The 110,120-nt window shown below is 69.2% G+C and carries 110 protein-coding genes and 4 tRNA genes (2 of these 114 running past the window's edge); 52 read left to right on the top strand and 62 right to left on the bottom strand.

Features of this window, described 5'->3' with window-relative positions; genetic code table 11:
• A protein-coding gene (locus LR948_RS04775) for a response regulator transcription factor (RefSeq protein WP_232752832.1) crosses the window boundary here: on the top strand, positions 1-177 show its 3' portion. 468 nt of this gene lie to the left of the window's left edge; only the last 177 of its 645 coding nucleotides appear in the window; the start codon falls outside the window, past its left edge; the stop codon is at positions 175-177.
• A 17-nt stretch (positions 178-194) separates the two neighbouring features.
• On the opposite strand, the gene LR948_RS04770 is transcribed toward LR948_RS04775, so the two are convergent.
• Positions 195-398, bottom strand: a complete 204-nt coding sequence (locus tag LR948_RS04770; protein WP_232752831.1) for a hypothetical protein — start codon at positions 396-398, stop codon at positions 195-197.
• A gap of 172 nt (positions 399-570) precedes the next feature.
• Between LR948_RS04770 and LR948_RS04765 the strand changes: the two genes are divergently transcribed.
• Positions 571-644, top strand: a tRNA-Gly gene (locus tag LR948_RS04765).
• A gap of 470 nt (positions 645-1,114) precedes the next feature.
• On the opposite strand, the gene LR948_RS04760 is transcribed toward LR948_RS04765, so the two are convergent.
• Complete coding sequence (locus LR948_RS04760; RefSeq protein WP_232752830.1) at positions 1,115-2,215, bottom strand: acetoin utilization protein AcuC; 1,101 nt, start codon at positions 2,213-2,215, stop codon at positions 1,115-1,117.
• Between the two features lie 88 nt (positions 2,216-2,303).
• Between LR948_RS04760 and LR948_RS04755 the strand changes: the two genes are divergently transcribed.
• On the top strand, positions 2,304-3,377 hold the full coding sequence (locus tag LR948_RS04755; protein WP_232752829.1) for an AbrB family transcriptional regulator: 1,074 nt from the start codon (positions 2,304-2,306) through the stop codon (positions 3,375-3,377).
• A gap of 17 nt (positions 3,378-3,394) precedes the next feature.
• Here the strand turns inward: LR948_RS04755 and LR948_RS04750 are convergent, their stop codons facing one another.
• From LR948_RS04750 to LR948_RS04740, 3 genes are all read right to left on the bottom strand, one after another.
• The gene (locus LR948_RS04750) at positions 3,395-5,215 is read right to left on the bottom strand and encodes an ABC-F family ATP-binding cassette domain-containing protein (protein ID WP_232752828.1); all 1,821 of its coding nucleotides are present in this window, start codon (positions 5,213-5,215) and stop codon (positions 3,395-3,397) included.
• Positions 5,216-6,154: 939 nt separating this feature from the next.
• A complete protein-coding gene (locus LR948_RS04745; RefSeq protein WP_232752827.1) occupies positions 6,155-6,907 on the bottom strand; it encodes a GNAT family N-acetyltransferase in 753 nt (250 codons plus the stop codon).
• A gap of 57 nt (positions 6,908-6,964) precedes the next feature.
• Positions 6,965-7,432, bottom strand: a complete 468-nt coding sequence (locus tag LR948_RS04740; protein WP_232752825.1) for an outer membrane protein assembly factor BamE — start codon at positions 7,430-7,432, stop codon at positions 6,965-6,967.
• Positions 7,433-7,622: 190 nt separating this feature from the next.
• Here LR948_RS04740 and LR948_RS04735 point away from each other — a divergent pair, with 190 nt between their 5' ends.
• From LR948_RS04735 to LR948_RS04695, 9 genes are all read left to right on the top strand, one after another.
• Positions 7,623-8,186 (top strand): DUF177 domain-containing protein, encoded by a 564-nt coding sequence (locus LR948_RS04735; RefSeq protein WP_232752824.1) that lies wholly within the window; start codon positions 7,623-7,625, stop codon positions 8,184-8,186.
• A gap of 156 nt (positions 8,187-8,342) precedes the next feature.
• Positions 8,343-8,549 carry a 50S ribosomal protein L32 gene (rpmF, locus tag LR948_RS04730; RefSeq protein WP_232752822.1) on the top strand — a complete coding sequence of 69 codons (207 nt, stop codon included), beginning with the start codon at positions 8,343-8,345 and terminating at the stop codon, positions 8,547-8,549.
• Between the two features lie 26 nt (positions 8,550-8,575).
• Positions 8,576-9,682, top strand: a complete 1,107-nt coding sequence (gene plsX, locus LR948_RS04725; RefSeq protein WP_232752821.1) for a phosphate acyltransferase PlsX — start codon at positions 8,576-8,578, stop codon at positions 9,680-9,682.
• Positions 9,679-10,650, top strand: coding sequence for a beta-ketoacyl-ACP synthase III (locus LR948_RS04720; RefSeq protein WP_232752819.1), 972 nt, complete (start codon positions 9,679-9,681; stop codon positions 10,648-10,650). Before plsX ends, LR948_RS04720 begins: the two co-directional genes overlap by 4 nt.
• Positions 10,651-10,748: 98 nt before the next feature.
• The gene (gene ihfA / locus LR948_RS04715) at positions 10,749-11,051 is read left to right on the top strand and encodes an integration host factor subunit alpha (RefSeq protein WP_232752818.1); all 303 of its coding nucleotides are present in this window, start codon (positions 10,749-10,751) and stop codon (positions 11,049-11,051) included.
• A gap of 8 nt (positions 11,052-11,059) precedes the next feature.
• Entirely contained in the window at positions 11,060-12,205 is a 1,146-nt protein-coding gene (locus LR948_RS04710) for a MerR family transcriptional regulator (protein ID WP_232752817.1), read from the top strand.
• Between the two features lie 61 nt (positions 12,206-12,266).
• Positions 12,267-12,343, top strand: a tRNA-Pro gene (locus LR948_RS04705).
• A 94-nt stretch (positions 12,344-12,437) separates the two neighbouring features.
• Positions 12,438-13,517 carry a 2'-deoxycytidine 5'-triphosphate deaminase gene (locus tag LR948_RS04700; RefSeq protein WP_232752816.1) on the top strand — a complete coding sequence of 360 codons (1,080 nt, stop codon included), beginning with the start codon at positions 12,438-12,440 and terminating at the stop codon, positions 13,515-13,517.
• Between the two features lie 298 nt (positions 13,518-13,815).
• Positions 13,816-14,382, top strand: a complete 567-nt coding sequence (locus LR948_RS04695; RefSeq protein WP_232752814.1) for a DUF1236 domain-containing protein — start codon at positions 13,816-13,818, stop codon at positions 14,380-14,382.
• Positions 14,383-14,610: 228 nt separating this feature from the next.
• Here LR948_RS04695 and LR948_RS04690 read toward each other — a convergent pair whose 3' ends face one another.
• From LR948_RS04690 to LR948_RS04615, 16 genes are all read right to left on the bottom strand, one after another.
• Entirely contained in the window at positions 14,611-14,826 is a 216-nt protein-coding gene (locus LR948_RS04690; protein ID WP_232752813.1) for a hypothetical protein, read from the bottom strand.
• Positions 14,827-15,151: 325 nt separating this feature from the next.
• Positions 15,152-15,228: transfer RNA gene (locus LR948_RS04685), tRNA-Arg, on the bottom strand.
• Between the two features lie 80 nt (positions 15,229-15,308).
• Positions 15,309-16,331 carry an acetylserotonin O-methyltransferase gene (locus LR948_RS04680; protein ID WP_232752812.1) on the bottom strand — a complete coding sequence of 341 codons (1,023 nt, stop codon included), beginning with the start codon at positions 16,329-16,331 and terminating at the stop codon, positions 15,309-15,311.
• 66 nt (positions 16,332-16,397) lie between these two features.
• The gene (locus tag LR948_RS04675; RefSeq protein ID WP_232752809.1) at positions 16,398-17,618 is read right to left on the bottom strand and encodes a cysteine desulfurase; all 1,221 of its coding nucleotides are present in this window, start codon (positions 17,616-17,618) and stop codon (positions 16,398-16,400) included.
• The gene (locus tag LR948_RS04670) at positions 17,611-18,201 is read right to left on the bottom strand and encodes a Yip1 family protein (protein WP_232752807.1); all 591 of its coding nucleotides are present in this window, start codon (positions 18,199-18,201) and stop codon (positions 17,611-17,613) included. Before LR948_RS04670 ends, LR948_RS04675 begins: the two co-directional genes overlap by 8 nt.
• Complete coding sequence (locus LR948_RS04665) at positions 18,198-18,689, bottom strand: YIP1 family protein (protein ID WP_232752806.1); 492 nt, start codon at positions 18,687-18,689, stop codon at positions 18,198-18,200. Before LR948_RS04665 ends, LR948_RS04670 begins: the two co-directional genes overlap by 4 nt.
• A gap of 4 nt (positions 18,690-18,693) precedes the next feature.
• The gene (gene sufD, locus LR948_RS04660) at positions 18,694-19,977 is read right to left on the bottom strand and encodes a Fe-S cluster assembly protein SufD (protein WP_232752804.1); all 1,284 of its coding nucleotides are present in this window, start codon (positions 19,975-19,977) and stop codon (positions 18,694-18,696) included.
• Complete coding sequence (gene sufC / locus LR948_RS04655) at positions 19,977-20,732, bottom strand: Fe-S cluster assembly ATPase SufC (protein WP_232752802.1); 756 nt, start codon at positions 20,730-20,732, stop codon at positions 19,977-19,979. The genes sufD and sufC overlap by 1 nt, the downstream gene beginning before the upstream one ends.
• A gap of 37 nt (positions 20,733-20,769) precedes the next feature.
• Positions 20,770-21,372: a hypothetical protein gene (locus tag LR948_RS04650; RefSeq protein WP_232752800.1), complete on the bottom strand. Its 603-nt coding sequence runs from the start codon at positions 21,370-21,372 to the stop codon at positions 20,770-20,772.
• Entirely contained in the window at positions 21,369-22,265 is an 897-nt protein-coding gene (locus tag LR948_RS04645; protein WP_232752799.1) for an FkbM family methyltransferase, read from the bottom strand. Before LR948_RS04645 ends, LR948_RS04650 begins: the two co-directional genes overlap by 4 nt.
• A gap of 3 nt (positions 22,266-22,268) precedes the next feature.
• Entirely contained in the window at positions 22,269-22,589 is a 321-nt protein-coding gene (locus tag LR948_RS04640) for a heavy metal-binding domain-containing protein (protein WP_232752797.1), read from the bottom strand.
• Positions 22,586-22,798, bottom strand: a complete 213-nt coding sequence (locus LR948_RS04635) for a hypothetical protein (protein ID WP_232752796.1) — start codon at positions 22,796-22,798, stop codon at positions 22,586-22,588. The genes LR948_RS04640 and LR948_RS04635 overlap by 4 nt, the downstream gene beginning before the upstream one ends.
• Entirely contained in the window at positions 22,795-22,974 is a 180-nt protein-coding gene (locus LR948_RS04630) for a hypothetical protein (RefSeq protein WP_232752795.1), read from the bottom strand. Before LR948_RS04630 ends, LR948_RS04635 begins: the two co-directional genes overlap by 4 nt.
• 117 nt (positions 22,975-23,091) lie before the next feature.
• Positions 23,092-24,630, bottom strand: a complete 1,539-nt coding sequence (gene sufB / locus LR948_RS04625; RefSeq protein WP_232752794.1) for a Fe-S cluster assembly protein SufB — start codon at positions 24,628-24,630, stop codon at positions 23,092-23,094.
• Positions 24,631-24,676: 46 nt separating this feature from the next.
• Positions 24,677-25,723 (bottom strand): aminotransferase class V-fold PLP-dependent enzyme, encoded by a 1,047-nt coding sequence (locus LR948_RS04620; RefSeq protein WP_232752793.1) that lies wholly within the window; start codon positions 25,721-25,723, stop codon positions 24,677-24,679.
• An 85-nt stretch (positions 25,724-25,808) separates the two neighbouring features.
• Entirely contained in the window at positions 25,809-26,270 is a 462-nt protein-coding gene (locus LR948_RS04615; RefSeq protein ID WP_232752792.1) for an Rrf2 family transcriptional regulator, read from the bottom strand.
• Positions 26,271-26,443: 173 nt separating this feature from the next.
• Between LR948_RS04615 and LR948_RS04610 the strand changes: the two genes are divergently transcribed.
• Positions 26,444-27,097, top strand: a complete 654-nt coding sequence (locus LR948_RS04610; protein WP_232752791.1) for an alpha/beta hydrolase — start codon at positions 26,444-26,446, stop codon at positions 27,095-27,097.
• A gap of 10 nt (positions 27,098-27,107) precedes the next feature.
• Entirely contained in the window at positions 27,108-27,344 is a 237-nt protein-coding gene (locus LR948_RS04605) for a hypothetical protein (RefSeq protein WP_232752790.1), read from the top strand.
• A 704-nt stretch (positions 27,345-28,048) separates the two neighbouring features.
• On the opposite strand, the gene LR948_RS04600 is transcribed toward LR948_RS04605, so the two are convergent.
• The 4 genes from LR948_RS04600 to LR948_RS04585 all read right to left on the bottom strand — a co-directional run bounded on the left by LR948_RS04600 (position 28,049) and on the right by LR948_RS04585 (position 34,460).
• Complete coding sequence (locus tag LR948_RS04600; RefSeq protein WP_232752789.1) at positions 28,049-28,633, bottom strand: DUF924 family protein; 585 nt, start codon at positions 28,631-28,633, stop codon at positions 28,049-28,051.
• A gap of 105 nt (positions 28,634-28,738) precedes the next feature.
• Complete coding sequence (locus LR948_RS04595) at positions 28,739-30,037, bottom strand: MFS transporter (protein ID WP_232752788.1); 1,299 nt, start codon at positions 30,035-30,037, stop codon at positions 28,739-28,741.
• 99 nt (positions 30,038-30,136) lie between these two features.
• Positions 30,137-31,186 carry a tRNA preQ1(34) S-adenosylmethionine ribosyltransferase-isomerase QueA gene (queA, locus tag LR948_RS04590; RefSeq protein WP_232752787.1) on the bottom strand — a complete coding sequence of 350 codons (1,050 nt, stop codon included), beginning with the start codon at positions 31,184-31,186 and terminating at the stop codon, positions 30,137-30,139.
• A gap of 40 nt (positions 31,187-31,226) precedes the next feature.
• Positions 31,227-34,460, bottom strand: a complete 3,234-nt coding sequence (locus LR948_RS04585; RefSeq protein WP_232752786.1) for an AsmA-like C-terminal region-containing protein — start codon at positions 34,458-34,460, stop codon at positions 31,227-31,229.
• Between the two features lie 151 nt (positions 34,461-34,611).
• On the opposite strand from LR948_RS04585, the gene LR948_RS04580 reads away from it, so the two are divergent.
• The 5 genes from LR948_RS04580 (at position 34,612) to LR948_RS04560 (ending at position 39,505) form a co-directional block, all read left to right on the top strand.
• Positions 34,612-35,073, top strand: a complete 462-nt coding sequence (locus LR948_RS04580) for a peroxiredoxin (RefSeq protein WP_232752785.1) — start codon at positions 34,612-34,614, stop codon at positions 35,071-35,073.
• 42 nt (positions 35,074-35,115) lie between these two features.
• Positions 35,116-35,922: a ferritin-like domain-containing protein gene (locus tag LR948_RS04575; protein WP_232752784.1), complete on the top strand. Its 807-nt coding sequence runs from the start codon at positions 35,116-35,118 to the stop codon at positions 35,920-35,922.
• Positions 35,923-36,125: 203 nt separating this feature from the next.
• Entirely contained in the window at positions 36,126-37,436 is a 1,311-nt protein-coding gene (locus tag LR948_RS04570; RefSeq protein WP_232752783.1) for a M23 family metallopeptidase, read from the top strand.
• Positions 37,426-37,977, top strand: a complete 552-nt coding sequence (locus tag LR948_RS04565) for a polymer-forming cytoskeletal protein (protein ID WP_232752781.1) — start codon at positions 37,426-37,428, stop codon at positions 37,975-37,977. The genes LR948_RS04570 and LR948_RS04565 overlap by 11 nt, the downstream gene beginning before the upstream one ends.
• A 22-nt stretch (positions 37,978-37,999) precedes the next feature.
• Positions 38,000-39,505, top strand: a complete 1,506-nt coding sequence (locus LR948_RS04560; protein WP_232752780.1) for an MFS transporter — start codon at positions 38,000-38,002, stop codon at positions 39,503-39,505.
• Here the strand turns inward: LR948_RS04560 and LR948_RS04555 are convergent.
• The 4 genes from LR948_RS04555 to LR948_RS04540 all read right to left on the bottom strand — a co-directional run bounded on the left by LR948_RS04555 (position 39,478) and on the right by LR948_RS04540 (position 42,170).
• Entirely contained in the window at positions 39,478-40,062 is a 585-nt protein-coding gene (locus LR948_RS04555; RefSeq protein ID WP_232752779.1) for an HNH endonuclease, read from the bottom strand. The genes LR948_RS04560 and LR948_RS04555 overlap by 28 nt on opposite strands.
• A 184-nt stretch (positions 40,063-40,246) precedes the next feature.
• Positions 40,247-40,912, bottom strand: a complete 666-nt coding sequence (locus LR948_RS04550; protein ID WP_232752777.1) for an alpha/beta hydrolase — start codon at positions 40,910-40,912, stop codon at positions 40,247-40,249.
• Complete coding sequence (locus LR948_RS04545; protein WP_232752776.1) at positions 40,909-41,544, bottom strand: DNA-3-methyladenine glycosylase; 636 nt, start codon at positions 41,542-41,544, stop codon at positions 40,909-40,911. The genes LR948_RS04550 and LR948_RS04545 overlap by 4 nt, the downstream gene beginning before the upstream one ends.
• Positions 41,517-42,170: a precorrin-6A/cobalt-precorrin-6A reductase gene (locus tag LR948_RS04540; protein ID WP_232752775.1), complete on the bottom strand. Its 654-nt coding sequence runs from the start codon at positions 42,168-42,170 to the stop codon at positions 41,517-41,519. The genes LR948_RS04545 and LR948_RS04540 overlap by 28 nt, the downstream gene beginning before the upstream one ends.
• Before the next feature lie 75 nt (positions 42,171-42,245).
• On the opposite strand from LR948_RS04540, the gene LR948_RS04535 reads away from it, so the two are divergent.
• Positions 42,246-43,451 (top strand): MFS transporter, encoded by a 1,206-nt coding sequence (locus LR948_RS04535; RefSeq protein WP_232752774.1) that lies wholly within the window; start codon positions 42,246-42,248, stop codon positions 43,449-43,451.
• 55 nt (positions 43,452-43,506) lie between these two features.
• Here the strand turns inward: LR948_RS04535 and LR948_RS04530 are convergent, their stop codons facing one another.
• The 3 genes from LR948_RS04530 to cysS all read right to left on the bottom strand — a co-directional run bounded on the left by LR948_RS04530 (position 43,507) and on the right by cysS (position 48,002).
• Entirely contained in the window at positions 43,507-44,277 is a 771-nt protein-coding gene (locus LR948_RS04530) for a squalene/phytoene synthase family protein (RefSeq protein ID WP_232752773.1), read from the bottom strand.
• A gap of 663 nt (positions 44,278-44,940) precedes the next feature.
• Entirely contained in the window at positions 44,941-46,557 is a 1,617-nt protein-coding gene (gene cimA / locus LR948_RS04525; protein WP_232752772.1) for a citramalate synthase, read from the bottom strand.
• Positions 46,554-48,002, bottom strand: coding sequence for a cysteine--tRNA ligase (gene cysS / locus LR948_RS04520; protein WP_232752771.1), 1,449 nt, complete (start codon positions 48,000-48,002; stop codon positions 46,554-46,556). Before cysS ends, cimA begins: the two co-directional genes overlap by 4 nt.
• Before the next feature lie 252 nt (positions 48,003-48,254).
• On the opposite strand from cysS, the gene LR948_RS04515 reads away from it, so the two are divergent.
• The 4 genes from LR948_RS04515 to LR948_RS04500 all read left to right on the top strand — a co-directional run bounded on the left by LR948_RS04515 (position 48,255) and on the right by LR948_RS04500 (position 50,451).
• Positions 48,255-49,445 carry a pyridoxal phosphate-dependent aminotransferase gene (locus tag LR948_RS04515; protein WP_232752770.1) on the top strand — a complete coding sequence of 397 codons (1,191 nt, stop codon included), beginning with the start codon at positions 48,255-48,257 and terminating at the stop codon, positions 49,443-49,445.
• Positions 49,445-49,786, top strand: coding sequence for a TfoX/Sxy family DNA transformation protein (locus tag LR948_RS04510; RefSeq protein ID WP_370634870.1), 342 nt, complete (start codon positions 49,445-49,447; stop codon positions 49,784-49,786). The genes LR948_RS04515 and LR948_RS04510 overlap by 1 nt, the downstream gene beginning before the upstream one ends.
• A gap of 90 nt (positions 49,787-49,876) precedes the next feature.
• Positions 49,877-50,050: a YqaE/Pmp3 family membrane protein gene (locus tag LR948_RS04505; protein WP_232752769.1), complete on the top strand. Its 174-nt coding sequence runs from the start codon at positions 49,877-49,879 to the stop codon at positions 50,048-50,050.
• On the top strand, positions 50,047-50,451 hold the full coding sequence (locus LR948_RS04500) for a DUF4112 domain-containing protein (protein ID WP_232752767.1): 405 nt from the start codon (positions 50,047-50,049) through the stop codon (positions 50,449-50,451). The genes LR948_RS04505 and LR948_RS04500 overlap by 4 nt, the downstream gene beginning before the upstream one ends.
• Before the next feature lie 121 nt (positions 50,452-50,572).
• On the opposite strand, the gene ndk is transcribed toward LR948_RS04500, so the two are convergent.
• Positions 50,573-50,995 carry a nucleoside-diphosphate kinase gene (ndk, locus tag LR948_RS04495; protein WP_232752766.1) on the bottom strand — a complete coding sequence of 141 codons (423 nt, stop codon included), beginning with the start codon at positions 50,993-50,995 and terminating at the stop codon, positions 50,573-50,575.
• A gap of 235 nt (positions 50,996-51,230) precedes the next feature.
• Here ndk and LR948_RS04490 point away from each other — a divergent pair, with 235 nt between their 5' ends.
• From LR948_RS04490 to LR948_RS04480, 3 genes are all read left to right on the top strand, one after another.
• The gene (locus tag LR948_RS04490; protein ID WP_232752765.1) at positions 51,231-53,087 is read left to right on the top strand and encodes an ABC-F family ATP-binding cassette domain-containing protein; all 1,857 of its coding nucleotides are present in this window, start codon (positions 51,231-51,233) and stop codon (positions 53,085-53,087) included.
• Positions 53,088-53,196: 109 nt separating this feature from the next.
• Positions 53,197-53,829, top strand: coding sequence for a MarC family protein (locus LR948_RS04485; protein ID WP_232752763.1), 633 nt, complete (start codon positions 53,197-53,199; stop codon positions 53,827-53,829).
• A 40-nt stretch (positions 53,830-53,869) separates the two neighbouring features.
• Positions 53,870-54,451, top strand: coding sequence for a TIGR02281 family clan AA aspartic protease (locus tag LR948_RS04480; protein ID WP_232752761.1), 582 nt, complete (start codon positions 53,870-53,872; stop codon positions 54,449-54,451).
• A 283-nt stretch (positions 54,452-54,734) separates the two neighbouring features.
• On the opposite strand, the gene LR948_RS04475 is transcribed toward LR948_RS04480, so the two are convergent.
• Positions 54,735-55,193, bottom strand: a complete 459-nt coding sequence (locus LR948_RS04475) for a DNA polymerase III subunit chi (protein ID WP_232752760.1) — start codon at positions 55,191-55,193, stop codon at positions 54,735-54,737.
• Positions 55,194-55,198: 5 nt separating this feature from the next.
• Positions 55,199-56,665: a leucyl aminopeptidase gene (locus LR948_RS04470; RefSeq protein WP_232752758.1), complete on the bottom strand. Its 1,467-nt coding sequence runs from the start codon at positions 56,663-56,665 to the stop codon at positions 55,199-55,201.
• 186 nt (positions 56,666-56,851) lie between these two features.
• Between LR948_RS04470 and LR948_RS04465 the strand changes: the two genes are divergently transcribed.
• From LR948_RS04465 to rsmA, 6 genes are read left to right on the top strand one after another with little or no spacing between them, the layout of a single operon-like run.
• Complete coding sequence (locus LR948_RS04465) at positions 56,852-57,991, top strand: LptF/LptG family permease (protein WP_232752757.1); 1,140 nt, start codon at positions 56,852-56,854, stop codon at positions 57,989-57,991.
• Positions 57,988-59,085: an LPS export ABC transporter permease LptG gene (gene lptG / locus LR948_RS04460; RefSeq protein WP_232752756.1), complete on the top strand. Its 1,098-nt coding sequence runs from the start codon at positions 57,988-57,990 to the stop codon at positions 59,083-59,085. Before LR948_RS04465 ends, lptG begins: the two co-directional genes overlap by 4 nt.
• Positions 59,085-61,241, top strand: a complete 2,157-nt coding sequence (locus LR948_RS04455; protein ID WP_232752755.1) for an LPS-assembly protein LptD — start codon at positions 59,085-59,087, stop codon at positions 61,239-61,241. The genes lptG and LR948_RS04455 overlap by 1 nt, the downstream gene beginning before the upstream one ends.
• On the top strand, positions 61,226-62,458 hold the full coding sequence (locus tag LR948_RS04450; RefSeq protein WP_232752753.1) for a peptidylprolyl isomerase: 1,233 nt from the start codon (positions 61,226-61,228) through the stop codon (positions 62,456-62,458). Before LR948_RS04455 ends, LR948_RS04450 begins: the two co-directional genes overlap by 16 nt.
• Positions 62,455-63,426, top strand: a complete 972-nt coding sequence (pdxA, locus tag LR948_RS04445) for a 4-hydroxythreonine-4-phosphate dehydrogenase PdxA (RefSeq protein ID WP_232752752.1) — start codon at positions 62,455-62,457, stop codon at positions 63,424-63,426. The genes LR948_RS04450 and pdxA overlap by 4 nt, the downstream gene beginning before the upstream one ends.
• Positions 63,423-64,274, top strand: a complete 852-nt coding sequence (gene rsmA, locus LR948_RS04440; RefSeq protein ID WP_232752751.1) for a 16S rRNA (adenine(1518)-N(6)/adenine(1519)-N(6))-dimethyltransferase RsmA — start codon at positions 63,423-63,425, stop codon at positions 64,272-64,274. Before pdxA ends, rsmA begins: the two co-directional genes overlap by 4 nt.
• 295 nt (positions 64,275-64,569) lie before the next feature.
• Here the strand turns inward: rsmA and LR948_RS04435 are convergent, their stop codons facing one another.
• The 3 genes from LR948_RS04435 to prfA all read right to left on the bottom strand — a co-directional run bounded on the left by LR948_RS04435 (position 64,570) and on the right by prfA (position 67,424).
• Positions 64,570-65,289 carry a DUF4167 domain-containing protein gene (locus tag LR948_RS04435; RefSeq protein WP_232752750.1) on the bottom strand — a complete coding sequence of 240 codons (720 nt, stop codon included), beginning with the start codon at positions 65,287-65,289 and terminating at the stop codon, positions 64,570-64,572.
• A 252-nt stretch (positions 65,290-65,541) separates the two neighbouring features.
• A complete protein-coding gene (gene prmC / locus LR948_RS04430; RefSeq protein ID WP_232752749.1) occupies positions 65,542-66,378 on the bottom strand; it encodes a peptide chain release factor N(5)-glutamine methyltransferase in 837 nt (278 codons plus the stop codon).
• Positions 66,375-67,424 (bottom strand): peptide chain release factor 1, encoded by a 1,050-nt coding sequence (gene prfA / locus LR948_RS04425; protein ID WP_232752748.1) that lies wholly within the window; start codon positions 67,422-67,424, stop codon positions 66,375-66,377. The genes prmC and prfA overlap by 4 nt, the downstream gene beginning before the upstream one ends.
• Before the next feature lie 127 nt (positions 67,425-67,551).
• On the opposite strand from prfA, the gene LR948_RS04420 reads away from it, so the two are divergent.
• Positions 67,552-67,845, top strand: a complete 294-nt coding sequence (locus LR948_RS04420) for a hypothetical protein (protein WP_232752747.1) — start codon at positions 67,552-67,554, stop codon at positions 67,843-67,845.
• Here LR948_RS04420 and LR948_RS04415 read toward each other — a convergent pair.
• The 3 genes from LR948_RS04415 to LR948_RS04405 all read right to left on the bottom strand — a co-directional run bounded on the left by LR948_RS04415 (position 67,787) and on the right by LR948_RS04405 (position 70,635).
• A complete protein-coding gene (locus LR948_RS04415; RefSeq protein WP_232753171.1) occupies positions 67,787-68,203 on the bottom strand; it encodes a DUF1499 domain-containing protein in 417 nt (138 codons plus the stop codon). The two genes, LR948_RS04420 and LR948_RS04415, sit on opposite strands and share 59 nt — an antisense overlap.
• 43 nt (positions 68,204-68,246) lie before the next feature.
• Positions 68,247-69,215 (bottom strand): agmatinase, encoded by a 969-nt coding sequence (speB, locus tag LR948_RS04410; RefSeq protein ID WP_232752746.1) that lies wholly within the window; start codon positions 69,213-69,215, stop codon positions 68,247-68,249.
• A 253-nt stretch (positions 69,216-69,468) separates the two neighbouring features.
• Positions 69,469-70,635 carry a M20 aminoacylase family protein gene (locus tag LR948_RS04405; RefSeq protein ID WP_232752744.1) on the bottom strand — a complete coding sequence of 389 codons (1,167 nt, stop codon included), beginning with the start codon at positions 70,633-70,635 and terminating at the stop codon, positions 69,469-69,471.
• Between the two features lie 65 nt (positions 70,636-70,700).
• On the opposite strand from LR948_RS04405, the gene mazG reads away from it, so the two are divergent.
• Positions 70,701-71,510, top strand: a complete 810-nt coding sequence (gene mazG, locus LR948_RS04400) for a nucleoside triphosphate pyrophosphohydrolase (protein WP_232752742.1) — start codon at positions 70,701-70,703, stop codon at positions 71,508-71,510.
• A gap of 422 nt (positions 71,511-71,932) precedes the next feature.
• Positions 71,933-72,889, top strand: a complete 957-nt coding sequence (locus tag LR948_RS04395) for a YihY/virulence factor BrkB family protein (protein ID WP_232752740.1) — start codon at positions 71,933-71,935, stop codon at positions 72,887-72,889.
• A 492-nt stretch (positions 72,890-73,381) separates the two neighbouring features.
• Here the strand turns inward: LR948_RS04395 and LR948_RS04390 are convergent, their stop codons facing one another.
• From LR948_RS04390 to fabD, 3 genes are all read right to left on the bottom strand, one after another.
• Positions 73,382-73,615, bottom strand: a complete 234-nt coding sequence (locus LR948_RS04390) for an acyl carrier protein (RefSeq protein WP_232752737.1) — start codon at positions 73,613-73,615, stop codon at positions 73,382-73,384.
• A gap of 194 nt (positions 73,616-73,809) precedes the next feature.
• Positions 73,810-74,547, bottom strand: coding sequence for a 3-oxoacyl-ACP reductase FabG (gene fabG / locus LR948_RS04385; protein ID WP_232752736.1), 738 nt, complete (start codon positions 74,545-74,547; stop codon positions 73,810-73,812).
• A gap of 44 nt (positions 74,548-74,591) precedes the next feature.
• Positions 74,592-75,524 (bottom strand): ACP S-malonyltransferase, encoded by a 933-nt coding sequence (gene fabD / locus LR948_RS04380; protein WP_232752735.1) that lies wholly within the window; start codon positions 75,522-75,524, stop codon positions 74,592-74,594.
• 189 nt (positions 75,525-75,713) lie between these two features.
• Here fabD and LR948_RS04375 point away from each other — a divergent pair, with 189 nt between their 5' ends.
• Positions 75,714-76,955 carry a cytochrome b/b6 domain-containing protein gene (locus LR948_RS04375; RefSeq protein ID WP_232752734.1) on the top strand — a complete coding sequence of 414 codons (1,242 nt, stop codon included), beginning with the start codon at positions 75,714-75,716 and terminating at the stop codon, positions 76,953-76,955.
• Positions 76,956-77,432: 477 nt separating this feature from the next.
• Here the strand turns inward: LR948_RS04375 and LR948_RS04370 are convergent, their stop codons facing one another.
• Positions 77,433-78,026: a YceI family protein gene (locus tag LR948_RS04370; RefSeq protein ID WP_232752732.1), complete on the bottom strand. Its 594-nt coding sequence runs from the start codon at positions 78,024-78,026 to the stop codon at positions 77,433-77,435.
• Positions 78,027-78,743: 717 nt separating this feature from the next.
• Between LR948_RS04370 and rpsF the strand changes: the two genes are divergently transcribed.
• Genes rpsF through rplI form a run of 3 tightly spaced genes read left to right on the top strand, consistent with a single transcriptional unit; the run spans position 78,744 to position 79,999 of the window.
• A complete protein-coding gene (rpsF, locus tag LR948_RS04365) occupies positions 78,744-79,100 on the top strand; it encodes a 30S ribosomal protein S6 (RefSeq protein WP_232752731.1) in 357 nt (118 codons plus the stop codon).
• A 25-nt stretch (positions 79,101-79,125) separates the two neighbouring features.
• Positions 79,126-79,353: a 30S ribosomal protein S18 gene (gene rpsR / locus LR948_RS04360; RefSeq protein WP_232752730.1), complete on the top strand. Its 228-nt coding sequence runs from the start codon at positions 79,126-79,128 to the stop codon at positions 79,351-79,353.
• Positions 79,354-79,363: 10 nt separating this feature from the next.
• Positions 79,364-79,999 (top strand): 50S ribosomal protein L9, encoded by a 636-nt coding sequence (rplI, locus tag LR948_RS04355; RefSeq protein ID WP_232752729.1) that lies wholly within the window; start codon positions 79,364-79,366, stop codon positions 79,997-79,999.
• 548 nt (positions 80,000-80,547) lie between these two features.
• On the opposite strand, the gene LR948_RS04350 is transcribed toward rplI, so the two are convergent.
• The 3 genes from LR948_RS04350 to LR948_RS04340 all read right to left on the bottom strand — a co-directional run bounded on the left by LR948_RS04350 (position 80,548) and on the right by LR948_RS04340 (position 84,331).
• Positions 80,548-82,521, bottom strand: a complete 1,974-nt coding sequence (locus tag LR948_RS04350) for a bifunctional 2',3'-cyclic-nucleotide 2'-phosphodiesterase/3'-nucleotidase (protein ID WP_232752728.1) — start codon at positions 82,519-82,521, stop codon at positions 80,548-80,550.
• A gap of 369 nt (positions 82,522-82,890) precedes the next feature.
• A complete protein-coding gene (tig, locus tag LR948_RS04345; protein ID WP_232752727.1) occupies positions 82,891-84,222 on the bottom strand; it encodes a trigger factor in 1,332 nt (443 codons plus the stop codon).
• Positions 84,223-84,246: 24 nt separating this feature from the next.
• Positions 84,247-84,331, bottom strand: a tRNA-Leu gene (locus tag LR948_RS04340).
• Between the two features lie 205 nt (positions 84,332-84,536).
• On the opposite strand from LR948_RS04340, the gene LR948_RS04335 reads away from it, so the two are divergent.
• Entirely contained in the window at positions 84,537-85,001 is a 465-nt protein-coding gene (locus LR948_RS04335; RefSeq protein WP_232753170.1) for a Hint domain-containing protein, read from the top strand.
• A gap of 170 nt (positions 85,002-85,171) precedes the next feature.
• Here LR948_RS04335 and LR948_RS04330 read toward each other — a convergent pair whose 3' ends face one another.
• Complete coding sequence (locus LR948_RS04330) at positions 85,172-86,848, bottom strand: NAD(P)H-hydrate dehydratase (RefSeq protein ID WP_232752726.1); 1,677 nt, start codon at positions 86,846-86,848, stop codon at positions 85,172-85,174.
• A gap of 168 nt (positions 86,849-87,016) precedes the next feature.
• On the opposite strand from LR948_RS04330, the gene LR948_RS04325 reads away from it, so the two are divergent.
• The 5 genes from LR948_RS04325 to LR948_RS04305 all read left to right on the top strand — a co-directional run bounded on the left by LR948_RS04325 (position 87,017) and on the right by LR948_RS04305 (position 91,863).
• Entirely contained in the window at positions 87,017-87,355 is a 339-nt protein-coding gene (locus LR948_RS04325; protein ID WP_232752725.1) for a P-II family nitrogen regulator, read from the top strand.
• A gap of 46 nt (positions 87,356-87,401) precedes the next feature.
• Complete coding sequence (gene glnA, locus LR948_RS04320; protein WP_232752723.1) at positions 87,402-88,808, top strand: type I glutamate--ammonia ligase; 1,407 nt, start codon at positions 87,402-87,404, stop codon at positions 88,806-88,808.
• A gap of 361 nt (positions 88,809-89,169) precedes the next feature.
• Complete coding sequence (locus LR948_RS04315) at positions 89,170-89,958, top strand: hypothetical protein (RefSeq protein ID WP_232752722.1); 789 nt, start codon at positions 89,170-89,172, stop codon at positions 89,956-89,958.
• A gap of 115 nt (positions 89,959-90,073) precedes the next feature.
• Positions 90,074-90,889, top strand: a complete 816-nt coding sequence (locus LR948_RS04310; RefSeq protein ID WP_232752721.1) for a lytic transglycosylase domain-containing protein — start codon at positions 90,074-90,076, stop codon at positions 90,887-90,889.
• A gap of 128 nt (positions 90,890-91,017) precedes the next feature.
• Entirely contained in the window at positions 91,018-91,863 is an 846-nt protein-coding gene (locus LR948_RS04305; RefSeq protein WP_232752720.1) for a hypothetical protein, read from the top strand.
• On the opposite strand, the gene LR948_RS04300 is transcribed toward LR948_RS04305, so the two are convergent.
• The 3 genes from LR948_RS04300 to LR948_RS04290 form a co-directional block, all read right to left on the bottom strand.
• Entirely contained in the window at positions 91,828-92,679 is an 852-nt protein-coding gene (locus LR948_RS04300) for a DUF3445 domain-containing protein (RefSeq protein ID WP_232752719.1), read from the bottom strand. The genes LR948_RS04305 and LR948_RS04300 overlap by 36 nt on opposite strands.
• Positions 92,676-93,275, bottom strand: a complete 600-nt coding sequence (locus LR948_RS04295) for a biotin transporter BioY (protein ID WP_232752718.1) — start codon at positions 93,273-93,275, stop codon at positions 92,676-92,678. The genes LR948_RS04300 and LR948_RS04295 overlap by 4 nt, the downstream gene beginning before the upstream one ends.
• 73 nt (positions 93,276-93,348) lie before the next feature.
• Positions 93,349-93,813: a DUF6314 family protein gene (locus LR948_RS04290; RefSeq protein WP_232752717.1), complete on the bottom strand. Its 465-nt coding sequence runs from the start codon at positions 93,811-93,813 to the stop codon at positions 93,349-93,351.
• Positions 93,814-93,899: 86 nt separating this feature from the next.
• Between LR948_RS04290 and purB the strand changes: the two genes are divergently transcribed.
• From purB to LR948_RS04275, 3 genes are all read left to right on the top strand, one after another.
• Positions 93,900-95,207: an adenylosuccinate lyase gene (gene purB / locus LR948_RS04285; RefSeq protein ID WP_232752716.1), complete on the top strand. Its 1,308-nt coding sequence runs from the start codon at positions 93,900-93,902 to the stop codon at positions 95,205-95,207.
• Between the two features lie 870 nt (positions 95,208-96,077).
• Entirely contained in the window at positions 96,078-96,230 is a 153-nt protein-coding gene (locus LR948_RS04280) for an adenylosuccinate lyase (protein ID WP_232752715.1), read from the top strand.
• Positions 96,231-96,383: 153 nt separating this feature from the next.
• Complete coding sequence (locus tag LR948_RS04275) at positions 96,384-97,400, top strand: lysophospholipid acyltransferase family protein (RefSeq protein ID WP_232752714.1); 1,017 nt, start codon at positions 96,384-96,386, stop codon at positions 97,398-97,400.
• A 248-nt stretch (positions 97,401-97,648) separates the two neighbouring features.
• On the opposite strand, the gene LR948_RS04270 is transcribed toward LR948_RS04275, so the two are convergent.
• Complete coding sequence (locus LR948_RS04270) at positions 97,649-98,353, bottom strand: thioredoxin family protein (RefSeq protein WP_232752713.1); 705 nt, start codon at positions 98,351-98,353, stop codon at positions 97,649-97,651.
• A gap of 221 nt (positions 98,354-98,574) precedes the next feature.
• Here LR948_RS04270 and acnA point away from each other — a divergent pair, with 221 nt between their 5' ends.
• From acnA to LR948_RS04255, 3 genes are all read left to right on the top strand, one after another.
• Entirely contained in the window at positions 98,575-101,364 is a 2,790-nt protein-coding gene (acnA, locus tag LR948_RS04265; RefSeq protein WP_232752712.1) for an aconitate hydratase AcnA, read from the top strand.
• Between the two features lie 652 nt (positions 101,365-102,016).
• Positions 102,017-103,324 (top strand): short-chain fatty acid transporter, encoded by a 1,308-nt coding sequence (locus LR948_RS04260; RefSeq protein ID WP_232752711.1) that lies wholly within the window; start codon positions 102,017-102,019, stop codon positions 103,322-103,324.
• A 243-nt stretch (positions 103,325-103,567) separates the two neighbouring features.
• Positions 103,568-103,768, top strand: coding sequence for a hypothetical protein (locus LR948_RS04255; protein ID WP_232752710.1), 201 nt, complete (start codon positions 103,568-103,570; stop codon positions 103,766-103,768).
• A 79-nt stretch (positions 103,769-103,847) separates the two neighbouring features.
• Here the strand turns inward: LR948_RS04255 and LR948_RS04250 are convergent, their stop codons facing one another.
• The 9 genes from LR948_RS04250 to secD form a co-directional block, all read right to left on the bottom strand.
• Positions 103,848-104,405: a DsbE family thiol:disulfide interchange protein gene (locus tag LR948_RS04250; RefSeq protein ID WP_232752708.1), complete on the bottom strand. Its 558-nt coding sequence runs from the start codon at positions 104,403-104,405 to the stop codon at positions 103,848-103,850.
• The gene (gene ccmD / locus LR948_RS04245) at positions 104,398-104,544 is read right to left on the bottom strand and encodes a heme exporter protein CcmD (RefSeq protein WP_370634868.1); all 147 of its coding nucleotides are present in this window, start codon (positions 104,542-104,544) and stop codon (positions 104,398-104,400) included. The genes LR948_RS04250 and ccmD overlap by 8 nt, the downstream gene beginning before the upstream one ends.
• Positions 104,544-105,272, bottom strand: coding sequence for a heme ABC transporter permease (locus LR948_RS04240; RefSeq protein WP_232752707.1), 729 nt, complete (start codon positions 105,270-105,272; stop codon positions 104,544-104,546). The genes ccmD and LR948_RS04240 overlap by 1 nt, the downstream gene beginning before the upstream one ends.
• A 98-nt stretch (positions 105,273-105,370) precedes the next feature.
• Positions 105,371-106,027 carry a heme exporter protein CcmB gene (gene ccmB / locus LR948_RS04235; protein ID WP_232752706.1) on the bottom strand — a complete coding sequence of 219 codons (657 nt, stop codon included), beginning with the start codon at positions 106,025-106,027 and terminating at the stop codon, positions 105,371-105,373.
• Entirely contained in the window at positions 106,024-106,635 is a 612-nt protein-coding gene (gene ccmA / locus LR948_RS04230) for a heme ABC exporter ATP-binding protein CcmA (RefSeq protein ID WP_232752705.1), read from the bottom strand. The genes ccmB and ccmA overlap by 4 nt, the downstream gene beginning before the upstream one ends.
• A gap of 356 nt (positions 106,636-106,991) precedes the next feature.
• Entirely contained in the window at positions 106,992-107,345 is a 354-nt protein-coding gene (locus tag LR948_RS04225) for an Mth938-like domain-containing protein (RefSeq protein WP_232752704.1), read from the bottom strand.
• 17 nt (positions 107,346-107,362) lie between these two features.
• Complete coding sequence (locus LR948_RS04220) at positions 107,363-108,118, bottom strand: sulfite exporter TauE/SafE family protein (RefSeq protein WP_232752703.1); 756 nt, start codon at positions 108,116-108,118, stop codon at positions 107,363-107,365.
• On the bottom strand, positions 108,111-109,082 hold the full coding sequence (gene secF, locus LR948_RS04215; RefSeq protein ID WP_232752701.1) for a protein translocase subunit SecF: 972 nt from the start codon (positions 109,080-109,082) through the stop codon (positions 108,111-108,113). Before secF ends, LR948_RS04220 begins: the two co-directional genes overlap by 8 nt.
• Before the next feature lie 11 nt (positions 109,083-109,093).
• A protein-coding gene (secD, locus tag LR948_RS04210) for a protein translocase subunit SecD (protein WP_232752700.1) crosses the window boundary here: on the bottom strand, positions 109,094-110,120 show its 3' portion. 635 nt of this gene lie beyond the right edge of the window; 1,027 of the gene's 1,662 nt are visible here — the last part of the coding sequence; its start codon lies beyond the right edge, outside the window; it ends in the stop codon at positions 109,094-109,096.

Raw genomic sequence — 110,120 nt, 5'->3', positions numbered from 1 at the left:
CAGCTCGCCCAGGGCAAGTCGAACAAGGAAGTGGCGCTGGCGCTCGACATTTCGGTGCGCACGGTCGAGACCCACCGCAAGAACATCAAGCGCAAGCTGGGGATTTCCTCGACCGCCGGCCTCACGCGCTACGCGCTCGAGCACGGGGTCCTGCAGGGCACCGGGGTGAACGTCTGAGGCTCAGGCCTTGCCGGTCAGGCCTCGCCGATTCCGGCAACATTGTCGCAGAAGGCGGTCTTGAAGGCCTTGAGGCCCTCGCCGGCTTCGGCGGCCTCGAGGTGGCCGGTCATATGCCCGAGCGCGATCAGCGCCACCAGCACCGCCGCCTTGCAGAGGGTGAAATCCCGACGCGAGAGCCTGGGCAGAACGCGGCCCTGGGGCATTGCGATATACGACATGGCAGGCCTCCTTCGCTGCGCAGGTCAGAAACTGAACCGATTGGTTTAGATCATGCCCCGGAGCGGCGTTTCACGCAAGTCACGTCTCTGCGCCTCTTTGCAACATCCGCGCACAAGGGGCGTGCAAAGGCGCTTGAACGTGGTCCGCGGGCGGTGCTAGATGGCTCCGCATGCGGGTGTAGCTCAATGGTAGAGCAGCAGCTTCCCAAGCTGACGACGAGGGTTCGATTCCCTTCACCCGCTCCAAGATTTTCCGACATGGGTGTGATTGGGGCGTATGGGCCTCGGGCGGTGGGGTGGCGCCGAGAGGTTTGGCCTGTCTGACGGGGTGATCTGAGCGGCTGTGGTGCAAGGAAGCTTGGTGCTAAGCCTCACCGCAATAGACATCAGGCCCAAGCACGCAGCTTGCGGGCGTGACGTTTCCCTGCCGCCCCCGTCAGCCCACCGTCGAAGCCCAACAGCGCACCGCCGACACCCGCACCCGCCTCCCTCTCACCCCGCACACCAGAGGGCGCGCACCGGACCGGGGGCCGGCGCTGCCGACCTCTGAGCGAGGCGCTTTTTCCCAAAATGGTCAGGGCTAGCGAAGAACTATGCGCGCCATCCCAAGAAGCGCCGGCCCATCGGGCCGGTCCGGCGCGCGCCCGGCACCTTCGGTGCTTTTCGGGCGCAGGTAGCACGGGCTATGGACGTAGCGCGAGCACACCAAAACCCCCTCAAATCCGCCCCTTCAGCACTGCCACCCGCGCCCGCACGTCGGCGCTCGCGGCGCCGTCCCTGGGCGCGTCGCGCAGGGTGGACAGCAGCGTCTCCCCCGGCCGCCCCCGGCGCGACCAGCGTAAAGCCTCAAGCACGCCCCGGGCGGCGGGCGGCAGCGCCTCGGGGATCTCGCGGCCCGAGAGCGTCGCCCAGATCCCGCTCCAGAGCCGCGCCACGGTCCAGGGGTTGTAGCCGCCCCCGCCCGAGACGATCAGCCGGGGCGAGAGCCCGCGCAGCGCCGCCGCCGCCGCAAAATGCGCGTTGTTCGACAGCCCAAGCCGCGACAGCGGGTCTTCGAGCACCGCATCCGCCCCGCATTGCAGGTAGATCGCGTCGGGCCGGAAGGCTTCGACGCCGGGCAGGACCACCTCCTCGAGGAACAGCCGGAAGTCGCCGTCATGCGCCCCGCGCGGCAAGGGCAGGTTGAAGGCCGCGCCCCCGGCGTCATCCTCGAGCGCGCCGGTGAAGGGCCAGCGACCCTCTTCGTGACAGGAGAACAGCCGCACCGCCTCGGAGCCCGCGAAGGCCGCCTCGACCCCGTCGCCGTGATGGGCGTCGATGTCGACATAGGCCACACGGCTCAGCCCCATGTCGAGCAGCCGCCGGATCGTCAGCACCGGCTCGTTGAGATAGCAGAAGCCCGCCGCGTGATCGGGAAAGCCGTGATGCGTGCCGCCGCCGGGGTTGTGCACCACCCCGCCCCCGGCCACGAGCTCGGCAGCAAGCATGCCGCCGCCCACTGCCGTGGCGGGGCGGCGATACATCTCGGGGAAGACCGGGTTCGAGAGCGTCCCGAGCCCGTGGCGCCGCTGGTCCTCACCGCTGACCGCCTGGGCGGCCTCGGCGCGGGCCAGCGCCGCCACGTAGTCCTCGGTGTGAAAGCCGGTGAGCGCGGCGGGCTTGGCGCGCGGGCTCACGCGATACTCAGCCTCGGGCAGCCAGCCGAGCGCCCGGCAAAGGTCGATCACCGCCGGCACCCGCTCGATCGAGAGCGGGTGCAGCCGCCCGTACCGCGAGCCCCGGTAAATGTTCGACCCGATGAAAAGCGCCCCTGTCATGGGCCGGGAGCTAAGCCGCCCAGGCCCCGCGCCAAGCCCTTGGCGAGGCTCACTTGCGGCTCCCGCGAAACGGGCATAAGCCCGGGGCATGCTCCCCCGTCCCGATGCCCGCACCCTGCGTCTGACCGCGCTTCTGCTCCTGGCGGGCACGCTTGGCGGCGCGCTGGCGGCCTGGGCGCATGTGCCGATGCCCTGGATGATCGGCTCGCTGGCGGCCTCGGCGCTGGCGGTGCTCCTGTTCCAGGACGGGGCGCTGAAATCCTATGTCTTTCCCAACCGGCTGCGGATCACCTTCATCGCGCTGATCGGCGTGATGATCGGCACCCAGGCCGGGCCCGAGCTGCTGCGCGACCTGCGCGCGGTGCCGGTGGCGCTGGTGGCGATCCTGGTCTTCACCGTGGTCGCCCACGCCGGCAACACGCTGATCTTCCGGCGCCTCGGCGGCTACGACCGGGCGACGGCCTTCTTCTCGGGCACGCCCGGGGGGCTACTGGAATCGATCGCGCTTGGCGAGAGCTCGGGCGCGGATGTGCGCATCCTGACGCTGCAGCAGTTCCTGCGGATCATCATGGTGGTGACCCTGGTGCCGGCGGCGATCTCGATCTGGATCGGCGCGCCGGTGGGCAGCGCGGCGGGCGTCTCGATGAACGGCGGCGTGCCGCCGCAGCTCAAGGATTTCGTCCTGATGGGCGCCGCGGCCGCGGCGGGCCTGGCGCTGGCGCGGGTGGTGAAGATCCCCGCGGGCCATATCATCGGCCCGCTCCTGATCACCGCGGTCCTGAGCCTCGCCGGGCTGATCGAGCTGCACCTGCCCTTCTGGCCCATCGCCGTGGCGCAGGTGGTGGTCGGCACGAGCCTCGGCCTGCGGTTTCTCGGCATCACCGCGGCGCATGTGCGCAAGGGGATCGTGCTGTCGATCCTCTCGGTGCTGTTCATGCTGGGGCTCGGCGCGGCGCTGTCGGTCCTGCTGGCGCGGGTGACCGGCATGGAGGTCATGCAGCTGATCCTCAGCTTCGCCCCGGGCGGGGTCACCGAGATGTCGCTGATCGCGCTTTCTCTGGCGGTCAATCCCGCGCTCGTGAGCCTGTTTCACGTGCTCAGGATCCTGATGACCGTGGGCGTCCTGATGGTCGCCGCGCGGCGGCTGGGCTACGCGCGGTAAGCCGCGCGGGCCCGGGATCAGCCGCCGGCCTTCTCTTCCAGGGTCAGCCATTCCTCCTCGACGCCCGAGAGCCGGTCCTGGCGCTCGGCCAGCGCCTCGGTCGCCTTGCGGAACTTCACCGGCTCGCGGGAATAGAGCTCGGGATCGGTCAGAAGCTCGTTGAGCTTGGCGATCTCGGCCTCGAGCCGCTCGATCTCGGCGGGCAGCTCCTCGAGCCGGTGCTTCTCGGAAAAGCTCAGCCCCTTGGGTTTCGCCGACCCCTTGGGCTTGGGCTTGGCCGCGCTGTCCTTCTGGGGCGCGGGCTTCGCGGTCTCGGCGGCACCGCGCGCCTTCGGGCGCTGGCTCTGGTAGTCCGACCAGCCCCCGGCATAAAGCGTCGCCCGGCCGTCGCCCTCCATGGCCACGGTGGTGGTCGCCACGCGGTCGAGGAAGTCGCGGTCGTGGCTGACCAGGAGCACCGTGCCCTGGTAGTCGCCAAGCAGGTCCTGCAAGAGGTCCAGCGTCTCGACGTCGAGATCGTTGGTCGGCTCGTCGAGAACCAGCAGGTTCGATTCCCGCGCCATGATCTTGGCGAGCAGGAGCCGCGCCTTCTCCCCGCCCGAGAGCGAGCGCACCGGCGCGCGCACCCGGCGTTCGTCGAAGAGGAACTCCTTGAGGTAGCCCACCACGTGCTTGGGCTCGCCGCGCACCAGGATCTGGTCGGCCTTGCCCGAGACCCGCATCTCGGGATCGCCGGTCAGGTTCTCCCAGAGGCTCATCTCCGGGGCGAGCCGCGCGCGGCTCTGGTCGAAGACCGCGGGCACCAGGTTGGTGCCGAGCTTGACCGCGCCCGCGTCGGGCTCTTCCTCACCGGTGAGCATGCGAATGAGGGTGGTCTTGCCGACGCCGTTCGGGCCCACGAAGGCCACCCGGTCGCCGCGTTCGATCTTGATCGAGAAGTCCGAGACGATGCGCTTGCCGTCGAAGCCCTTGGTCAGTGCCTCGGCCTCGATCACCTTCTTGCCCGAGGCGGGCCCGGAGGCGAGGTCCATGGCCGCGGTGCCCTGGCGGCGGATCATCGCGGCGCGCTCCTGGCGCAGGTCCTGCAGCGCCCGCACCCGGCCCTGGTTGCGCTTGCGCCGCGCCGAGATGCCCTCGACCGCCCAACGGGCCTCGGCCTTGATCTTGCGATCCATCTTGTGGCGCTGCTGGTCCTCTTCTTCCCAGACCTTGTCGCGCCAGGCCTCGAAGGAGGCGAAGCCCTCTTCCTGGCGGCGCACCGCGCCCCGGTCGATCCAGAGCGTCGCGCGGGTCAGCTCCGACAGGAAGCGGCGGTCGTGGCTGATCAGCACGAAGGCCTTGCGGGTGGACTTCAGCTCGCGTTCGAGCCAGCCGATGGCCTCGATGTCGAGGTGGTTGGTCGGCTCGTCGAGAAGCAGCAGCTCGGGGTCCTCGGCCATGAGCTTGGCCAGCGCCGCGCGGCGCTTCTCGCCGCCCGAGGCGGTGGCCACGGGGCGCGCAGGGTCGAACTTCAGCCCTTCGGCGGCGGCCTCGACGCGGTACATCTCGGCGGGGCCGAGCTCGGAGGCGGCAAACTCGCCCAGGGTCTCGTAGCCCGAGAGGTCGGGCTCCTGCTCCATGTAGCCCACCGAGGTGCCGGGCGGCACGACGCGCAGGCCCTCGTCGGCCTCCACGAGATCGGCCATGACCTTCATCAGGGTGGATTTGCCCGAGCCGTTGCGCCCCACCAGCGCCACCCGGTCGCCGGGCTGCACGACGAGGTTGAGATCGGCGAAGACGGGCTCGCCCCCGTAGGTCAGCGAGATGTCGGAGAGCTGGAGAAGCGGTGCCTGTGCCATGGCCGGGCTATGGCAGTGCAGCGGAGAACCCGCAAGGGGCGGGGTGTGGGGGTGCCGGGGCGCGGAGGGTAAGCGGTGGAGGCGGCGGGGGCGCATGCGGGCGGCTGGGTCAATTTCGACGGTGGGCGCTTGGTGCGGAGATCGGAGTAACTGCCGACAGCACCGGGGGGGGGGGGTGGCACTCCGCCCCGAATACCTGGCGGCCCAAGGCCAAGCCTCCTGCGAGAAGGACAGACGCAGGTCTGTCGCCCCAATGCGCCCGACCCTCCCCCCTGTTCGCCGTCCTCACACCCCGCCTCGGCGCGGGCGACCAGCCCGTGCCGCGCCCGACCCTCCCCCCGGGAGGGCGCTTTGGCGAAGTCCTTCCCAATTCAGCGGTCGTCCGGGGCTTTTGAGATAAAGCGTGCAGCTCGGACGGGGACGCTTGCGCCCACGCAGGGTCGGGCGCGGCACTTTGGTTTTGGGCGGGGCGCGTGGTGAGGGGCTGGTGGAGGAAGCCCACCTGGTTCGGTGAAAGAGGCGCTTGCCTTCACCCGGGACGGAACAGCGGGCACTAACTTCGGAAGGTGCTCTCGCCCTGCCCCAGACCTCGCGAATGCCCCCGACTCGCCGTCCTCACAACCCGCCAAGGCGCGGGCGACCAGCCCGTGCCGCGCCCGACCCTCCCCCCGGGAGGGCGCTTTGGCGATGTCATGCGGAATTCAGCGGTCGTCCGGGGCTTTTGAGATAAAGCGATCAGCTCAGACGGGGACGCCTGCGCCCACCCAGGGTCGGGCGCGGCACTCTTGGTGTGGGTGGGGAGTGTGGTGAGGGGCGGTTGGATGTGCGGTGTGGGTGGTTAGGCGCGCGGTGTGGGCGGAACCAACGTTCGCTCAGAAGGTCAGCCCGTCGCGTGCACGACTGCTCCCGACAGCGCCTCGCCCCGTCAGACCTCCCCCTTCACCCCGCCACCGCCCGCAAGGCGCGCTTGCGCGCGGCGGGGATGCGGCCGATCTCGACGCCGGTGAAGACGTGCAGCGTGTTCATCTCGACGTCCACCACCGCGTGGTCGCTGACCCAGCCGCCCATGGCGAGGTAGCTCTTGAGAAGCGGCGGCATGCCCTTCAGCGCCGCGCGGGGGTCGGGCGCCGCACCCTCCTCGCCTGAAAAACCACCCAAAGACACCACCCGCGCCGCCTTCACCCGGGGCCGCCACACCTCGGGGCCGAGGTGGTGCGCGCCGAGCCGGGCGAAGGCGGCGCGATGGGCCTCGGGGTCGGTGCCCGGAAAGGAGGCGCAGCCGAAGAGCATCTCGACCCCGGCGGCATCGACCAGCGCGGTCAGCGCGCCCCAGGCGAGGCGCGCCACATCCGGGTCCCGCAGGCCGGGCGCGAGGCAGAACCGGCCGATCTCGATGAGCGGCCCGGCGAATCCCGAAAGCCCGGAGAGGTCGTAGAACTGCGCCGCATAAGACCGCGAGACCTCGGCTCCGCCCGAGAGCTGCAACAGCCGGAAACAGGCCAGCGGCGCGCCCCCCTCGCGGGGCTCGACCAGGAGATGCCGGCAGATGTCGTCGAAGGAATCACGATCGCGGCCCGGGCCACCGAAGAAGGCTTGATGACGCAACCGCGCCAGCGCCTCGCGGTCGGAGACCCCCTCGGCCAGCCGCGCCCGGTAGCGCCCACGTTCGAGGGAAAAGCCTGTGCCGCTCATGCCGCCCGGCCCTGACCCGCCCCGCGCCAAGCCTGAACCGGACCGGGGCGCATGGGCTTATTCCCCGACGAGTCCCGCCGGGTTCAGCGAGCCGATATTGCCGAAGAGCTTGCGGATGAAGCTGATGTCGCCGCCCGAGCTGGCGGTGACCCGGCGCGAGATCGGCACCACGCGGCCATCCTCGAGCCCGTAACGCTCGATGTTGGAGACCACGCCTGCCTCGCTGAAGGAGATCGCCACCACCTCGCGCTCCACGACCTCGGGCCGCTGCCAGGCGAAATGGCGCATGGTCGAGCCGACCCAGTAGTAGGCGCTGTCCGACAACACGCCCGAGGCGGTGGGCACGCCCACGGTCTCCTCGACGGTGGCGCGGGTGTCGATGCCGGGCACGATGGCCTGCAGGTCTTCCTCGGGGGGCACATAGCCGTGGTTGCGGAAATCCGCGCTACAGGCGGCAAGCATCAGCATGGCTGCCGAAAGAAGGGCGCTGGCCTTGCCCGTCGCCCGCTTGTGACTGCCGCTCATCGCGTCCCTCTTGCCTTGGGGCCCATCGGCCTTTTATCCCGATTACAGAAGGACGCCCCGGCAATCAAGCCGATGCGGCGACAGGCAGAATCGCGCGGGTGGGGCCCGTGGCGAGGCAGCGGGGCAGCAGCGCCGCCCCGGTACCGCCCGCCCTCGCCCGCGCGCCCCAAGGCAAGGAGCCCGCAAGACCATGGCCGAGACCGACGCCAGCCCCGGACCCTTCCGGGTCGCGAAACTCGACAACAGCGCGCCGACGCCCTTTGCGCTGACCTCCGGCCCCGAGGCCCGCGCCGAGATCGCCCGCGAGCTGGGCTTCGAGGCGATCCGCAAGCTGACCTTCTCGGGCGAGCTGAAGCCGCTCGGCAAACATGGCTGGCGGCTCGAGGGGCTTCTGGGCGCGACCATCGTGCAGACCTGCGTGGTCACGCTGGCCCCGGTGACCACCCGCATCGACCAGAAGGTGAGCCGCACCTATACGCCCGAGCGCCAGCTCGAGACGCCGGAGCCCGGCTCCGAGGTGGAGATGCCCGAGGACGACAGCATCGAGCCCCTGGGCGAGAGCATCGCCCCCGAGGCCGCGATGATCGAGGCGCTGTCGCTGGCCGCCCCCGACTACCCGCGCGCCGAGGATGCCCCGCCGGTCGCCGCCGAGGCCCGCCCCGAGGGCGCCGAGCCGATCCGCGAGGAAGAGACCAAGCCCTTTGCCGGGCTCGAGGCGCTCAAGCAGAAACTGGGCGGAACCGAGGGCGAGTAACCGCAGAAGGGGCTTGCGTTTTCGCGCGCCCTGACTATGTTCGCGCCTTCACATGAATTCAGGGTTGCCAGCGGGACGCGATAGGGACTATCAGCCCGCCAGTTTACCGACACCGACGGGCGGAGCGCCCGCCCCAGATGAGATTGAGGTTGAGACATGGCCGTCCAACAGAACAAGGTTTCGAAATCGCGCCGCAACAACCGCCGGGCCCATGATGCCCTGGTCGCGTCGAACCCGAACGAATGCACCAGCTGCGGCGAGCTGAAGCGCCCGCACCACGTCTGCCCCTCCTGCGGCAACTACGCCGACCGCGAAGTGGTCGCCGTGGCCGATGAGGTCGATCTGGACGAAGACGCCGCCTAAGCATCAGCCGCGCGAGGCCCATCTCCATGACCTCCGAGCAGGATCAGAGGGCGACGGGCGACGCGGGGGTAGTGCTTTCCATCGACGCGATGGGCGGAGATCAGGGGCCGGCGGCGGTTGTCGCCGGCATCGCTTTGTCCGCGCAGAAAAACCCGCGCGTCCGCTTCATCCTGCATGGCGACAAGCCGGTGCTCGAGAAGCTCGTGGCCAAGACCCGCGAGCTCGAGGGCCGCTGCGAGATCCGCCATGCCGAGGATGTCGTCTCCATGGACGACAAGCCCAGCCAGGTCATGCGCCGTGGCAAGGGCACCTCGATGTGGTCGGCGCTGGAATCGGTGCGCGAGGGCGAGGCGACGGTGGCCGTCTCCTGCGGCAATACCGGCGCGCTCATGGCGCTGTCGATGGTGCGGCTGCGCAAGCTGCCGGGCGTGAACCGACCGGCCATCGCGATTCTCTGGCCGTCCCGCAACGCCCAGGGCTTCAACGTGATGCTGGACGTCGGCGCCGACATCCGGGCCGACGCCAAAGACCTTCTGCAATACGCGCTGATGGGCGTCTCCTACGCCCGCAACGGCCTGGCCCTGGCCCGGCCGCGGGTGGGCCTCCTGAACGTCGGCACCGAGGAGCACAAGGGCCGCTCCGAGCTGCATGACGCCCACCGGATGATCGGCCAGACCTGCGACGACGCGGAGTTCGACTTCGTGGGATTCGTCGAGGGCGGCGACATTCCCGGCAACAAGGCCGATGTCATCGTGACCGACGGCTTCACCGGCAATGTCGCGCTGAAGACCGGCGAGGGCACGGCGAGCCTCATCCGCGACCTCCTGCGCGAGGCCTTCGCCTATTCGCCGCTGTCGCGGATCGCCTCGCTCCTGGCCTTCACCTCGCTCAAGCGGCTCTCCAAGCGCACCGATCCGCGCCGGGTCAACGGCGGGGTGTTTCTCGGTCTCAACGGCACTGTGGTAAAATCCCACGGCGCGGCCGACGCCACCGGCGTGTCGGCCGCGGTGAAACTGGCCTTCCGGCTGGCCGAGTCGGGCTTCACCGATCGCCTCAAGGCACGGGTTGCATCCGCCGCGGAGCTTGCCGAGGATGCCGCGACCTCTGCCGGAACAGATGGAACGGATACATGACGACGCGCGCTGTGGTCGCCGGATGCGGCCACTATCTTCCTGAACGGGTGGTGGAGAACGCCGAGTTCGAAAAGACGCTCGATACCTCGGATTCCTGGATTCGCACCCGCTCCGGCATCGAGCGCCGGCATTTCGCCGCCGAGGACGAGACCACCTCGCAGATGGCGGTGAACGCCTCCCGCGCGGCCCTGGCCGACGCCGGGCTGACGGCGCAAGACATCGACGCGGTGATCGTCGCCACCTCGACCGCCGATCTGACCTTCCCCTCCGCCGCGACCATGGTGCAGGCCGGGCTCGGCATGGAGAAGGGCTTTGCCTTCGACGTGCAGGCGGTCTGCGCGGGTTTCATCTACGCGCTGGCCAATGCCAATGCGCTGATCGTCTCGGGCCAGGCCAGCCGGGTGCTGGTCATCGGCTCGGAGACCTTTTCGCGGATTCTCGACTGGAACGACCGCTCGACCTGCGTGCTCTTCGGCGACGGCGCAGGCGCGCTGATCCTCGAGGCGCAGGAGGGTGACGGCACCGTCGAGGACCGCGGGGTACTTTCCACCGATCTCAACTCGGACGGGCGCCACAAGGACATCCTCTATGTCGACGGCGGCGTCTCGACCCGCAACACCGGCCATCTGCGCATGGAGGGCAAGGAGGTCTTCCGCCACGCGGTCGAGAAGCTCGCCCAGACCGCGACCACCGCGCTCGGCAAGCTCGGGCTGACCGGCGCGGATGTCGACTGGGTGGTGCCGCACCAGGCCAATATCCGCATCATCGCGGGCACCGCGAAGAAGCTCGGCCTGCCGATGGAGAACGTCGTGGTGACCGTGCAGGACCACGGCAATACCTCGGCTGCCTCGATCCCGCTGGCGCTCTCGGTCGGCAAGGCCGAGGGCAAGATCAAGACCGGCGATCTGGTCGTCACCGAGGCGATCGGCGGCGGCCTGGCCTGGGGCGCGGTGGTGCTGCGCTGGTAGCCCGCGGCGGCCCCTGTGGCCGCCTCTGCAAGCCCTTGATATTGACTCGGAAAATCCGCCGCGCCTAAACTCGCCGAAATGTCAGCCGGGAGGTGGCTATGGGGGACAATACTCTCACCCGTATGGATCTGAGCGAAGCCGTCTTCCGCGAGGTCGGCCTGTCGCGCAACGAAAGCGCCGATCTGGTGGAGGCGGTGCTGCAGCATATGTCCGACGCGCTGGTCGCGGGCGAACAGGTGAAGATCTCGTCCTTCGGGACCTTTTCCGTGCGCGACAAGGCGGCCCGGGTGGGGCGCAACCCCAAGACCGGCGAAGAGGTGCCGATCCAGCCCCGGCGCGTCCTGACCTTCCGGCCCTCGCACCTGATGAAGGAACGCGTCGCGGTCGGCAACAAGAGCTGAGAGGCCCGATGAGTAAATCCCCCGACGCCTTCCGCACGATCAGCGAGGTGGCGGAGTGGCTCGAGACCCCGGCCCATGTCCTCCGCTTCTGGGAAAGCAAGTTCGCCCAGGTGAAACCCGTCAAGCGCGCGGGCGGGCGGCGCTATTACCGCCCGAACGACATGCTGCTTCTGGGCGGGATCAAGCGGCTCCTGCATGACGACGGGATGACCATCAAGGGCGTGCAGAAGATCCTCTCCGAGAAGGGTCTGCGCGCGGTGGCGAACCTGTCGCAGCCCCTGCCCGGCGAGGAATGGATCGAGGCCGAGCCCGAGGCGGCGGCCGAAGCGCCCGCTCCAGAAGGCGCTGATAGCGCCGGCGAGGAGGCACCCTTCACCGAGGCCGAACCCGCGCAGCCGACCGTGGTGCCCTTTACCGGCAAGACCGCCGAGGCGGCGCGGCCCGAGGCGGGTAAGGCGCAGCAGGCGCCGGACCTCGCGCGCACATCCGAGGCCCAGCACACGTCCGACGCCGCGCATACGGCCGAGGAGCAACACACGCCCGACGCGGCGCGCGCGTCCGAGGGGCAGCACGCGACCGACACGCAACACGCGACCGAGGCCCGGCACACGACCGACGCCCGGCACACGACCGAGGCCGCGCAGCCCGAGCTCCCCGAGACCCAGGAGGTCGCCCCGACCGATGCCCCCGCGCCTCTTGGCGGTGACGCCGCAGAAGGCACAGACAAGACCGCCGCCTCGGCCTCCGCCGAGAGCGCAGCGGATCACCCCGCCGAAGACACCACCGCCAAGCCGCCCGCGCCCGAGCGCAGCGTGCCAAGCGACACGCCCCTGCCCGAGGGCGGGCTCTTCGGCGAGACGCCGGAGTTCCTCGCCAAGCCGCTGACCGAACGCGGCGAGGGCGTGCGCGCGCCCGAGGCCAAGTCCGGCCTGGGCCTCTCCGGGCAGCCCCCCGCGGAGCCCGCGCCCGAGGTGCCCGAGACCTCCGATCTGCCCGACCCAGGCGCCACCGCCACCACCGAGACCCTGCCCGGCACGCCCCCGAAGGGCCCGCTGGCGCATCTCGGCGGGCTCCGCGCCCTGACCCGCGACGAGGCCGCGGCGCTGACCCCGCTGGTCGACCGCCTGCGCGACCTGACCCGGCAGGCTTCGTAAATTTTCCGCTTTGTTGGGGTTGCGACGGCGCGCAAAAAGGGTATGAACCGTCTCCAGAAGTCGGGCTATGGCGCAGCCTGGTAGCGCGTCCGTCTGGGGGACGGAAGGTCGCAGGTTCGAGTCCTGCTAGCCCGACCAATTCACCGATTTCTGCACCAAATGAACGCTTTGGCGTTCCCTGCCCCCTGCCCGCTTGTTAAGGATTGCGAAGCGACAGGAGGGACAGGCCGGTATGACGGGCGTGCTTGCAAGCCAGCAGATCGAGGCATTGATCGACCGGGGCGCCATCACCCCCGGCGCGCCGCTGGTCGAAGGCCAGATCCAGCCCGCGAGCCTGGATTTGCGGCTCGGCCATGAGGCGATCCGCGTCCGGGCCTCTTTCCTGGCCGGCCAGGGCCGCAGCGTCGCCGACCGCATCGCCGAGTTCGAAATGCACCGGGTCGACCTCTCCGGCGGCGCGGTGCTCGAGAAAGGCTGCGTCTACGTCGTGCCGCTGATGGAAAGCCTCGACCTCGAAGACGGCGTCGCCGCCATCGCCAACGCCAAGAGCTCCACCGGGCGGCTCGACCTTCTGACCCGCACGATCACCGACGACGGCACCGAGTTCGACCGAATTCCCCCCGGCTACCGCGGCCCGCTTTATGCCGAGATCTGCCCGCGCTCCTTCTCGGTGCTGGTGCGCCCGGGCATGCGACTGAACCAGATCCGCTTTCGCCGGGGCCGCTCGGTTCTGGACGACGCCGAGCTGACCGCGCTGCACGAGGCCGAGAAACTTGTGAACGGCGGCGAGGCCCTGATCCGCGACGGGCTGGGCTTCTCGGTGGACCTGCAGCCCGAGGGCCAGGACGACCTTGTCGGCTACCGCGCCAAGCCGCACACCGGGGTGATCGACCTCGATCGTCTCGGCCATTACGACCCGGCGGATTACTGGGAAGAGCTGCGCACCCGCGCCGGGCGGATCATCCTCGATCCCGATGCCTTCTACATCCTCGTCAGCCGCGAGGCGGTGCATATCCCGCCCGGCTATGCCGCCGAAATGGCGCCCTATCTCGCCATGGTGGGCGAGTTCCGGGTGCATTACGCGGGTTTCTTCGACCCGGGCTTCGGCCATTCCGCCGCCGGCGGCGCGGGCTCGCGCGGGGTGCTGGAGGTGCGCTGCCACGAGGCGCCCTTCGTGCTGGAGCACGGGCAGATCGTCGGGCGGCTGGTCTACGAGCGCATGGACGCGCCCCCGGCGCAGCTTTACGGCGCGGGGATCGCCTCGAACTACCAGGGCCAGGGGCTGAAGCTCTCCAAGCATTTCCGGGCCTGAGGCGGGGCGGCGCGGCCGGTCTGTGGCGCGCTGATCCTCGGGCGGGCCGGCTGAATTAAGGGTTCGACGGCAGCTCTCTCCCCCCACTCTGCGCTGAACCTTGCTGTCCCCCGCGCCACAGCGCCCGACAAACCGGCAACCCAAGCGGGAACCCGCCCGCGACAATCTCCTCCTATCGGCGACTTTCCGCCCGGCACCACGCCTCCCCCCACCCCCGAGGGAACGCCGCTCATGGCTCGCGGATTGGCACCGCATCCGGCCCGCATCGGGTCGCGACTGTCATCATGGGAGCAGAGAAATGCTGACCAACGCCAAGTTCCTGATCGCCGGCACCGCCCTGTCCGCCGCCATCGCCGCCCCGATCGCGGCCCAGGCGGTGACCACCTCCGAGGATTACGCCCTCGAGATCCAGGTCACGCCCGAAAGCGGCGCCGCCGTGGCCGCGACCATCCCCGCCGAGGCGGAGTTCACCGTCGAGACCTGCCTCGAGGCCGTCGACTGGTGCCGCGTCAGCTACAACGGCGCGCAGGGCTGGGTGCAGAAGGCGACGCTCGACGTCAACTTCGACCGCGTCTCCGTCACCCGCTACGACTGGAGCAACGCCCGGGTCATCGCCGTGATCAAGGCCGACGAGGAGGCCGATGTGGTCGTCGACCCGGCCTATACCCCGGTCCTGGCCTATGCGCGCGCCAACCCGGTAAGCCCGGTCGAGCGCGAACTGGTGATCGAATCGGGCGCGGTGATCCCGCAGGACGTGCTGCTCTACGAGGTGCCCGAGAGCGCCTATCGCTACGTGCCGGTGAACGACCAGCTCGTGGTGGTCGAGCCAGCGACGCGCCAGGTGGTCTACGTCGAGGCCTATTGAGCGGTGGGCTTGGAGCCCCGGGGGCCGGTTCAGGCCCCCGGGCGCCCTGCCCTGACGCTCGCTGGGCTGAAGCTGCACCGGGTCTGACGCTCACAGGGAGTCCGGTCTCGCGCCATCTGGCCTGCTGGCGTCGCGCCGCGCGCGCGGCCCCCTCAGACGCATACAAAGACCCCGGCTGCGCCTCCGCCGCCGGGGTCTCTCCAATCTCTCAGCGCAAATCCGACCCGCTCAGAACCGCCCGATGCGGCGCGCGGCGCGCATGGCCTTGCCGGCCTGCCGGGTCTGGCGCTTGGCGGTCTTGGCACGGCGCCGCTCTTCGGGGGTCATCTCCTCGGGGCTCTTGCCCTTGCCGAAGGCGCGGTCCATCCCGGCGTTCACGCCTCGGCCGATCAGCTTCCGCATGACCATGCGGACGACCATGTTGACGATCTGGTTCGCGTTCATCTCTGCCTCGCAACTCTCCCCGGGAGACCCCGGGATTTGCGGATGTCTTACCGGAAGATTGTGCAAATTTGGAGGCCCGGTGGGGGTCCAGGGCTAATGCGTCGCGGGCGTGAGCTTCGGCGAAGGGCACATTTTGGAGCCTGAAGCTCGGTCCAGAAGGGAGCTAACGCGTCCCTGTCGACGCCCCGCTGTGATGACCGTTCCGAAAAGCGCCAAGCTTCTCGCGATGGGCGACGATCAGTAATCGTTTCCGCACCGAAACCGCACCAAAGCCGCACCGTAAAAAATCACGACCGAAAAATCGCTAAACTTTCAGGGAAGTAAGTGGCGCACCCGCAAGGATTCGAACCTTGGGCCTCTGCCTTCGGAGGGCAGCGCTCTATCCAGCTGAGCTACGGGTGCGTTGCGCGCTAGGTAACGGCTTGGCCGGGCGGACGCAAGGCGGATCACCGGCGCGGGAAAAAATTCCCGCGCCCGCGCGCTCAGCCGGCCTTCCGGGCCAGGGCGAGCATGGTCATCTCGGGGATCATCGGCCCGATCTCGGGCGTCTCGAAGCCCGCCTCGCTGATCAGCGCCGCCAGGCTGTCGGTGTCGTTCGACCGCGCCTCGGGAGTGAAGGCAGTGTGCTGGAGCTGCCAGAGCGCGGCCAGCCGCGGGCCCTCGCGGTTCGCGTTCACGATGAAGTCGTGCACCATGACCAGCCCGCCGGGGTTCAGCGCCGCGCGCGCCTTGTCGAGCAGCCGCGGCTGCGCCTCGCCCGGCACGCCCGAGAAGAGATAGGACATCAGCACGGCGTCGAGCCCCTCGGGCCAGGCCGCCTCGATGGCGTTGCCCTCCACGTAGTCGATCCGGTCCGACAGGCCCGCGTCGGCGATATAGGCACGGCCGAGCTTGGCGACATTGGGGAAATCGAGGATCGTCACGCGCAGCTCGGGATAAGCCTTGCAGAGCCCGATCGCGAAGGCCCCGGTGCCGCCGCCCACGTCGAGCAGGTGCCGCGCCTCGGAAAGGTCGACCTTCTTGGCGAGCTGCCGCGCGGGGCCAGCCGAGCCCGCGTGCTGGCTTTCGGAGTAAAGCCGCGCCTCCTCGGGGTCGCTGAACCAGCTCTCGTAACTGTCGGTGGCGCCCTCGGGCAGCGCGCCGGTCAGCGCCGGGCCAAGCTGGTCGAGCAGGCGATACATCTGCCGGCCCACCTGCAGGCGCAGGTAGTCGCCGAAGTCGTATTTCGCCCCTTTCACGAGGAAAGCATCCGCGGCAGGCGCATTGGCGAAACGCCCGTTCTCGACGGTGACGAGGCCGAGGCCCGCCAGCGCGGTCAGGAGCGTCGCGGCCCGGTCGGGATGGATCCCCGCCGCGCGGCCCGCCCCTTCGGCGTCGAGCGGGCCGTCGGCCAGCGCCGTGAAGAGCCCCAGATCGAGCGCCGTGAACAAGGCCTTGGACCCCATGAAGCCAAAGGCGATGTCGGAGATTTGGTCGGCGTCGGTCAGCGGCGCGGGCGCGGGCATGGGCGGCTCCAAGGTCTGTGGCAATCGCGCGCTACCTTAAGGAGCCCCCCTCAGGATACAACCGGCTCAGCCGAAAAGGTCGTGTGCCAGTTCCAGCGCATCGATCAGCGCGTCGACCTCGGCCTCGGTGTTGTAAAGACCGAAGGACGCCCGGCAAGTGCCTGTCACGCCGAGGAAATCCATGAGTGGTCCGGCGCAGTGATGCCCGGCCCGGACGGCCACGCCCTTCTTGTCGAGAATGGTCGAGATATCATGGGCATGCGCGGCGCCGTTCATGGTAAAGGAGAAGATCGCCGCCTTGTCCTCGGTGGTGCCCTGCACGCTCAGCCAGTTCAGCCCGTCGAGCCTGTCGCGGGCATAGTCGCGCAGCTGCGCCTCGTGCTTGGCGACATTCTGCATGCCGAGATCCATGAGGTATTCGAGCGCCACGCCCAGCCCGATGGTCTGCACGATGCCGGGGGTGCCCGCCTCGAACTTCATCGGCGGCTCGGCATAGGTCACGCTGTCCTTGTGCACCTCGCGGATCATGTCGCCGCCGCCGAGGAAAGGCCGCATCTCGGCCAACCTGTCGCGATGGATGAAGATCGCCCCGGAACCGCTTGGTCCGTATAGCTTATGCCCGGTGATCGCGTAGAAATCCGCGCCCAGCTCGTCGAGGTTCACGGGCATATGCACCGCCGCCTGGCTGCCGTCGACCAGGACCGGCACACCCTTGGCATGGGCGGCCTCGATCACCGTCTTCACGTCGACCACGGTGCCCAGCACGTTTGACAGATGGCTGATCGCCACGAGCTTGGTCCTGGGGGTGATGGCGTCGATCACCGCCTGCGGATCGAGCGCGCCGCGGCTGTCCACATCGACCCATTTCAGCGCCACGCCCTGGCGTTCGCGCAGGAAGTGCCAGGGCACGATGTTGGCGTGGTGTTCCATGACCGACAGGACGATCTCGTCGCCCGCTTCCATGCGCGGCATGGCCCAGCCGTAGGCGACGGTATTGATGCCCTGGGTGGTGCCGGTGTTGAGCAGGATCTGGCTTTCGTCGCTGACCCCGAGGAAGCGCGCGATGATCCCGCGCACACCCTCGTACTTCTCGGTCGCGAGGTTCGAAAGGTAATGCAAGCCCCTGTGGACGTTGGAATATTCCTCGGCATAGCCGCGCGTCACCGCGTCGATCACCACCTGCGGCTTCTGCGCGGAGGCGCCGTTGTCGAGATAGACCAGCGGCTTGCCGTTCACCTGCCGCGACAGGATCGGAAAATCCCGGCGGATCTCGGTCACGTCATACATTCGCGTTCATCCCGGTTGCTGTCGCCCCGAAGAGCGAGAAGAGAAAAGACAGCCCCACGGCCAGCCCGGCCACCGCGATCAGCAGCAGGAAGGCGGCCTTGCCGCGCGAGGCGAAGCCATGGGCCTCGGCAAGGAAGTTGATCAGGAGCCAGATCCCGATGAGCCCGGCCCCAAAGGAGACCAGAAGCGCCAGCGCCGGAAGGATCGGCATCAGCACCAGCATCAGCGCCTGGACCAGCGCCCGAAGCGCCTGCAGCCAGATCAGGAGCAGCGCCACGTCGCGCATCTGCCCTGTGCCGCCGATCGCCCGGCCCGCCCAGGTCAGCGCCAGGGTGCCGAGCGCCAGCATGCCCACGAGCCCGCCGAAAAAGATCAGCGGCTGTTCGACGAACGCCGCGATGGCGGGATCGGGTGCCACCTGCAGCGCCGCGGCGCGCACGAAGAGCGTGTTCAGGACCAGCGCCAGCGCGCCCGAATGGAGCAGCGCCTCGGTCCCGAGCCGGAGCGACAGGAGCCAGCGCGCCACCTCGCGGGGGGTCACGACGCTCTGCCAGGCGAGCTGGAGGAAGCCCGCGACGCTCATGCCACGGCCTCGCCGTATTCGGCGACCTTGAGGCCGGTGATCCAGAACCAGAGGAAGACCCCGATCCAGAGCAGACCGACCAGCGTCAGCGCCGGACCCTCGGCGATGAAGCCCGCGACCAGCCCGTTCAGGAGCACCAGCGGGCTTGCCGCAAGAAGGCTCCAGAACAGCGCCAGCCGCGCGCCATACCAGCTGCCGCGGCCGCCCAGGGCGCGCAGCACGATATGGCTCAGCGCCGCCAGCCCGTAGAAGACCAGGGGCGCGATGAAGATCCAGCCGAAGAGCGCCCCGCCCAGAAGCGGGTTCAGCTCTTCGCCGGCCAGATGCGCCTGGCGGGCCAGCGCCGGCAGCCGCGAGAGGAAGTAGAGCAGGCAGGCCGCCATGAGCAGCGCCAGCGCCCGGTCCTCGCGCGGGCCCGCGGCGAGGCGGCGACGAAACACCGCCCCCGGCCCGCGATAGCTCGCCAGGATATCCGTCGAGACAGCCACGGGATCAGGCGGCCCGGCGTCTCAGGAGCCAGGCCTCGATCCGGCCGTTGATCTCGTCCTGGAGGTCGTGGTCCTCGATCTCGAGCACCGCCTCGGCGAGGAAGGCCAGGGTCAGAAGGTCCTCGGCATGGCCCACCGGCACCCCGCGCGAACGCAGGTAGAACAGCGCCTCCTCGTCGATCGCGCCGGAGGTCGAGCCATGCGAGCAGGCCACGTCGTCAGCGTAGATCTCGAGCTCGGGCTTGGCGTCGAACTCGCTGTCCTCGTCGAGCAGCAGCGACTGGCTGATCTGGTAGCCGTCGGTCTGCTGGGCGCCGGGCTTCACCAGGATCTTGCCCTGGAAGACCCCGCGCGCGCCGTTGCGCAGCACCTTCTTGAAGACCTGCCGGCTTTCGCAGTTCACCGCGTCATGGGTGACGAAGACCGTGTCGTCGTGGTGGAAGTCGCCGTCGCCCATGCAGGCGCCAGCGACATGGGCCACCGCGTCGTCGCCGGTCAGCTCGATCACCACCTCGTTGCGGGTCAGCTTGCCGTTGGCGGTCAGGGTGAAGGACTTGAAGACCGACTCCTGCCCGAGGCGCGCGAAAAGATGCGTCGCGGCGCGGCGCTCGTGGTCGCGGCCCTGGGCGCGGATGTGGTGGAAGGTGGCGTTGTCCGCGACCTCGACCTCCATCGCCTTGTTGAAGCGCGCTGCCGCCGGGCCATTCTCCAGAACGGTCAGCTCCGCGCCCTCTTCGACCTTGATGCAGTGATGCAGGATCGCATCCGAAGTCTCGGATTTATGGCGATAAACCAGGTTCACGGGCTTCGCCGCCTTGCCGGTGGCGCGGATCAGCACGCCGTCGGTCGCGAAAGCGGTGTTGAGCGCCGCCAGCGGCCGGGCGACCGGGTCCTGGCCGGCCAGCTCGAGCCGGCCGTAGAGGTCCTTGGCCCAGTGGATGTCGGCGCCGCTGGTGCCGAGACGCTCGATCTCGATCCCGGCGAGCGAGAGGTCGTCCGAGGCCTCGGCATCGAAGACGCCGTCCACGAAGACCACCTTCAGCCGGTCCACCGCGTCAAAGAGCGGCGCCTCGCCGCTGTCGAAGAGCGCCGCATGGGGCGCCTCGGGGGCGACCAGCGTCGCGGGTTTGGTGTACTTCCAGTATTCGTCGCGGGCATGCGGCAGCCCTATGGCGCGGACCCGCGCCAGGGCGTCCCGGCGGGCCGCCTCGCTCCAGCCGCCCTCGGGCAGCGAGAGCGCCGCGAGCCGTTCCTCGGTCGCGTCGAATTTCACCTGCGGTTGAGCCATTACGCGCCCTCCGTCACGATGTCTGCGTAGCCGTTTTCCTCGACCTCGAGCGCCAGCTCGGGGCCGCCGGTCTTCACGATCCGGCCGTCGGACATGATGTGCACGACGTCGGGTTTGATGTGGTTCAGAAGCCGCTGGTAGTGGGTGATGACCAGGAAGCCGCGGTCGGGCGAACGCAGCTTGTTCACGCCATCGGCCACCAGCTTCATCGCGTCCACGTCGAGGCCGGAGTCGGTCTCGTCGAGGATGCAGAGCTTCGGCGCGATCATCGCCATCTGCAGGATCTCGTTGCGCTTCTTCTCACCGCCGGAGAAGCCGACGTTGACCGGACGCTTCAGCATCTCGGCGTCGATCTCCAGCTCCTTGGCCTTGGCGCGGACCTCCTTGAGGAAGTCGGTGGAGGACATCTCCTCCTGGCCGCGCGCCTTGCGCTGCGCGTTCACCGCGGTGCGCAGGAAGGTCATGTTGCCGACGCCCGGGATCTCGACGGGGTATTGGAAGGCCAGGAAGAGGCCCGCGGCGGCGCGCTCTTCGGGGTCCATCTCGAGGATGTCCTCGCCCAGAAGGTTCGCCGATCCCTCGGTGACCTCGTAGCCGTCCCGGCCCGAGAGCACGTAGGACAGCGTCGACTTGCCCGAGCCGTTCGGGCCCATGATCGCGTGGACCTTGCCGGCCTCGACCTCGAGGTTGACGCCCTTGAGGATCTGCTTGTCCTCCTCTTCGAGCTTCACGTGCAGGTTCTCGATGTTCAGCATCTCTTCGTCCTTTGTCCTTGTCCTTCGGTGCCAGGCCTCAGGGGCGCACCATCAACTGCATGATCCGGAGCAGCCGCGCGGGCGGGATGGGCTCCGGGATGATCTCGAACCGGGCCATGCGGCCCGTGATCTCTGGGGGGCCGAGGAATTCCTCGACCTGGTGGTAATGCCTGCGCTGCACGTAATCATCGAAGAGCAGCGTGAGAGGGGTCCGGGCCAGGAATTTCGCGGCGAGCGCGCAGCCCTGCCGGAATCGGCCGTCCACCAGCACCACCTGCGGCTGGCGAAAGCCTTCCTTGGTCCAGACCTCGAGCGGGTAGCGCGGGTAGCGCTTCCATTCGGTGTCATCGACCGGGTGCCCCCATTCGCGGGTGGCGCCGATGTCGGACCAGAGCACCTCGACCTGGGTCCCCTCGGCGGGCGGATGGGCGGCGAACCAGCCCTGCATCATCCGCGCCCAGTCGGGGTCGGATTCGACCGAGGTCACCTGCTTGCCGGGCATCTCGCCCGCCAGCACCGTGGAGCCGCCCGAGCCGTATTCGAGGATCACCTCGGCGCGGGCGTATTCGGCGCGCAGAAGCGCGGCCTCGGCCTCGGGCATGGTGAGCTCGGGGCGGGATATGACCTCGGTGCCGGTCATCGCCGCGCGGCCCCCTGCAGGATCTCGGTATAGGCGGCAAAGGCCGTCTCGGGCAGCGCGCCGCGCCCGATCAGCGCGCGCAGGCAGCGCGCCACCAGGTCGGGCAGCCGCAGCGCGCCCGCGGCGATCAGCGCGTAGTGCTTCAGCTCCTCTTCCGAGAAGTCCTGCATGTCGCGCGGGTCGCGCAGGAACAGCGCGTCGCCGTCCAGAAGCTGCGGCGAAAGACTGCGCGGCTTCAGCGGCAGCTCCGCCGCCTCGCGCATCTGCGCGCCCGCGCTGCTCAGGAAGCTGTGCAGCTGGAAGCCCTGCCCCGTCAGCTCGCGCATCTGGTCGTGCAGGAGCGGCTGATCCTCGTAAAGCGGCATGAAAGCCACCTCGGTGATCACCGCCAGCGTCCGCGCCAGCCGGCTCCGGCCGTTCTCGAAAACCGCCAGCTCGCCGCCCTGGATGTCGATCTTCAGGAGGTCGAGCCGCTCGATCTCGGCGATGTCGTCGAGCCGCCGGGTCTCGATCCCGATCCGCTCGCGGACCTCGGTCATGCGCGACCAGCGCGGCTTGTTCAGGTAGTCCTGCGCGCGACGGTCCGGCGTGAAAAGCGAGGTGAAGCCGCCCGAGCGGCAGACGTTCAGCGTGCCTTCGGTGCCGTCGCCCACCGCATGCGGCAGGTAGCGCTCATGCGGGCCCTGCCGGTCGGCCAGCTCCGCGAAGGCCGAGGGCTGCGGCTCGAAGCCGGTGACCCGGGCCGCCCCCGCCGCGACCAGCGGCATGTAGACCGGCAGTTCGGTCGGATTGGCGCCGATGTCCACGATCTCGGTCAGCCGCGCAGGCGCGAGGATCTCCGCCAGGCGGCGGATCTCGGCCTCGGTGCTGTCCTCGATGCGGTCCTTGGCCATGGCTCAGATGTCCTCCACCAGGACGGCGGTGCCGGAGACCGAGACCATGAGCATCGACTCGCCCACGACCTCGTAGTCGATATCGATGCCGACCACGGCATTGGCCCCGGCCTGCCGCGCGCGGGCTTCCAGCTCGCGCATGGCGGTGTCGCGGGCATCCTCGAGCTTGGCCTCATAGGCGCCCGAGCGGCCGCCGACGATATCGGTGACCTGGGCGAAGAAGTCCCGGAAGACATTGGCGCCCATGATCGCCTCACCAACGACGATGCCGCGGTAGTCGCGGATCGGGCGGCCCTCGAGGGTATGCGTGGTCGACAGGATCATGACGGCAGCATCGCGTAGTTGATGATCATCAGGAACAGCAGCGCGGCCAGGCCGGCCACCATGGAGGTCAGCGTGATCGAGCCCATGATTAGGCCCTGCCGGTTGCCCCGGCGGGCGCGGATCATCAGCCCGATGAAGGCGCCGATGGCCGCCCCGATGCCTGCGCCCGCGCTTTTCAGCAGCAGATAGGCCAGAAGTTCGGCGCTCATTTCTTTCTCCTGCCGGTGACGAGCTGGGCGAAGATATTGCCGAGGAACCCCGAGAGGAACGAGATCCCCAGGAAGACCCCGAGGTCGAGGGCCCCGGCCACGGCGTTCACCACGACCGAGAAGCCCAGGCAGAAAACCCCGGTCAGAAAGGCGGGCAGGAGGGCGAACTTCAGCATCTCGCCGCTCCCGTCAGGGCCCGGCGGGCCGCGGTGGCCGGGGGGTGCGCCCCCTGCCCCTTGGCCCGCTGAGGGCCCTTTGCCGCGCCGCCCAAGGCCCGCTCCCCGCGCGCCGGCTTAGCCGACGGAGCCTTCGAGCGAGATCGCCACGAGCTGCTGGGCTTCCATGGCAAACTCCATGGGCAGGGCCTGCAGCACCTCCTTGGCGAAACCGTTGACGATCAGCGCCACGGCCTCTTCCTCGTCCATGCCGCGCTGGCGGCAGTAGAACATCTGGTCGTCATCGACCTTGGAGGTCGTGGCCTCGTGCTCCACCCGGCTCGAGTTGTTCTTGACCTCGATGTAGGGAACCGTGTGGGCCCCGCATTTGTCGCCGATCAACAGGCTGTCGCACTGGGTGTAGTTGCGCGAGTTCACCGCCTTGGGGTGCATCGAGACAAGCCCGCGGTAGGTGTTCTGCGCCTGCCCCGCCGAGATGCCCTTGGAGACGATCCGCGAGCGGGTGTTCTTGCCCAGGTGCACCATCTTGGTGCCGGTGTCGGCCTGCTGATGGTTGTTGGTGATCGCGATCGAGTAGAACTCGCCCTGGCTCTCGTTGCCGCGCAGGATGCAGGAGGGATACTTCCAGGTCACCGCGGAGCCGGTCTCGACCTGGGTCCACATCACCTTGGAGCGGTCACCCCGGCAATCGGCGCGCTTGGTCACGAAGTTGTAGATGCCGCCGCGGCCTTCCTCGTCCCCGGGGAACCAGTTCTGCACGGTGGAATACTTCACCTCGGCGTCTTCCTCGGCGATGATCTCGACCACCGCGGCGTGCAACTGCGCCTGGTCGCGCTGGGGCGCGGTGCAGCCTTCGAGGTAGGACACGTAGGAGCCCTTGTCGGCGATGATCAGCGTCCGCTCGAACTGGCCGGTGTTCTCGGCGTTGATACGGAAATAGGTCGAGAGCTCCATCGGGCAGCGCACGCCCGGCGGCACGTAGACGAAGGAGCCGTCCGAGAAGACCGCCGAGTTCAGCGTGGCGTAGAAGTTGTCCGAGACCGGCACGACCGATCCGAGGTATTTCTTCACCAGTTCGGGGTGATTGCGGATCGCCTCGGAGATCGAGCAGAAGATCACGCCGGCCTTTTCCAGTTCCTTCTGGAAGGTGGTGCCGACCGACACGCTGTCGAAGACCGCGTCCACGGCGACCTTGCGCTCGCTCTCGCGGCCCTCGGCGGGAGCCGTCTCTTCGGCGCCCTCGACGCCGGCGAGGATCATCTGCTCGCGCAGCGGGATGCCCAGCTTCTCGTAGGTCTCGAGGAGCTTCGGATCCACCTCGTCGAGCGACTTCGGCTTCTCTTCCATGCTCTTCGGGCGGGCGTAGTAATACTGGTTCTGGAAGTCGATCTGGGGATAGTCGACCATCGCCCAGTTCGGCTCTTCCTTCTGGAGCCAGCGCTCATAGGCCTGCAGACGCCATTCGGTCATCCACTCGGGCTCTTCGTTTTTCTCGGAGATGAGGCGCACGATGTCGGGCGTCAGCCCTTTCGGCGCGTATTCCATCTCGATGTCGGTTTCCCAGCCGTATTTGTACTTGCCGCCGAGGTTGCGGACCTTGTCGACCGTTTCCTGGTCGACGCCTTCCTTCACTTCGGGAGTGTCGAGAGCTGTCATCGTCCGACCTTTCCTAATCCTGCTTCTGTCGCGCGTACCGGCCCTGTCAGGCCGCCCGCGCCCGGTGTTTGTCCCTGTGCCGCGCCCAGGTCTGGGCAAAGCGCATCACGTCTTCTTCCGTCGTCTCGAGCCCGAGGCTGACCCTGATCGCGCCGGAGGCGGTCGCGGCATCCGCGCCCATCGCCCTCAGCACGCGGCTCTCGCGGACCTTGCCCGAGGAACAGGCCGAGCCCGCGCTGATCGCGAAGCCGGCGAGGTCCATCTGCATGACCTGCGTCTCGCCTTTCCAGCCCGGCACCGAGAAACAACTGGTGTTGGGCAGGCGCGGCGCCGCCTTGCCCATGAACTTAACCTCGGGCGCGGCCTCTGCAACGGCTTCTTCTAGAATGTTTCTAAGTTTTTCGATCTCCGCCCAGCGATCCGCGTCCAGATCGGCGGCGGCGGCCTGGGCCGCGGCGCCGAAGCCGGCGATGCCGATCAGGTTCTCGGTGCCCGAGCGGCGCCCCATCTCCTGGCCGCCGCCGCGGATCTGCGCCGCGAGATCGGTGCCGCGCGGCATGACCAGCGCGCCGACGCCCTTGGGCCCGCCGAGCTTGTGCGCCGAGACGATGGCCATGCGCGCGCCGGTCCAGTTGAATGCGAAGGGCCGTTTGCCGAAGACCTGGGTGGCATCGGTCAGGGCCAGCCCCTCGGGCAGGCGCTGGATCACGCCGGTCTCGCTGTTGGCGGCCTGCAGAACGCTGTCGCCCGGATCGTCCACCGTGACCCGGCCATCGCCGTCGACCGGCAGGCTTGGCTCGATCCAGGCCGCCACGGCGTCATGTTCGATGTCGCCGCCCTTGAGCGCGCGCCCCGCGAGCCCCAGCGCCGCAGCCTCGGTGGCGCCCGAGAGGAAGATCACATCCGCCCCGTCGGCCCCGAGCGCGGTCGCCACCTGGCGGCGCGCGGTCTCGAGGATGGACTTGGCGGCGCGGCCTTCGGCATGCACCGAGGAGGGATTGCCGACCTGGTCCATGGCCGCGATCATCGCGTCGCGCGCCTCGCGCCGCAGCGGCGCGGTGGCGTTCCAGTCAAGATAGACCCTCTGGCTCACGGCCGGCCCCCTTGTCTTGGCAAAGCGTGGCTTTCCGGGAATACGGCGGCGCCCGCCCTGCGGATCGGTGAAGCGCTGCCGGGCATCAGCTGTCGTCCACCACGGCAAAGAGCGAGGGCACCGCCGGGCATGGCACCAGCGCGTTGCCCACCACGTCGGAAAGCCGGGTCTGGTGCAGGAAGACATAGACATGCGCCGAGAGCCCCTGCCAGAGCCGGTTCGACAGCGACTGCGCCTTCGACCCAGAGAGCCCGCCCGAGGCGCCGGCGCCCTTGTGCATGGCGTCCACCGTCTCGTCGACGGCGGAAAGCACGTCGACCACGCGGATCTCGGTCGAGGGCCGCGACAGCCGGTAGCCGCCGCCGGGGCCGCGGACCGAGGTCACCAGCTCCGCCCGGCGCAGCTTCACGAAGAGCTGTTCGAGATAGGCCAGCGAAATGTCCTGCCGCCGCGCGATATCCGAGAGGGTCACGAGGTCCCCCTCGGGCTGCATCGCGATATCGACAAGCGCGACCATCGCGTAACGGCCCTTGGTGCTGAGTTTCATCGCGTCGCTCCTTCGCGGCCAAGCCGGTTTGCCCCATGCGGCGATTGACCTCAATCCCCGGTTTGCCTATCTCGCACGGAGTCAAAAGGGGCGCAGCCCCGGATTTAGAATTGTTCTAAATAGGTTGAGGGAAGTCGTCAAGATTTCCCGTATCCAAAGGAGCTTCGCGCCTCATGCCCGAGGTTATTTTTCCCGGACCCGAAGGCCGCCTCGAAGGCCGTTACCACCCGCAAAAGGACCGCGACGCGCCGATCGCCATCGTGCTGCATCCGCATCCGCAGTTCGGCGGCACGATGAACAACAAGGTTGTCTACAACCTGCATTACGCCTTCTACAACATGGGCTTCACCGTCATGCGGTTCAATTTCCGCGGGGTCGGGCGCAGCCAGGGCGAATACGACCAGGGGGTGGGCGAGCTGTCCGATGCGGCCGCCGCGCTCGATTACCTGCAGTCGCTCAACGCCAATTCGAAGCATTGCTGGGTCGCGGGTTTCTCCTTCGGGGCCTGGATCGGCATGCAGCTCCTGATGCGCCGGCCCGAGATCACCGGCTTCATCTCGGCGAGCCCGCCGGCCAACATGTATGACTTCTCCTTCCTGGCGCCCTGCCCCTCTTCGGGCCTGATCGTGAACGGCACCGCCGACCGCGTGGCGACCCCCGGCGACACTCGCCAGCTGGTGGGCAAGCTGCAGGACCAGAAGGGCATCACCATCACCCACGAAGAGATCGAGGGCTCCGGCCATTTCTTCGAGGAGCCGCATATGGAGACCATGATCGACACGGTCACCGGCTACGTGAAGCGGCGCCTGACCGAGACGACGCGGTAAGGCGGCGGCGATGGCCTCCTATATCACCGAGCTCGCCGACCGGCTCGCCCGGGACACCCTGGCGGCGATGGACGCCTCGGGCGAGGACCGGCTGCACGTCGAGGTGGCCGAGGTTCTCGCCGCCGCCTCGACGACGCTCGAGGAGGAATATCTCACCTGCATGCGCGTCCGCCTCGCCGAACGCCGCGGGCGGTCGTTCCTCGAGCGCCGGATCGCGGAGCTGGGAATCGGGGCGAAGAGCGGGTGAGGTGCTGCCGGGCGTGGTGTTTGCCGCGCCTTTGCGGAGAGTGACGGGGCCGTCCGTGAGGGGCGGCCCTTTTTTTTGTGACGGTTGGTCTGGGACGCGGCGCCACCCCGCGCAAGAGAGGGCGCAGGTAGGGGTGAGGCTGAAACCCTGCGCTTCAGCGCGAGCGCCTGCCTCGAGCGACACCACTCAAACCTGCGCCCTACCGCCCTCTCCACCCCCCCCCAACAGAGGGCGCGCGCCGGACCGGGGGCCGGCGCTGCCGACCTCTGAGCAAGGCGCTTTATCCCGGCAAGGTCAGGACCAGAGGCAGGCTAAGCACGCCACCCCAAGGAGCGCCGGCCCATCGGGCCGGTCCGGCGTGCGCCCGGCACCTTCGGTGCTATTCGGGCGCAAGAAGAGCCTTGATTTGGCCCGAGTATCTCAGTGCGAACGCTTGTCATGGACGCCGCGCCCCAAGACGCGCCCTACCGCCCTACCACCCATCCCGAACAAAGGGCGCGCGCCGGACCGGGGGTCGGCGCTGCTGACCTCAAAGCTAAGCGCTTTATCCCAACAAGGTCAGGGCTAGAGGCAGGCTAAGCGCGCCATCCCCAGGAGCGCCGGCCCATCGGGCCGGGCCGGCGCGCGCCCGGCATCTTCGATGCTATTCGGGCGCAAGAAGCGGTCGTTCGGCGTGAGCGGCTTTTGTCCCAACAAGCCCCCCCCTACGCCGCCTTCTCCGCCTGCATCTCGCGCAGGAGCGCGCCGTAGCCGCCGTCCTCGGCGAAGCGCTCCTCCTGCGAGGTCGTCTTCCGGCCGAGCGCGCCATTGCGGTAGGGGAACCGCCCGAAGAGCCGGATCACCTCGCGGTGCACGCGGGCGTGCAGCAGGTTGCTCTCGGCCTCGGGCATCCGCTCCTTCATCAGGCGCACGCATTGCTCCTGGTCGCAGAGGTTCTCCGAATGCATCAAGGGCAGGTAGAAGAACTGCCGCGCCGGCGGATCGATCCTCAGGTCCCACTGCTTGCGGATCGCCTGTTTCGCCGCCGCGAGCGCGATCTGGTCGCCGGCGAAGGCCCGGGCCGAGCCGCGGAACATGTTGCGGGCGAACTGGTCGATCAGGATCACATAGGCCAGCACCCCCGAGGGATAGGTCAGCCAGAGCGCGTGATGGCCCTCCATAGCCGCCTCGTAGCTGGGCCCGAAGCGCCGGGCGATCTCGGCGTCGAGCGCGTCCTCCTGCTTGTACCATCCTTCCGGTCCGACCTCGTCGAGCCAGAAGGCCAATATCTCCTCGGGTCCGGCGGTCATGGCTCCGCTCCCTCGTCCAACATCACTACCCTTCCCCAAGGGTAATCACGCGCGCGCCGGAGGGCACAATCACCTTTTATGTCAACGATGTGACAGGGTTGCGCCTCAGCCCGCAGCACCCGGGCGGGCGGCGGGGGACGCGGGATCCGCGTCCTCCTCGTCGTCGGCCTCGGCCTCGGCGGTCTCGATCGCCCAGTCCTGCGCGGCGCCCATGGCCACCATCGAGGCGGTCGGCATCACCGGGATGTAGTCGTTGGTGTCATCGGCGGTCGGACGGCGCGAGGCGCGCCAGAGCGCGTAGCCCATGAGCATCAGCATCGGGATGGCGATCAGCACGAAGAAGGCCGCGGGCCCCGAAGTGGTCATCAGGAAACCGGTCAGGATCGGGCCCATGACCGCGAAGACGCCGTTCAGGAACTGCAGCCCCGCCGAGGCCGCCGCCATGTCCTCGAACTCGAGGAAGTCGTTGGTATGGGCGATCAGCAGCGAATAAAGCGGGTTGGCCGCGCCGCCGATCATGAAGGCCGCGCCGACCAGCACCAGGAACTGCTCGGAGAAAAGCGAGGCCACCACGGCCGCGGCGCCGCCGACGCCCGCCACGATGGAGATCAGCAGGCGCCGGTCCATGCGGTCGGAGACATAGCCCAAGGGATACTGCAAGATCAGCGCGCCGGTGTAGAAGGCCGCCACGAAGATCGAGGTCTGCGCCAGGCTCAGCCCGGCCTCGGTGGCGAAGACCGCCGCCATGCCGAACTGCGCCGCGAAGACCGAGCCCATGAGCGCCATGCCGACGCAGCCCAGGGGCGAGGACTGGAAGAGCTGGCCCAGCGTCATCCGCTTGGTCGACTCGAAGGCCGGCGTCGGAGAGATGCTCAGAAGGATCGGCGCGAAGGCCAGCGAGACCAGCACCGAGGGGATCACGAAAAGCAGGAAGCCCGACTGGTCCGGCAGGTTCAGGATCGCCTGGGCGGCGATGATGCCGACCATCTGCACGATCATGTAGAGCGACAGCGCCTGGCCCCGGGTCTCGTTGGTCGAGGAGTTGTTCAGCCAGCTCTCGGCGGTGACGTAGAGACCGCAGAAGGCAAAGCCCAGGACCACCCGGCCCGCGACCCAGAAGGGCGCATAGGGCAGCGCGGGGAACAGGATCAGCACCGCCGAGACGATCGAGCCGAGGGCCGCGAAGACCCGCACATGGCCGACCCGCTGGATCATTCGCGGGGTCATCTGCGAGGCGATGATGAAGCCCAGGAAATAGGCCGCCATGACGATCGACATCATGAAGGGCGAAAAGCCCTGCGCCGAGCCCCTGACACCCAGGAGCGAGCCCTGAAGGCCGTTGCCGACCATCAAGAGCGTCATGCCCAGAAGCAGGGCCCAGGAGCTGTTGAATACCTGGATCATGGCGGGTGTCCCCTGTCGTTTCGCCGCCGCCTTAGCGCGATTCTCCGGGGGGTCACAACGGGCCCGCGACAGGGGTCTGTCGCAAACGGCACTTTCGGCTCAGGGGATCAGCAGCGAGGCGTCCCCGTAGGAGAAGAACCGGTAGCGCTCGGCGATGGCGTGGCCGTAGATTTCCAGGATCCGCTCGCGCCCCATGAGGGCCGCCACCAGCATCATCAGCGTCGATTTCGGCAGGTGGAAATTGGTCATCAGCGCGTCCGTCACCCGGAAGGTGAAGCCGGGATAGATGAAGATGTCGGTCTCGCCCGCGAAAGGCGCGATGGCGCCGGTCTCGCGCGCAGCACTTTCGATCAGGCGCAGGGCGGTGGTGCCGACGGGGATGATCCGCCCGCCCGCGGCGCGGGTCGCGGCGATCTCCTCCGCGGCCTCGGCGCTGACCTCGCCCCATTCGGCGTGCATCTTGTGGGTGGTCACATCCTCGACCTTGACCGGCAGGAAGGTGCCCGCCCCCACGTGCAGGGTGACATGGCTGAAGGTGACGCCGCGGGCCTTTAACGCCTCAAGGAGCGGCGCGTCGAAATGCAGGGACGCCGTGGGCGCCGCGACCGCGCCCGAGCGGCGGGCCCAGATGGTCTGGTAGTCCTCCTTGTCGCGGGCGTCGGCGGGGCGCTTGGCGGCGATATAGGGCGGCAGCGGCATGGCCCCGGCCTCGGCCAGGGCGGCGTCGAAATCCTCGCCCGAGAGGTTGAAGCGCAGCCGCGCCTGGCCGTCCTCCTTGCCCTCGAGCGTGGCGGAGAGATCCTCGGAGAAAATCACCTCCTCGCCCTCGCGCAGCTTCTTCAGTGGCTTGACCAGCGCGCCCCAGCTGCCGTCGGCCTGCGGCTCGAGGAGCGTCACCTCGATCCGCGCCTCGGTCGGGCCTTCGGGGCCATCGCGCCGCCGGGTGCCGGAGAGTCGCGCCGGGATCACCCGAGTGTCGTTCAGCACCAGCCGGTCGCCGGGACGCAGCCAGTCGGGCAGATCGCGCACCACCGCGTCATGGGTGGCAGGGCCCTCGGCCACCAGGAGCCGCGCGGAGGAGCGCGGCCGCGCGGGCCGGGTCGCGATCCGGTCCTCGGGCAGGTCGAAATCGAAATCGGAAAGCAGCATCTCGGGCGGGCCTCGGGTGGTCTTCGGTGCGGTCTCGGGATCAGTTCCCCGGGCTCGGCGGCGGGCGCCGGAAGATCTCGCGGAACATGCCGGGTGTGAACACCGAAAGCGGATTGACCGCAACCCGGGGCTCGGCCATCGCGCCGGTCACGTTGAAGTTGAAGCCGAAGAGCCCCTCGCCCGGGCGGGTCAGAAGCTGGCCCACCCCGTTCAGGAAGTAGATCGGCGAGAAGACCCCCTGCACGTCGATCCGCCGGTTGGCGAGGTCGAGGTAGCCGTCGACCGAAATGCCCATCGAGGGGCCGACCGCCGCGGCGCGTTCGATCACCAGCTGGCGCGGGGTCAGGCGGAACTGCGCGTCCACGTCGGAGAAATAGATCCCCGGCCCCTCGAGCTGGTCGATGATGCCGACGATGGAGACCGCGTCGAGCAGCGCGCCCAGGATCGGCGCGTCGCGCAGCCGCGCGTCGCTGACCTTGAGCCGCCCGTCATAGGTGCCGCGCGCGCCCCGGACCGGCACCAGCGTCATGTCGAGCGTCCCGTCGTCGACCTGCCGGAAGAGCCCCGCGGCTTCGAGCACCGCGCCGGCGTTGTCGGATTCCAGCCGGATCGCCGTGCCGCCGTTCTGCGGCACCGCCGCGCCGCTGATCCGCACGCCGTCGCCCTCGAGCCCCGAGGTGAAGCGGCCGTTGAGCCCGCCCGCGACCTGGAAGTCGCCCGAGAGGCCGCGCAGGATGATGCCCTCGGTCACATAGAGCCGGTCGAGCGATACCGAGAGCGGGATCGGCGCGCCGCCCCCGCCGACCGCACCGCCGCTGCCGCCCAGCTCGGCCCGGCGCAGGTCCAGCGTGCCGCCGTTGATCGCGATGGCGGGCGGGCGCCCGGCGCCGCGCGCGCTGAGCGTCACCGCCCCGTCGAACCAGCCGCCCACCGAGACTTCCGGCAGGTCGAGCCGCTGGAAGCCGCCTTCGTCTGAGAGCGCCACGTTGCCCCGCGCCTGCAATCCCGCGCCGGACAGCCGGAGGCCCTCGAGGCTGACGCGCTCGCCAAGGCTGCCCGCAAGCTCGAAGCGGCCCGTCGCCTCGCGCGAGAGGCCCCAGTTGATCGCCGGGATCGAGAGGGCAAGGCCCGCCAGCTCCGAGGTCAGCTCGAAGCGCGGCGGCGTCTCGGGGGCCAGCGTCAGGGTGAAGCGCCCGGGCCCGCTGCCGCGCAGGAAGCCCTCGGGCAGGGTCACGCCGAAGGCCCGCGCGGCGCTGTCGGACAGCGTCACCTCGGCCTCGACCCGGGCGGGCTCGCCCTGTGCCTCGCCGAAGGGCAGCGCGAAGCGGCTCCGGAGCGGCACGTCTGAGAGCGCCGCCTGCCCAGAGACGGTCAGCCCGGTCTCGGTGACCGCCACGTCGAGCCGCTCGGCGGTGAGTGTTCGGTTCGGCACCAGGCTCTCGCTCGTGGCGTTCGCCACGGTGCCGGTGAGGTCGATCTGCATGTCGCGCAGCCGGATGCCGCTGCGGAGCGGCAGCCGCAGGGTGCCGGTCGCCGCGATCTCCCCGTCGATCAGCGCCACGGGGCGGTTGGCGCGCTGCATGACCCGCATCGGGTCGGCGTCGAGAAAGGACAGAAGCGCCGTCACCGAGGAGCGCGTGTCGAGCCGCAGCTCGCCGGTCGCGGGTTTCTGCGAGCCGTCGGCGATCACGAAGGTGCTGCCGCCCAAATCGATCGGCCCGCCCTCGGCGGGATGGGCGGTGCCGCGATCGACCATGACCGCCAGCCGGTCGCCGTGGATCACCAGCTGCCCTTCGGCGGATTCGACCGGCGGCAGGGTCTCGGCGAAACGCACCCGCGCCTCCTCGAAGCGCAGGTCGATGTAGCGCAGGGGCGCCGCGCGGTCGGGCGCGAAACGCAGCGCGATCCTGGCGTCGCGGAGCCGCCCGGTCTCGACATTGGCGAGCACCCAGTTGCGGGTCTGGGGCGCCAGCCGCGCGGGCCAATAGGTGGTCACGATGCCCGGCGTGGTCTCGGCGATCTCGGCGTCGAGCGCGACGCGCCAGCCGTCCTGCCCGGCCTCGGCCCGGCCCGAGGCGCGCAGCGGCATCTCGGGGTCCACCACCCGGAAGCGGCCCAGTTCCAGCCGGAAGGGATCGAGGCTCAGCCGCATGTCGGCCTCGGCGCGGTCGATCTCGAGCGGCGCGCCGAAGATGTCCTGCGGGTTGGTCGAGAGGTCGGCCAGGGTGAACTGCCCGACGAAGGCGCCCTCTTCGGTCAGCGAGACGCGGCCCTCGGCCTCGGCCCGGCCGAAGGCGCTGTCGACCGAGATCTCGGTAAAGCGGAGCTGCCCGGTCTGCGGGATGTAGCCGAAGGCGGTGCGGGCCCCGGCGAAGGCCACGGGCGTCGCCCCCGGCGTCGGCTGCAGCGCGCCCTCGCCGATGGCCAGCGTCACGTCGAGCCCGCCAAGCGCGCCGCTTTCGTCGAGATAGCCGCGCAGGTCGCCCGAGATCGGCGCGCGGATCGCCTCGAGCCAGGCCAGCGCCGGGCTTTGCGTGGCGATGTCGCCCGAGGCCAGCGTGTCGAGGCTCAGCCCGAAGCTCACGTCCTGCGCGCCGATGTCGCTTTCGGCGTCGATCTCGACAAGGCCGAGGCCCGTCTCGCCGCCCAGAAGCGCGATCTCGCCCCTAAGCCGCAGCGCGCCGGCCACCCGTTCGGCGACCAGCGTGCCGCCGTCGGCGGTCCAGCCGCGGCGGGCGCGGGCGTCCTCGTAGCGGAGCGTGATGCCGTCGATGCCGACCCGGTCGAGCCCGTCTAGCCTCGGCGTGCCGAGCGCCTCGTCGATCCGGGCAATCACCGTGGGCAAATCGGGGCGCGCGCCGCCCTGCCCGAGCGTCAGCCCGAGGCTGAGCGCGCCGGCCTCGTCGCGCTCCATGGTCAGGAGAAGCCCCGAGGCCTCGGCCTCTTCCAGCGCGATCTCGCGCGACAGGAGCGCCCGCGCCGAGAGCCCCGCGCGCAGCTCGCCCAGGCTCGCGACCTCGGCGCCCGTGGCCTCGGCCCGGAGCCGCACATCGGTCAGCCCGACCCGCACCAGCCCTTCGGAGAGAAGCTGCAGCCGCAGCGCGCTGAACTCGAGGTCGAAGCCCGGCAGCGCCTCCTCGAGCCGGGTCTCGATACGCTCGCTCAGCCAGCCCGGCGCGTCGATCGGCCGGCCGAGCAGCGCATAGAGGATCAGCCCCGCCATGGCCCCGACCGAGAGGATCAGCCCCAGGCTCCAGCCGCTGACCCGGCCCAAGCGGCCCAGCCATCCCGCTTTCGATTTTTTGCTCTCCGCCACTGGAAGCCACGCCCCGCCGGTTTATCCTCGCGCCTGCGATACATTCACTAGCGCGAAACCGACCACTTTGGGAACGGGGCAGCGCGGTCACGATCAAGAGGATGACAGGATGCCCGAGCGCGGCGAGATGGCCCCCGACTTTACCCTGCCGGTGACCGGCGGCGCCGAGGTGACGCTCTCGGCGCTGCGCGGCGCGCCGGTGGTGCTGTTCTTCTACCCCCGCGACGACACCTCGGGCTGCACCAAGGAGAACGAGGATTTCACCCGCCTCCTGCCCGAGTTCGAAGCCGCCGGCGTGAAGGTCTACGGCATCTCCAAGGACAGCCTCGCGAGCCATGACAAGTTCATGGCCAAGAAGTCGCTCACCGTGCCGCTTCTCTCCGACGAGGCGGGCTCGACCTCGGAGGATTTCGGCGTCTGGGTCGAGAAGAAGATGTACGGCAAGACCTTCATGGGTATCGAGCGCGCGACCTTCCTGATCGACGCCGAGGGGCGGCTCGCCGAGGTCTGGCGCAAGGTGAAGGTGCCGGGCCATGCCGACGCGGTGCTGGAGCGCGTCAAAGAGCTCTGATAGGCCCGCCCGCATCGAAGAAGACGCGGGAGAAGGCGCCTGATGCAGATGAGCCTGGCAGAGATGGCGGTGGACGTGCTGACCACCGCCGACGGACGCGAGAAGACCGCCAAGTCGCGTAGATACGCGGCGGAGTGGCAGGCCGCCCGGGCCGAGGGCAAGGAAGTCCCGCTGGGCGCGGCCCAGCCGCCGCTGCGGCCCGCGCGCCCCGAGGCGCCCGAGCTGCGCGACCCCCGCGACGTGCCCAAGCGCAAGCCCGGCTCCGAGGCCGGGCGCATCGCGCTTCTGCACGCGGTCGCCCACATCGAGCTCAACGCCGTCGACCTGCACTGGGACATCATCCCGCGCTTCACCGGCACGCCGATGCCGCTGGGTTTCTACGACGACTGGGTCCGGGCGGCGGACGAGGAATCCAAGCATTTCAACCTGATGTGCGACTGCCTCGAGGAGGCGGGCAGCCACTATGGCGCCCTGCCCGCCCATGCCGGCATGTGGCGCGCCGCCGAGGACACGGTGGACGACCTGCCCGGCCGGCTGGCCGTGGTGCCCATGGTCCTCGAGGCGCGCGGGCTCGACGTGACACCGGGCATGATCGAGATCTTCCGCAAGGCCGGGGCCGACAGCGCGGTCGCCGCGCTCGAGACCATCTACGCCGAGGAAGTGGGCCATGTGGCCTATGGCTCGAAGTGGTTCCACTACCTTTGCGGGCGCCATGAGACCGACCCGACGCCCGAGTTTCACCGCCTCGTCCGGCGCTATTTCAAGGGCGCCCTGAAGCCGCCGTTCAACGAGGAAAAGCGCGCCGAGGCCGGGCTCGCGCCGGATTTCTACTGGCCGCTGGCGCAGTAGCCCCGCGCTGCACACCGCGAAAATTCCGCCAGACGGCACGCAGAATCGGCGGATTTTCGCCCACACGGCATGAAACCGCCCGTCTGGCCAGCTCCAAAGCCCGAAAAAGTTGCGCTATCGGAAATGTCTTTGTAACCCCTTGCCTCAAGGTGCCGTGAGGGGAAACGAGCGCCGTGATTGGGACGGGAAGAGGACACGGACACTTGCGGACGCAGCTTGTCATCAAGCTCCACTCGACGCTGGAGCGGTACTTTCCTGAACGTCGACTGTTTCTGAAATCCGACACGGATACCCGCTTCATCCGGCTGAGACCGGAAACCCAGGCCATCGCAACGCTGGGCGGCACCGTGGTGGTCGGATGGACGATCATCGCCACTGCCGTTCTTCTGATGGATTCGATCGGCGCTGGAAACTTCCGCGATCAGGCTCTGCGCGATCAGGTGACTTATCAGCAACGGTTGAACGCGCTCTCCGAGGAACGCGACGCCCGCGCCGCCGAGGCCGTGGCCGCGCAGGAGCGCTTCAACGCCGCGCTCGACGAGGTCTCGATGATGCAGTCCGAGCTTCTGGCCGCGCAGAACAAGGTGCGCGAGCTGGAGACCGGGCTCGACGTGGTGCAATCGACCCTCGGCAAGACCATGAAGGAGCGCGAGGCCGCCCGCGAGCAATACGCCGCGCTGAAGGGCGATCTCGAGGCCGAGGGCGGAATGCCCGCCTCGGGCTCGGGCGAGAACGAGACCGTGGCGCTTCTGACCGACGCGCTGTCGCGCACCGCCGCCGAGCGCGACCAGGTGGTCGCCGACGCCGAGGACGCCTTTGTGCGCGCCGACGAGATGCGCACCGAGATCCGGCTGATGGAAGAGAAGAACGACATGATCTTCCGCCAGCTCGAAGAGGCGATGACCGTCTCGGTCAAGCCGCTCGACAAGATGTTCGAGGCCGCGGGCATGGACCCCGACCAGATCATCAGCCAGGTGCGCCGCGGCTATTCCGGCCAGGGCGGCCCGCTGACGCCGCTGTCCTTCTCGACCCGCGGCGAGGATCTGGGCGCCGATGCCGAACGCGCCAACCGCATCCTCAACCAGATGGACCGGCTGAACCTCTACCGGATCGCCGCGCAGAAGGCGCCCTTCGCCTCGCCGCTGCGCGATCCCTTCCGCTTCACCTCGGGCTTCGGCTACCGCTGGGGCCGGTTGCACGCCGGCACCGACTTCGCCGCGCCGCATGGGACGCCGATCTATGCCACCGCCGACGGCACCGTTGTGCATGCCGGCTGGCAGTCGGGATACGGCCGCCTGGTGAAGATCAAGCACGAGTTCGGGATCGAGACCCGCTACGCCCATAATTCCAAGCTCCTGGTCAAGGTGGGTCAAAGGGTCTCGCGCGGGCAGCAGATTGCTGCTATGGGGAATACCGGACGTTCGACCGGCACCCATCTGCATTACGAGGTGCGCGTCGGCGGTAAGCCCGTGAATCCCATGACCTATATCAAGGCTGCGAACGATGTTTTCTAAGAGCAAGATCAACGACCCCGCACCGAAGGCGGACGAGCCGAAACCGTCGTCCGCCTCTGATAGCGCCAAGCCCGCCGCCCCGGACTACAAGTCGGACTTCAAGCCCTCCGCGCCCAAGGCCAAGCCGCCGGCCTCGATCCTTTCGGCCGATCTGCACGTCGAGGGCAACCTGAAGACCTCGGGCGACATCCAGGTCGAGGGCACCGTCGAGGGCGACATCCGCGCGCATCTGCTGACCATCGGCGAAAGCGCCACCATCAAGGGCGAGGTCATCGCCGACGACGTGGTGATCAACGGCCGCATCGTCGGCCGCGTGCGCGGCCTGAAGGTCCGCCTGACCGCCACCGCCCGCGTCGAGGGCGACATCATTCACAAGACCATCGCGATCGAGAGCGGCGCGCATTTCGAGGGCTCGGTGCAGCGCCAGGACGACCCGCTGTCGACCAACAAGGGCAAGCCCGCCGCCGCGCAGGGCCAGGCCGCGGGCGGCCAGTCGCAATCCGCCGCGCCGGCGCAGAAGCCCGCGCAGCAGACCAGCTGATGCGCCCCGGGGTGTCCGCGCCATGACGGACACCGGGACAGATGACGGACGGGCCTCCGCCACGCGGGGGCCCGTTTTCGATTCCGCCCTCTGCACGGCGGGGGCGCGGAAATACCTGCTGGCCGCGGCGATCCTGGCCTCGGCCCTGGGCTTCATCGACGGCAGCGTGGTGGCCATCGCCCTGCCCGCCATGCGCGCCACGCTCGACGCCTCGCTGGTCGAGGCGCAGTGGATCGGCAATGCCTACCTGCTGACGCTCTCGGCGCTGATCCTCCTGGGCGGCGCGCTTGGCGACCGCTTCGGCGTGGCGCGGGTCTTCGGGCTTGGCATCGCGGTCTTCGTCCTGGCCTCCATGGTCTGCGCGGTCGCGCCGAGCCCCGAGCTGCTGATCGGCGCGCGGGCGATCCAGGGCATCGGCGCGGCGCTCATGGTGCCGGGCTCGCTGGCGCTGATCAGCCAGGCCTACCCGCGCGAGGAGCGCGGCCAGGCGATCGGCACCTGGGCCGCCGCCTCGGCGCTGACCACCGCGCTCGGGCCGGTGGTGGGCGGGCTGGCGCTCGACACTTTCGGCGATGCGGCCTGGCGCTGGATCTTCGCGGTGAACCTGCCGCTCGGGGGGCTGGCGCTCTGGCTGCTCTGGCGCTTCGCCTCGGGCGGGCGCACCCAGGAGGACCGCCCGCTCGATGTCCTGGGCGCGGGCCTCGCGACGCTGGGGCTTTTGCTGATCGCCTGGGGGCTCTCGGGCGGCGAAGGCGCGGGCCACGGCGGGCGGCTGCGCTGGGACCTCGCCGGCGCCGGCGCCGCGATCTTCGCGGTCTTTCTTTATTCCCAGGCCCGGGTGCGCGCGCCCATGGTGCCGCTGGGGCTCTTTGCCAACCGCGTCTTCGCGGCGGCCAACCTTCTGTCGTTCTTCCTGTATTTCGCGCTGACGGCGATGCTCTTCTACCTGCCGATGACGCTGATCGCGACCTGGGGCATCAGCCCGCTGACCGCGGCGCTGGCCTTCGCGCCGCTCTCGGTCTTCATCTCGACGCTCTCGCCCTGGGTCGGGCGGCTGGCCGACCGGATCGGCCCGCGCCTGCCGATCGCGGCGGGCTCGGGGCTGGTCGCCCTGGCCTATGGCGCGCTGGCGCTGACGGTGCCGCTGCAGGAGTTCTGGCGCGTCGTGCTGCCCTGCATGGCGCTGGCGGGCCTCGGCATGGCGCTGGTGGTGGCGCCCCTCTCGACGGCGGTCATGGGGGCGGTGGCCGAGGGTGAGACCGGCATCGCCTCGGGCATCAACAACGCGGTGACGCGGGTCGCGGGGCTGATCGCCGTGGCACTGGCCGGGGCCTTGGCCGGGGCGGTCTATGCGTTCTCAGGCGGGACCGAGAGCTTTGCCGCCGCGAGCAGCGGCGCGGACCACGTGAGCGCCACCAACGCGGGTTTCCAGGCGGTTGCGGCAACCGCCGCGGCGCTGTCGGCCGCGAGCGCGCTGGTCGCCTGGCTGGGGCTGAAACCTCAGGCCTCGAGCTCGGCGTCCCAGTAGAGGAAGTCGATCCAGCTGTCGTGCAGGTGGTTCGGCGGGAACTTCCGGCCCATGTTGCGCAGCTCCTCCGCGCCGGGCTGGCGCGGCGGCTTGCGCAGCGTCAGGCCCGAGCGGCGCAGGCTCTTCGAGCCCTTGCGCAGGTTGCAGGGCGCGCAGGCCGCGACGACGTTTTCCCAGCTGGTGATCCCGCCCGAGGCGCGCGGCACAACATGGTCGAAGGTCAGATCGCCCTTCGATCCGCAGTATTGGCAGCGGAATTCATCCCTCAGAAAAAGATTGAAGCGCGTGAAGGCCACGCGCTTCTGGAGTTTGACGAAATCCTTGAGGACGACGACGCTGGGGATCCTGAGGCTCATCGAGGGGCTTCGGACGACCTCGTCGTATTCGGCGATGATGTCCACCCGGTCGAGGAAGGCCGCCTTCACCGCCTCCTGCCAGGGCCAGAGGCTCAATGGGTAATAGGAAAGCGGCCTGTAATCCGCGTTGAGCACGAGCGCGGGATGCTGCCTGAGGCTCCCCGGTTCCCGTACGAAGCTGGTTCTGAAATCGCCGTCCATCTGCGGAGTCGTCCTTCGCCCTGTCTGCTCGTCTCAAGCACCAGGGCGGGACGCCCCGCCCCAGCCACATCTCCACTATATATCGCGTTCGCCACCTGGCAAGCCTCGCAATATACGGTGTCGCTGTGGACAAGTAAGGCGAGTCGGTAACGCCTGCGTAACAGGCAGAGACCTCAGCGCGGGATCAGAAGCCGCATTTGTCGCGCAGGAAGGCCAGCGCCACGCCCAGGCCCTCGGGGTCGATGCCATGGGCGGTGCCCTTCATCACATGGGCGTAGACGTCGGTCCAGCCGGCCTTCTGCAGGGCCTCGGCGGCCTCGGGCAGGCTTTGAGGCGGCACCACGTCGTCCTGGTCGCCATGGACCAGCAGCACCGGCGGGCGGGACACTACCTCGTCGACCAGGAGCTCGGGGTTCAGAAGCCGCCCCGAGAAGCCCGCGATGCCCGCCAGCGCATCCTCGCGCCGGGGGGCGACCTGAAGGCTCATCATGGTGCCCTGCGAGAAGCCGAAAAGCGCCACCTGCTCGGGCATGACGTCCTCGTCGACCATCAGGCTGTCGAGGAAGGCGTCGAGGTCCTGGGCCGCGGCGCGCATGCCCTCTTCGCTGTCCTCCTGGCTGGAGCCGTCGATCCAGGGGATCGGGAACCACTGGAAGCCGAAGGGCGCCCCGGCGCAGGCCTCGGGCGCGTCGGGCGCCACGAAAAGCGTGTCGGGCAGATGTTCGGCCAGGGGATCGGCGAGGCCCAGAAGGTCCGCGCCATTGGCGCCATAGCCATGCAGGAAGACCACGACGGAGCGGATGTCGCCCGATTTGGGCTCCTTGCGTCCGGCTTGCAATACGCGCGTCATGCGATGCCCTCTCGATCCTTTGCCACGTGGTAGTAGGCCCAGAGCGCCCGGGCTGCAACCGATCGCCAGGGCGACCAGGCGCGGGCCATCTCGCGCAGGGGTTTCTCGCGCGGGCGCTCGGGCAGCTCGAAGAGGACCCGCGCGGCCTCCTGTAGCGCCAGGTCCCCGGGCGCGAAGACATCCGCCCGGCCAAGCGCGAACATCGCGTAGATCTCGGCGGTCCAGACGCCGATGCCCTTCACCTCGGTCAGCGTTGCGACGACCTCCTGGGTGGGCGTGGCGCGCAGGGCGGCGTAGTCGATCCGCGCCTCGGCCAGCGCCTTGGCGTAGCGCGCCTTCTGCCGCGACAACCCATGCTCGCGCAGCTCCTCCTCCGAGACCGCGCGGATCGCGCTCTCCTCGGTGAAGCCCGCCGCCTCGAGCCGGCCGCGGATCGCTCGCGCCGAGGCGACCGAGACCTGCTGGCTGACGATGGCGTTCAGAAGCTGGCCGAAGCCGTCGGGTGTCCGCCTCAGCGGCAGGGGCCCGGTCGCCGCCATGGCGCGGGCAAAGCGCGGCTCGGCCTCGGCGAGCCAGGCCGCGCCCTCGGCGACGCAGGCGTCGGTCAGGATGATGCGGCCGATCTCAGCCATGAAAGCGCCTCCTCGGGGGTTCTTGCGCGGGGGCCCGGGGGCGCCGGGCCGCGGGACATCAGGATGACCGTGACGCCGAGGCGGCGGGCGGCCTCGATCTTGGGCCAGCTGCCGCTGCCGCCGGCGTCGCGGGTGATGAGATGTGTGACGCCGAGCCTTTGCATCAGCGCCCGCTCTCCGGCCACGTCGAAGGGGCCCGGCGCGGTCAGGACGCGCGCGCCCCGGACCGGGGGGCGGCCCCCTGCCCCGCCGCGCCGGCGCAGGACCAGATGGCCCCGCCAGCGCGCGAGCGTGGCGTAATCCTCGCCCCCGGTGGTGGCGAAGACGCGGGCGCCCTGCGGCAGATGCCGCAGCGCTTGGGCCATGTCGCGGACGCGGATCCAGCGCGCGCCGGGGCGCGGGACATAGCCCGGCCGCTCGAGCCGCAGGAGCGGCAGCGCCCGGGCGCGGGCAGCGCGCCAGAGCGCCCAGTGGCCCGCGCGGTCGCAGGGGTGGCGGGCGTCGATCACCGCCGTCAGATCCTCGGGCAGCCGCGCCCCGGGCGCCAGCGCGCGGGCCTCCGGCAGCTGCGCCAGAAGCGCCCGCGCCTCCGCGCTGCCCGTGACGATCCCGACGGCCTGCCTCATGGCGCAAGACATATCCCCCTGAGGCGGCAAAGACCACGCCTTGCCGCCGCCCCGCGCGAGGGATAGCAATGCCGCATGACCGATCAGCGCGCCAAGAAAAACGTCGCCGTCCTCGTCGCGGCCCAAGCGATCCTGGGCGCGCAGATGCCCATGATTTTCATCGTCGGCGGGCTGGCCGGCCAGTCGCTCGCGGGTAACCCCTGCTTCGCGACGCTGCCGATCTCGCTGATCATCATCGGCTCCATGGTCTCGGCCTCGCCGCTGGCGAGCTTCATGCAGAGCCACGGGCGCCGGGCGGGCTTTTTCGTCGGGGCCACCGGCGGCGCGCTGGGTGGGGTGATCGGGGCCGCGGGGCTCTGGTTCGCCTCCTTCCCGCTGTTCCTGCTCGGCTCCTTCATGACCGGGATCTATTTCGCCGCGCATAACTTCTACCGCTTCGCCGCCGCCGATACCGCCTCCGAGGCCTTCCGGCCCAAGGCCATCTCCTACGTGCTGGCGGGCGGGCTGATTTCGGCGCTGATCGGGCCGCAGATCGTCAAGCTGACCTCCGAGGCCTTCGTGGTGCCCTTCCTCGGCACCTATGGCGCGGTGATCGCGGTGAACGTGTTGGGCGCGGGGCTCTTTGCCTTCCTCGACATCCCCAAGCCCGCCGCGCCGAGCGCCGAGACGCCCGCCGGGCGCAGCCGGGGCGAGCTGTTGCGCACCCCGCGCATCGCCGTGGCGATCATCTGCGCCATGGTCTCCTACGCGCTGATGAACCTGGTGATGACCTCGACGCCGCTTGCGGTGGTGGGCTGCGGCTTCGCCCAGTCCGATGCCGCCAACATCGTCTCGGCGCATGTGCTTGCGATGTATGTGCCGTCCTTCTTCACCGGCCATGTGATCGCGCGCTTCGGGGTCGAGAAGGTCATCGGGCTCGGCCTCGCGATCCTCGCGGGCGCGGGCATCGTGGCGCTGGCGGGCATGGAGCTCGGCAATTTCTACCTGGCGCTGGTGCTCCTGGGTGTCGGCTGGAACTTCGGCTTCATCGGCGCGACGACGCTTCTGGCGGGCGCCCACCGCCCCGAGGAGCGTGGCCGCGTGCAGGGTCTGAACGACGTGATCGTCTTCGGCGGCGTGGCGGTGGCCTCGCTGGCCTCGGGCGGGCTGATGAACTGCTCGGGCGGCAGCGTCGGCGCCGGCTGGGCGGCGGTGAACCTGGCGATGCTGCCGCTCCTGGCGCTGGCGGGCGGGGCGCTCTTGTGGCGGACGCTGCGGCCGCGCACGCAGGCGGCGGAGTGAGGCTAAGGGTGTGTGGTCGCGCGAGGGGCGCTGATTTGCGCCCCGGCCGGGGCGCTCAGAACCGCCCCAGCGCCTTGAGATAAGCCAGCCGCGCCGCGCTTTTCGCGGGGTTCGGCTCCAGCCGTCCCTCGAGGACCGCCGCGGGGTCCTTCCGCACCGTCTTCAGCACCGGCTCGGCCTCCCAGGTCGCGAGAAACGCCGGGCGCGCCGCTTTCGAGACCTTCGCCCGCCGCGCCTCGGCGAGCCGTTTGAGGCCCTGCTCGGCCAGCTCGGCGAGTTGCCCATGCTCCTCGGAAAGGAGCGGCTGGCGGTTCTTCGCGCGCAGCTCCGGCACCGCGCGCAGGAAGGCCGCGAGCCCCGCCGCATAGCCCGCCCCGAGGGCGGCCTCCTCGTCCACCTCGCCGAGGCTGCGCGCCGCAGCGAGAAGCAGGAGGCCGCCGGTCTCCTCGATGTAGCGGTCGAAATGTTCGCGGTCCTCGAAGGGCTCGGGGTAGAGATCCCAGCGCCGCGCGCCGACCAGCCGGTCGAGCCGCTCCGCCAGCCCCGGCCCGAGCGCCAGCGCCAAGGGCGTGACCACGTCGTGACGCCGCACCACGCCGCCGGCCTCGATCTCGGCCAGCGCGTCGCGCCACCATTGCAGCCGCATCTCGCCGATCATCGGCTCCGAGGTCACCCAGGGCGCCCGGGCGACCTCGAGGTTGAAGGCATAGATCGGGAAGAGCACCCGGCGCGCGGCGACCGGCGCCGCCATGACCGCCCGGAAGCGCGGCGGATCGCCCTTTTCGACCGCCTGGGCGCAGGCCGTGAGATCGTCATCGAAGTCCATGCGGGGCACCTAGCCCCGCGGGCGCCCGGCGAAAAGGGGGTTTGCGTGGGGCGCGCGCTGGGACGGGGCGATTTGGCGCGGGGATGAGTGTCGGGCAGCGGTCGGTCCGTCTGTCTCCCACCCCTCAGCGAGGGCGCGCGCCGGACCGGGGGCCGGCGCTGCTGCACTCGGGGCTACGCACTTTATCCCCACAAGGTCAGGACTAGAGGCAAGCTAAGCACGCCACCCCAAGGAGCGCCGGCCCAAGGGGCCGGTCCGGCGCGCGCCCGGCACCTTCGGTGCTATTCGGGCGCAAGGGGGGCGTGGAATGGAGATGTTGCGTGGAAAGCTGCGCGGCGTGCTTCAATGGGATCAAGGAGACCGGTGCGGTCGCGCGGGTTTGGGCGGGGATCTTCGGATTGTTGTTGTGCAAAATGGTTGATCACATGCTCTGAAGGCAACGTTGGAGCGGTGCTCCCGCCTCTCAGCGAGGGCGCGCGCCGGACCGGGGGCCGGCGCTGCTGCCCTCTGAGCTGAGCACTTTATCCCGGCAAGGTCAGGACTAGCGACAAACTAAGCACGCCACCCCAACAAGCGCCGGCCCAAGGGGCCGGTCCGGCGCGCGCCCGGCACCTTCGGTGCTATTCGGGCGCAAGGGGGGCCGCCGAGCCCCCAAAAACCGCCTTACCCCTGCACCACGTCCCGCGCGAGCTTCCAGCGCACCGCGTCGAGCAGCGCCTCGAAGGAGGCGTCGACGATATTCGCCGAGACCCCCACGGTCGACCAGCGCCGGCCCTCGCCGTCCTCGCTGTCGATCACCACCCGGGTCACCGCCTCGGTGCCGCCCTGGGTGATCCGCACCTTGTAGTCGATGAGCCGCATGTCCTCGATCACCGACTGGTAAGGCCCGAGGTCCTTGGCCAGCGCCTTGGCCAGCGCATTCAGGGGCCCCCGGTCCGAGCCCAGCTCGTCCATCGACTCGCTGACCGAGAGCTTCTTCTCGCCGTCGATCTTCACCACCACGACCGCCTCGGACAGCGACACCATCTCGTTGCGCTTGTTCTTGCGGCGCTCGACGGTGACCCGGTAGCGCTTGACCTCGAAGAAGTCGGGCATCAGGCCCAGCTCCTCGCGGGCGAGCATCTCGAAGGAGCCCTGCGCGGTGTCATAGGCATAGCCCTGGTCCTCGCGCGCCTTGACCCGGTCGAGGATGCGCCCGAGCGCGGGATCGTCGCCCGCCACCTCGAGCCCGGCCTCGGAGAGCCGCCGCTTGAGGTTCGACCGCCCGGCCTGGTTCGACATCGGCACCACCCGGGCATTGCCGACGCTCTCGGGCGCGACATGCTCGTAGAGGTCCGGCGCCTTGACCACCGCCGAGGCATGCAGCCCGGCCTTATGCGCAAAGGCCGAGGCCCCCACGTAGGGCAGCTGCTTCATCGGCACCCGGTTCAGCACGTCGTCGAGCATCCGGCTGATCCGGGTGAGCCCGGTCAGCGCCTCGCGGCTGACCCCGGTCTCGAAACGGCTGGCATAGGGCTCCTTCATCAGGAGCGTCGGCAGGAGCGAGACGAGGTTGGCGTTGCCGCAGCGCTCGCCGAGCCCGTTCAGCGTGCCCTGGATCTGCCGCGCGCCGGCGTCGACGGCGGCCAGCGCCCCGGCCTCGGCCATGCCGGTGTCGTTGTGGGTGTGGATGCCCAGCCTTTCGCCGGGGATGCCGGTGGCGATCAGCTCCGAGACCACCTCTCCGATCACCACCGGCAGCGTGCCGCCATTGGTGTCGCACAGCACCACCCAGCGCGCCCCGCCCTCGAGCGCGGCCTCGAGACAGGCGCGGGCATAGCCGGGGTCCGCGGCATAGCCGTCGAAGAAATGCTCGGCGTCGAAGATCGCCTCGCGGCCCTCAGCGACCACATGGGCGAAGGAGGCGCGGATGTTCTCGAGGTTCTCCTCGCGGCTGATCCCGAGCGCCGCCTCGACGTGGTAGACGTGGCTCTTGCCGACCAGGCAGACGGCGGGCGTGCGGGCGTTCAGGACCGCCGCCAGCACGTCGTCATTGGCCGCCGAGCGGCCCGCGCGCTTGGTCATGCCGAAGGCGGTCATGGTCGCATGGGCGCTTTCCGCGACCTCGAAGAAGGCCGAATCCGTGGGGTTCGCCCCGGGCCAGCCGCCCTCGATGTAGTCGAGCCCGAGCCCGTCGAGCGCCGCGGCGATCTTCTGCTTCTCGGGCGTGGAGAACTGCACGCCCTGTGTCTGCTGCCCGTCGCGCAGGGTGGTGTCGAAGAGGTAGAGACGTTCGGTCATGAGCCCACCTCGGAGAGCTTGCCCGCGTCGAACTCCGCGCCGGGCAGCAGCTCGACGCCCGCCTTGGACATGCGGACCTCGACGCCGGCCTCCTTGAGCTGGGCCTTGAGCCGGTCGACCTCGGAAAAGTCCTTGGTCTGCATGGCTCTTTCTCGCGCGTGCGACAGCTCGAAACCGATCTTCATCAAGGCGTCTGCGGTATCTTCTCCGATTTCACCGGACCAACTTACCCGGACCCTGTGATGCCCATCACTCTTGGATTCCTCAGCTTGGCGAAATTCCTTCGGGATTTCTCCGGCAGGCTCAAGAAATCCCATCATTTCCATAGCATAACGCAATTCGGGCCAACGGTTCTTGTCGGATGCAAGATGCCGCATTTGGTCCAAAGCGCCCCAGGTATCCAAGTCGTTCGAAAGGTACGGCAGAACTGCCCACGCACCTTGAGCGTCGCTGTCGACGTCAGCCACTTTCGCAAACCAGTCGCGAAGCGTCGCCTCCGCCTCGCGCCGCTTCTGCGCCGTCCAATCCATCGGCTTGCGGTAATGCGCCGAGAGCAGCACAAAGCGCACCACCTCGCCGGGGATGCCCTCGTCGAGCAGATCCCGCACGGTGAAGAAATTGCCGAGCGATTTCGACATCTTCTTGCCTTCGACCTGCAGCATCTCGTTGTGCAGCCAGACGTTGGCGAAATGGCCCTCGGGGTGGGCGCAGGCGGATTGCGCGATCTCGTTCTCGTGGTGCGGGAACATCAGGTCGTTGCCGCCGCCGTGGATGTCGAAGCTCTCGCCCAGAAGCGCGCCGGCCATGGCCGAGCACTCGATGTGCCAGCCGGGGCGGCCGCGGCCCCAGGGGCTGTCCCAGCCCGGCAGGCCCTCCTCGGAGGGCTTCCAGAGCACGAAATCCATCGGGTTCTTCTTGTAGGGCGCCACCTCGACCCGGGCGCCGGCGATCATGTCGTCGACCGACCGGCCCGAGAGCTTGCCGTATTGCGCGTAGCTCTCGACGGCAAACAGCACATGGCCCTCGGCCTCATAGGCGTGGCCCTTGGCGATCAGGTCCTCGATCATGGCGACCATCTCGGCGATATAGCCGGTGGCGCGCGGCGCATGGCCGGGCTCGAGCGCGCCGAGCGCGCCCATGTCCTCGAGATACCAGCCGATCGTCTCCTCGGTGATCGCGCCGATCTCGCGGCCGCTCTCCTGGGCGCGGGCGTTGATCTTGTCGTCCACGTCGGTGAAATTCCGCACGTAGGTCACATGCTCGGCGCCGTAGACATGGCGCAGGAGCCGGTAGAGCACGTCGAAGACCACCACCGGGCGGGCATTGCCGAGATGCGCCCGGTCGTAGACCGTCGGCCCGCAGACATACATGCGCACGTTCTTCGGGTCGATCGGGACGAAGGGTTCCTTCGTGCGGGTGCGGGTGTTGTGGAAAGTCAGGTCCATGCGTGCCTCAAGCCTCGGGCGTCTCCTCGGAGGCGGGCTCTAGCAGCTTCGTTTTGCGAAAGGAACGAAAAGACGGCCCGCCGATGGATCAGCAGGAAATGCAGCAGATAATGATGGTTGCCGCTTGCGTCATGGCGCTTCGGTAGACCTTCGCCGGGGCCTTGGCAAGCCTGTTGTGCCCGGCCCGCGGCTTGGGCAAGCTCCGCCCCGACGCTAGGCCCGCCACCAGCCCGCCGCAGAGAAGGATCGCCCATGCCGCCCATCGCGCCCCGCATCGCCCAGATGAACGCCTCCGGCTCGGACGGCTGGGAGCTGTTCCTCAGGGCCCGGGAGATGGTCGCCGCGGGGCGCCCGGTGATCGAGCTGACCATCGGCGAGCACGACGTGCCGACCGATCCCGCGATCCTCGACGCGATGGATGCCGCGGCGCGGGGCGGGCACACGGGCTATGCCATGGTGCCGGGCCATGACGCGCTGCGCACGGCCATCGCCCGGCGCCTCGCCGCGCAAAGCGGCGTGCCCACCGGACCCGAGAACGTGCTGGTCACCCCGGGCGGGCAATCGGCGCTCTTCGCCGCGCATCTCCTGGCCTGCGCGCCGGGCGACGCGGCGCTCTACCTCGATCCGCATTACGCCACCTACCCCGGCACGATCCGCGCCGCCTCGGCCCGGGCGGTGCGGGTCCCGACCGATCCCGCCCGCGGCTTCCTGCCCGACCCCGAGGCCGTCGCCCGGGCCGCCCGGGACCACGCCGCGCGCTCGCTCCTGATCAACACGCCCAACAACCCCACCGGGCGGGTCTACCCCGAGGCCGTGCTGGAGGGGCTCGCCGAGGTCGCCCGCGCCCGCGACCTCTGGATGATCTCGGACGAGGTCTATGACACCCAGGTCTGGCAGGGCGCCCATCTCAGCCCGCGCGCCCTGCCCGGCATGGAGGAGCGCACGCTGGTCGTGGGCTCGATGTCCAAATCCTTCGCCATGACCGGCTCCCGGATCGGCTGGATCGCCGGCCCCGCGCGGGCCATCTCGCATCTGATCGACCTGGCCACGGTCACCACCTACGGCGTGGCGGGCTTCATCCAGAAGGCGGCGCTGGCGGCGCTCGAGGCCGGGCCGGCGTTCGAGCGCGGAATCGCCGCCCCCTTCGCCCGCCGCCGCGAGATCGCCCGCGAGATCCTCGAGGACGCGCCGGGGCTCAGGCTCCTGCCGCCCGAGGGGGCGATGTACCTGATGCTCGACGTGCGGCCGACGGGGCTCTCGGGCGAGGGCTTCGCCTCGGCGCTCCTCGAGGAGGAGGAGATCGCCGTCATGCCGGGCGAGAGCTTCGGCGAAGCCGCGCGCGGGCACATCCGCGTCGCCATGACGGTGCCCGACGCGCAGTTCCGCGCCGCGCTGACCCGGCTGGCGCGCTTCGCCGAGGCGCGGGCCGCAGCGGTGGCCTGATGGCGCGGGTCTCCTCGATCAAGGGCCTGGGCCCGGCCTTCGAGGCCGAATGCGCCCGCGCCGGGATCGAGACCGCCGAGGAGCTGCGCGCGCTTGGCGCCCACGAGGCCTATGCCCGCATGGTCCGGGCCGGCACGCGGCCGCATTTCATCGGTTATTACGCGCTGACCATGGTGCTCATGGGGCGGCCCTGGAACGACTGCCGGGGCGCCGAGAAAGAGGCGCTGAGGGCCCGTTTCGACGCGCTGCGCGCGGCGCGGCCCGCCGACCCCGACGGGCTGCCCGAGACGCTGGCCCGGGCGCTCGACCAGATCGGCGTGCGGGGCGGCAAGGGCGGCTAGGCGCCCCGCGCCCTTGCCCGGCCCACGGGAACCGCCGCCCCGGGCCTCGCGTTTTCGAGACCAAAGGAACCGCAACCCCCGGAGGCTCTCATGGACCTGATCCGCATCATCCTCTCGGTCATCCTGCCGCCGCTCGGCGTCTTCCTGCAGGTTGGCCTCGGCAAGCATTTCTGGCTGAACATCCTGCTCACGATCCTGGGCTATATCCCCGGCATCGTACACGCGGTCTGGATCATCGCCCGGACCGGCCCGCGCAGCGCATGAGCCCCCTGCCGCGCATCGACCCCGAGGCCGAACGCGCGACGCTGGCGCGGGTGGAGGCGGTGGCCCACAGGATGGACCGCGCCTTCCGCCTGCCCGGCACGCGCATCCGGCTGGGCTGGGATTCCATCGTCGGCCTGATCCCCGGCATCGGCGACACGCTGGCCCTGGCGCCGGCGCTTTACATCATCGCCGCTGCCCGGCGGCTCGGCGCGCCTTGGCCGCTGCTTCTGAAGATGAGCGTGAACCTCGGCATCGACTGGCTGATCGGCCTGGTGCCGCTGGCGGGCGACCTGCTGGACGTTGGCTACAAGGCCAACACCCGAAACGCGCGGGCCCTGCGGGACTTCCTCGACCGCCGCGACGAAGCGCGGATGGCGCAGGCGCCGGAAGCGGCGCGCTGAGGTCCGCGCCGCGCCACGCCCGCGCCGGAGCCCCCTGCCCTCACCCATCCCCCAAAAACAAAAAAGGAGCGCCACCGGGGCGCTCCTTTTCGTATCTCCGGTCCGATAACGGACGGCTGGTTCAGCCGACGATCTCGAGGCCCGCGAAGAAGAAGGCGATCTCTTCGGCCGCGGTCTCGGGGGCGTCCGAGCCGTGCACCGAGTTCTCGCCGACGCTTTCGGCGAACTCGGCGCGGATGGTGCCGGGCTCGGCATCCGCGGGGTTGGTCGCACCCATGACTTCGCGGTTCTTGGCGATCGCGCCTTCCCCTTCGAGCACCTGCACGACAACCGGCGCGGAGGCCATGAATTCGCAGAGCTCGTCGTAGAAGGGGCGCTCCTTGTGCACGGCGTAGAAGGTGCCGGCCTGCGCCTTGGACAGCTGGATGCGCTTCTGCGCCACGATGGTCAGGCCCGCTTCCTCGAACTTGGCATTGATCTTGCCGGTGAGGTTGCGCTTGGTCGCGTCGGGTTTGATGATCGACAGGGTACGTTCGATAGCCATGATCGCCTCTCTGGGGTCTGTCCCGGCGGCGGATCCGCGCGGGAATCTAAAAATCGAGGCTGCGCTTATCACGGGCGGGAGGGCTTGCAAACATGTCGCGCGCCCGCGCGGCGGCGCGCGTCGGGTGGGCGCGCGGGCGGGCCCGGGCCTCTCGCGCCGACCCCAAGGCCCCCTGACGCGAAGACCCCGCGAAAGCCCGCTTCCCCAGCCGCGCGGCCTTTGTTAAGGCCCGCGCATGCTCAGCCTGACCGATCTTTCTTTCGCCATGGACGGCCGCCCGCTTTTCGAGGGCGCGACCGCGACGATTCCCGCCGGCCACAAGGTCGGCCTCGTGGGGGCCAACGGCACCGGCAAGACCACGCTCTTCCGGCTGATCCGGGGCGAGCTGACCGCCGACGGCGGCGAGATCGAGCTGCCGCGCGGCGCCCGCATCGGCGGTGTCGCCCAGGAGGCCCCGGCCACCGAGGAAAGCCTGATCGACACCGTGCTGGCCGCCGACAGCGAGCGCGCCGCGCTCATGGCCGAGGCCGAGACCGCCACCGACGGCCGCCGCATCGCCGAGGTGCAGACCCGGCTTGCCGATATCGACGCGTGGTCCGCCGAGGCCCGCGCCGCCACCATCCTCAAGGGCCTGGGCTTCGACGAGGACCAGCAACAGATGCCCTGTTCGGCCTTCTCGGGCGGCTGGCGGATGCGCGTGGCGCTGGCCGGGGTGCTCTTTGCCGCGCCGGATCTTCTGCTGCTCGACGAGCCGACGAACTACCTCGACCTCGAAGGCGCGCTCTGGCTCGAAAGCTACCTCGCGCGCTATCCGCACACGGTCATCGTGATCAGCCACGACCGCGGGCTTCTGAACCGCGCGGTCGGCGCGATCCTGCATCTCTCGGAGAAGCGGCTCACTTTCTACCAGGGCCCCTACGACCAGTTCGCCCGCCAGCGCGCCGAGAAGCGCGCCCATCTCGAAGCCGCCGCCAAGAAGCAGGAGGCCCGGCGCGCGCATCTGCAATCCTATGTCGACCGCTTCCGCTACAAGGCCGACAAGGCCCGGCAGGCGCAGTCGCGGATCAAGATGATCGAGAAGATGGAGAGCATCACCCTGCCCGAGGATGCCGAGCGGCGGGTCTTCACCTTCCCCGCGCCCGAGGAGCTGTCGCCGCCGATCGTGCATCTCGAGGGCGGCGCCACCGGCTACGGCGAGACCCAGGTGCTGGGCCGGCTGAACCTGCGCATCGACCAGGACGACCGGATCGCGCTTCTGGGCAAGAACGGCGAGGGCAAGTCGACGCTGTCGAAGCTCCTCTCGGACCGGCTGCCGCTCTTCGAGGGCAAGCAGACCCGCGCCTCGAAGCTGCGGATCGGCTATTTCGCCCAGCACCAGGTCGACGAGCTGCGCCTCGAGGAGACGCCGCTGGAGCATCTCGGGCGCGAGCGTCCGGGCGAGGCCCCGGCCAAGCTGCGCGCGAGGCTCGCGGGCTTCGGGCTGCAGGCGGCCCAGGCCGACACCGTGGTGGGCCGGCTCTCGGGCGGGCAGAAGGCGCGGCTGTCGCTCCTCCTCGCGACGCTCGACGCGCCGCATATGCTAATCCTCGACGAGCCGACCAACCACCTCGACATCGAGAGCCGCGAGGCGCTGATCGAGGCGCTGAACGCCTATACCGGCGCGGTGATCCTGGTCAGCCACGACATGCATTTGCTGAGCCTCGTGGCCGACCGGCTCTGGCTCGTGGGCGGCGGCACGGTGGAGCCCTACGAGGGCGACCTCGAGAGCTACCGCAAGCTCCTGCTGGGCCAGGACCAGAAGCCGCAGAAACCGGGCAAGCAGCGGGCGGCCAAGCCCGAGAAACCCTCGCGCGATGCGATCCTGGCGCTGCGCTCGGACGTGCGCAAATGCGAGGCCCGGGTCGAGAAGATCGAGGAGATGCGCGAGAAGCTCGCCGCAAAGCTCGCCGATCCCGACCTCTACGAGACCGCGCGGGCGGGCGAGCTGGAGACCTGGAACCGCAAATACGCCGAGATCATGGAAGGCCTCGAACGCGCCGAGGCTCTGTGGCTGAGCGCGCAGGAAAAGCTGGAGGCCGCGGAAAGCGCCTGAGGCTCGGGGGCGGGGCCCCTGCCCCGTGACCTTCGCAGGATGAGCCTAGCGCGCCCCATCGGCGCACGCCCCCTTGCCCCATGCCGCCGCGCCCCTTAAGCGCGAAGGCATGGACCTCGCGCTTCTCATCTCCGCCTTCACGACGCTCTTCGTGGTGATCGACCCGATCGGCACCACGCCGGTCTTCATCGCGCTGACCCGCGGCATGAGCCCGGCACGGCGGCGCGCCATCGCGCTGCGCTCCTGCCTGATCGCCGCGGCGATCCTCTGTCTTTTCGCGGTCGCGGGCGAGGCGGTCCTGGGCTTCGTCGGCATCACCATGCCCGCCTTCCGCATCGCAGGCGGCCTCCTGCTGTTCCTGACCGCGCTCGACATGCTCTTCGAGCGCCGCACCAAGCGCCGCGAGGACAAGGCCGAGGAAGCCGAGGACGACGTGCCCGACCCCTCGGTCTTCCCCATGGCGATCCCGCTTCTCGCGGGCCCCGGCGCGATCACCTCGGTCATCCTCCTGGTGAGCCGCGCCGGCGATCCCGCCGAGCTGGCCACGGTCTTCGCGGTGATGTTCGGCGTCCTGGCCATCGCACTGGTGCTGCTTCTGACCTCGGGCTTCATCGAGCGGGTGCTCGGCAAGATCGGCATCACCGTGGTCACACGGCTCCTGGGCCTCCTGCTCGCCGCGCTCTCGGTGCAATTCGTGGCCGACGGGCTCCTGGCCTTCGGCTTCGGCACGCCGCCCGGCTGAGGATCTTTCCAATCCCGGCCGCCGTGCCTATCTCAGGCCCATGGACGCCATGGATTACGGACAATTCGCCTATCTCGCGCTTCTGGGCGCGGTGCTGGTCTTCTGGTTCTTCGTGCAGGACCGGGCCAATCTCGGCACCAAGGTCAAGGCGCTGGCGGCCTGGGTCTTCATCTTCCTCGGCGCCATCGCGGTGATCGGCCTCTGGGACGACATCCGTGGCACGGTACGCCCGCAGCAGAGCTACCTGGCCGAGGAGGCACGCATCGTGCTGCCGCGCCAGGCCGACGGGCATTACCACGCGCGGCTCGAGGTGAACGGCACGCCGGTCTCCTTCCTGGTCGACACCGGGGCAAGCGGCACGGTGCTGGGGCAGCGCGACGCGGCGCGGCTGGGATTTGCGCCCGAGGAGCTGGCACATACCGGCGTGGCGGAGACGGCGAACGGCTCGGTCCGGACCGCGCGGGTGACGCTCGACAGCGTCGCGCTCGGGCCCTTCGAGGATCAAAACGTGCCGGCCTATGTGACCGAGGGCGCGCTGGAGCAATCGCTCCTGGGGATGAGCTACCTGCAGCGCTTCGGGCGGCTGGAGATCGCGGGCGACGAGCTGATCCTGGAGCGTTGAGGCGCGGATCTTCACGGAAGATCCGGGTGGGACTTTTAGGAAAAGTCCCTGTGGTGCATGGGTTGTCGGGGGTGGCGAAGTCGGATCTTCGCGGAAGATCCGGGTGGGACTTTTGGGAAAAGTCCCGAGGTGCGCGGGGTGTTGGGTCTGGCGCGGGCGGATCTTCGCGGAAGATCCGGTTCGGACTTTTGGGAAAAGTCCGGGGCGCCCGGCCCCAGGATCTTCGTGAAGATCCGCACCAGGACTTTTGGCAAAAGTCCTGCCACGCCCCGCAGCAGCCCCCCTAGCGTTCCGCCTTCTTCTCCCAGCGCCCGCTTTCCTCGGACCAGTATTGCGCCGCGCAGCCCGCGTCGGTGAGCGCCTTCCACTGCACCCGCGCGGCCTGCACCGCGGCGGGATCGGTGCCGTCGAAGAGCACGCAGACCCGCTCCAGCGCCGCGACCTCCTCGGGGCAGACCTCGGCGCCGTCGATCGCCATGACGCATTGCGGCTCGTTGGGCGCGGCGCGGGTCTCGGTCAGCAGGATCGGCTGGCGCGCATCGGCCTTGCCCCCGGCCCGGCCGTGCGGCAGGAACTCCTCCGCCTCACCGAGCCAGAGCCGCTGGTCGAGCCAGTCGAGCCGCGCGGCATCCCGGCCCCGGACCGCGACCCGCCAGCCCGCCCCGCGCGCCTTTCCGAGGAGCATGGGCAGTGTCTCCTCGAGCGGGCGGCGGGTCAGGTGGTAGAAATAGGCCGCGCCCATGGTGCTCAGCCCTCGTAGCGGTCCGCGACCAGGCGGTTGAGCGCCATGACGCCCCAGCCCGAGGCGCCTTTCGGCGCCAGCGGCGTCTCCTTGGCGGTCTTGGCCATGCCGGCGATGTCGATGTGGATCCAGGGCGTCTCTTCCTTGACGAAGACCTTGAGGAACTCCGCCGCGGTGATCGTGCCCGCGGCGCGCCCGCCGGTGTTCTTGATGTCGGCGAGCGGGGTCTTGATCTGCTCGGCGTAGCCCGGGCCGAAGGGCAGCCGCCAGACGCCCTCGCCTTCCGCCGCGGCGGCCTTGGAGAAGGCGCCCGAGAGGTCCTCGTCATTGGCGAAATAGGCGGCGTTCTCATGGCCGAGCGCGATGATGCAGGCGCCGGTCAGCGTGGCGAGATCGATCATCGCGGCGGGCTTTTCGTATTCCTGCGCGTACCAGAGCACATCGGCCAGGACGAGCCGGCCCTCGGCGTCGGTGTTGATGATCTCGATGGTCTCGCCCTTCATGCTGCGCACGATGTCGCCGGGGCGCGAGGCGCGGCCGTCGGGCATGTTCTCGACGATGCCGACGAGGCCGGTGACATTGGCCCGCGCCTTGCGCCGGGCGAGCGCCTTCATCACGCCCGCGACGGTGCCCGCGCCGCCCATGTCCATGGTCATGTCCTCCATGCCGGCTGCGGGCTTCAGCGAGATGCCGCCGGTGTCGAAGACCACGCCCTTGCCGACCAGCGCCAGCGGCGCGGCGTCGGCCTCGCCGCCCTTCCAGCGCATGATGACGAATTTCGCCGGGCTCTCGGAGCCCTGGCTGACCGAGAGATAGGCGCCCATGCCCAGCTCGGCCATGCGGTCCTCCTCGATCACCTCGACCTCGACGCCGAGATCGCGCAGCGCCTCGAGGCGGGTGGCGAACTCGGTGGTGGTCAGCACATTGGCGGGCTCGGAGACCAGGTCGCGGGTGAAGACCACGCCCTCGGCCACCGCCAGCGCGGTCTCGACGCGCGGGCCCACCTCATCGGGCTTCGAGACCATGAGCGTCACCGCGCCCGGGGCCTCGCCCTTCTCGGTCTTGTGGTCGGTGAAGCCGTAGGCGCGCAGCGCCAGGCCCGCGGCCAGGTCCTCGGGGCGGGTCAGGGATTCGGCCAGGACCAGCGCCGGCTTGGTCGAGACCTTGGCCAGCGCCGCCCCGGCCTTGCGCGCCTCGGCGACCGAGGGGCGGCGCGGCAGTTTCACGACGTCGATGGCCTCGGCGGCCATGCCGGCGGGCCAGGCGAGGCTCATCACATCACCGGTCTTGGCCTTCTCGAAGCCCGCGCTCTCCACGGCGCGGGCCAGCGCGCCCTTGCTGAGGCGGTTGAGCCGCCGCGCGCCGGGGCTCAGCTTGCCCTCGGGCGTGACGCAGACCGCGACGCGGCCCTCGGCCTCCTTCAGCGCCTCGAGGTCCGTCGCCGTCACCGTGATCGCGCGCAAATCGGTCATGCCTGTCTCCTTCGCAACTCTCAGAATGTCATCTCGGGCGTCACCGGATCCCCCCTGAAGGAGCCGCGGGCGCCGCGGGTTGTCCCAGAGGTAGCGAGGCAGGGAAGGCTTGACCAGAGGCACCTTTCCCGGCCCTTCCCGATGGGCTAGGGTCGCGCGGAACTGACGGTCGGTCTGGGGGGATCGGTGGCCAAATTCGACAGGTACATGCTGTCGCGCCTCATGGTGCTTTTCGGCTTCTTCGCGCTCGTCCTGGTCTCGGTCTACTGGGTCAACCAGGCCGTGATCCTGTTCGAGCAGCTGGTCTCGGACGGCCATTCGGTCGGCATCGTGCTGGAGTTCACCGCGCTGTCGCTGCCCACGACCATCGTGCGGGTGCTGCCGCTCGCGGCCTTCGTCTCCGCGCTCTATTTCACCCAGCGCCTGATCGGCGATTCCGAGCTGACGGTCATGCAGGCCACCGGCTATTCGCCCTGGCGGCTGGCGCGGCCGGTCCTGGCCTTCGGCGGGCTGGTCGCCGCGATGATGCTGATCCTGGCGCATGTGCTGGTGCCGCAGTCGCTCGAACAGCTGCGCCTGCGCGAGGCCGAGATCTCCAACGCCGCCTCGGCGCGGCTCCTGCGCGAGGGGGTCTTCCTCAGCCCCGCCTCGGATGTGACCTTCTACATCCGCGAGATCACCGAGGACGGCGAGCTGCGCGACGTCTTCCTGACCGACCGCCGCCAGCCGGGGCGCGAGGTCACCTATACCGCCGAACGCGCCTTCGTGGTGGGTGACGGCGCCGACGAGGCCAACCTGGTGATGCTGAGCGGGCTGGCGCAAACGCTGGAGCTGCAGACCAACCGGCTCTCGACCACGACCTTCGCTGATCTGACCTATTCGGTCTCGAGCCTGATCGAGGAATCGGGGCTCGGGAAACAGAAGCTCGAATCCACCCCGAGCTGGGAGATCCTCGCCGATTTCACCGGCGTGATGGAGCGCACCCGCGAACGCCCGGCGGAGCTTCTGGTGGCGCTCTTCTCGCGGGTGCAGCAGCCGCTCCTGGCGCTGGTGGGCGCGTCTATCGGCTTCGCGGCGCTCCTGACCGGCGAGTTCTCGCGCTTCGGCGTCGGGCGGCAGATGTTCCTGGCGGTCGGGCTGGTGGTGCTGGTCTATTTCCTCGAAACCGCGGTGGCGGGCGCCGCCGAGGTCAGCATGGCGAGCACCGGGCTGATCTTCCTGCCCAGTATCGTGGGCCTCGGCATCGCCGCGGGGCTCCTGCATCTCGCCGCAAGGCCGCGACGGCCGAAACGCGGGGCGGCCCAGGGCCAGGAGGCGCCGGCATGATGCTGCATCTCTACTTCGCGCGGCGCTTCCTATTCACCTTCCTGTCGATCCTCGGCGGGGTGGCGGCCTTCGTCTATGTCCTTGATTTCGTGGAACAGATCCGCCGTTTCGACGATGACAACGTCTCCTTCGGGGGGCTCGCGCATCTGACGCTCCTGAACGCGCCGGCCTCGCTCTACGAGATGATGCCGCTGGTGATGATCCTGTCCTCGGTGGCGCTGTTCCTGGCGCTGGCGCGCTCCTCGGAGCTGGTGGTGACGCGGGCCACGGGCCGCTCGGGCATGAGCGCGCTGGCGGGCCCGGCGCTGGTGGCGCTCGTGGTCGGCATGGTCTCGGTCGCGGTCTTCAACCCGATCGTGGCGGCCAGCACCCAGCGCTTCAGCGAGCTGCGCGAGCTCTACGAGGACGGGCGGCAAAGCGTGATCTCGATCGGCGCCGACGGGCTCTGGCTGCGCCAGGGCGACGAGAGCGGCCAGACGGTGATCCGGGCGGCACGCTCGAACGCCGATGCGACGCTGCTCTACGACGTCTCCTTCCTGCGCTACCAAAGCGGCGTCGGCCCGACGCGCAGGCTGCTCGCGGGCGAGGCGGAGTTGGCCGAGGGCGCCTGGCGGCTTCGCGACGTGAAGGCCTGGCCGCTTGGCCCGGAGATCAACTCCGAGGCCAATGCCGAACAGCTCTCGCAGATGGAGATCCCCTCGACCCTGACCCGCGACCGCATCCGCGACCGCTTCGGCCAGCCCTCGGCGATCTCGATCTGGGCGCTGCCGACCTTTATCGCCGATCTCGAACGCTCGGGCTTCTCGGCGCGACGGCACGCGGTCTGGCTGCAGATGGAGCTGGCCCGCCCGATCTTCCTGGTGGCGCTGGTTCTCGTCGGCGCGGCCTTCACCATGGAGCACGCGCGCCTCGCCCGCACCGGCATCGCGGTCATGTCGGCGGTGCTGATCGGCTTCGGGCTCTTCTACGTGCGGAACTTTGCGCAGATCCTCGGGGAAAGCGGCCAGCTTGGACCGCTCGTGGCCGCCTGGGTGCCGCCCGCGGCCTCCCTTCTGCTTGCGCTCGGGCTGCTTTTGCAGAAGGAAGACGGCTGATGCGGCGCCTTCTCTGTCTTCTCGCGGCCCTGATCTGGCCTCTCTCCGCCTCCGCCCAGGAGGCCGGCGGCGCAACGCCCCCGGCGCTGCTTGTGGCGGATATGGTCTATGTCGAAAGCGAGGACGTCCTGGTCGCCGAGGGCAACGTCGAGGCGGTCTACGACGGCCGCCGCCTGACCGCGAGCCGGGTGGTCTACGACGACGGCGCGGGCACCCTGTCGATCGAAGGCCCGATCCGCATCACCGAGGCCAATGGCGACGTGCTGACGGCCAGTTCGGCCTCGCTGGATGAAGGCTTCCGCAGCGGCATCCTCGCCGGGGCGCGCATCGTGCTCGACGAACAGCTGCAGCTCGCGGCGGTCGAGGCGCGGCGCGTCGGCGGGCGCTACACCGAGCTGTCGAAGGTCGCGGTGACCTCCTGCCAGGTCTGCGGCAAGAACGAGAAACCGCTCTGGCAGATCCGCGCCGGCCGGGTGGTGCACGACCAGGAGGCGCGGCAGATCTACTTCGAGAACGCCACCTTCCGCGTGCTCGACGTGCCGATCTTCTACTTCCCCCGGCTGCGCATCCCCGATCCGACCCTGAAGCGCGCGCGCGGCTTCCTGCCGCCGCAGGTGCGCACCTCGACGCTTCTCGGCTTCGGGATCAAGCTGCCCTATTTCATCCCGCTCGGGCCGCATCAGGACGTGACGCTCACGCCCTATCTCTCGACCGAAGGGCGCACCCTCGAGATGCGCTACCGCCGCGCCTTCACCAATGGCGACATCCAGATCGACAGCGCGGTCAGCAGCGACAGCCTGGTCGAGGACCTGCGCGCCTATGCCTTCGTCTCCGGCAATTTCGACCTGCCGCGCGACTTCGTCCTCGACTTCGGCATCGAGACCACCAGCGACGCGGCCTATCTCGACGTCTACGGCTTTTCCTCGAGCGACCGGCTGAAGAACTTCGCCGAGATCACCCGCTACAAGCGCGACAGCGCCTTCTCTTCGGCGGTGAGCTTCTACGAGACGCTGCGCGACGAGGACACCACCGAGACCCGGCCCTCGGCGATCCTCGATTTCACCTACGAGCGGCGTTATTTCCCGGCGGCCATCGGCGGCGAGCTGCGGCTGAGTGTGGATTCCCACGCGCATTTCCGCCCCTCCGACCAGCCCTTCGACGGCTCGGACGCCGACAGCGTGGTCGACGGGCGTGACGTCAGCCAGCTCTCCGCGACGGTCTCCTGGCGCGACCGTTACACGCTGCCCGGCGGGCTGCGGTTGGGCCTCGTGGGCCAGGTCTCGGGCGACCGCATCCGCATCGCCCAGGACGACACCTCTGAGCCCGAGGCCTCGGTGCTGACGCCCGCCGCCTCGGCCGAGCTGCGCTGGCCCTGGGTCCGGCGCGGCGCCTCGGGCGCGCGGACGCTGATCGAACCGCTCGCGCAGATCGCCTGGTCGGGTGGCGAACGGCCCACCACCGCCGCCGACGAGAGCACCCGGCAAGAGTTCGACGAGGGCAACCTCCTGTCGATCTCGCGCTTCCCGGCGCCCGACCGGCGCGAACGCGGGGTGGTCGGCGTCGCGGGCATACGCTGGCGCCACAGCGACCCCCTGGGCTGGAGCGCGGGGCTGACCATGGGCCAGGTCTGGCGCGAGGAGCGCGACCCCGCCTTCACCAAGTCCTCGGGCCTGAGCGAGACCGATTCCGACATCCTGATCGCCACACATTTTGCCACGGCGCTTGGCTTCCAGGTCTCGGGCCGGGGGCTTCTGGACCTTGATGCCGCGGATTTCTCCAAGGCCGAGGCCCGCGTCGACTGGGAGACCCGGCGCTTCGAGCTGGGCGCCTCCTACCTTCTGCTCAAGGCCGATCCCGCCGAGGACCGCGACGAGACGCAGTCCGAATGGACCCTCGACGGGGCCTATGAATTCACGCCCGACTGGTCGGCCGACGGCTACTGGCGCTACGACCTCGGCGACAACCGGTCCGACCGCGCCGGGCTGGGCGTGACCTGGCAGAACGAATGCGTGCTGGCCGAGTTTTCGGTCTCGCGCCGCTTCGCCTCATCCACTAACCTCGAACCGTCCACAGATTTCGGCCTGACCGTCTCGCTGAAAGGCTTCAGCACGGGCGGCAGCGCCAAGGAGTACCGCCGCACATGCTCGACCTTCTGAAGACCACGTTGAAACCCGCGCTCGGCGCCGCGCTTCTGGCCGCAGCCCTGACGCTGCCCGGCGGCACGGCGGAGGCGCAGAACCTCTTTGCCCCGGCGATCCGGGTCAATGACGCGGTCATCACCAACTACGAGATCCAGCAGCGGGCACGGATGCTCGAGGTGCTGAGCGCGCCGGGCGACCCCGAAGAACAGGCGCGCGAGGCGCTGATCAACGACCGGCTGCGGATCGAGGCGGCGGCCCGCCTGGGGCTGACCCCCTCGGAAGAAGAGATCGTCGAAGGCATGGACGAGTTCGCCAGCCGCGCCAACCTCAGCCGCGAGGAGTTCATCCAGGCGCTGGCGCAGGACGGCGTGGCCGAGGAAACCTTCCGCGACTTCGTGCGCGCCGGCGTGGCCTGGCGGCAGGTGGTGCGTCAGCGTTTCGCGGGCCGGGCCAATGTCTCGGCCGACGAGGTCGAGCGCGCGCTCGGCAGCGGCGGCACCGGCTCCAACGTGCGGGTGCTGCTCTCCGAGATCATCATGCCCGCCCCCCCGCAGGAGCGCGCCGCCGTGCGCGCCCGCGCCAACCGCATCGCGCAGTCGCAGTCCGAGGGCGAGTTCTCGGCCTTCGCGCGGCAGTTCTCGGCCACCGCAACGCGGCAGTCGGGCGGCCGCCTGCCCTGGCAGGACCTCTCGGAGCTGCCGCCGCAGCTGCGGCCGATCGTGCTCGGCCTCGCCCCCGGCGAGGTCTCCGACCCGCTGCCGATCCCCAATGCCATCGCGCTCTTCCAGCTGCGCGGCATCGAGGAGACGGGTTATGACGCGCCGGAATATGCCGCCATCGAATATGCCGCCTACTACCTGCCCGGCGGGCGCACGCCCGAGAACCTGGCGCGGGCGCGGGTGATCGCCACCCAGACCGACCGCTGCGACGACCTCTACGGCATCGCCAAGGGCCAGCCGGCCTCGCGGCTCGACCGCGAAAGCGCGGCACCGGGCGACCTGCCGACCGACGTGGCGCTGGAGCTGTCGAAGCTCGACCCCGGCGAGATCTCGACCGCGCTGACGCGCTCGGGCAACCTCATGGTGCTGATGCTCTGCGGCCGCACCCAGGAGGTGAACCAGGACGCCGACCGCGAGGACCTGGCCATGGGCATCCGCAACCGCCGGCTCGACGCGCTCTCCGAGGGCTACCTGGCCCAGCTCAAGGCCGACGCCTACATCGTCACCCAATGAGCCCGGCCCCCATCGCGCTGACCTGCGGCGAGCCCGCGGGCATCGGCCCCGAACTCGCGCCCAAGGCCTGGGCGGCGCTGAAGGACGAGCTGCCCTTCTTCCTGATCGGCGATCCGGCGCATCTGCCCGAGGGCACCCCGGTGGTCGAGATCACCCAGCCGCAGGAGGCGCCCGCCGCCGCCGCGCGCGGGCTGCCGGTCCTGCCCGAACGCATGGCGGGCCCGCGGGTGCCCGGACGCCCCGACGCGGCCCAGGCGCGCGGGGTCATCGCGGCGATCGAACGGGCGGTGTCGCTGGTCTCTGCGGGCAAGGCCGGGGGGCTCTGCACCCTGCCGATCCACAAGCAGGCCCTGGCCGAGGGCGCGGGCTTCGCCTTCCCCGGCCATACCGAGTTCCTGGGTCACCTGGCCGAGGTCTCCGAGGTGGTGATGATGCTCGCCTCGGAGCGGCTGCGCGTGGTGCCCGCGACCATCCATATCGCGCTGTCGGAGGTGCCCGGCGCGCTGACCGCCGAACTTCTGGAGGCGCGCCTGCGCATCACCCGCGCCGGGCTGATCCGCGACTTCGGCATCGCCGCGCCGCGCATCGCCGTGGCCGGGCTCAACCCGCATGCGGGCGAAGGCGGCAAGATGGGCCGCGAGGAGATCGAGGTGATCACCCCGGTGCTCGACAAGCTGCGCGCCGAGGGCTTCGACATCGCCGGGCCCCTATCGGCGGACACGATGTTCCACGAGGCCGCCCGGGCGCGCTACGACGTGGCGGTGACCATGTATCACGACCAGGCGCTGATCCCGATCAAGACGCTGGCTTTCGACCGCGGCGTGAATGTCACCCTCGGCCTGCCCTTCGTGCGCACCTCGCCCGACCACGGCACCGCCTTCGACATCGCCGGCAGCGGCAGCGCCAACCCCGGCTCCACCATCGAGGCGCTGCGCCTGGCCTGGCGCATGGCCGGAGCGCGGGCATGAGCGGGATCGACGGGCTGCCGCCCCTGCGCGATGTCATCGCAGCCCACGAGCTGCGCGCGCGGAAGTCGCTGGGCCAGAACTTCCTTTTGGACCTGAACCTGACCGCGCGGATCGCGCGGGCGGCGGGGGACCTCAGCCAAAAGGACGTGCTCGAGGTCGGCCCGGGCCCCGGCGGGCTGACGCGCGGGCTTCTGGCCGAGGGCGCGCGCCGGGTGCTCGCCATCGAGAAGGACCGCCGCTGCCTGCCCGCCCTGGCCGAGATCGGCGCGGCCTATCCCGACCGGCTCGAGGTGATCGAGGGCGACGCGCTCGAGGTCGACCCGCTGGCCCATCTCACCCCGCCGATCGCGGTGGCGGCGAACCTGCCCTACAACGTCGGCACCGAGCTTCTGGTGCGCTGGCTGACGCCCGCCGACTGGCCGCCCTTCTGGGACAGCCTGACGCTGATGTTCCAGAAGGAGGTCGCCGAGCGCATCGTGGCGCAGCCCGGCTCCAAGACCTACGGGCGGCTGGCGATCCTGGCGCAGTGGCGGGCCGAGGCGCGGATCGTGATGACCCTGCCGCCGGGGGCCTTCACGCCGCCGCCGAAGGTGTCGTCGGCGGTGGTGCATCTGACCGCCCTGCCCGAGCCGCGCTTTCCCGCCGATGCCAAGGTGCTGGAGGAGGTCGTGGCCAAGGCCTTCAACCAGCGCCGCAAGATGCTGCGGGCGAGCCTGAAGGGGCTGCACCCGGAGCTGGAGGGCCTGTTGGAGACGGCGGGCATTGTGCCCACCGAGCGCGCCGAGCAAGTGTCTCTGGAGCAGTTCTGCGCGCTGGCCCGCGCGGTGAAGGCCGCGCGGCAGAGGTAGCGGGGCGGCGGGCTCGGGGAGCGCGTTGCGTGAGTGTGGCTGGACCGCTTTCTCACCGTTTACCTCGCCATTGAAGCAGGAAGTCGGTGAGAGCTGAGCGTCCGGCCCCATGGGACTGCGCCCACGTCTCCTGAAAGCGCGTGCCTTCTACCGGAGACCTACCCCCGACACTGCGGCAGATACTTGGTCACTCGGCCAACCCGCTACGCGGCCACCCCACGCCCCCGCCCCCCAAACACGAAAAAGCCGGCCACTCCGGGCCGGCTTCTCGCGTCTCTTTAGGCAAGCCCTGCGCTCAGTCGCCGCCCGAGGCGGTGGCCTGTTCGGAGCCTTCCGCGGGCTGCTCGGCCGCGGGTTTCTTGCGCGGCTTGCGCTTGGGCTTCTCGGCGTTCTCGGGGGTCTCCACGAGGTTGGAGTCGCCGTCCGAGTTGTTGAAGTCCACGACCTCGGCGAAGCCTTCGCCCTCGCCGCCCTCGCGGGTGCCGGATTTCTCGGACTGGCCGCCCTGGCCGCCGCCGCCCGAGGACTTCGCGCGCTTCTTGCGCGGCTGCCCGCCCGAGGCGTTCTGGCCGTCGTTGCCGTTGCCGCCCTTGCCGCCGCCGGACTGACCGTCCTGGGCGCGGGTGTCATTGCCGGAGTTGGCGCTGCCGTCGTCCTGGTCGTCGCCGGACTTCTGGTCGTCGCCGTCGCGCTCGGCGCGTTCGCGGTCGCGCTGCGACTGGCGTTCGCGGTTCTCGCGTTCCTGCTGCTCGCGGCGCTGTTCCTGCTCGCGCTGCGCCTCGCTCAGGAGCCGCTGGTAATGTTCGGCGTGCTGCTGGAAGTTCTCGGTCGCCACGCGGTCGTTGGCGAGCTGCGCGTCGCGGGCCAGCAGGTTGTATTTGTCGATGATCTGCTGCGGCGTGCCGCGCACCTTGCCGTCGGGGCCGCTGGAGTCGAACACCCGGTTGACGACGTTCCCCATCGCGTTCCGGTTACGATTGTTCTTCGACCGGGACCGTGATTTCGATGATCTCATAACTCAGGTCAGTCCTGTCTCTGACTGTGGCCAGTGATCCCTGCGGGACAGGTGTGCCCGCTGCACTGGATCACCATTTTGTCTGGCTTGATACCGGGCACGACGGAACAACCGTCCGAGCCAACTCCCGGTGCCTATGAGTAAACACGCAAGGTGCGATTAAACAAGGGGCAATCGCCAAAAAAGCGGTGTTTTGCGGCGCAAGAGGGCTCTTGCAGGGCGGGAAACGCGGATTTCCGCGGGTTTTGTCCCTCAGGTGCGCCGCGCCGAGACCACCCGGTCGCGGCCGTCGAGGTCGCGGATCACGCTCACCTCGCCCAGGCCCGCGGCCCGCAGGATGGCGCTGACCGCCTCGGCCTGGGTCGGCCCGGTCTCGAGGAGAAGCCGCCCGCCCGGCGTCAGGTGGCGCCCCGCGCTCGCGCCGATCTGGCGGTAGGCGTTGAGCCCGTCGGCCTCGTCGGTCAGCGCCATGCGCGGCTCGTGATCGCGCACCTCGCGGGTCAGGCCGTCCATCTCGTCATAGGCGATGTAAGGCGGGTTCGAGACGATCAGGTCGAAGCGCTGCCCGCGCGCGAGCGGCACGAACCAGGAGCCCTCGAGGAAGGCCACCCGGTCGGTCAGCCCCAGCGAATTGCGGTTCCAGAAGGCCACGTCGAGCGCCTTGTGCGACAGGTCGGTGGCGATGCCCGTGGCATTCGGCAGCTCGGCGGCCAGCGTCAGCGCGATGCAGCCCGAGCCGGTGCCGAGGTCGAGGAACCGGCTCACCGGCTCGGACAGCGCCGCCTCGATCAGGGTCTCGGTCTCGGGGCGCGGATCAAGGACGTCGCGGCTGACCAGGAACTCGCGGCCGTAGAACAGCCGCCGCCCGATCAGATGCGAGATCGGGATGCGCTCGCAGCGGCGCTCGATCAGCACCCGGAAGATCACCGTCAGGTCCGGGTCGACCTCTTCGGGCAGGAACAGCGTCAGCCGCGCCGGCGGCACCCGCAGCACATGCGCCAGGAGCCGCCGGGCGTCACGACCCCCGTCGGGCACCCCCGCGCCGGTCAGCGTGGCTGTGGCCTCGGCGAGAAGCTCGGAGCCCTTCATCCGCCCATCTCGGCCAGGAGCGTCGCCTGGGCGTCCTGGATCAGCGCATCGGTCACCTCGTCGAGGTCGCCCGCCATGACCTGGTCGAGCTTGTAGAGCGTGAGGTTGATGCGGTGGTCGGTGAGCCTTCCCTGCGGGAAGTTGTAGGTGCGGATGCGCTCGGAGCGGTCGCCCGAGCCCACCTGCGCCCGCCGCAGGTCCGAGCGTTCCGAGGCCGCCTTCTGCCGCTCGGCGTCGAACAGCCGGGTGCGCAGCACCTGCATGGCGATCTCGCGGTTGCGGTGCTGGGACTTCTCCGAGGAGGTCACCACGATGCCGGTGGGCACATGGGTGATGCGCACCGCGCTGTCGGTGGTGTTGACGTGCTGGCCGCCCGCCCCCGAGGCGCGCATGGTGTCGACGCGGATCTCGCCGGGGTCGATCTCGATGTCGACCTCGGCGGCCTCGGGCAGCACCGCGACGGTGGCGGCCGAGGTATGGATGCGGCCGCCGGATTCGGTCGCGGGCACGCGCTGAACCCGGTGCACGCCGGATTCGAACTTCAGCCGGGCGAAGACCTCGGCGCCCTCGATCCGGGCGACGACCTCCTTCACGCCGCCGAGCTCGGTCAGCTGTTCCTCGATCAGCTCGAAGCGCCAGCCGCGCGCCTCGGCGTAGCGCTGATACATGCGCAGCAAGTCGCCCGCGAAAAGCGCCGCCTCCTCGCCGCCGGTGCCGGGGCGGATCTCGAGGACCGCGGGCCGCGCGTCGGCGGCATCCTTGGGCAGGAGCGCGATCTGCAGCGCCTCTTCGACCCCGGGGCGCTTCTCGGTCAGCTCGGCCAGTTCCGCCGCGGCCAGCTCGCGCATCTCGGGGTCCTCGGTCAGCGCCCGGGCCTCGGCGATGCCCGCCTCGAGCGCGCGCCACTCGGCGATCACGTCGACCACCGGCTTCAGCTCGGCGTATTCGCGCCCGAGCGCCGCGATATCCCCCGATCCCTCGGCCATGCGGGCCTCGAGATATTCGAACCGTTCGGTGATCTGGGACAGGCGTTCTTCCGGAATCATGTCGCGGTGGTTGCCCATCGGCCCGGCGGGGTCAAGCCCGCCCGCGCGCCCGGCGAAAGGATGCTGCGCGAAGGCCCGGCACGACGAAAGACTTGATCGAAACCCCGCTTGGCCGCAGGCTTGAGGGATGTTCCGTCGGGCCTTGATGATCGCCGCCCTCGGCGGCCCTGCCCTCGCCGATGTGCCGGTTCCCGGCGGTCGGGCGATCCCCTGCTACTGCACCGACAGCCAGGGCGACCGGGTCGAGCTGGGCGAGGTGATCTGCCTCAGCGTCGACGGCCGCAGCTTCACCGCGCAATGCCAGATGTCGCTCAACAACCCGATGTGGCGCGAGCTCCACGAGGGCTGCCTGTCGAGCCGGGTCAGCCCGCCTCCTGCGCCCGCAGCTCCTGAAGCCAGCCCTCGACCCGCGCACGGTTGACCCCGAGGTCCGCCTGGCCGAAGCGCAGCCGGGCGTAAAGCTCGATCACCTCGCCGTCGAGCTCGAGCGTGGTGTAATCGGGAAAGCCCATCCACTTCGAGCGGGTGACATAGGTGATGCGTCCCTCTTCGACGCTGCCGGCCAGAAGCTCGGTGCGCGGCGTGGACAGGATGATCCGGTCGAGCGTGGCCATGGCCTCTTCGCCGCCCGGGATGCGGCGGCGCACGCCGGAGGCAAGGTCCTGGTCGGCGCTGACCTGCGGATCGACGTGCCAGACCGCCGGGTCCGAGGGCGCGAAGCGGATGAAGGCCGCCCCACCGATCGCCAGGAGCACCAGGAGAATAAGGATATATTTCAGCACGTTCCGCTTGCCTCCTTGGCTTTTACCACCGCCGAACGCATCAGCGGGCCCTGCGGGTCCAGCCCCAGAGGCAAATGATCTCCATCGCGACATGCGCGCCCGCGACCGCGGTCGCCCCCGTGGTATCGTAGGGCGGCGAGATCTCAACCACATCGCCGCCGACAAGCGGCAGACCGGCAAGATCCCGCAGACAGATCGCCGCCTGCCCGGAACTGAGCCCGCCCCAGACCGGCGTGCCGGTGCCCGGCGCGAAGGCCGGGTCGAGGCAGTCGATGTCGAAGGTCAGATAGGCCGGGGTCTCGCCGACGATCTCGCGGATGCGCCGGGCGGTGACGGCGGGGCCCTCTTCGTGCACGAAGCGCGCGTCCAGCACCTCGACGCCAAGGGTGTCGGGATTGGTGGTGCGGATGCCCACGGCGACCGAGTTCTCGGGCTTGATGAGCCCTTCCTTCACCGCCTTGTAGACAAAGGTGCCATGGTCGATCCGCTCGGGGTCGTCGTCGACCCAGCTGTCGGAATGGGCGTCGAACTGCACCAGCGCCAAGGGCCCGTGCCGCGCCACATGGGCGCGCAGGATCGGCAGGGTCAGGAAATGGTCACCCCCGAGGGTCAGCGCCGCCGCCCCCTGATCGAGAATCGCGCCGATATGGGCCTCGGCCATGGCCGGCACCTCGGCGGTCTTGGCGTAGTCGAAGGCCATGTCGCCGTAGTCCGCGATGGCGAACTCCGAGAGCGGGTCGAAGCCGTCCCAGCCGTAGGGCGGGTCATAGGGCTGCAGCGTCGAGGCCTCGCGGATCGCCCGCGGCCCGAAGCGGCAGCCGGGGCGGTTGGTCACCGCCTGGTCGAAGGGCATGCCGGTTACGGCAAGGTCCACGCCCGCGAGGTCCTTGGTGTAGCGCCGGCGCAGGAAGCTCGTGGCGCCCGCAAAGGCGTTCTCGTAGGAGAGCCCGCGCGCGCCCTCGCGGGTGAAGGCGTGGTCGATCTGGGTCTTGGCGTCTTCGAGGGCCATGGGCGGGGCTCCTGTCGGGGCTGGTTTGGTCGCGTCGGTCTGTCGTCTCGGCGGGCCGGCCTGGTGGCGGGGACGGGAGCGAGGGGGCTGTCTGCCCCCTCGCGCTCCCCCGAGAGGTATTTTTGGCCCGGTCATGCAGCGGGCGGGGATTGTGATGGCCGGGCGTTGGGCCCGGCCGTGGGCGCAAATTGCGCGGTCGCGGGGCGTTTTGCCAAGGCGGCGCGCGTAGTGGCGCGCCGCTTGAGAGCCGTTCTCAGGCCGCGCGGCCGTGGCGGGTTTCGATCAGCTTCACGAAGAACGAGGCTCCAAGCGGCGCCACGGCGTCGTTGAAGTCGAACTTGGCGTTGTGCACGCCCGGACCGACGCCCTGGCCGAGCTTGACGTAGGCCCCCGGCCGCGCCTCCAGCATGTAGGAGAAATCCTCGGCCCCCATGACCGGCGGCGTGTCCTCGTCGACGCCTGCGTCGCCGGCCACCTCAGCGGCGATCCTCGCGGCGAAGGCTGTTTGGTCGGCGTGGTTCACCGTCGGCGGATAGGAGCGGTCGTAGTCGATCTCGACCTCGAGATCGCCGCCCGCCGCCGCCGCCTCGGCCAGCGCGCGGATGCGCCGCTCGGCCATGTCGCGCACCTCGGGGTCGAAGCTGCGCACCGTGCCCGCGATCATCGCGCTGTCCGGGATTACGTTCCAGGCCGAGCCGGAATGGATCTGGGTGATCGAGACCACCAGCTGCTTCATCGGGTCGGTGTTGCGCGCCGCGATGGTCTGCATCTGCAGGCCCAGCCCCATGGCCGCGGGGATCGGGTCGCGGGTGCCATGCGGGCGCGCCGCGTGACCGCCCTGCCCCTTGAGCGTGATGGTAAAATCATCCACCGCCGCCATGATCGGCCCGGGCCGCGTCGAGAAGCGCCCCTCGGGGTTCGCGGGGTCGGTGTGGATGGCATAGACCTCCTCGATGCCGAAGCGCTCCATGATGCCCTCTTCGACCATGATGCCGCCGCCGCCGCCGGATTCCTCGGCCGGCTGGAAGATCACCGCCACGGTGCCCGCGAAGTTGCGCGTCTCGGCCAGGTAGCGCGCCGCGCCCAGCAGCATGGCGGTATGGCCGTCGTGCCCGCAGGCATGCATCCGCCCCGGCACCTTGGAGGCATGCGGCGCGCCGGTCTCCTCGGTCATCGGCAGGGCGTCCATGTCGGCCCGGAGCCCGGTCACCGGCCCCGCGCCCTGCCCTCGGATCAGCCCCACGACGCCGGTGCGCGCGATGCCCTCGTGCACCTCGTCGAGGCCGAAACCGCGCAGCTTCTCGGCGACGAAGGCGCCGGTCTCGTGGCAGTCGAGCGAGAGCTCGGGGTTGGCGTGCAGGTGGTGGCGCCATTCCGCCATCTCGGCGGCGAACTCGGCGATCCGGTTCACGGGGGGCATTGCTGGACTCCTTCTCGGGCTTGGGCCATGCCTCGGCACAGAACCCGATCCGGAGGCCGAGCACAATGGACGACGCGCTGATCCACAACCCCGAGGGCGGGATGCCGCGGCTCCTGGCCATCATGGCCGCCCTGCGCGACCCCGAGGCGGGCTGCCCCTGGGACGTCGAGCAGGACTTCGACACGATCGCGCCCTATACGATCGAGGAGGCCTATGAGGTCGCCGATGCCATCGAGCGCGCCGATTGGGGCGACCTCAAGGGCGAGCTCGGGGATCTGCTCTTCCAGTCGGTCTTCCACGCCCAGATCGCCCAGGACCGCGGGCTTTTTGACTTCGACGATGTGGCCAATGCCATCGCCGACAAGATGGTGGCGCGGCATCCGCATGTCTTCGGGGCGGAATCGAACGCGAAGAGCGCCGAGCAGCAGACCCGCGACTGGGAGGCGGTGAAGGCCGCCGAACGCGCGGCGCGCGCCGAGACCGGCGTGCTGGAGGGCGTGGCCCGCGGGCTGCCGGCCCTGACCCGCGCGGTGAAGCTGCAGAACCGCGCGGCGCGGGTGGGCTTCGACTGGCCCTCGACCGAGGAGGTCATCGACAAGATGATCGAGGAGGCCCAGGAGCTGCGCGAGGCCGAGGATGCCGCCCACCGCGAGGAGGAGTTCGGCGACCTGATGTTCGTCATGGCCAATCTCGCGCGGCACCTGAAGATCGACCCCGAGGCGGCGCTGCGCGCGGCCAACGCCAAGTTCGAGCGCCGCTTCGGCGCGGTCGAGGCCGGGCTGCGGGCGCGCGGCAAGAGCCCCGCCGAGAGCGACCTGGCGGAGATGGATGCGCTCTGGGACGCCGCGAAGCTGCGGGAGAAGGCGGCGCGGTAGGGGCTTGCCGTCGGTCGTTTTCAGCCACAGGCGGGATTGCTGTGAGCAGTTTGGGGGTAGGCAGGGGTGTGCAGCCGTCTTTCTCAGCCCTGTGAGACCGAGGCAACGGGTCCGGCTGCCTGCCGTCAAAACACCGCGCCCGAGACGCCTAGCCCGCCCAAAAGCATCTTTCCGCCCTTTCGCTGCACCGCCGCGCTTGACCCGAGTATTTTTGTCGGGCAAGAAGTCAGGGATCGCCCCGGCTCCCGGCTCGGGCCATGGTTTCGGCGTCTTCGGTTCCCTCCGTTTCGTCGATCTGGGCCTCGGCGAGACGTGACGCCGGGGCCCTTTTTTCTGCCCCTTCCTCCCCCGTGACGCCGCGCGCAACTGGCGGCTTTCCGCTCAGGCGCTATACTTTCGCAGGCAACGACAAGGGTTTCAGAATGACCAAGCATCCCGGCTCCGACGCCGCGACGCCCCTGCAAATGCCGAGCCGCGGCTGGTGGCAGATCCTGCGGCGGGTCTATGCCGACACGATCGACGACAACGTGCTGGTCATCGCCGCCGGTGTGGCCTTCTTCGGGCTCCTGGCGATCTTTCCCGCCGTGACCGCGCTGATCTCGGTGGCGGGTTACGCGCTCGATCCCACGGATGTGGCCAACGAGCTCGACGAGCTGGCGACGCTGCTGCCCGAGAACGCCGCGCTGATCATCCAGGACCAGGTGATCCAGGTGACCGGCGCCTCGGAGACCGCCAATGGCCTTTTGTCGCTTTTCTCGCTGCTCCTGGCGATCTACGGCGCCACGCGCGGGGTGAAGACGCTTATGGCCGGGATCAACGTGGCCTACGGCGAGCGCGAGCGGCGCGGCTTCCTGCGGCTGAACCTGACCGCCTATGTGCTGACGGTGGTGCTGATCTTCGGGGTGCTGGTGTCGCTGGCCATGATGATCGGCACGCCCGCGGCGCTGGCCTTCCTGGGCCTCTCGCGCCACGCCGAGACGCTGGTCTTCCTGGCGCAGTTCAGCCTTCTGGCGGCGATGTCGGTGGGCGGGCTGGCCTTCCTTTACCGCTACGCGCCCTCGCGACGGGCGGCGAAATGGCGCTGGGTGCTGCCGGGGGCGGTGCTCTCGACCTTCCTGTGGATGCTGGGCACCAGCGGCTTCTCGGTCTACGCGCAGAACTTCGCGAGCTACAACGAGACCTACGGCGCGCTTGGCGGGGTGATCATCCTGCTGACCTGGATGTGGCTTTCGGCCTTCATCATCCTGCTCGGCGCCGAGGTGAACGCGGAGCTGGAATACCAGACGCGCCGGGATTCGACCCGCGGCCGCGACCGCCCCGAGGGCAAGCGCGGGGCGGCGAAGGCGGATCGCTACCCGGAGCGTTACGCGGCGCATTGAGGGGTGAATGCCGCTTGGATGGGGGTGCGGCGCGGGGTTCAGCGGAACGCTGATCCAGCGCAGCACTTCTCCCCGCTCCTCTCCAGTCCCCTCACCGCACACCCCAACGCCGGGCCTTGATCGCATCAGAGGGCGCGCGCCGGACCGGGGGCCGGCGCTGCCGACCTCCGGGCTATGCGCTTTATGTCTGCAAGGTCATTGCTGGATGTGGGCTAGGCACGCCATCCAAAGGAGCGCCGGCCCAAGGGGCCGGTCCGGCGCGCGCCCGGCACCTTCGGTGCTGTTCGGGCGCAAGGGGGCGCGAGGGTTTTTTGCGTCGTGGCGCAGTGTGAGCCGAGGGAGCGGGCCGGTTCGCCCTTTCCCAGCTGTCTGGTCGCCAAGGCAGCAAGCGGACCCCACCTTGTCCGAGACCCCGCCGAGCCCCCACCCCCAAAACAAAACGGCGCCCGAACCCGGACGCCGTTTCAGAATTCAATGCGGTGCAGGAGACGCTCAGGCGGCGTCCTTGATGAACTTCACCGCGTCGCCGAAGGTCTGGATGGTCTCGGCCGCGTCGTCCGGAATCTCGATGCCGAACTCCTCTTCGAAGGCCATGACCAGCTCGACGGTGTCGAGGCTGTCCGCGCCCAGGTCGTCGATGAACGAGGCGTTCTCGGTCACTTTCTCTTCCTCGACGCCAAGATGCTCGACCACAATCTTGCGCACGCGATCTTCGATGTCGCTCATTTCCTATTCCTCATCGTTTTCCGGGCGACTTGGCCCAATGTGCCCCGCGCAGGTCGCGCAGTGCGGTTGCCCCTATTCCGGGGCGTTTCACGGGTTCTCGGGCCCGGATCCTGTCCCGGCTCCAAACTGCGTGCGCCTATAGCACAGCACGATGGCATGGCAAACGCTTTCCGGGCCGCGCGTCAAGCCTTGGCTCAGAGCATCGCCATGCCGCCGTTGACGTGCAGTGTCGTCCCGGTCACGTAGCCCGCGCCGGGGCTGGCCAGGAACAGAACGCCCGCGGCGATCTCCTCGGGGCTGCCCATGCGGCCCATGGGAATCTGCTCCATGATCTGGGATTTCTGGTCGTCGTTGAGCTTCTCGGTCATCGCCGTCTCGATGAAGCCGGGGGCCACGGCGTTCACGGTGATGCCGCGGGTCGCGACCTCATAGGCGAGGCTCTTCGACATGCCGACCATGCCCGCCTTGGCGGCGGCATAGTTCGCCTGGCCGGGGTTGCCGGTGGCGCCCACGATCGAGGAGATGTTCACGATCCGGCCCCAGCGCGCCTTCATCATGCCCCGCATCACGCCCTTGCAGAGCCGGAAGGTCGAGGTGAGGTTCACGTCCAGGACGCTCTGCCATTCCTCGTCCGACATCCGCATGAAGATGTTGTCGCGGGTGATGCCGGCGTTGTTCACCAGGATGTCGACGCTGCCCATGGCCTCACTGGCCTGTTTCGGCAGGGCGGCGACCGCCTCGGCGTCCGAGAGGTTGCAGGGCAGCACGAAGGCGCGCTCGCCCAGCTCGCCCGCCAGCTCCTGCAGCGGCGCCTCGCGGGTGCCCGAAAGCCCCACCTGGGCGCCGGCGCCGTGCAGCGCCCGCGCGATGGCGCCGCCGATGCCGCCCGAGGCACCGGTGATGAGCGCGGATTTTCCCGTCAGATCGAACATGTCTGGCCTTTCCTGTTGAGAGCCTGATGTGGTAGGCGCGCCGCTCAGCCGGCGCGCGCCGCCTCGACGTCGGCGGGGGTGCCGATGTTGCGGGTCGCGGCCTCGCGGCTGATGCGCTTGACCATGCCCGAGAGCGCCTTGCCCGCGCCGACCTCCCAGAAGTCGTCGACGCCCTGCCCGGCCATCCAGGCGACGCTTTCGCGCCAGCGCACGGCGCCGGTCACCTGCTCGACCAGGAGCGCGCGGATACGGTCGGGCTCGCTCACCGCCTCGGCGGAGACATTGGCCACCAGCGGCACCGCGGGGGCCGAGATGTTCACCTTGCCCAGGGCCTCTTCCATGACCGCGGCGGCCGGGGTCATCAGCGCCGAGTGGAAGGGCGCCGAGACCGGCAGCATCAGCGCCCGCTTGGCGCCTTTCTCCTTGGCCAGCGCCGCGGCGCGTTCCACCGCGGCCTTCTCGCCCGAGATCACCACCTGCGCGGGGTCGTTGTCGTTGGCGGCCTGGCAGACCGCGCCCTCGGCGGCCTCCTCGGCCAGCGCCCGCACCGCCTCGATGTCGAGGCCCAGGATCGCCGCCATGGCGCCCTCGCCCACCGGCACGGCCTCCTGCATGGCGCGGCCGCGGGTCCGCAGAAGCTGCGCGCAATCGGTGATGCTCAGCGCCCCGGCGGCGGCCAGCGCGGAATATTCGCCCAGCGAATGGCCCGCGACATAGGCCGCATCGGTGATCTTCAGGCCCTCGGCCTCGAGCGCGCGCATCGCCGCCAGCGAGGTCGCCATGAGCGCCGGCTGGGCGTTCTCGGTCAGGGTGAGCTTGTCGGCCTCGCCCTCCCAGATCAGAGTGCTCAGCTTCTCGCCGAGCGCGGCGTCGACCTCGTCGAAGACCGCCCGCGCGGCGGGATAGGCCTCGGCCAGCTCGCGGCCCATTCCGATGGACTGGCTGCCCTGACCGGGAAAGATGAATGCTCGGCTCATGGTGTCCACTGCTCCCAAGTTGCGCCCCTCCGGGCTGCGGCATTGTCGCGCGGGTGTAGCGGCGCGGGCGCGATGACGCAACGGCGCGCGCATCGGCTGTGCGTCCGGGCGCGATTGCGAAGCGCGCCGGACCCGCTAGGTCTGCACCTGCATGTCACACCGCTGACCCGAGGACAAAGGCCCCGCGTGATGCCCGCCACCAATTCCGAGACCCGCTACGGCTGGGTCGCCAAGAGCTTTCACTGGATCGTCGCCTTCGGCATGATCGCCAATATCGCGCTGGGGCTTCTGGCCGACTGGCTGCCGATGGGCGACGCCAGCGAGATCGCCCGCAAGACCACCGCCTTCTCGATCCACAAGACGCTGGGGCTGGTGGTGCTCTTCACCGCCATCCTGCGCATCCTCTGGGCGCTCTCGCAGCCCAAGCCCGCGCCCCTGCACCCCGAGCGCCGGGCCGAGCATTTCGCCGCCGAGGCCGCGCATTGGCTGCTCTACGGCTCGATCGTGCTGATCCCTTTGAGCGGCTGGCTGCACCATGCCGCGACCGAAGGCTTTGCGCTGATCTGGTGGCCTTTCGGGCAGTCCCTGCCCTTCGTGCCGAAGTCCGAGGCGCTGGCCAGCACCTTCGGCAGCCTGCACTACATCCTGAACCTGGTGCTCTGGGTGACGCTGGCGGCGCATGTGCTGGGGGCGCTGAAGCACCATTTCCTCGACCGCGACCGCACGCTGGCGCGGATGCTGCCGGGCCGGACCGAGGCGGGCGCCCCGCGCCGGGCCCGGGCCCATGCGCTGCCCGCCTTTGCCGCGCTAACCGTCTGGGCGGTGGCGCTTGGCGGCGGCGGAGCCGCGGGCTGGTTCTCGCCCGCCCCGGCGGGGGCCGGGGCCTCGGAGCTCGCCGAGGTCGAGTCGGACTGGCAGGTGCAGGAGGGCTCGCTCGCCATCGCCATCGTGCAGAACGGCCAGGAGGTCGAGGGCCAGTTCGCCGACTGGACCGCCGAGATCGACTTCACCGAGGGCGTGGCCCCGGGCGTCTGGGGCGATGTGCGCGTCGAGGTGGCGATCGGCTCTCTGAGCCTCGGGGGCGTGACCCAGCAGGCCAAGGGCGCGGATTTCCTCGCCGCCGAGGCGCATCCCACCGCGGTCTTCGCGGCCGAGATCCACAAGGTCGCCGACGGCTACGAGGCGCGCGGCGACCTGACGATCCGCGAGACCACGGTGCCGGTGACCCTGCCCTTCGCCATGCGGCTCGAGGGCGACCGCGCGGAGATGGAGGGCCGGCTGACCCTCGACCGCCGCGACTTCGGTGTCGGCGACAACATCTCCGACCCCGGGCAGCTCGAGTTCGCCGTGGAGGTGCGGGTGAAGCTGACGGCGCTGCGTGGCGGTGAGGCGCCCGAGGCGGCGGCGGAGACCTCGGCCTCGGAGGGCTGAGGGCGCGGGGTTCGACGCCAGCGTATAGGACACGCAGAGAGAAAGACGCGGCTCCCTCGGGGCCGCGTCTTTTGTTTGGGCCGCTGTGGTGGCTGGCGCGGAGGTGCACCCCGAGGGCTGTGGCGTGGGCGGTGAGCGCGTGCCCGGTGTGGTGGGGCCGTTGGGGGCTCCTGCAAGGCAGATACTTCAGTGCGGGCGCTGTGAGGCGCTCAGGTGCATGCCATGGTGGAGGCGTGAGCGAGGGGCGTGCCCAGCGTGTCTGGACAGCTCGCCCGGCAGTTCCAAACCCCAAGGGCCCAACCCATTCCACGCGTGGCGCAACGGCCTACCCAGCACGCAGGCGCTCCATACACGCGGCTCCTGTCCGCAGCCCCTCCGCTCCCCCAGCACCACCCCTCACGCCCCCACCCCGCACAAAAGAAAACGTGCCCGGCCACTCAGGACCGGGCGCGTTTCTCAGCGCATTATTGCCCGCGCTTACTGGGCTTCGGCGGAGTCGCTGCCGGCCTTCTGGGCTTCGATCGAGATGAAGACCTCGACCTCGTCCGAAACGTAGGGCGCGAACATGCCGACCTCGAAGTCCGAGCGCAGCAGCGTGGTGGAGGCGTTGAAGCCGACCCAGGGGGCGTTCTCCATGGGGTGGTCCATCTGCTGGGTCATCGTGGCGTCCAGCACGACCTCCTGGGTCACGCCGTTCATGGTCAGATCGCCGGTGATGTTGGCGGTGTTCTCGCCGGTCACCTCGATGCCGGTCGAGGAGAAGGTGACCATGTCACCTTCCTCGGCACCGAAGAAGTCGTCCGACATGAAGTGCTGGAAGCGCTCTTCCCAGCCGGTCAGCATCGAGCGCACCGGGAAGGCGACCTCGACCGAGGAGTTCGCCGGGTCTTCCGCGTCGAACATGATCGTGCCGTCAAAGCCCGAGAACATGCCGTAGGTCGTCGAGAAGCCGAGGTGGTTGTAGTTGAACACGACCTGGCTGTGGCTCGGGTCGAGGGTCCATTCCTCGGGCGCGGCGAAGGCGGCAAGGGGCAGCGTCGCAAGTGCGGCGGCATAGGCGAAGGTCTTCATCCGGGTCTCTCCATGATTTCGGATAATATCGACGTGGAGGTAGAGATGGCAGCAAGAGCGCCGGGGCCAAGGGGGGCGCGGCTCACAGACCCTGTTGAGAAACACACAGCCCAGCCCTGCGGGCCGCGCATGCCGGGTCGAGACGCGGGGATGTGCCGGGATGGGCGCGGATATGCTGAAATTTTAGGCACTTAGCGAACGAGAGGGGGTTGTGCGGGGTGGTTCAGCGAGCCGGGAGAGGTGTGCGAAGCGCGGCGGGCTGGCCGATGTGCCGGGGGTCTTGGGGTGGCTGAGACGATGCCGCTCAGACAGACGCGCGAGAGGCGTCACTTGCGTTCAGCAGCGCCTCGAATTGCCGATAGCCCGACACCTGCCACCCGCCGTCTCCGTCGAGCGCGCCTCCCGTCCGGTCGGCGCCGCACTCCGTGTCGCCGCGCCCAACGGACCCAGACCATCGGGACCTGCCGGCACCCCACGCCCGGCACCGCCCTGCCTCGCCCGAAACAACACCCTGTCCGGCACCGCTCCGCGTCACGCCCACACCACGCCCTGCCCGGCCCCACCGCGCCGCCCGCGCCCCCTTGCGTCACGGGCCCATGGGTGTATATGGGGCGCTCCTTTCGCATGGACGAAACCCGTGCGCAGCCTCTCGTGGACAGGGGCGAAAGGACCCTAGCCCTGTCCTATGAAATGCGCCTGAACATGAACGGAGACCACATGCCGCTGTACGAGCATGTCTTTATCGCGCGTCAGGACCTTTCCAACGCGCAGGCCGAAGGTCTGATCGAACACTTCTCCACCGTCCTCGGCGACAATGGCGGCAGCCTTGTCGAAAGCGAGTACTGGGGCGTGAAGACCCTGGCCTACAAGATCAACAAGAACCGCAAGGGCCACTACGCCTTCCTGCGCACCGACGCCCCCGCGACGGCCGTGCAGGAGATGGAGCGCCTGATGCGCCTGCATGACGACGTGATGCGCGTGATGACCATCAAGGTCGACGTGCACGGCGAAGGCCCGTCGATCCAGATGCAGAAGAAAGACGAGCGTGACAACCGTCGCGACCGCCGCAACTGATCGCCTGAGAGAAAGGACGTAAACCATGGCTGCAAAACCGTTTTTCCGCCGCCGCAAGGTCTGCCCGTTCTCCGGCGAGAACGCGCCGAAGATCGACTACAAGGACACCAAGCTGCTGCAGCGCTACATCTCCGAGCGTGGCAAGATCGTGCCCTCGCGCATCACCGCCGTGAGCTCCAAGAAGCAGCGTGAGCTGGCCCGCGCCATCAAGCGCGCGCGGTTCCTGGCGCTTCTGCCCTACGCCGTGAAGTAAGGAGAGAGAGATGCAAGTCATTCTGCTCGAACGCGTGGCCAAGCTGGGCCAGATGGGCGATGTCGTCGACGTCAAGCCCGGCTACGCGCGCAACTACCTCCTGCTTCAGGGCAAGGCCCTGACCGCCTCGCAGGAGAACATCGCCCGCTTCGAGGCCGAGAAGGCCCATCTCGAGGCGCAGAACCTCGAGACCAAGAAAGAGGCCGAAGCGGTCGGCGACAAGCTGGGCGGCCAGCAGTTCGTCGTGATTCGCCAGGCCTCCGACGGCGGCAACCTCTACGGCTCCGTGACCACCCGCGACGCGGCGCTGGTCTGCAAGGAAGAGGGCTTCGAGGTCGACCGCAAGCAGGTCATCATCCGCGAGCCGATCAAGGAGCTGGGCCTGCACGAGGTCGAGCTGCACCTGCACCCCGAGGTGATGATCACCATCACGCTGAACGTCGCGCGCTCGCCCGAAGAGGCCGAGCTGCAGGCTTCGGGCAAGACCATCCAGGACGCGGCCGCCGAGGAAGAAGCGCAGGCGGAGTTCGAGATCTCCGAGCTCTTCGACGACATCGGCGCGGCACAGCTCGACGATGGCGACGAGGGCGACAGCCCGCGCGGCGCCGAAGCCGAGACCTCGGACGAGGAAGACACCCAGGCCTGAGGCTTCGGGCGTTTGGTGAAAGAATTGACCGCGGGGGGCGCGCCTTCCCGCGGTTTTTTTTGTGCTGGGGGTGTGGGGGTTAGTGAGCGCCTTTGCGGTGTTCTCCGGTGCAAGGTGCCGTGGGCGGTTTCAGCCTTCAGCAGCGCCTCACACAGGCGCTCCCTTCGATTTCGACGCGACACGCCCTTCTTGCGCCCGAATAGCACCGAAGGTGCCGGGCGCGCGCCGGACCGGCCCCTTGGGCCGGCGCTCCTTGGGGTGGCGTTCTTAGTTCGTCGTTAGCCCTGACCTTATTGGGATAAAGCGCCTCGCTCGGAGGGCAGCAGCGCCGGCCCCCGGTCCGGCGCGCGCCCTCTGTTGGGGCGGGTGGCGCGGTTTCTCGGTGCTGAAGGGCCGCGTCGTTCTTCGGCTGCCCAGACCGACACCCGCCCACAAACCCCAGCGCAGGACCGCCCTCCAACACCGCCCAGCAAAATGGGCGGCCCACCACAGGCCGCCCTCCATCCATCACCTAAAGACCAGGGCACACCCCGGCCCCCGCACCCCGCTCAGAGCGAGATGCGGAACCGCTGGAAGCCCTCGACGACCTCGGCGGTCTCCTCGATCTCGACGCCCTTCACGTCGCCCACGTATTGCGCCGCCGCAGGGCCGGTGTCGAACAAGACCGTCGTCTCCGGCATCGGCGCGAAGGTCCAGTTGGCATCCGCCGCGGGCGAGATCGTGCCCTGGTCGACGATGTAGCGGACGATCACGTCGCGGTTGGTGTCCGGCGCCTCGAAGACCGTGGTCTCCGGGCTGGCACCGGGGAAGCTGCCGCCGCCACCCGCGCGGTAGTTGTTGGTCGCCACGATGAACTCCTGCCCGGGATCGATCGGCGCGCCCTCGAACTCCAGGTTCACGATCCGGTTGGCCTCGGGGTTCACCACATTGCCGTCGCGGTCGAACTTCGAGGGCTGCGAGAGGTCGATCTGGTAGGTGACCCCATCCATCACGTCGAAGTTGTAGGAGGGGAAATCGGGGTTCAACAGCGTCGCATCCGTGGCCCCGGGCTCGATCTGGTTGAACATCCCCGCGGAACGCTCGAGCCAGTCCTTCACCTGCGCGCCGGTGATCTTCACCGCGCGGACGGTGTTGGGATAGAGGTATAGGTCCGCCACGTTCTTGATCGCCACGTCGCCCTTGGGCACATCGGTGTAATACTCCGGCCCGCCCCGGCCGCCGGCCTTGAAAGGCGCCGCCGCCGAGAGGATCGGCAGCCCCTCGTGCGCGGTGCCCTGCATCATCTGGCGCACGTACCAGAGCTGCGCGTTGGAGACGATCTGCACCGAGGGGTCATCCGCCACCAGCGCGAAATAGGAATAGAGCGGCGCCTCGGTCTTGCCCACGGCGCGGCGCACATAGGCCAGCGTCGCCTCGTGTTCCGCCTCGACGCTCTCGAGCACCGCGTCGACGCTTTCGACCAGCGGGGTGATCTTGCGGTCCTCGCCGCGCTCGTAGATCGGCCGTGTGGCGCTTTCGGTCGAGACCACGCGCCATTCCCCGCCCTCGCGGGACAGCATCAGGTCGATCACGCCGAGGTGGCTGCCCCAGTAGCCGCCCATGACCGCGGGCTTGCCCTCGATGGTGCCGGCGCCAAGGTCGGTGCCCGCGAAACCCTCGTAGTCGGGCGAGGGGAAGACCAGGTGGCTGTGGCCGGTCATCAGCCCGTCGATGCCCGAAACCCGGGCGAGCGGCACCGCTGCGTTCTCCATGCCTTCCTCGTGCTCGGCCGCGCCGATGCCCGAATGGCTGAGCGCGATGATGATATCGGCGCCCTCCTCGCGCATCTGCGGCACGTAAGCCTCGGCGGTGGCGACGATGTCGCGGGCCTGGACGCTGCCCTCGAGGTGCTGGCGGTCCCAGTTCATGATCTGCGGCGGCACGAAGCCGATCACGCCGACGCGCAGCGGATGGGTCTCGCCCGCGCCGTCGGTGACCTCGCGGTCGAGGATCACGTAGGGTTTGACCAGGGTGGTGTCCTTGGTCGGATCGCCGCCCTTCTCCTTGACCACATTGGCCGAGACCACCGGGAAATCGGTGCCCGCGAGCGACTTCATCAGGAAGTCGAGCCCGTAGTTGAACTCGTGGTTGCCGAGCGTGGAGGCGTCGAATCCCAGCGTGTTCATCGCCGAGATCACCGGGTGCATGTCACCCTCCTTCATGCCGCGCTCATAGGCGATGTAATCGCCCATCGGGTTGCCCTGGAGGAAGTCGCCGTTGTCGAGCAAGAGGCTGTTGGTGGCCTCGGCGCGGATCGCCTCGACATGGGCCGCGGTGCGGGCGAGGCCCATCGTGTCGACCTCGCGGTCGCCGTAGTAGTCATAGGGGAAGACATGGACGTGCAGGTCCGTGGTCTCCATCAGGCGCAGGTGCACCTGCCCGGCCTGGGCGCGGGCGGAATAGGGATGCAGAAGGGTCAGCGCGGCAGCGGAAGTGCCGGTGGCGAGAAATCCGCGGCGCGAGAGGGAAAATCGGCTGGTCATGGGATCGCTCCTCTAAATGGGGGTCAGCGCAGGCCCATCTGAAGCCGAGACGCGTGACGAGACAATGAAAATCCGTCGGAGCCGCACCCGACGTCAGGCGGGGGGCGCAGGGGGACGCTGTCGCGGGAGCTGGGAGTGGGAGGCTTGGGTATGGTGTGGCGCGGGCTCCGCCGGGCGTGCGGCGCGGGGAGGCCGGGCGCGGCGGGCCAAGCGCAGCACCGCAAATAGCGGACCTTGGGGTCTTCAGGCAAAAAGCGCTGACCCTGACTGCGCCAGCCCGAGGGCCCTGCGCCCTGCCCTTGCCCTCAAAAAATAAACGCCGCGGAGCCCTGGGGCTCCGCGGCGCACGGCGCGCTCATGCGGCGCGGATCACTCGTCGTCGAGCTTCTCGACCTCTTTCTGGAGGTCTTCCTTGGAGATCTCCTTCTCGGTGACTTCCGCCTGCTCGGCGATGTGGTCGATGACCTTGTCCTCGAAGATCGGCGCGCGCATCTGCTGCTGCATCTGCGGGTTCTGGCGCACGAAGTCGAAGAAGGCGCGCTCCTGGCCCGGATACTGGCGGGCCTGGTTCATGATCGCCTGGGTCATCTCGGCATCGGTCACCTGGACCTCGGCCTTCTGGCCCAGCTCGGCGAGCAGGAGGCCCAGGCGCACGCGGCGCTCGGCGAGCTTGATCTGCTCGTCGCTGGGCTCGATCTCGCCGTGGTCATGGCCCTGGTGCTCGGGGTTTTCCTCGTGCCAGAGCTGATGCGCGATCTGCTTGGCCTCGGCGTCGACGAGGCTCGGCGGCAGGTCGAACTGCACCTGGTCGTCGAGCGCATCGAGCACCTGGCGCTTCATCACCTGGCGCGCGGCGCCTTCGTATTCGGCCTCGAGCCGCTCGCGGATCTGGCCTTTCAGCGCCTCGAGGTCCTCGGCACCGTATTTCTGCGCCAGCTCGTCGTTGATCTCGGCGGCGACGGGCTTCTTCACGGCCTTCACGGTCACGTCGAAGACCGCCGGCTTGCCGGCCAGGTTCTCGGCGCCGTATTCCTCGGGGAAGGTGACCTCGACCGAGGTCTCATCGCCTTCCTTCACGCCCACGAGCTGCTCTTCGAAGCCCGGGATGAAGGAGTTCGAGCCCAGGACCAGCGGGTAGTCCTCGGCGGCGCCGCCTTCGAAGGGCTCGCCGTCGACCTTGCCCAGGAAGTCGATGACCACCTGGTCGCCGTCCTTGGCCTTGGTGCCCTTCTTGCGGTCCTCGAAGTTCTGCGCGCTCTCGGCGAGGTTCGCCAGCGCCTCGTCGACATCGGCGTCCTGCGCCTTGGCGACCAGCTTCTCGAGCTTCAGACCGGCGAGATCGACCTCGGGGACGTCGGGAAGCTTCTCGTACTTCATCTCGACCTTGACGTCGTCGCCCTCTTGCCAGTCCTCGTTGGTCATCTTGACCTCGGGCTGCATCGCGGGACGGTCGCCGCTGTCCTCGAAATGCTGGTTCATGGCGCCGTCGACGGCTTCCTGCATCGACTCGCCCAGGAGCCGCTGGCCGAACTGCTTCTTCAGGAGCGCCATCGGCACCTTGCCCTTGCGGAAGCCCTTCATCTCGATCTCGGGCTGCGCCTCGGCGAGCTTCTCGTTGACCTTGGCCTCAAGTTCATCGGCCGTCACGGTGATCGCATATTCGCGCTTCAGGCCTTCGTTCAGGGTCTCGGTGACCTGCATCTCGGTGTCCTTTTCCTCATCCTCTGGTGCGGGTGGAGGGACTTGAACCCCCACGCCTCGCGGCGCCAGAACCTAAATCTGGTGCGTCTACCAATTCCGCCACACCCGCCAATACCGGGACGGGGCCGAGCGGCGCCCGACCCCTGATCGGGGTGGTCTCTAGCAAAGCGCGAAACCGGATGCGAGAGGAAAAATGGGCTCAGAAAAAGCGCGACTTTAACCGCTTGTTGCCATATTCTGCCGAACAATAAGAGGCAGGAACAAGCAGGGTAGCGCCCATGGAACCGAAAACGGTCCGGCGCGCAGGCGGGGACGTGGTCCCCTTGCGCCATTTTTCTCGTGACGACATGCCGAACGCGCTTCTGGCGGGCACCCGGGTGCTGACGCTCGAAGGCGAGATGCCGGTGGAATACCTCTCCCCCGGCGACCGGATCATCACCCGCGACCGCGGCATGGTCACGCTGGACGACCTGCGGATCATGCGCGGAAAGGTGCCGGTGATCACCATTCGCGCCGGCAGCCTGGGCCATATGCGCCCCGAGGCGGACGCCGATCTGCCGGCCAGCCAGGAGGTGCTGATCCGCGACTGGCGCGCGCAGGCGCTCTACGGGCGCGCCCGCGCCATGGTGCCCGCCGAACGGCTGGTCGACGGGGAGTTCATCCGCCCCGCGGGCCTGCGGGAGGTGACGCTGGTGGCGCTGGTCTTCTCGGAGCCGCATGTGATCTACGCCGAAGGGCTGGAGCTGGCCGCCGCCGTGCGGGAGACGAGCGCGACCTAAGACTGCGCGCGGCAGATGCTTCGGCTAAAGTTGGCGTGCCGTGACGGAGGGTGCATCGGGTTTCGTTGTGACGGGCGGTGCATCCAGTTTCGAAGCCTGATGACGGGTGGCTGAGCGTAGTTGAGCGCGCCCGCCAACACCCCGGACAGCCGCCCCACTCCGCCGTGCATTCACTCCACCGCCGCCAGCACCTCCGGCAGTTTCTCCGCGAGATCCTCTGCGATCATCCCCGGCCCCGCCGCGCGCGCGCAGGCCACATGCAGCGCCGCACCCTGAGAAGCCGCCTCCAGCGGCGCCAGCCCGCGCGCCAGGAGCCCCAGGATCAGCCCGCTCAAGACGTCCCCCGCACCCGCCGTGGCCAGCCAGGGCACCGCGCGCGCCCCGAAAGAGGCCACGACCCGCGCCGTCCCGTCGGGCGCGGCCACCACCGTGTCGGGGCCTTTCAGAAGCACCACCGCGCCGGATCGTGCGGCGGCCATCTGCGCGGCCTCGATCTTGGAGAAGGCCGGGCCGCGCGGCGCCTCGCCTGAAAGACGCGCCGCGAGGTCGGGGAACAGCCGCGCGAACTCGCCGCCATGCGGGGTCAGCACGGCGCCATCGTGCAGGGCCGCGAAGAGCTGGTCGGGCGCCTCCTCGAAGGCGGTCAGCGCATCGGCGTCGAGCACCACCGCCCGGCCAGGGGCCAGCGCCTCGGGCACCAACTCTGCCGCGCGGGAGAGGCCGAGCCCCGGTCCGAGGCAGAGCGCCGAAAGCCGCGGATCGGCCAGCGCATCGGCGAGGTCCGGCGCGTCGTCGATCCGGCGCAGCATCAGCGCGGTGATCTGGGCGGCGATCTCGGCCTGGGCATTGCCCGGGGCTCCGAGGCTCACCAGCCCCGCCCCGACTCGCAGCGCCGCCCGTGCGGCCAGCCGCGCCGCGCCGCTTTTGCCGAATCCGCCCGAGAGCACCAGCGCATGGCCGTGGTCGTATTTGTGCCCGGCAAGCTTCAGGACCGAGCGCCCCGGCGCGGAGATCGCGCGCACCGCGCCCGGGTGAGCCGGTTTGGAGTCGGCACCGCCCGCGGGGCCGTCACCGGCGTGCGCCTGCTTGGGGTGCACGCCGTCTGTGCGCTCCAAAGCTGACTCAGCCGAACGTGGCTCGACACCGGCCACCTCAGCCCGCGCCTCCAACCCGATGTCGACCACCCGCAGCGCGACTTGCCGGGACGCCAGCGGCGCGAGCAGGTGGCCGCGCTTCGGGCGGTGGCAGGTCACGGTCAGATCGACGGGCAAGTCATGCGCCGCGCCCTCGGGACCGAGCAGCCGCCCGCTCTCGGCGCAGAAGCCGCTGGGCAGGTCCACCGCGACGCGAAAAGCCCCCGGCAGGGCCGAGCGCCCCAGCGCCTCGGACAATTCCCCCGCCACCGGGCGGTTGAGGCCGATGCCGAAGACCGCGTCGATCACCAGGTGACAGGGCGCCCCGCGTTGCGCGGCGACATTGCCGGGGGTCAAGGACTCCACCGCGCCACCCATCTCCTGCCAGGCCAGGGCCGCGGCGCGGGCGTCGGGCGGCATGGCCTCGGGCGTCGCCATGGCCAGGACGCGCACATCCCAGCCCTCATGCGCGAGACGCCGCGCCATGACGAAGCCGTCGCCGCCGTTGTTGCCCGGCCCGGCCAGGACCAGCGCGGCATGGGGCGCGCGGGCAAGATCGGGGCGCTCGGCGAATATCGCCGCGATGGCCCCCTGCCCCGCGCGCTCCATGAGCTCGGCGCCGCTGCCGTGCCCCGCCGCGATCCAGGCCGCCTCGGCGCCGCGCATCTCCTCGGCGCTGAGAACCGCGCCCCCGGGTCCGCTCTCTTGCCGCATTGCGCCTCCTCGCGATTCAAAACTGATGCTTTTTCGGGCATCCCGCCCATTTTTTCACCGCGTCCCGCCGCACATCCAGGCGCTTGCCGCTTTCTTCGGCAGCTGCAATTGTCCCGCCCCGGCGGACGTGGTCTGCAGCGTTCCAAACGGTTTGCGAGGAGGCAAGGCATGAAAAAGATCGAGGCGATCATCAAGCCTTTCAAACTCGACGAGGTGAAAGAGGCGCTCCAGGATGCGGGCATCCAGGGCCTCTCGGTCGTCGAGGTGAAAGGTTTCGGGCGGCAGAAGGGCCATACCGAGCTCTACCGCGGCGCGGAATACGTCGTGGATTTCCTGCCCAAGGTCAAAATCGAGGTTGTCCTCGAGGACGACCAGGTCGACGGCGCCATCGAGGCCATCGTCTCGGCCGCCAAGACCGACAAGATCGGCGACGGCAAGATCTTCGTGAGCCCCGTCGAGCAAGCCATCCGCATCCGGACCGGAGAGACCGGCGCCGACGCGCTGTAACTCCGGCCCCCGGCCAGACCCCATATCAAGAAAGGGAACTCAGGGAATGAGCAAGGACACCGTTCTCAAGCTGATGAAGGACGAGGACGTCGAGTATGTCGACATCCGCTTCACCGACCCGCGCGGCAAGCTGCAGCACGTCACGCTGATGCACGACCAGGTCGACGAGGATTTCCTCGACGAAGGTTTCATGTTCGACGGCTCCTCGATCGCCGGCTGGAAGTCGATCGAGGCTTCCGACATGAAGCTGATCCCCGACACCACCTCGGCCTATATCGACCCCTTCTACGCCGAGAAGACGCTCTGCCTGCATTGCACCGTGGTCGAGCCCGACACCGGCGAACCCTATGAGCGCGACCCGCGCGGCACCGCCGAGAAGGCCGAGGCCTACCTCAAGTCCTCGGGCATCGGTGACGCGGCCTACTTCGGCCCCGAAGCGGAGTTCTTCCTCTTCGACAACGTCAAGTTCTCCAACGCGATGAACAAGGTCTCCTACGAGGTCGACGCGCTCGACGCCTCCTGGAACACCGACAGCGACTACGAGATGGGCAACATGGGCCACCGCCCGGGCGTCAAGGGCGGCTACTTCCCGGTGAACCCGGTCGACCACGGCCAGGACATCCGTTCGGAAATGCTCTCGACCATGAAGCGCATGGGCATGAAGGTCGACAAGCACCACCACGAGGTGGCGTCCTGCCAGCACGAGCTGGGCCTGATCTTCTCCTCGCTGACCGACCAGGGCGACCAGCTACAGAAGTACAAGTACGTCATCCACAACGTGGCGGACGCCTACGGCAAGTCGGCGACCTTCATGCCGAAGCCGATCTACGGCGACAACGGCACCGGCATGCACGTCAACATGTCGATCTGGAAGGATGGCAAGCCGCTCTTCGCGGGCGACAAATACGCTGACCTCAGCCAGGAGGCGCTCTACTTCATCGGCGGCATCCTGAAGCACGCCAAGACGCTGAACGCCTTCACCAACCCCTCGACCAACTCCTACAAGCGCCTGATCCCGGGCTTCGAAGCCCCCGTGCTGCGCGCCTATTCGGCCCGCAACCGCTCGGGCTGCGTGCGGATCCCCTGGACCGAGAGCCCCAAGGCCAAGCGCGTCGAGGCCCGCTTCCCCGACCCCTCGGCGAACCCCTACCTGTGCTTCGCCGCGCTCCTGATGGCCGGTCTCGACGGCATCAAGAACAAGATCGACCCGGGCGAGGCGATGGACAAGAACCTCTACGACCTGCCGGCCGAAGAGCTCGAGGGCATCCCGACCGTCTGTGGCTCGCTGCGCGAGGCGCTGGACGCGCTGAAGGCCGATCACGCCTTCCTGCTGGCCGGTGACGTCTTCACCAAGGACCAGATCGACGGCTACATCGACCTGAAGATGGAAGAGCTCGAGCTTTACGAGCACACCCCCCATCCGGTCGAATTCCAGCTCTACTACAGCTGCTAAGGCCTTCCGAGGGACAGGAAGACCGGTTTGGGCGCCCTTCGGGGCGCCCTTTCCTTTTGGGGTTTTGCCTGCCTGGTCCCGGGTGTCCGGGGCCTCTGCCACACCGGCCCGCGCGCCCCGCCGCCATCGCCCTGATTCCGCTACAATTTTATGTAGAACGCCCCGCCACGACACACGTGGGCCCCTGGAAATGCGCCCAAAGCGTGGCAAATTGCGCGGATCGCGGCGGGATTGTGGCGCCGCAAAAGCGGCTTTGCAGCATTTTACCGAAGCCGCCGCAATAATTTCCAGATCAGCACCAAAACCCACCCTTATTCCCCATCACCCTATCCTTTGGGACAGAATGTCTTGGGGACCGACAATGAAATGTCAGGCGAAACTCGTCTTCGAAGCGGAGGCGGAATTTCCGATCGACGAGCTGGGCAGAAGCCTGGCGGTGGCGATCGGCCAGCAGGGCCTCGGCCCGTCAGAGATCGAGGCGCGCTCGAGCGGCCTTGAAGCCAGCGCCGGGGCGCATGCGATCACGCTGGACATCCAGCGCGACGCGACCGCGACCTACCTGGTGATCGGCGTCTTCCGGCCCGGGCCCGAGGCCCAGCCGGTCAAGAAGCTCCTGGCCGGGATTACCCGCACCTTCGCGCTGAACCAGGCGCCGGGCTCGGTGGTCTGGCTCGAAACCGAGGTGCCGCTGCCACGGGACGCCTTCCTCGAAGCCTTCGCGCCCGATGCCGCGCCCTGCCGCCCGGTGCGCCCGCGCCGCGTCGATCATGCCGAGGTGCCCATGGAGCCGCGGCATGCCCTGCCCGAGATCGCCAATACCGGCGCCCCGCCGCGCGCGCTGCGCGCCGACGCCCATGTCCGCGCCTACGAGAAACACCTGCGCGAGGTGCTGCGCCGCCCCGCCACGCCCGAGGAACTGGAAGAGCTGCGCGAGGCCGCGGGCATCCAGCCGACCACGGTGCGGCTCTCGACCTGGGCGATGTCGCTGGCGGTGGCCTCGATCTCGCTGCCGGTCGCCGCGCCGGTCATCGTGCACAACCTGGTCAAGGGCGAGGACTTCCGCTTCGCCTCGCTGGCCATGGGGCTGAGCGGGCTCTTCGTGGCGCTCGACACCACCGGGGCCATGGCCGACATCGTGACGAACCTCTAGGCGCGAGGCCCCGGGCCCGCGCCCCGGCGTTTGCTCTGCCGCAGAGTCACCTTTGTCTTGCGCGCATTCGAGGCTAGGCTCCTGCGGCAGTCATTTCGCCGGAACGAGGACATCCATGCAACGTCGCATTTCCCTGGCCGTCGTCGGCCTGACCGCCGCGCTTGGCGCGGCCCTTGCCGCGGGCAGCGCCAGCGCGGCCTCTTGTTCGAACACCTCTTCGGGCTTCGAGGCCTGGAAGGCCGATTTCGCCCGCCAGGCCTCGGCCGCTGGCGTCGGGCAGCGCGGCCTCGAGGCACTGTCGAACACGCGTTATTCGCAGTCCACCATCAGCGCCGACCGCAACCAGAAGAGCTTTCGCTACTCGCTCGACAAGTTCATGGAGATCCGCGGATCGGCGACCATCGTGCGCCAGGGCCGCGACCGCAAGGCGCGCAACGCCAATTTCTACGCCTCGCTGGAACGCGCCTACGGGGTGCCCGCGGGCGTGCTGATCGCGATCCACGGCATGGAGACCGGCTTCGGCCGCTTCATGGGCGACAGCGAGGTGGTCTCGGCGATCACCACCCTGGCCTTCGACTGCCGCCGCTCGGAGTTCTTCAAGCCGCATGCCCTGGGCGCGCTGAAGCTGGTCGACCGCGGCTCGATCACCCGCCAGACCCGCGGCGCCAAGCACGGAGAACTGGGCCACACCCAGTTCCTGCCCGGCAATGCCTTGCGCTACGGGGTCGACGGCAACGGCGACGGCCGGGTCGATTTCTACAATGAAACCGATGCCCTGGCCTCGACCGCGAACTTCCTGCGCCAGAAAGGCTGGCGCCCGGGCCAGGGCTACCAGCAGGGCCAGCCGAATTTCCGGGTGATCGAGGCCTGGAACGCGGCCACGGTCTACCAGCAGGCCATCGCGATCATGGCGCGGCAGATCGACGGCTGAGCGGGATGCCGCCGGGGGTCGGACCCGGGGCCGAAATTGCGCAGAACTGTGCGTCTTTGGCCCAAGTTTGACCCCAATGTCCGGCTAGCTTGGGCACAGGTCGGGACTCGCCCGACAAACCAGAATTCGTGAGCCTCATCTTGCGCCCTTATGCTGCCATCGCCATCGCCCATGCCGTCAGTGTCGAGCAGGATCGGTTCCTGCGTCTCGTGGCCCAGAGCCTTGCCCGCCAGGACATGGCGGGCGGCGGCGAGCCCAAGGTCTCGCTGAAGCACGGGGCGGTCGCCTCGGACCGGCTGATCGTGAAGCTGACCACCCAGGTCTCGCCCGGCGCGGGCGGCCGCATCGTCTTCCGCATCGCCCCGCGCGCCAATGCCGAGGCGCTGCCCATGGACCGCACCGTCGAGATCCTCTCGGACATCGTGCTGAAGGCGCTGCAGCGGGTGGACGCGCGGCACGTCGAATGGCTCGACCCGCGCACCAAGCTCTCGCCCGAGGAGTTCCAGATTTCCTGCTCCTACGTCTCGCCGAAGCGGCAGCGCCGCGAGATGGCCGAGACGCCCGAGAGCACCCAGTCGACCGAGGACATCGAGAAGAGCCTGGCGCGGATGTTCGAGGACATTCCCGTGGTCAGCGAGCCCGGCCACGGCGAGGAACGCCAGGCCGAGGTCGCCCGCCGCCGCGCCGCCGCGCGCCGCGACATCGAGGCCCGCGCGCCCCAGGTCTTCGACGAGGACCAGGTCGACGAGTTCCAGGATGCCGATTTTGCCCGGATCGCCGCGATTGCCGAGAAGGCCGAGGCCCGCGAGGCCGAAGAGGCGGGCGAAGCCCCGCGCCGCCGCTCGCTCCTGCGGAGCCTCGCCGCGGCGCTGCCGCTTCGGACCTTCGGCCATATGCTGGCCCTGGGCGGTGTCGCGGTGGTGTTCTGGAAGAACGGGCTATTCGACCCGCTTCTGAACATCATCGGCAGCTGATCCCGGCCCCTCGGGCACATCCTCCGCCGCCAGCATGTAGGTATGGATCGAAAAGACCACCGCGCGGGTCTTCGGCAGCCGACGCAGCACCTGCCGCTCGGTGCGCAGGTAGGCCGCGCGCTCGGGCGCCCATTTTGGCCGCGCGGCGGGCGGGCCCGGCTGATGCAGCGTCGGATCGTCGTGCCAGAGCACGTTGAAGCGCCAGATCGGCAACCCGGGGCGCAGCCCGTCGAACATCCGCTGCACCCGGCGCGCGACGCCTTCGTCGTATTCCGGCACCGGCGCGTGGATCGCCACCAGCGGGCGCATGAATTTCTCCGAGAGCCGCCAGCGCGCGGGAAAGCACAGCGTCGCGGCGGTCAGGACGTGTTCCTCCGCCCCCTCGGTTTTTTCAAGAATGCAGAGGTCTTCCTGCACCAGGCGGCAGAGCGTTTCCATCGGGCGCGCTGGGTCGATCGCGACCACCACGCCGTCGGGCCGGGTGACCCGATCACCCGCCTGCGCGAAGCCCTCGGGCAGATCCGCCAGCACCTCGTCCAGCAGCTCCTGCGCGGCGGGCCGGGCGCCGGGATCGAGGGCCAGCACCACCTCGGGGCAGTCGGCCAAGAGCCGGTCGCGCAGGGCCATCTGGCCGGCATAGGCCTCGTCGGCGATGAGCCAGGGCGCATCGCCCAGAGGCCGCGTGCCCGGCAGCCGCGCGCCGGCGCCGGGGTCATAGGGCAGATGCCGCTGCAGGACCGGGGGGCCTTCCTCAAACGCAAACGGCGCGCCGGTCTCCCGGCGCGCCGCGTTCTGTCCGTCCTGTCTCACGCTCACCGGCGGGCGTCGCCGACCAGCTTCCAGACCAGCGGGAGAAGGCCCGCGGCCAGCGCCAGCTTCAGCGCGTCACCGATCAGGAAGGGCGTCAGGCCCCACTGCAGGATCGGCTTGTCCCAGCCGTAGAGCATGCCGAGCCAGACCAGGCCCGGGACGTAGATGATCACGTTGCCGAGCAGCATGGCGCCCGCCATCTTCGGCATCGAGCGGTCCCAGCCCGCGCGGGCCGCGACACCCAGCGCCAGCGTCGCCAGCACGTAGCCCACCAGGTAGCCGCCGGTGCCGCCCATCATGTAGGTGAGGCCGGCGCTTTCCGCGCTAGAACCCGCGAAGACGTCGAAGCCGAGCGCGCCGATGATCATGTAGCCCAGGATCGTCGCCAGGCCGAGGCGCGGGCCATAGGCGGCGCCCACGGTCAGCACCGCGAAGGTGCCCATGGTGATCGGCACGGGCCACATCGGCACCTTGATCTTGGCGGCAAGCGCCAGGAAGGCGATCCCCACGACCACCAAGGCGGCCTGTTTCGCCCGCAGAGCGGCACCTTCGGTGGCGCCGAACATCTCCACCAGCACGTTGCGGTTGAGCGCTTCCGTCATCGGGGTCTCCCTCGTGTCATTGAACCCTTCGGGACTTCATGCCGTGCCGCGGCGCGGCGCGCAACCCCGAAGCTCAGCGGCAGGATTTCTCGCGCACGTAGAGCGTGTCCATGCGGTAGTCCTTGCGCGGTCCGCGCACTTCCCAGGTCGCGCCCCAGATCGGCCAGTCGCCGAAATCATAGGTCACCTCGTAGCGGTCCTCGCCGCAGGGGTGCAGGTCGCAGGGGCGGCTTTCGCCGAGGCCCAGCTGGTGGAAGGGCCGCCCGTCCTCGAACAGCACCTCGATGCCGCGCGGGCCCGGACGCCAGCGGTAGCGGCGGCTGCCCTCGATCGGCGGCTGGCCGGGCATCGAGAGCGTCAGCACCTCGTGGTAGATCAGCCCGTCGCCCTCGGGGGCGAAGGTCAGGACGCCCTGCCCGTCGCTTTCCTGCCCGAGCTTGCGGTCGTAAATCTTTCTGCGGAACCGCCAGGCGCCAGTGAAATCATCGAGCTCTCGGGGCAGATCGGGCGCGGGGCGGGTCGAGAGGTGGATCGTCATGCGCGCCTCCCTTCCCTTGTCCAATGTGTGGGGTTCAGTCTAAGACCGCGCGCGATGCCGTTACAAGTCAGGAAAGGCTGCCCCGCATGATCCCTCGCTATTCCCGCCCCGACATGGTCGCGATCTGGGCGCCCGAGACGAAATTCCGCATCTGGTTCGAGATCGAGGCCCATGCCTGCGACGCCCAGGCCGCGCTGGGGGTGATCCCCAAGGCCAATGCCGAGGCGGTCTGGAAGGCCGACGGCGTCGACTTCGACGTCGCCCGCATCGACGAGATCGAGGCGGTGACCAAACATGACGTGATCGCCTTCCTCACCCATCTCTCCGAGATCGTGGGCGCCGACGAGGCGCGCTTCGTGCACCAGGGGATGACCTCTTCGGACGTGCTCGACACGACCTTCAACATCCAGCTGGTGCGCGCCGCCGACATCCTGATCGCCGATCTGGAGAAGCTTCTTGCCGCGCTCAAGACCCGCGCCTTCGAGCACCGCGAGACCGTCCGCATCGGGCGCAGCCACGGCATCCATGCCGAGCCCACCACCATGGGCCTGACCTTCGCGCGCTTCTACGCCGAGATGGACCGCAACCTCGCGCGCATGAAGACCGCCCGCGAGGAGGTGGCGACCGGCGCGATCTCGGGCGCGGTCGGCACCTTCGCCAATATCGACCCTTCGGTCGAGGAGCACGTCTGCGCCAAGCTCGGCCTCAAGCCCGAGCCGATCTCGACCCAGGTGATCCCGCGCGACCGCCACGCCGCCTTCTTCGCGGCCATGGGCGTCGTCGCCTCCTCGATCGAGAACATCGCCACCGAGATCCGCCACATGCAGCGCACCGAGGTGCTGGAGGCGGAGGAGTTCTTCTCCAAGGGCCAGAAGGGCTCTTCGGCGATGCCGCACAAGCGCAACCCGGTCCTGACCGAGAACCTCACCGGGCTGGCGCGGTTGGTGCGCATGGCGGTGGTGCCGGCGATGGAGAACGTGGCGCTCTGGCACGAGCGCGACATCTCGCATTCCTCGGTCGAGCGGAACATCGGGCCCGACACGACGGTGACGCTCGATTTCGCGCTGGCGCGGCTGACCGGGGTGATCGAGAACCTGGTCGTCTACCCCGAGACCATGCTGGCCAACATGCACAAGTTCCGCGGGCTGGTGATGTCCCAGCGGGTGCTCTTGGCGCTGACCCAGGCCGGGGTGAGCCGCGAGGACGCCTACCGCCTGGTGCAGCGCAACGCGATGAAGGTCTGGGAGGAAGGCGCGGACTTCAAGGAGGAGCTGCTGAAGGACGGCGAGGTGACCGCGGCGCTGAGCGCCGGCGAGATCGAGGAGAAGTTCGACCTCGGGTATCACACCAAGTACGTCGACACGATCTTCCAGCGGGTCTTCGGCGAGAGCTGAGGGGGCGGCGGTCCGGCACCTAAGGTCCTGTTCGGGCGCAAGGGGGCGGCTTGGCTCCGGCGTGGCGTCCAACTGAGAGGTGTGATCACCGCGCTGTCGCCTTGGACCGCCCCACCATCCTCTCCACCAGCTAGACAGAGGGCGCGCGCCGGACCGGGGGCCGGCGCTGCCGACGGCTGGGCTATACGCTTAATCCCAGCAAGGTCAGGAATAGCTGTGAGCTAGGCACGCCACCCCAAGGAGCGCCGGCCCAAGGGGCCGGTCCGGCGCGCGCCCGGCATCTTCGATGCTGTTCGGGCGCAAGGGGGAGGCTTACCCCCGGCATGGCGTCCAACCGAGAGGTCCGATAAACGCGCTGTCGCCTTGGACCACCCCACCACCCTCTCCACCAGCTAGACAGAGGGCGCGCGCCGGACCGGGGGCCGGCGCTGCTGACGGCTGGGCTATACTCTTTATCCCAACAAGGTCAGGGCTAGCGACAAGCTATGCACGCCACTCCGAGGAGCGCCGGCCCAAGGGGCCGGTCCGGCGCGCGCCCGGCATCTTCGATGCTGTTCGGGCGCAAGAGGGCGCCTTGGTTCCGGCGTGGCACCTTTGGTGCTGTTCGGGCGCAAGGGGGCGCGAGGGTGGTTGAGTTTGGCGGTGTTGCTGAGGCGGGGCGAGGTGAGGCCGCTTGAACGGCACCACGGAGCGCCGCGCTTCGAGCCGCCACCGACCGGCGATGCGCCCCGAGTCCATGGCCGCGCCCTGCCCCTCAGCGCCGCCACCACACCCCAAACCCCCAACCGCCCGTCTCCCGGCCAGATTCCCCGTTTTGACGTAACGTCAACCCGTGGTATCATCGCCCTATCCAGCATGGAGACAGAAGAGATGATCAAGACGGCATTCGCGGCTTTCGCCCTGACGGTCTGTTCCACCCTGACGGCCTATGCCGCCTGCGGACACGGACAGGCCAGCATCACCTGCGCCGAGGGCACCGTCTATGACGCAGCGAGTCAGAGTTGTAAGGTCGTGACCGGCTGATCCCGAGCGTAGGCTCTCTTATGTCAGGGCGGCCCAATTACGGGGCCGCCCTTTCTCATTGCGCGGAGGCCCGCGGGCCGGAACCGCGCCCCGCCACCTCCACCGACCACCCCGCCCTTGCCGCCTCCCCGGCGCGCCCCTAAGACGGGCGGGATGACCAAGCCCCCCGACCAGAGCCCCCAGAGCTCCGAGAGCCAACCCCGGACCGCGCCCGCCGAGCCGCCAGAGCTCGCGGAGCCCCTCGAGGGCAGCCGCGCCGACTGGATCACCGACCGCCTCTTGCGCGGGTTGATCGCGCTGGCGCTGCGGATCCCGCTCCGGGCGCGGCTGGCGCTCATGGGCGGCGTGGTCTCGCAGGTCGTGGCACCGCTGGCGGGCTACCGCGAGCGCGCCGAGGCCAACCTCGACTATGTCTGGCCCGACCTGCCCGCCGACCGCCGCCGCGAGATCGCGCGCGGCGCCGCGCGCAACGCCGGGCGCACCATGATCGAGAACTACGACGTCACCGGGCTGCGCGACCGCATGGCCGAGGCGCCGCTCTCGGGCGCGGGCCTCCCGGAGATCGAGGCCGCCCGCGCCGAGGGCCGGCCGGTGCTCTTCGTCACCGGGCATTACGGCAATTTCGAAGCCCCGCGCGCGGCGCTGGTGGCGCGGGGCTACCAGATCGGCGGGCTCTACCGGCCGATGACCAACCCCTTCTTCAACGCCCATTACGCGCGGAACATGCATGCCCTCTCGGGGCCGGTCTTCGAGCAGGGACGGCGCGGGACCATGGGGCTGATCCGGCACATCCGGCAGGGCGGCATGGGGGTGCTGCTCTTCGATGTCTACGACAGCTCGGGCGCGAAGATCGACTTTCTCGGCAAGCCCGCGCCGACGCTGACCTCCGCGGCGGAGATCGCGGTGAAGACCGGGGCCCTGCTGGTGCCCTTCTTCGGCATCCGCCAGCCCGACGGGGTGAGCTTCGCCTGCGTCTTCGAGGGCTCCATTCCCCACGGTGACCCGGTCGAGATGACCCGCGAGATGACCCGCCGTCTCGAGGCGCGGATCGAAGAGGACCCGGCGCAGTGGTTCTGGATCCACCGCCGCTGGAAGCCGCGCCGGCAGAGCAAGCAGGCGAAGAAACGCGCCCGCCGGGCGGCGGAAGCGGCGGCGAAGAAGGGCGGCTGAGAGCGCGGCTGTGGGCCTTGGAAGCGGGCAGCGCAAGCGCCGGTGACGTCAAAAGCTGACCCGAAAATGGATGCAGAGAAACCGCGCGGTCCGGCGATGACGTGTCGCGACGCTGACTAGCGCACATCATAAGGCACAACCGCGAAGCCCTCGGCCCCAGAGCACGCCCCGCGCACCCTGCCCCATCTTCATGGCAAAAATCGACCCTCAGCCGTCCGCGCAGCCCGCGCGACCCGCGCCCATTCCTCTTAGCGCAGCTCCGCCGCCGTCACGATCGGGCCGTAGCCCGGCGTCTGCGCCAGCACCACGATCGGGCTGTCGCCGCTCACCAGCACGTCGGCCTCGAACTCGCCCTCGCCGTCCCAGCGCGCGACCACGTCCCAATCGGTCACGATATGCGAATAGCTAAGCTTGTGGCCGGCGTTCTCGCCGCGGGCGATGGCGACCTGCGCCTTGGGGCGGTAGCGCACCAGGTGCAGCTCGAGCGGCCCGACCGGCGCATCGGCCGAGAGCGCGATGCTCAGCCGGTCGCCCTGGCGGTCGAGCGTCAGGTCCACCGGCGTGCCCTGCCCCTCTTCGCGGGCGATGAGCGCGGTCACATCCTTGGCGCGGTTGCCCACCACGTCATGGGTGCCGTCGATGATCATCTGCGGGGTGTAGATCGAACGACGGCCCGCGGCCTCGGCATAGCCCTTCTGGCGGGCGGTGAAGGCGGGCCGGGCAAAGCTGTCCTTCCAGCCGATGTAGTCCCAGTAATCGACGTGCAGCGCCAGCGCGATGACGCCCTCGCGGCCCGCCAGCTCGCTCAGGAGCGCATCGGCGGGCGGACAGGAGGAACAGCCCTGCGAGGTGTAAAGCTCGACCACCACCGGCGCGTCGCCGGCTTGGGCTGCTGCGCCTGTGGTAAGGCCCGCGGCCAGGACGGCCGCCCGCAAAAGGTCAGTGAGACGCATGCTTCCCCGCGATCTTCGAACCTTGAAAGGTCTACCGTCAGGCTGGTGTAATGAACAATCAAGGAATTGCGAGAGCCCGCGAGGGCGCCCTGCCGCGCCCCCGCCAGCCGCTTTCGTGCACAATGGTATACAATTTTGATGACAGCCCCTTGATCGGGCACCGGGCTTGATGCAGATAGCGCCCAAGTCCTCACTTCTCACGTCAAGCATGGAGGCTTCCTATGCCCATCACCGTTGGCCAGGACACGGCCAAGACCCGCCAGACGTTGACCGCGGGCGGCAATTCCGTCTCGTTCTACTCGATCGCCGCCGCCGAGAAGGCGGGGCTCGGAGATTTCTCGAAACTGCCCAAGTCGCTGAAGGTGGTGCTCGAGAACATGCTGCGCTTCGAGGACGGCAAGACCGTCGAGACCGATGACATCAAGGCCTTCTCGGACTGGGCCGCGAACGGCGGCCGCGCCAACCGCGAACTGGCCTACCGGCCGGCCCGCGTGCTGATGCAGGACTTCACCGGCGTGCCCGCGGTGGTCGACCTCGCGGCGATGCGCGACGGCATCCAGGCGCTTGGCGGCGACGCCCAGAAGATCAACCCGCTGAACCCCGTCGACCTGGTCATCGACCACTCGGTGATGATCGACGAGTTCGGCAACCCGCGCGCCTTCCAGATGAACGTGGACCGGGAATACGAGCGCAACATCGAGCGCTACACCTTCCTCAAGTGGGGCCAGAAGGCCTTCAACAACTTCCGCGTGGTGCCGCCGGGCACCGGCATCTGCCACCAGGTCAACCTCGAGTACCTGAGCCAGGTGATCTGGACCGACGAGGACCAGAACGGCGAGACCGTGGCCTATCCCGACACGCTGGTCGGCACCGACAGCCACACCACCATGGTGAACGGCGCGGCGGTCCTGGGCTGGGGCGTCGGCGGCATCGAGGCCGAGGCGGCCATGCTGGGCCAGCCGATCTCCATGCTGATCCCCGAGGTCATCGGCTTCAAGCTGACCGGCGAGATGGTCGAGGGCACCACCGCCACCGACCTGGTGCTGCGCGTCTGCCAGATGCTGCGCGAGAAGGGCGTGGTCGGCAAGTTCGTCGAATTCTACGGCGACGGGCTCGACAACGTGACGCTCGCGGACCGCGCCACCATCGGCAACATGTCCCCTGAGTTCGGCGCCACCTGCGCCTTCTTCCCGATCGACGACGAGACCCTGCGCTACCTGCGCACCACCGGCCGCGACGAGGACCGCATCGCGCTGGTCGAAGCCTATGCCAAGGAGCAGGGCATGTGGCGCGAGACCGGGTCCGAGCCGGTCTTCTCGGATACGCTCGAGCTGGACATGGGCACCGTGAAGCCCGCGATCTCGGGCCCGAAGCGCCCGCAGGATCACGTCAACCTCGACGCCGCCGCCGAGACCTTCCACAAGTATGTCGAGGGCCAGCGCGAGGCCAAGGACGCCACCGCCAAGGAAGAGGTCCGCTGGGAAGGCGAAGGCGGCATGCCCGAGCCCCGCGACATCCCCGGCGACAGCGGCAAGCACAAGCGCGGCTTCGTCAAGATGAAGGACATCGACGGCGACGAGGTCGAGTTCCAGCTGCATGACGGCTCGGTGGTGATCGCCTCGATCACCTCCTGCACCAACACCTCGAACCCCTATGTGATGATCGGCGCGGGCCTCGTCGCCAAGAAGGCGCGCGAGAAGGGCCTCGACCGTCAGCCCTGGGTGAAGACCTCGCTGGCCCCCGGCTCGCAGGTGGTCTCGGCCTACCTCGAGGCCTCGGGCCTGCAGGAAGAGCTCGACGCCATCGGCTTCAACCTCGTCGGCTACGGCTGCACCACCTGCATCGGCAACTCCGGCCCGCTGGCGCCTGAGATTTCCAAGTGCATCTCCGACAACGACCTGATCGGGGTCTCCGTGCTTTCGGGCAACCGCAACTTCGAGGGCCGGATCAGCCCCGACGTGCGCGCCAACTACCTGGCCTCGCCGCCGCTGGTGGTCGCCTATGCCATCGCCGGTGACATGAACATCGACGTGGCCAACGACCCGATCGGCCAGGACCACGACGGCAACGACGTCTACCTCAAGGACATCTGGCCGACCCAGGCCGAGATCTCCGAGCTGGTCGAGAAGACCGTCACCCGCGAGAGCTTCCAGGAGAAATACGCCGACGTCTTCAAGGGCGACGAGAAGTGGCAGGAGGTCGAGACCACCGACGCCGAGACCTACGACTGGCCGGCGACCTCGACCTACGTGCAGAACCCGCCGTATTTCCAGGGCATGTCCAAGGAGCCGGGCGAGATCGAGAACGTCGAGGGCGCCCGCGTGCTGGCGGTCCTGGGCGACATGATCACCACCGACCACATCTCGCCGGCGGGCTCCTTCAAGGAGACCACCCCGGCCGGGCAATACCTGGTCGACCGCCAGGTGCCGCCGCGGGAGTTCAACTCCTACGGCTCGCGCCGCGGCAACCACGAGGTGATGATGCGCGGCACCTTTGCCAACATCCGCATCAAGAACGAGATGCTGGATGGCGTCGAGGGCGGCTACACGCTTGACCCTGAGGGCAACCAGGCGGCGATCTTCGACGCGGCCATGGCCTTCCAGAAGCAGGGCACGCCGCTCGTCATCTTCGGCGGCGAGCAGTATGGCGCGGGCTCCTCGCGCGACTGGGCGGCCAAGGGCACGGCGCTGCTCGGCGTCAAGGCGGTGATCGCGGAGAGCTTCGAGCGGATCCACCGCTCCAACCTCGTCGGCTTCGGCGTGGTGCCCTTCGAGTTCACCGGCGGCGAGACCCGCAAGAGCCTCGGGCTGACCGGCAAGGAGACCGTCTCGATCTCCGGCCTCGACGCGGTGACCCCGGGGGCGGAGCTGCCCTGCAAGATCACCTTCGAGGACGGCGCGGAGAAGGAGATCACCCTCAAGTGCCGCATCGATACGGCGATCGAGGTGGATTACGTCAAGCACGGCGGCGTGCTGCACTACGTGCTGCGCAACCTGGCGAAGGCGGCCTGATCGGGGGGCCTTGCCTCCGGGCTTCTAGGATGACGATGCGCGCCGCCCTTGGTTGGGCGGCGCGTTTTTTTGTGGGGTTTGGTGGGGGTGCGTCTAGCCGAGCGCTGGAGGCTACAAGTGGCAACTAGCACCGCCCGACGCCCGACCGTCCGAAGGAGATTTAAATAGGCACCCTAGCCAACTCGTGTGAGGAAGCCGCACGCAAGGACGCGACGCGGAAACTTAGTCGCCAGATCACAGAACACCTAACCACCAAGTCCTCCTGACGGACGGAAACCCGCCCTCTAAAACCAGCCCTGACCACCCCCAAGCCGCCGCAACAGAGGGCGCGCGCCGGACCGGGGGCCGGCGCTGCCGACGGCTGAGCGAGGCACTTTATCCACGCAAGGTCAGGACGAGAGGCGAGCTAAGCACGCCATCCCATGGAGCGCCGGCCCATAGGGCCGGTCCGGCGCGCGCCCGGCACCTTCGGTGCTATTCGGGCGCAAGGGGGCGCGGCCAGAACTGGCGCGCCCGGATCACCGACGCCCACGTCACGAAGCACCAACCAACCACCCCACCCCGCCCTTGCGGAAACGCAATCCCGGCTCTCCGTTGGGTTCCGCCACGTCGCTTGATAGGGGCTCGCGGGACACGTGAAAGGAGGCACGACATGCTCAACGCCGTCTCGCGGCCGCTCGTCCGGGTGGTCGACAGATACCTTCCCGATCCCTTCGTCTTCGTCCTGGTGCTGACGCTTATCGCGGCGCTGGCGGCGATCCTGACCCAGGGCACCACCCCGCTCGAGGTGGTGGAAATCTGGGGCGACGGATTCTGGTCGCTCTTGAGCTTCTCCATGCAGATGCTCCTGGTGCTGGTCACCGGCTACATGATGGCCTCGACGCCCCTGGTGCGCGGGCTGCTCGCGCGGCTCGCGGGCCTGGCCAAGGGCGCCTCGGGGGCGATCCTGCTCGTCAGCCTGGTCTCGCTCGCGGCGAGCTGGATCAACTGGGGCTTCGGCCTCGTCGTCGGCGCGCTCTTCGCCAAGGAGCTCGCCCGCGCGGTCAAGGTCGACTACCGGCTCCTGGTCGCCTCGGCCTATTCGGGCTTCATCGTCTGGCACGGCGGGCTCGCGGGCTCGGTGCCGCTTTCGATCGCGACCGAAGGCCATCCCTTCGCCGACCAGATCGGCGTGGTGCCCACCGGCGAGACGATCTTCTCGGCCTACAACCTGGTGATCGTCATCGCGCTCTTCATCGCGGTGCCGCTGATCAACCGCGCGATGATGCCGAAATCCGGCGAGGAGGTCTTCGTCGACCCCGAACTCCTGAAGGAGACCCCGCGCGAAAAACCCGCCTCGCCGACCCCAGCGGAATGGATCGAGAACAGCCCGCTCCTCTCGGTGCTGATCGGCATCGGCGGGCTGGCCTGGGTGGCGAGCCATTTCGCCGCCGGCGGCGGGCTCTCGCTCAACGTCATCAACTTCCTCTTCCTGACGCTGGCGATCCTGCTGCACGGCACCCCGCGCAACCTGCTCGACGCGCTGACCGAAGCGGTCAAGGGCGGCGCCGGCATCGTCATCCAGTTCCCCTTCTACGCGGGCATCATGGCGATCATGGTCGATTCGGGGCTGGCAGCCTCGATCTCCGAGGGGCTGATCGGCTTCGCCAGCGCGGCGACCCTGCCGTTCTGGACCTTCCTCTCGGCGGGCGTGGTGAACTTCTTCGTGCCCTCGGGCGGCGGCCAATGGGCGGTGCAGGCCCCGGTGATCCTGCCCGCGGCCGAGGCGCTCGGCACCGACGCGGCCCGCGCCGCCATGGCGGTGGCCTGGGGCGATGCCTGGACCAACATGGTGCAGCCCTTCTGGGCGCTGCCGATCCTCGGCATCGCGGGTCTGCGCGCCAAGGACATCATGGGCTTCTGCATCGTGCACCTGGTGCTCTCTGGCGCGATCATCGCGCTGGGGCTCAGTTTCCTCTGAGCCTGCGGGACCCTAGCTGACAAACAAGACCGGCCCGGGCCTCAGGCGCGGGCCGGTTTTTGTTCCAGGGCGCCGTGCAATTGATCGACCGCCAGCCCGTAGCAGCGCCCCTCCTCGGGCGGCTTCCCGCCCGCCTCTGTGCGGCATCCCGCCGACGGCCCCGCCCCGCACACCGCGCCCTCTGGCGAAGCGCCCCCCGCAGCCCCATCTCCCGCCGAGGCAAGAATAACCCCACGGGAAGACATGAAGATCCTGACCATCCTGCAGGCCGCCGCGCTGATCGGCCTGACCGTCTACGGCGCGAGCGGCGCCGACGAGCATGCCAACCAGGCCCCGCTTTGCGGCCCCGCCGAGGCGGCCTGCCTGACCGCCAGCGCCGACATGGAGGCAGAGCGCCCCGAGGCGCCCCTGCCCGCGCTGCGCGAGGCCGGACGGCCGTCATAAGGGCCATGCCGCAGCAGGCGCGCCCAAAGCGCGCCCTGCCCGGCTCTCAACCCCGAAAGTCAGAAAACAGCGCCCGCGCTCAGCCGCCCGCGGCCAGCTCCGCGCCCTGCGCCGCCTCGAGCTCGGGCTTGAATCGGTTCTCGTAATCCGCCCCGATCAGCGGGCCGATGAAGCGGTAGAGCACCGTGCCCTCGGCATCGAGGATGAAGGTCTCCGGCGGCGCGGTCACCCCCCAGTCGATCGCCGTCCGCCCCTGCGGGTCGAAGGCCACCGCGGCAAAGGGGTTCTCCTCGTCGACCAGGTAGCTCTCGGCCGCGCCGGGCTTGTCCTTGATGTTCACGCCGACGATCCGCACGCCCGCCTCGGCCAGCTCCAGAAGCTTCGGATGCTCCGCGCGGCAGGGCGGACACCAGCTCGCCCAGAAGTTCACCAGCGTCACCTGCCCCTCGGTCAGATCGCCCTCCACGAGGCCCGGGTAGTCCGCCAGCCGCGCCTCAGTCACCGGCGGCGCCTCCTGGCCAACCCGCGTCGAGGGCAGCCCGTCGGGGTCCTCGCGCTGCATGCCGACATAGGCGAGCCCCGCGAAGGCCGCGAAGATCAGGGGCGGCAGCACCATGAGCGGCGAGATCCTAGCCATTGCGCGCCTCCACCCGTTCGAGCTGGCGCTTGACCTGGCGCGCGCGCAGCACGCTGGCCAGCACCAGCAAAGCCAGCAGCACCAAAGTCACCGCATAGGCGGAGAGGACCGTATCGGCGTATTTTCCAAGATCGGGCATCAGGCCATGCGCTCCCGCGCGAGCAGCACCCGCATCCGCCGCGCCCGGATCTCGGTCTGGGTGCGCAGGAAGACAAGCGCGATGAACAGAAGGATGAAGCCACCCATGCAGACGAGGAGCGGCAGGTAGAAGACATCCGCCACGTTCTCCTCCTTGTCGAGCGACAGCGAGGCGCCCTGGTGCAGCCCCTGGTTCCAGAAGTTGACCGCATAGCGCGAGAGCACCGCGAAGACCGAGCCCACGAGGCAGAGGATCGAGGTCAGATCCGCCGCGGTGTCGTCGTTCTCCACCGCCGCCCAAAGCGCGATATAGCCCAGGTAGAAGAGGAACAGGATCAGGAAGGAGGTCAGCCGCGGATCCCAGGCCCAATAGGTGCCCCACATCGGCTGGCCCCAGATTGCCCCGGTGGCCAGCGCGATCACCGTCATCACCGCGCCGACCGGCGCCGCCGCCCGGGCCGCCAGCGCGCTGACATGGTGACGCCGCACGATCCAGACCAGCGAGGCCACCAGCATCATCAGCCAGCCGTTGATCGCCATCAGCGCCGAGGGCACATGCAGGTAGATGATCTTCACCGTCGAGCCCTGGCGGAAGTCGTCGGGGGTGAAGAAGAACCCCCAGATCAGCCCGACCACCAGGCAGGCCCCCGCGAGCCCCGCGAGCCAGGGCAGCACCCTGTCCGTGGCGCGGATGAACTTGACCGGATTTGCGTATTCCCAAAGCGACATGGCGGTTCTCTAGTGCCTTCCCTCGGCGCTCACAATTCACATCTGGTCGCGCCGGGGCAAGGCCCGGTCCGCGGCCAAGGCCCGGTCCGCGGCGCGCCCTAGCGCAGATTGACGCGCAGCACCGCCGCCGAGGCGAAGGGCAAGAGCGCCAGCGCCCCGAAGGAAAGCCCCGCCAGCAGCAGAAGCGGCGTCTCCACCGTCAGCCCCGCGGCGCCGCGCCGGGCCACCTCGGCGCCGAAGATCAGCGTCGGCACGTAGAGCGGCAGCACCAGGAGCGACAGGAGCAGCCCGCCGCGCTTCAGCCCCACGGTCAGCGCCGCCCCGAAAGTGCCGATCACCGAGAGCGCCGGCGTGCCGATCAGGAGCGACAGGAAAAGCCAGGCATAGCCCGGCCCCGGCAGGCTCAGCAGCACGCCGAGGAAGGGCGCGGCCAGGACCAGCGGCAGCCCGGTGGTCAGCCAATGCGCGAGGGCCTTGACCGTGACGATGCCTTCGAGCGGCAGCGGCGCGGTGGCCAGGAGGTCGAGCGAGCCGTCCTCCTGGTCGAGCGCGAAGATCCGGTCGAGCGACAGCAGGCAGGCCAGGAGCGCCCCGATCCAGAGAATGCCCGGCGCGATCTCCGACAGGAGCGCCGCCTCCGGCCCGACCCCGAAGGCCACCAGCACGGTGACGATCAGGAAGAAGGCGAGCCCCAGTCCGAAGCCGCCTCCGGCGCGCACCGCCAGCGCCAGGTCGCGGGTCAGAAGCGCCCTCACAGAAAGGCCTCCTCGGCGCTGCCCGGCGCGGGCCGCCGGGCCTTGTAGGGCCCGAGGTCCAGCACCCGCGCCTCGGGCAGGCCAAGGTCGATATGGGTGGCGATCACCGCCGCGCCGCCGCCCTCGAGGTGGCGCCGCACGGCGCCCGCGAAAAGCGCCACGGCGCCGGCGTCGAGCGACACGGTCGGCTCGTCAAGCGCCCAGACCGCGCGGCCGGTCACCAGGAGCCGGGCCAGCCCCAGCCGCCGCTTCTGCCCGGCCGAGAGATTGCCCGCCAGCCGGTCCTCGAGCCCCGCGAGGTCAAAAGCCGCAAGCGCCGGCCCGATCTCACCGGTGCCGAAGACCCGGGCCCAGAAGCGCAGGTTCTCGGTCACGCTCAGCGCCGATTTCAGCCCGTCGAGATGGCCCGCATAGGCCAGCGCCTCGCCGCCCTCGACGGTCCCGGACAGTGGCGGCTGCAGCCCCGCAAGCGTGCGCAGCAGCGTGGTCTTGCCCGATCCGTTCGGCCCGCGCAGCACCAGCGCCTCGCCGGGCCCGAGCGCGAAGCTCACCCCGTCGAGAACCGGCAAACCGCCGCGCGCCACAGACAGATCCGACACCGTCAACATCGCCCCGAGGTCTATCCCGCCCCGCCCGCCGACAAAAGCGCATAGTGCCCGCCGCCGCGCCAGGCACGCCACCTCACCCGCGACGCGCCCCCACATCACCCAGCGCCAGCCCCTCGGCCTGACCGGGCCAAAAATACCTCTCGGGGGAGCGCGAGGGGGCAGACAGCCCCCTCGTTCCCGAACCCGCAACAAGCGCAGACACCTCACCCCGACGCGCCCAATATCACCCAGCACCAGCCCCCCGGCCTGACCGGGCCAAAAATACCTCTCGGGGGAGCGCGAGGGGGCAGACAGCCCCCTCGCTCCCACAGGTTCAACAAGCGCAAGATTTCGATAAAGCGCCCCGACCCAAACCCTCAGGTCGGCAACACCGCCAGGGCCACGCGCCGCCCCTCGGAGAGCAGCACGTTGTAGGTCCGGCAGGCCGAGGGCGAGGCCATGACCTCGACGCCGAGGCCCGCCTCCTCGAGGCGCAGCCGCAGGGGTTTCGGCAGGAAGGCGATCTCGGGGCCGGTGCCGACGAACAGCACGTCGACCTCCTCGGCGAGGGCCAGCAGCGTCTCGGCGTCCTCGAAGCCGCCCCAGGCGCTGACGCCCTGCGGGCCGAGGCAGAGCGCGCCCTCGCGGATCTCGCCGTCGACGCGGAAGAAGCCCGGACCGTAGCCATCGACCGGCAGGGCGTCGGTATATGTCACTTCGTTCAGGCGCATGATGTCCTCATTTCAGCTTATCCGTCCCAGAGGGGCAAGCCCGCGATCACGGCGCTCAGGATCACCAGATAGGCGATCAGCCGGTAAAGTCCCTCGCGGGCGGGGTCGAACCAGGCCTGGCCGAGCCGCGCGCCAAGCCCGTAGGGCAGAAGCAGCGCCGCCCCGAGCGCCAGCGCCTCGAGCCCGAGCAACCCCTGCAGGGCCATGAGCGGCAGGAGCAGCGCCGAGGTCACGGTCAGGAAGACAAGCGCGGTGGCGCGGCTCTGGGCGACCCGGGCGCCGCTCGCGAGCTGGAACAGCACCATGATCGGGCCAAGAAGCCCGGTGGCCCCGCCGACAAATCCGGTGGCGGCCCCGATCGAGGCATGGGCGGCGGGGCTCGGCGGGATCGGGCGGCGCCAGCCCGCGACCAGCGCCAGGAGCGTCAGCGCGGTCACCCCTGTCACGCCCCAGCGCAGCCAGGTCAGATCGGCGACCCGCAGCACCCAGAGCCCCAGCGAGGCGCTGGCGGCGGCGCAGAGGATCATCACCCCGAGCCCCTGCCTGTCGACCTGCGGCAGCGCCCGCGGCAGCACCGTCACGAAGGAGGCGAGTGCCGCCACGTTGAAGGCGGCGACCGCCATCTCGAGCGGCATGAGCGCCGCGGCGGGCGGCATGAAGACCAGCGCCGCGCCGAAGCCCGCAAAGCCGTAGACCGCGCCGGCGGCGAAGGTCAGGGCCAGGAGCGCGGCCAGCCCCGCGGGATCGAGCGTGGCGGCGAGCGCCTCAGGCATCCACGTTGGCGAACTGCGTGCCGGCGCCGCTGTCGGGCTTGTCCCAGTCGCGCTTCACGCCGAGCCGGAACAGCAGCGCGGTGGCCACGAAGATCGAGGAATAGGTGCCCACGATCACGCCCCAGATCATCGCGAAGACGAAGCCGCGGATCACGTCGCCGCCCAGGATGAACAGCGTCACCAGCGCGATCAGCGTGGTCATCGAGGTCATGATGGTCCGGCTCAGGGTCTCGTTGATGGAGATGTTGAGCACCTCCTTCAGCGGCCGCTTCTTGTATTTGATCAGGTTCTCGCGGACCCGGTCGAAGACCACCACGGTGTCGTTCAGCGAATAGCCGACGATGGTGAGGAGCGCGGCGATGATCGACAGGTCGAACTGGATGCGCAGCTCCGAGAAGATCCCGATGGTCAGCAGCACGTCGTGCACCAGCGCGGCCACCGCGCCGAGGGCGAACTGCCATTCGAAGCGCAGCCAGATGTAGATCAGCACCGCCCCGATGGCGAGCAGCACCGCGATCACCGCGGCCTGGATCAGCTCGCCCGAGACCTTGGGCCCGACGCTTTCCACCGAGGTGAAGCTGATGTCGGGCGCCACCGCCTGCAGCGCGGTCTCGACCGAGGCGATGGTGTCCTGGGTGACCGCCTCCTCGTCGCCCTGGGGCGCGATGCGGACCATGGCGACGTTCTGCTCGGGGCCGAAGCTGGGGTCGAAGACCTCGGAGATCACGATGTCGCCCAGTTCCAGCTCGCGCAGCGCCGCGCGGTAGGCGCCGACGTCGACGGGCTGGGCGCTCTCGGTGCGGATCGTGGTGCCGCCCCGGAAGTCGATGCCGAAGTTCAGCCCCTGGAAGATGAAGGAGACGAAGGCCACGACCATCATCACCGCCGAGATCCCGAGCCAGAGCTTGCTGCGCGAGAAGAAGTCCAGAGAGGTGTCTTCGCGGATGAGTTTCAGACGACGCATCTTCTATCCTCTCAGACGGTGATGGTCTTCGGGCGCGTGCGCTCGAACCACATGGTGACGAAAAGCCGGGTGACGTAGATCGCGGTGAAGACCGAGGTCACGATGCCGAAGCCCAGGGTGATCGCGAAGCCGCGAACCGGGCCCGAGCCCATGGCGAACAGGATGATCGCGGTGATGATCGTGGTGATATTGGCGTCGACGATGGCCGAAAGCGCCTTCTCGTAGCCGCGTTCGATGGCCCGGGCGGGCCCGCGCGCGGTCTTCAGCTCTTCCCGGATGCGCTCGAAGATCAGCACGTTGGCGTCCACCGCCATGCCGACGGTCAGCACGATGCCGGCGATGCCGGGCAGCGTCAGCGTCGCCCCGATCACCGACAGGATCGCGAAGAGCAGCGAAATATTGATGATCAGCGCCACGTTGGCGAAGAGCCCGAAGAGCCCGTAGGAGGCGAACATGAAGGCCAGGACCAGCGCGAAGGCCACCAGCGTGGCCACCTGCCCGGCCTCGATCGAATCCTGCCCGAGCTCGGGGCCGATGGTGCGTTCCTCGAGGAAGGTCAGCCCGGCGGGCAGCGCACCGGCGCGCAGCAGCACCGCAAGCTGGGTCGATTCCTCGACCGTGAAACGGCCGGTGATGATGCCAGAGCCGCCCGGGATATGGCTCTGGATCACCGGGGCCGAGATCACCTCGTCGTCGAGCACGATGGCGAAGGGGTTGCCGATGTTCTCGGCGGTGTAATCGCCGAACTTGCGCGCGCCCGAGGAGTTGAACCGGAAGTTCACCGCCGGGTTGCCGTTCTGGTCGAAGGCGGGCTGCGCGTCGACCAGCTCCTCGCCGGTGACGACGGGGGCGCGTTCGAGCTCGTAGAAGACGCCCTCCTCGTCGAGCGACGGCACCACCTCGTTGCCGATGCCCGGGTCGGTGCTGTCAGACACCCCGCGCGAGACGACCGGCTGGAAGGTCAGCTGCGCGGTGGTGCCGATGATCTCCTTCAGCTCCGAGGCCGAGCCGATGCCCGGCACCTGGATCAGGATGCGG

This window comes from Roseivivax sp. GX 12232 (genome assembly GCF_021272185.1).
Classification (GTDB): Bacteria; Pseudomonadota; Alphaproteobacteria; order Rhodobacterales; family Rhodobacteraceae; genus Roseivivax.
This window is presented reverse-complemented; position numbering and strand designations above follow the sequence as displayed.

Excerpts from the sequence above, each read along its gene's own strand:
- LR948_RS04280 (WP_232752715.1), top strand. The coding sequence starts at position 96,078 with ATGATCAAGACGGCATTCGCGGCTTTCGCCCTGACGGTCTGTTCCACC.
- LR948_RS04325 (WP_232752725.1), top strand. The coding sequence starts at position 87,017 with ATGAAAAAGATCGAGGCGATCATCAAGCCTTTCAAACTCGACGAGGTG.
- LR948_RS04505 (WP_232752769.1), top strand. The coding sequence starts at position 49,877 with ATGGACCTGATCCGCATCATCCTCTCGGTCATCCTGCCGCCGCTCGGC.
- fabD (WP_232752735.1), bottom strand. The coding sequence starts at position 75,524 with ATGAGCCGAGCATTCATCTTTCCCGGTCAGGGCAGCCAGTCCATCGGA.
- cysS (WP_232752771.1), bottom strand. The coding sequence starts at position 48,002 with ATGGACCTGACTTTCCACAACACCCGCACCCGCACGAAGGAACCCTTC.
- prmC (WP_232752749.1), bottom strand. The coding sequence starts at position 66,378 with ATGAAGGGCTCCGAGCTTCTCGCCGAGGCCACAGCCACGCTGACCGGC.
- LR948_RS04650 (WP_232752800.1), bottom strand. The coding sequence starts at position 21,372 with ATGACCGGCACCGAGGTCATATCCCGCCCCGAGCTCACCATGCCCGAG.
- ihfA (WP_232752818.1), top strand. The coding sequence starts at position 10,749 with ATGGGGGACAATACTCTCACCCGTATGGATCTGAGCGAAGCCGTCTTC.
- LR948_RS04420 (WP_232752747.1), top strand. The coding sequence starts at position 67,552 with ATGTTCCGTCGGGCCTTGATGATCGCCGCCCTCGGCGGCCCTGCCCTC.
- LR948_RS04695 (WP_232752814.1), top strand. The coding sequence starts at position 13,816 with ATGCTGACCAACGCCAAGTTCCTGATCGCCGGCACCGCCCTGTCCGCC.
- LR948_RS04405 (WP_232752744.1), bottom strand. The coding sequence starts at position 70,635 with ATGCCCCCCGTGAACCGGATCGCCGAGTTCGCCGCCGAGATGGCGGAA.
- pdxA (WP_232752752.1), top strand. The coding sequence starts at position 62,455 with ATGAGCCCGGCCCCCATCGCGCTGACCTGCGGCGAGCCCGCGGGCATC.
- LR948_RS04510 (WP_370634870.1), top strand. The coding sequence starts at position 49,445 with ATGGCGCGGGTCTCCTCGATCAAGGGCCTGGGCCCGGCCTTCGAGGCC.
- LR948_RS04750 (WP_232752828.1), bottom strand. The coding sequence starts at position 5,215 with ATGGCACAGGCACCGCTTCTCCAGCTCTCCGACATCTCGCTGACCTAC.
- queA (WP_232752787.1), bottom strand. The coding sequence starts at position 31,186 with ATGCTGCTTTCCGATTTCGATTTCGACCTGCCCGAGGACCGGATCGCG.
- LR948_RS04310 (WP_232752721.1), top strand. The coding sequence starts at position 90,074 with ATGCAACGTCGCATTTCCCTGGCCGTCGTCGGCCTGACCGCCGCGCTT.
- rpsF (WP_232752731.1), top strand. The coding sequence starts at position 78,744 with ATGCCGCTGTACGAGCATGTCTTTATCGCGCGTCAGGACCTTTCCAAC.
- LR948_RS04610 (WP_232752791.1), top strand. The coding sequence starts at position 26,444 with ATGCCCGAGGTTATTTTTCCCGGACCCGAAGGCCGCCTCGAAGGCCGT.
- sufC (WP_232752802.1), bottom strand. The coding sequence starts at position 20,732 with ATGCTGAACATCGAGAACCTGCACGTGAAGCTCGAAGAGGAGGACAAG.
- LR948_RS04350 (WP_232752728.1), bottom strand. The coding sequence starts at position 82,521 with ATGACCAGCCGATTTTCCCTCTCGCGCCGCGGATTTCTCGCCACCGGC.
- LR948_RS04225 (WP_232752704.1), bottom strand. The coding sequence starts at position 107,345 with ATGCGCCTGAACGAAGTGACATATACCGACGCCCTGCCGGTCGATGGC.
- LR948_RS04545 (WP_232752776.1), bottom strand. The coding sequence starts at position 41,544 with ATGGCTGAGATCGGCCGCATCATCCTGACCGACGCCTGCGTCGCCGAG.
- LR948_RS04450 (WP_232752753.1), top strand. The coding sequence starts at position 61,226 with ATGCTCGACCTTCTGAAGACCACGTTGAAACCCGCGCTCGGCGCCGCG.
- LR948_RS04330 (WP_232752726.1), bottom strand. The coding sequence starts at position 86,848 with ATGCGGCAAGAGAGCGGACCCGGGGGCGCGGTTCTCAGCGCCGAGGAG.
- LR948_RS04370 (WP_232752732.1), bottom strand. The coding sequence starts at position 78,026 with ATGAAGACCTTCGCCTATGCCGCCGCACTTGCGACGCTGCCCCTTGCC.
- ndk (WP_232752766.1), bottom strand. The coding sequence starts at position 50,995 with ATGGCTATCGAACGTACCCTGTCGATCATCAAACCCGACGCGACCAAG.
- speB (WP_232752746.1), bottom strand. The coding sequence starts at position 69,215 with ATGGCCCTCGAAGACGCCAAGACCCAGATCGACCACGCCTTCACCCGC.
- LR948_RS04475 (WP_232752760.1), bottom strand. The coding sequence starts at position 55,193 with ATGGGCGCGGCCTATTTCTACCACCTGACCCGCCGCCCGCTCGAGGAG.
- mazG (WP_232752742.1), top strand. The coding sequence starts at position 70,701 with ATGGACGACGCGCTGATCCACAACCCCGAGGGCGGGATGCCGCGGCTC.
- LR948_RS04435 (WP_232752750.1), bottom strand. The coding sequence starts at position 65,289 with ATGAGATCATCGAAATCACGGTCCCGGTCGAAGAACAATCGTAACCGG.
- LR948_RS04480 (WP_232752761.1), top strand. The coding sequence starts at position 53,870 with ATGGACGCCATGGATTACGGACAATTCGCCTATCTCGCGCTTCTGGGC.
- LR948_RS04645 (WP_232752799.1), bottom strand. The coding sequence starts at position 22,265 with ATGGCCAAGGACCGCATCGAGGACAGCACCGAGGCCGAGATCCGCCGC.
- LR948_RS04595 (WP_232752788.1), bottom strand. The coding sequence starts at position 30,037 with ATGATCCAGGTATTCAACAGCTCCTGGGCCCTGCTTCTGGGCATGACG.
- tig (WP_232752727.1), bottom strand. The coding sequence starts at position 84,222 with ATGCAGGTCACCGAGACCCTGAACGAAGGCCTGAAGCGCGAATATGCG.
- rpmF (WP_232752822.1), top strand. The coding sequence starts at position 8,343 with ATGGCCGTCCAACAGAACAAGGTTTCGAAATCGCGCCGCAACAACCGC.
- fabG (WP_232752736.1), bottom strand. The coding sequence starts at position 74,547 with ATGTTCGATCTGACGGGAAAATCCGCGCTCATCACCGGTGCCTCGGGC.
- LR948_RS04515 (WP_232752770.1), top strand. The coding sequence starts at position 48,255 with ATGCCGCCCATCGCGCCCCGCATCGCCCAGATGAACGCCTCCGGCTCG.
- ccmA (WP_232752705.1), bottom strand. The coding sequence starts at position 106,635 with ATGTTGACGGTGTCGGATCTGTCTGTGGCGCGCGGCGGTTTGCCGGTT.
- LR948_RS04680 (WP_232752812.1), bottom strand. The coding sequence starts at position 16,331 with ATGCCCGCGCCCGCGCCGCTGACCGACGCCGACCAAATCTCCGACATC.
- LR948_RS04745 (WP_232752827.1), bottom strand. The coding sequence starts at position 6,907 with ATGAGCGGCACAGGCTTTTCCCTCGAACGTGGGCGCTACCGGGCGCGG.
- LR948_RS04760 (WP_232752830.1), bottom strand. The coding sequence starts at position 2,215 with ATGACAGGGGCGCTTTTCATCGGGTCGAACATTTACCGGGGCTCGCGG.
- LR948_RS04580 (WP_232752785.1), top strand. The coding sequence starts at position 34,612 with ATGCCCGAGCGCGGCGAGATGGCCCCCGACTTTACCCTGCCGGTGACC.
- LR948_RS04455 (WP_232752755.1), top strand. The coding sequence starts at position 59,085 with ATGCGGCGCCTTCTCTGTCTTCTCGCGGCCCTGATCTGGCCTCTCTCC.
- LR948_RS04295 (WP_232752718.1), bottom strand. The coding sequence starts at position 93,275 with ATGACGGAAGCGCTCAACCGCAACGTGCTGGTGGAGATGTTCGGCGCC.
- LR948_RS04630 (WP_232752795.1), bottom strand. The coding sequence starts at position 22,974 with ATGCTGAAGTTCGCCCTCCTGCCCGCCTTTCTGACCGGGGTTTTCTGC.
- cimA (WP_232752772.1), bottom strand. The coding sequence starts at position 46,557 with ATGACCGAACGTCTCTACCTCTTCGACACCACCCTGCGCGACGGGCAG.
- LR948_RS04390 (WP_232752737.1), bottom strand. The coding sequence starts at position 73,615 with ATGAGCGACATCGAAGATCGCGTGCGCAAGATTGTGGTCGAGCATCTT.
- LR948_RS04240 (WP_232752707.1), bottom strand. The coding sequence starts at position 105,272 with ATGTCGCTTTGGGAATACGCAAATCCGGTCAAGTTCATCCGCGCCACG.
- prfA (WP_232752748.1), bottom strand. The coding sequence starts at position 67,424 with ATGATTCCGGAAGAACGCCTGTCCCAGATCACCGAACGGTTCGAATAT.
- LR948_RS04290 (WP_232752717.1), bottom strand. The coding sequence starts at position 93,813 with ATGACGATCCACCTCTCGACCCGCCCCGCGCCCGATCTGCCCCGAGAG.
- LR948_RS04690 (WP_232752813.1), bottom strand. The coding sequence starts at position 14,826 with ATGAACGCGAACCAGATCGTCAACATGGTCGTCCGCATGGTCATGCGG.
- LR948_RS04755 (WP_232752829.1), top strand. The coding sequence starts at position 2,304 with ATGCTCCCCCGTCCCGATGCCCGCACCCTGCGTCTGACCGCGCTTCTG.
- sufB (WP_232752794.1), bottom strand. The coding sequence starts at position 24,630 with ATGACAGCTCTCGACACTCCCGAAGTGAAGGAAGGCGTCGACCAGGAA.
- LR948_RS04555 (WP_232752779.1), bottom strand. The coding sequence starts at position 40,062 with ATGGACGGCGATTTCAGAACCAGCTTCGTACGGGAACCGGGGAGCCTC.
- LR948_RS04275 (WP_232752714.1), top strand. The coding sequence starts at position 96,384 with ATGACCAAGCCCCCCGACCAGAGCCCCCAGAGCTCCGAGAGCCAACCC.
- LR948_RS04375 (WP_232752734.1), top strand. The coding sequence starts at position 75,714 with ATGCCCGCCACCAATTCCGAGACCCGCTACGGCTGGGTCGCCAAGAGC.
- LR948_RS04615 (WP_232752792.1), bottom strand. The coding sequence starts at position 26,270 with ATGAAACTCAGCACCAAGGGCCGTTACGCGATGGTCGCGCTTGTCGAT.
- LR948_RS04710 (WP_232752817.1), top strand. The coding sequence starts at position 11,060 with ATGAGTAAATCCCCCGACGCCTTCCGCACGATCAGCGAGGTGGCGGAG.
- LR948_RS04540 (WP_232752775.1), bottom strand. The coding sequence starts at position 42,170 with ATGAGGCAGGCCGTCGGGATCGTCACGGGCAGCGCGGAGGCGCGGGCG.
- LR948_RS04315 (WP_232752722.1), top strand. The coding sequence starts at position 89,170 with ATGAAATGTCAGGCGAAACTCGTCTTCGAAGCGGAGGCGGAATTTCCG.
- LR948_RS04395 (WP_232752740.1), top strand. The coding sequence starts at position 71,933 with ATGACCAAGCATCCCGGCTCCGACGCCGCGACGCCCCTGCAAATGCCG.
- LR948_RS04600 (WP_232752789.1), bottom strand. The coding sequence starts at position 28,633 with ATGACCGCCGGACCCGAGGAGATATTGGCCTTCTGGCTCGACGAGGTC.
- LR948_RS04605 (WP_232752790.1), top strand. The coding sequence starts at position 27,108 with ATGGCCTCCTATATCACCGAGCTCGCCGACCGGCTCGCCCGGGACACC.
- LR948_RS04500 (WP_232752767.1), top strand. The coding sequence starts at position 50,047 with ATGAGCCCCCTGCCGCGCATCGACCCCGAGGCCGAACGCGCGACGCTG.
- sufD (WP_232752804.1), bottom strand. The coding sequence starts at position 19,977 with ATGGCTCAACCGCAGGTGAAATTCGACGCGACCGAGGAACGGCTCGCG.
- LR948_RS04270 (WP_232752713.1), bottom strand. The coding sequence starts at position 98,353 with ATGCGTCTCACTGACCTTTTGCGGGCGGCCGTCCTGGCCGCGGGCCTT.
- LR948_RS04250 (WP_232752708.1), bottom strand. The coding sequence starts at position 104,405 with ATGGCTAGGATCTCGCCGCTCATGGTGCTGCCGCCCCTGATCTTCGCG.
- LR948_RS04535 (WP_232752774.1), top strand. The coding sequence starts at position 42,246 with ATGACCGATCAGCGCGCCAAGAAAAACGTCGCCGTCCTCGTCGCGGCC.
- LR948_RS04770 (WP_232752831.1), bottom strand. The coding sequence starts at position 398 with ATGTCGTATATCGCAATGCCCCAGGGCCGCGTTCTGCCCAGGCTCTCG.
- purB (WP_232752716.1), top strand. The coding sequence starts at position 93,900 with ATGATCCCTCGCTATTCCCGCCCCGACATGGTCGCGATCTGGGCGCCC.
- LR948_RS04635 (WP_232752796.1), bottom strand. The coding sequence starts at position 22,798 with ATGAGCGCCGAACTTCTGGCCTATCTGCTGCTGAAAAGCGCGGGCGCA.
- LR948_RS04530 (WP_232752773.1), bottom strand. The coding sequence starts at position 44,277 with ATGGACTTCGATGACGATCTCACGGCCTGCGCCCAGGCGGTCGAAAAG.
- LR948_RS04565 (WP_232752781.1), top strand. The coding sequence starts at position 37,426 with ATGTTTTCTAAGAGCAAGATCAACGACCCCGCACCGAAGGCGGACGAG.
- rsmA (WP_232752751.1), top strand. The coding sequence starts at position 63,423 with ATGAGCGGGATCGACGGGCTGCCGCCCCTGCGCGATGTCATCGCAGCC.
- lptG (WP_232752756.1), top strand. The coding sequence starts at position 57,988 with ATGATGCTGCATCTCTACTTCGCGCGGCGCTTCCTATTCACCTTCCTG.
- LR948_RS04220 (WP_232752703.1), bottom strand. The coding sequence starts at position 108,118 with ATGCCTGAGGCGCTCGCCGCCACGCTCGATCCCGCGGGGCTGGCCGCG.
- LR948_RS04670 (WP_232752807.1), bottom strand. The coding sequence starts at position 18,201 with ATGAGCGTCGCGGGCTTCCTCCAGCTCGCCTGGCAGAGCGTCGTGACC.
- LR948_RS04485 (WP_232752763.1), top strand. The coding sequence starts at position 53,197 with ATGGACCTCGCGCTTCTCATCTCCGCCTTCACGACGCTCTTCGTGGTG.
- LR948_RS04255 (WP_232752710.1), top strand. The coding sequence starts at position 103,568 with ATGAAGATCCTGACCATCCTGCAGGCCGCCGCGCTGATCGGCCTGACC.
- glnA (WP_232752723.1), top strand. The coding sequence starts at position 87,402 with ATGAGCAAGGACACCGTTCTCAAGCTGATGAAGGACGAGGACGTCGAG.
- ccmD (WP_370634868.1), bottom strand. The coding sequence starts at position 104,544 with ATGCCCGATCTTGGAAAATACGCCGATACGGTCCTCTCCGCCTATGCG.
- LR948_RS04735 (WP_232752824.1), top strand. The coding sequence starts at position 7,623 with ATGGCCGAGACCGACGCCAGCCCCGGACCCTTCCGGGTCGCGAAACTC.
- rpsR (WP_232752730.1), top strand. The coding sequence starts at position 79,126 with ATGGCTGCAAAACCGTTTTTCCGCCGCCGCAAGGTCTGCCCGTTCTCC.
- acnA (WP_232752712.1), top strand. The coding sequence starts at position 98,575 with ATGCCCATCACCGTTGGCCAGGACACGGCCAAGACCCGCCAGACGTTG.
- LR948_RS04560 (WP_232752780.1), top strand. The coding sequence starts at position 38,000 with ATGACGGACACCGGGACAGATGACGGACGGGCCTCCGCCACGCGGGGG.
- LR948_RS04675 (WP_232752809.1), bottom strand. The coding sequence starts at position 17,618 with ATGTATGACGTGACCGAGATCCGCCGGGATTTTCCGATCCTGTCGCGG.
- secF (WP_232752701.1), bottom strand. The coding sequence starts at position 109,082 with ATGCGTCGTCTGAAACTCATCCGCGAAGACACCTCTCTGGACTTCTTC.
- LR948_RS04700 (WP_232752816.1), top strand. The coding sequence starts at position 12,438 with ATGACGGGCGTGCTTGCAAGCCAGCAGATCGAGGCATTGATCGACCGG.
- LR948_RS04470 (WP_232752758.1), bottom strand. The coding sequence starts at position 56,665 with ATGACCGATTTGCGCGCGATCACGGTGACGGCGACGGACCTCGAGGCG.
- LR948_RS04740 (WP_232752825.1), bottom strand. The coding sequence starts at position 7,432 with ATGAGCGGCAGTCACAAGCGGGCGACGGGCAAGGCCAGCGCCCTTCTT.
- rplI (WP_232752729.1), top strand. The coding sequence starts at position 79,364 with ATGCAAGTCATTCTGCTCGAACGCGTGGCCAAGCTGGGCCAGATGGGC.
- LR948_RS04575 (WP_232752784.1), top strand. The coding sequence starts at position 35,116 with ATGCAGATGAGCCTGGCAGAGATGGCGGTGGACGTGCTGACCACCGCC.
- LR948_RS04490 (WP_232752765.1), top strand. The coding sequence starts at position 51,231 with ATGCTCAGCCTGACCGATCTTTCTTTCGCCATGGACGGCCGCCCGCTT.
- plsX (WP_232752821.1), top strand. The coding sequence starts at position 8,576 with ATGACCTCCGAGCAGGATCAGAGGGCGACGGGCGACGCGGGGGTAGTG.
- LR948_RS04550 (WP_232752777.1), bottom strand. The coding sequence starts at position 40,912 with ATGACGCGCGTATTGCAAGCCGGACGCAAGGAGCCCAAATCGGGCGAC.
- LR948_RS04260 (WP_232752711.1), top strand. The coding sequence starts at position 102,017 with ATGCTCAACGCCGTCTCGCGGCCGCTCGTCCGGGTGGTCGACAGATAC.
- LR948_RS04720 (WP_232752819.1), top strand. The coding sequence starts at position 9,679 with ATGACGACGCGCGCTGTGGTCGCCGGATGCGGCCACTATCTTCCTGAA.
- LR948_RS04640 (WP_232752797.1), bottom strand. The coding sequence starts at position 22,589 with ATGATCCTGTCGACCACGCATACCCTCGAGGGCCGCCCGATCCGCGAC.